A 114,631-nucleotide genomic window follows, 5' to 3' on the forward strand; every position below is an offset into this window, starting at 1 on the left:
GCCCGCCGCCGCTGCCCCGGCTCCGCGTCCGTCGCTGGCGCATCTGCCCGGCACGGTCCAGAAGGCCAGCCGCATCCGGCAGATCACCGCGACCAAGACCCGCGAATCGCTGCAGACCACCGCGCAGCTGACCCAGGTGCACGAGGTCGACATGACCAAGGTGGCCGCCCTGCGCAACCGCGCGAAGGCCGCCTTCAAGCAGCGCGAGGGCGTCAACATCACGTTCCTCCCGTTCTTCGCCAAGGCCGCCATCGAGGCCCTGGCGACGCACCCGAACGTGAACGCCTCGTACAACGAGGACACCAAGGAGATCACCTACCACTCGGTGGTCAACCTGGGCATCGCGGTCGACACCGATCAGGGTCTGCTCTCGCCGGTCATCCACAACGCCAACGACCTGTCGCTGGCCGGGCTGGCGCGCGCCATCGCCGATATCGCCAACCGGGCGCGCAACGGCGGGCTGAAGCCGGACGAGCTCTCGGGCGGCACCTTCACGGTGACGAACATCGGTTCGCAGGGCGCGCTGTTCGACACCCCGATCCTGGTTCCGCCGCAGGCGGCCATGCTCGGCACGGGTGCGATCGTCAAGCGCCCCATGGTGATCACCGACGACGGCAACGAGTACATCGGCATCCGCTCGATGGCCTACCTGCCGCTGACCTACGATCACCGCCTCATCGACGGCGCCGACGCGGGCCGCTTCCTGACCACCATCCGTCACCGGCTGGAGGAAGCGGCTTTCGAGGGCGACCTCGGCCTGTAGGCACTCGCACATGAAGGTCGTGGTCGCCGGGTCGTCCGGGCTGATCGGGACGGCGCTCGTCGCGGCACTGCGCCGCGACGGGCACGAAGTCACCCGTCTGGTGCGCCGTCCCGTGCACGCCCGGGACGAATTCACCTGGGACCCGGCCCGCGAGAACCTCGATCTGCGCGCACTGCACGGGGCCGACGCCGTCGTGAACCTGTGCGGTGCGTCGATCGGGCGCCGGCGCTGGAACGGCAGCTACAAGCAGGAGCTGCGGGACAGCCGGATCATCCCGACCGATGTGATCGCCTCCGCCGTCGCCGCCGCGGGCGTGCCGACGCTGGTGAACGCCAGCGGCGTGCACTACTACGGCGGCAGCGGCGGGGATCGCGTGGTCGACGAGAGTTCGCCCGCCGGAACGGGTTTCCTGGCGGGATTGTGCGTGGATTGGGAAGCCGCCACGCAACCGGCCGCCGACGCGGGGGTGCGCACGGTGCTGTTGCGCTCCGCGGTGGTGCTGTCACGGCACGGCGGCATGCTGGGGATGCTCTATCCCCTCTACTATCTCGGGCTCGGCGGGCGGCTCGGCAACGGGCGCCAGTACGTGCCGTGGATCTCCATCGATGACGAGGTCGGCGCAATCGTCTTCGCGCTCACCCGATCCGGGATTTCCGGGCCGGTCAATATGGTCGGGCCCGCGCCGGTCACCAATGCCGAATTCACGCGGGCGATCGGGCGGGCGCTGCATCGCCCCACGCCCCTGGCCGTGCCCGCGTTCGCGCTGAAGCTGGCGGTCGGGGAATTCGCGGACGAGGGAATCCTGCACGGCCCCAGGGCGATTCCGACGGTGCTCGAGGAAGCCGGGTATCAGTTCCAGCATCCGACCATCGGCGCGGCCCTCAATGCCACGGTCGGCAAGGATTGAACGCCACCGTCGGCAAGGATTAACGGGCGCGACACAGGTCACACCGGGTGCGCGGATAGCGTGGAACCCGTGACCAACCAATCGTCCGTTCCGGTTCGCGCCGAACTGCTGGTTCGCGACGCGCGGGTGAGCGATCTGCCGGAGATCCTGGCGATCCACAATCTCGCCATCGCCGAGACCACCGCCATCTGGGATATCGAGCCCGCCGATCTGAGCGAGCGCCAGGCCTGGTTCGACGCCCGCACCGCCGCCGGCTGCCCCATCCTGGTCGCCGAGATCGACGGCGCGGTCGCCGGATACGCCAGCTACGGGCAGTTCCGGCCGAAGGTGGGATACCGCTTCGCCGTGGAGAATTCGGTGTACGTGGCCGATCGGTTCCACCGCCGCGGGGTGGCCACCACGCTCATGCGGGAACTCATCGACCGGGCGCGACAAGGCGGCGTGCATACCATGATCGCCGCCATCGAATCGTCCAACACCACCTCCATCGCGCTGCACGAGAAGTTCGGCTTCGCCATCGTGGGGCAAATGCCGGAGGTCGGTTTCAAGTTCGATCGCTGGATGGATCTGACGCTCATGCAGATCGTCTTCCGCGATGGCGTAGCGTCGACGTCGTGAGCGAGAGCACTACCGCCGTTCCGAGCACATCGGCCACCACCTCGGCCCGTTTCGACAGCACTCCCCTGCTGGTGGAGGAACTGGGCCTGATCGACTACAACGACGCCTGGGACCGGCAGCGCGCCATCGCCGCCGAACGGGCGGAGGGCATCGGGCAGGATCGCCTGCTGCTGCTGGAGCATCCGTTCGTCTTCACCGCCGGGCGGCGGACCGAAGCGCAGGATCTGCCCATGGACGGCAGTCCGGTCGTCGAGGTCGATCGCGGTGGGAAGATCACCTGGCACGGACCGGGGCAATTGGTGGGTTATCCCATCGTCCGGCTGGCCGAACCCGTGGACGTCGTGAAATACGTTCGGCGGCTGGAAGAAGCGCTCATTCACGTGTGCGCGCAGCTGGGTCTGGAGACCGGGCGGGTGGACGGGCGCTCCGGCGTCTGGGTGGCCGCGAGCGAATTCCTGCCCGAGCGCAAGGTCGCCGCCATCGGCGTGCGCGTGCAGCGCGGGGTCGCCATGCACGGGGTCTCGCTGAACTGCAATTCCTCCCTCGATGGCTTCAATGCCATCGTGCCGTGCGGGATTCGCGATGCCGGGGTCACCACGCTGACCCGCGAACTGGGCCGCGACGTCACCGTCGACGAGGTGCGCCCGCTGCTGGCCGAAGCCATCACGAATGCCTTGAACGGCGACCTCCCCGTCACCGAGCACGTACTTCCGCGCACCGCCCCGGTCGCCGCACCGGTGCCCGCCAAGGCCGAATGATCACGAGCGTAGGGTGGACAAAGTGACCTCCGTCGATACCCCGGCATCGAACAATCCGTCCGCACCCAACGGCCGGAAACTGCTCCGCATCGAGGCTCGTAACGCCGAGACCCCGATCGAGCGCAAACCCAAGTGGATTCGCACCCGCGCCACCATGGGCCCCGAGTACACCGAACTCAAGGGCCTGGTGAAACGCGAAGGGCTGCACACGGTCTGCGAAGAAGCGGGCTGTCCCAATATCTTCGAATGCTGGGAAGACCGCGAGGCCACCTTCCTCATCGGCGGTGAACAGTGCACCCGCCGCTGCGACTTCTGCCAGATCGACACCGGCAAACCCGCCGCGCTCGATCGTGACGAGCCGCGCCGCGTGGCCGAGAGCGTGCAGGCCATGGGGCTGCGCTACTCCACCATCACCGGCGTCGCGCGCGACGATCTCGAGGACGGCGGCGCGTGGCTGTACGCGGAGACCGTGCGGGCCATCAAGCGGATCAATCCGCACACCGGCGTGGAACTGCTGATCCCCGACTTCAACGCGGTGCCCGAGCAGCTGGCCGAGGTGTTCGGGTCGCGGCCGGAGGTGCTGGCGCACAATCTCGAGACGGTGCCGCGGGTGTTCAAGCGCATCCGGCCGGCGTTCCGGTACGAGCGGTCCCTCGCGGTCATCACCGCGGCGCGCGAGGCCGGGCTGGTCACCAAGTCCAATCTGATTCTCGGCATGGGCGAGACCTTCGACGAGGTCACCCAGGCCATGCAGGATCTGCACGACGCGGGCTGCGACATCCTCACCATCACCCAGTACCTGCGGCCGTCGCCGCTGCATCACCCGGTCGATCGCTGGGTGAAGCCGGAGGAATTCGTCGAGCACTCCAAGGCCGCCGAGGAAATGGGCTTCGCCGGGGTGATGGCCGGGCCGCTGGTCCGCTCCTCCTACCGCGCGGGCCGGCTCTACGCGCAGGCCATGCGGCACCACGGGCGGGAGATCGCGCCGGAGATGGCGCACCTCGCCGATGAGGGCACCGCCTCGCAGGAGGCCACCAGCGTGCTCGCGCGCTACGGCTCCTGAAACGCTACGGCTCCTGAATATCGATATCGAATGCGGCCCGGACTTTCGAGTCCGGGCCGCATTCGTATTCCGGGACGCATCCGCTGGTGAGCGCGCGGCCGAAATGCCGGTAAACGCCAACTCGGCCGAATCGTGGACGTGATCGGGTGCGCGGTGGGAAGGTTGAGAGACCCGCAGAATCGACCCCGGAGCGAGCCAAATGGTCGAGCGAACAGCGACGTCGAGCGGCGTCAACGGCAGGGTAATCACGGCCGAGCGGCCGGATGACATACGCAATGTGGTGCTGGTCGGGCACAGCGGATCCGGCAAGACCACGCTGGTGGAGGCCCTCGCGGTCGCGACCGGGGTGGTGCCCCGGGCAGGGCGGGTGGAAGACGGGACCTCGGTCTCGGATTACGACGATATCGAGCAGCGACAACATCGGTCGGTGCAATTGTCGGTGGTGCCGATGGGGTGGGACGGCAGGAAGATCAACCTCCTCGACACTCCCGGATACGCGGATTTCGTCGGGGAACTCAGGGCCGGTCTGCGCGCAGCGGATGCGGCCCTTTTCGTGCTCTCGGCCGCCGCCGGCGTGGAGGGCGTGAGCGGGGCGACCCTGGCGTTGTGGGAAGAATGCGCGTATGTGGGCATGCCGCGGGCCATCGTGCTCACCCATTTGGATACCGCGCGCGCCGATTTCGAGGAGATGACCGAGACCTGCCGGGAGATCCTGGGCGGCGGGCGGTCGGAAAGCATACTGCCCCTGCATCTTCCGGTGTACGGGGCGAAAGGGGCCGACGGGCACCGGCCGGTGATCGGGCTGATCGACCTGCTCACCCAGCACGTCTACGACTACGCGACCGGGGAGCGGGTGGAGACGCCGGCCTCCGAGGAACAGCGGGAACAGCTGGAGGAGGCCAGGAATCGGCTCATCGAGGGGATCATCGCGGAAAGCGAGGACGAGACCCTCATGGAGCGGTACATCGGCGGCGAGGAGATCGACCTCGAGACGCTGGTGCCGGATCTGGAGAAGGCGGTGGCGCGCGGGAGTTTTCATCCGGTGCTGATCGCCGCGCCGCCGCCGGAAGGGGCGCGGCAGGGGCTGGGGACGGTGGAGATCCTGGATCTGATCACCGGCGGATTTCCCACGCCCGCAGAGCATCCGCTGTCGGCGACCGGGGCGGGCGGCAAGAGCGCGCCGCTGTGCTGCGATCCGAAAGCGCCCCTCGCAGCGGAAGTCATCCGGACCGCGTCGGATCCGTACGTGGGGCGATTGTCGCTGGTGCGCATGTTCTCCGGGACGTTGAACGCCGACGACACCGTGCACGTGTGCGGGCACGGGCCGGCCGAGACCGACAATCATGATTCCGACGAGCGCATCGGGGCGGTGTCGGCGCCGTTCGGGAAGCAGCAGCGGCCGCTGGGGCAGGCCATCGCCGGGGATATCGTGTGCGTCACCAAGCTCGCGCACGCCGAGACCGGGGATACGCTGTCCGCCAAGGACTCTCCGCTGTTGATCGAGCCCTGGTCGATGCCGGATCCGCTGCTGCCGGTGGCTATCAAGGCGCACAGCAAGGCCGATGAGGACAAGCTGTCGCAGGGGCTGTCGCGGTTGGTGGCCGAGGATCCGACGGTGCGGCTGGAGCAGAATCCCGACACCCATCAGCTGGTGCTGTGGTGCCTGGGCGAAGCGCACCGCGATGTGGCGCTGGAACGCCTGCGGAATCGGTTCGGGGTGCAGGTGGACGTGATCGAGCATCTGGTGGCGCTGCGTGAGACCTTCGCGACCGGGGCGACCGGGCGCGGGCGGCACGTCAAACAGTCCGGCGGGCACGGGCAGTACGCCATCTGCGAGATCGAGGTCGCTCCGCTGCCGGAAGGGTCCGGCATCGAATTCGTGGACAAGGTGGTGGGCGGAGTCGTTCCGCGCCAATTCATTCCGTCGGTGGAGAAGGGCGTGCGCGCCCAGGCCGCACGCGGCGTAGCCGCCGGATATCCGCTGGTGGACGTGCGCGTGACCCTCTTCGAAGGCAAGGCCCACTCGGTGGATTCCTCCGACGCCGCCTTCCAGATGGCCGGCGCCCTGGCCCTGCGCGAGGCCGCCACCGCCGCCCGTATCAGCCTGCTGGAACCCATTTCCGAAGTGCTGGTGGTGGTTTCCGACAGCTACGTGGGCCCCATCCTCGGCGACCTGTCCAGCCGCCGCGGCCGCGTCCTCGGCACCGAACCGGTCGGCTTGGGCCGCACCGCGATTCGCGCCGAGGTGCCCGAACTGGAACTGAGCCGCTACGCGGTGGACCTACGTTCCCTGGCGCACGGCGCGGCCAGTTTCACCCGCGCCTACGCCCGTCACGAAGCCATGCCGCCCCAGCTCGCGGACACTATCCAGGCCAAGAGCAAGGGCGGCGGCTGATCCGGCGTCTACTCGCAGGCGATGCCGTCGTTGTCGCGATCCAGACCGGCGCGATAGCCCGGCTCGCCCTTCAGGATCGGGGCCGCGCCCGCCGCACGCGCCTCCGCGCAGTTCTTGTAGTAGACGTCGGCGGAGGCGGTCTGCGCACCGGCGACCAGGGCGGTCACGGCGATGGCGGGCACGGCGAACAGGATCGCGAACTTCTTCACTATCGAACTCTCTCTTGGTGTTCCGAACTCAGCAGGCGTCGAGAACGCGGATCATGGCGTCCTTCTCCCCCTGCGTCACCCACAGGTTGTAGGCGGCTTTCACTTCTACCTGCTTGCTGACGTACGTGCAGCGAAACGACTTGTTGGACGGCAGCCACGAGGCGGCGTCGCTGTCGCTCTTCTGCTGATTGGCCGGGCCGTCCACGGCGAGCAGGTTTCTGGGGTCGTTGGCCAGATTGGTGCGCTCGCGAGCGGTGAGTTGTTGCGCGCCCTTCTGCCAGGCGTCGGACAGGGCGACCACGTGATCGATCTGGACGGCGGTGGAAGTGCCTTGGCCCCGGGTGAAGTCGATGACCTTGCCCGTATAGGGGTCGGCCAGTTCGCCGGTGAGCACCACGCAGTCGTGGGTGCCCGGCTTGAAGGTCACCGCGGTCAGATCGCGGGCCAGGATGTCGTTGCGGGTGTCGCAGCCGTTGTGGCCGCCCGCCACATCCACGTCATCGGTCCAGCTCTCACCGAATTCGCTGCGCGCGTAGCCGGTTTTGGGCGCACGGCCCTTCACCGTCAAGGATTCGACGGCCACGCGGGCATCCGCGATCGACAGCGTCGGACCGGACACTGCGCTGCCCTCGGTGGTGCGAGCGGCGGCGTCCGTGCACCCCGCCAGCGCGAAGGTGGTGAGGAGCGCCGCCAGGGCTAGTCGGGTAGAGCGTGCTGTTCTCTTGTTCCGTGCCGGCATTCTCGCGCAGCCCCTTCGTCAGGTCACGTAAGTGGTTCCAGAACAGCAGATTAGAGCGCGCTTGACCAAGCACGGCGGTGCCATGCCGGGGGCGATGGAGCTGCTCGCGCGTTGAAAAGCGGTCGGCGGCAAAGGGGTACGCCGACGACGGCGAGACCTGTGACTCCGGTCGCGGCGGGTGCTCGACAAGCCGGGTGCGCACGGGCGTGGATCCGGGCCGAGCGCGTGCCGGGATAACGGGGGCGGCGGGACAGCCGGATGAGAGGGGCGGGCGCGCCATGACCGAGCGGAGCGCCCGCCGGTTCCTATTCTTTCCAGGAGACCGAGTGGTCTGGCTCCAGGGCATCCCGGTGAGCGGGATCGGGAGGGGCCGGTGACCCGGACTACGCGAACCGGCCGGTCCAGTCGCGAACGCGCGGTACCCGGCCACTATTCTGGACGGCATGGCAGCAGGTAAGGGCGGGAACCCGTCGAAGGAAGCGAAGGCCGCGGCGAAGGCCCAGCGCAAGCAGGCGTCCAAGGAACGTCGCCAGCAGTTGTGGCAGGCGTTCCAGATGCAGCGCAAGGAAGACAAGGCGCTGCTGCCGTTGATGGCCGCCGCCCTCGTCGGCGTGACCGTGGTGTTCCTGGTGATCGGGTTCATTTTCGGATTGCAGTGGTTCCTGCTGCCGATCGGTCTGCTGCTGGGCGCACTGGCCGCGTTCATCATCTTCGGGCGCCGGGTGCAGAAGAACGTGTACGCCAAGGCCGAGGGCCAGGCGGGCGCGGCGGCCTGGGTGCTGGACAACCTGCAGGGCAAGTGGCGGGTGACGCCGGGTGTGGCGGCCACCACCCAGCTCGACGCGGTGCACCGGGTGATCGGCCTGCCGGGTGTGATCCTGGTGGCCGAGGGTTCGCCGTCCCGGGTGAAGTCGCTGCTGGCGCAGGAGAAGAAGAAGGTGTCGCGGCTGGTCGGCGATACCCCGATCTACGACATCGTGATCGGCAACGAGGGCGATCAGGTCGCGATCAAGGATCTGCAGCGGTACCTGACCAAGCTGCCGCGCAATATCGACGCCAAGCGGATGGATCTGATCGAGGGCCGGCTCTCGGCGCTCGCCACCCGCGGCGGTCCCGCGCTGCCGAAGGGCCCGCTGCCCGCCGGGGCGAAGATGCGCGGCGTACAGCGCAGCATGCGCCGCCGGTAAACCCGACGCTCGGGACTCTCGGGGGCTTCGCCCCCGAACCCCCCTGACATCGCGAGGCCCGCGTCCACTGGGACGCGGGCCTCGTGCTTTTCGCACAGCCCGCGCCCGACCCGCGCCGAAACCAGCGGCGCAAACCGGCCCGCACCCCATCCGGGTGCGGGCCGGTTTGCGTTGCAGCGACATTCGGGCAGGTCGGAGCGTATTTGGCTGGATGCCTGGAAAATTCGCGAAAAAAGTTCGGCGGAGTGGGAATGATCCGAGCGGGTCTAACCTTCTATATATCGATAGCCGGTTAGAGAGTCTGACCGGACGGACGATAGGACCGAGACCATGAGCGCCGTTCACCACCACACCGTGCAGATCCAGGGCCAGGATGTCTTCTACCGCGAGGCCGGTGATCCCGCTAAGCCGACGGTCGTACTGCTGCACGGGTTTCCGACCAGCTCGGCCATGTTCCGCAATCTCATCCCGGCGCTGGCCGCGGACTATCACGTGATCGCGCCCGACCACATCGGGTTCGGGCAGTCCGCCATGCCGCGGGTCGACGAATTCGACTACAGCTTCGAGAAACTCACCGAGATCACCCTCGAACTGCTCGACACCCTCGGGCTGGACAAGTTCGCGCTCTACATCCAGGACTACGGCGCGCCCATCGGCCTGCGCATCGCCTCACGCAATCCCGATCGCGTCACCGCGCTGATCACCCAGTCCGGCAATGCGTATCTCGAAGGCTTCACCCCGTTCTGGGAGGTGCTGTTCGCGCACGCCAACGATCGCGCCACCCATGAGCCCGAGGTGCGCAAGCTGCTCGAGCTCGACGCCACGAAATGGCAGTACACCCATGGCGTTCCGGCGGACCGCCTCGACCGGGTCAGCCCGGACACCTGGACCCTGGATCAGCACTACCTGGATCGGCCGGGCAACAAAGAGATCCAGTTGCAGCTGTTCGCCGACTACAAGCTCAACCTGGACGGCTACCCGGCGTTCCAGAAGTACTTCGCCGAGTACCGGGTGCCGACCCTGATCACCTGGGGCGAGCACGACGAGATCTTCGGGGCCGACGGCGCTCGCGCCTACCTGCGCGACCTGCCCGACGCGGAACTGCATCTGCTGAACGCGGGCCACTTCGCCCTGGAAACGCACGGCGACGAAATCGCCGCGCTCATCCTCGAATTCCTCGGCCGCAAGCTCGGCTGAGACCGGGAGGTTCTCCTACTCCGCGGCGGGCGGGAAGTGCAGGGAGAAGCCCGCGGCGAAGGTGACGCGCCTGCCGCCCGGGGTATCGGCGATCTGGATCAGCACCGCCGTGCAGTGGGCACAGCGCGCCACCACGCCCGGGCAGTTCGTGTAGACGAGCGCGCGGGCGACCGGTTCGACCAGGCCGCAGCCACCGCAGCGGCAGGCGAATCCGGTCGGGTCGGCGGCGAAGATCTCGGAAAGCATTCCGCCCAGGGCGTTTCCGTCGAGGTGTGCGCCCTCGGCGGCGTCCGACGCGTAGGTGTACGGGATCGGCATGGCGCTACTTTCCGGTCGGTCCGAAGCGTTCGGTTCTGATCAGGGCCGGATCGTGACCGGCGGAAACCAGTGCGTTCGCGGTGAATTCGACGAAGGGCGTCGGGCCGCAGACGTAGCAGGTGACATCCGGCGACGGGGGCAGGACATGCGCGGCGATCTCGTCGGCGCGCAGGCGAGCGGGTGTGCGCGGATCGCTCGCCGGCGCGGTGCGGGTGTAGGCGACGAATACGTCCACACCCGCATCGCGCCATTCCGCCAGTTCGTCGCGGTAGTAGAGCTCATCCGGGGTGCGCACCGAGTAGATGAGCCGGAACGGGTTGGTATCACCGGACTTCCGGCGGGCGCGCAGCATGGCCGCCAAGGGCACGATGCCGGAGCCGCCCGCGATCAGTACGGCCGCGCCGCCGGTCTCCGGGGTCCAGACGAACCAGCCGCCGACCGGGCCGCGCACCTCGATCTGCGCGCCGATGGGCAGGGCATCGACCAGATAACCGGAGACCTCGCCGTCGGCCACGCGCTGCACGGTCAATTCGATGCGATCGCCGTCGGCGGGTGCGGCCAGAGAGTAGCTGCGGGAGGCGCGATAGCCGTCCGGAGCGGTGAGGCGGACATCCAAGTGCTGGCCGGGCTTATGACCGGGCCAGCCGGGGACGCGCAGCACCAGGGTGCGCGCGGTGGGGGTCTCGAACCGGTCGGCGACCAGTTCGGCTGCCTGCCAGCGCATCAGTCGCCCTGGTAGCGCTGCTCGCGCCAGGGATCGCCGTAGCTGTGATAGCCCGCGGCCTCCCAGAATCCGGGCTCGTCGAAGTCCAGCAGGCGAATGCTCTTGACCCACTTGGCCGATTTCCAGAAGTACAGATGCGGCACCAGCAGCCGGGCCGGGCCGCCGTGCTCGGGCGTCAGGTCCTGGCCGCCGAAGGTGTGCACGATCCAGGCTTGGCCGTCGAGCAGATCCTCCAGCGGGAGGTTGGTGGTGTAACCGCCGTAACTGGAGACGAGCGCGTATTCGGCTTGGGTTTCGACGTTTTCGAACAGCTCGTCCAGGGAGACGCCCTGCCAGTCGGTGTCGAGCTTGGACCAGCGGGTCACACAGTGGATGTCCACGTGCGGGCGCGACTGCGGCAGCGACATGAGCTGCGGCCAGCTCCAGCTGTAGGAGCGACCGGTCTCGTTGGTGATGGTGAACTGCCAGCGATCGAGATCGACCTTGGGCGTCGGGCCCGCCGACAGCACCGGCCAATCGTCGACCAGGTACTGGCCGGGCGGCGTGCGATCACTGGTGGACCGGGGACGGCCTTGGAAACCGGGTGAGAAGGTACTCACGCGATCGCTCCTTCCGGACGGGCGGTGGCAGACCAGGAATCAGCGTACGCCGGACCACCCGGACGAAACGGACGATCAGCCGACGTGGCGGCCGAGGAATCCGACCACGTCGGGAGTGATAGTGCGCCAATACTCTTCGGTGTGACCGCCGGGCGTGACGCGGGCGATCTCCAGCGGAGCGGTGCTCATGAACTGGCGGCAGCCCTGGATGAACTTGTCGCCGTCGCCCACCCAGACGCCGGTCGGGGCCGGGCCCATCTTGTCGATATTGCGCAGCGGGTCCAGGCCGGCCCACTCGTCGGCGCTGGTGAAGGCATTGCGCTTGCTCATCTCCGGCCAGTTGGTGATCAGGCCGGGCGAGATGGCGGCGGTGGCATTGGTGGGGCGGCCGCGTTCGTGGCGGCGACGCGAATACAGCAGTGCGCCGAAGCCGCCCATGGAAACGCCGGTGCAGGCGAAGGGCTGACCGCCCGGGCCGCCGAGACCGCGCGCGGCCAGCCATTGCGGGGCCTCGTCGAGCAGCATGCCCATCGGGTCGTCGGATTGCCGTGGATGCCAATAGTTGTCGCCGCCGTCCACGGCGAGGAAGCCGAACGGGCGGACCAGGCGGGTCGCGACGCCCGCGGCGAGCACCTCGGCCAGGCCGCCGACCGCGGCATCGTGGGCATTGCCGTGCAGGCCGTGCAGCAGCAGCGACATGGGCAGGCCCTCGGTGGGAACGCCGGGCGGCAGGATGGTGACGATGTTCACCTCGCGCCCGCGCGCGGCCGAGTACACCCGCTCGGATCTGATCGCCGGATCGATGCCGAAGACGGCCTTCAGCTCACGGTGCACCTCGCCGGGCGCCGCGTTCACGCCCGCGCTCACCGTAGCTCCGGCGGCGGCCAACCCCAGTAGACCCGTGGTGGCGAACAGCGAGCGCCGGCTGAACTTCCGGTAGCCCTCTCCCATCGATCCTCCATCAGCACAACAACAGCAATCTGCCGCGAGCCCAGTTCAGGGCAGTTTCGCGACAGACGGCCGCCACCATACCGATCGAAAGCAACAAGCGGTGAACGTTCGGCTACATCTCGCCTCATACTTTCCCACTGTTACCGGCAGGAACATCCGAACGCCACGGTTTCGGATCAGATGGAACGAAATCGCGCTCGAATCAGCGGCTGTAGGTGAGGGCGGTGCCGGTGGCGCGATCGTGCATGCCGCGGCCGTCGCCGTCGGTGAACAGGGCGGGCACCACGAAGAGAATGATGAGCTGGCGCACCAGGGCGCGGATGAAACCGACGGGGGCGTCGGCATCCACGCGGGAGACGCGCAGGCGCAGGAAGTACTGACCCGGGGTGAAGCCGAAGAGGGTGACGGCGACGATGCCCAGCACGAACCAGACCAGCAGGGTCGGGGTGGAGAGCGCGCTCACCACGGCCTCGAAATTGGAGGGCGGGTTCTGGCCTGCCGGGATGTCCAGCTGCGCGATGCGCTCGGCCGGGTCGGGCCGGACGATGATGGCGGCCAAGCCCATCGAGATGAACCAGTCGGCCAGGAACGCCAGTATGCGCCGGGTCATGGGGGCCAGTGCGCCGACGCCGGACGGCGGCAGGCCGAGATCCTTGCCCTGATAGTCACCGGGTGTGCCGTCTCCGGATTCGGCGTTCGGTCCGGACAACCACGAGCCGGTGATGCGTGCCATGGGTTCCAGCTTAAGCGCCGCCGCCGGAGCGCTCGGACCGGCATTCCGTATATGTGTAGCAACGCTAGAGTTACCGGGTAACCGGGCAGCTGCCCGGTTCGTGAGGATTGTCACCACCGGTGGCCGACACACGGCAAGACCCCTATCTTTTCGGAGTCTTAGCGCTGTCGAGGCGCAGGTGGGTGGCAGGATGTCGGTGCTGGTCACGCATTGCTCGACGACTGCCGCGGCGGCTCCGCCAACCCGGGGGCACCGCCGAACCCCCGGCCAGCAGTACGTGTAACACTGGCGAAACACAGCCTTGATTGCAGGGAAACACCGCGTCCATACCGTCTGGTCGCAGTGAACCCATGCAGTCAACAGTGGCTGGGAACCGATCCGTAAGGAGTACTAAGTGGCGTTCAGCACGGCCGACGAGGTCATCAAGTACATCAAGGAGGAGGAGGTCGAATACGTCGACGTTCGGTTCACCGACCTCCCCGGTGTGCAGCAGCACTTCTCGATCCCGGCGAAGGCGTTCACCGCTGATCTCGCCGAAGAGGGCCTGGCGTTCGACGGTTCGTCCGTCCGCGGCTTCCAGTCGATCGACGAGTCGGACATGCTGCTGCTGCCCGACTTCAGCACCGCCCGGATCGACCCCTTCCGTGCCGCGAAGACCCTGAACCTGAACTTCTTCGTGCACGACCCGTTCACCCGCGAGGCGTACTCCCGCGACCCGCGCAACATCGCGCGCAAGGCCGAGGACTACCTGCGTTCCACCGGCATCGCCGACACCTGCTACTTCGGTGCCGAGGCCGAGTTCTACATCTTCGACTCGATCCGCTACGACTCGGCGATGAACGGTGCCTTCTACGAGATCGATTCGATCTCCGGCTCCTGGAACACCGGCGCGGAGTACAACGCGGACGGCACCCCGAACCGTGGCTACAAGGTTCGCAACAAGGGTGGCTACTTCCCCGTCGCCCCGTACGACCACTACGTCGACCTGCGCGACAAGATCTCGACCAACCTGCAGAACGCGGGCTTCGAGCTGGAGCGCGGCCACCACGAGGTCGGCACCGCCGGTCAGGCCGAGATCAACTACCGCTTCAACACCCTGCTGGGCGCCGCTGACGACCTGCAGCTGTTCAAGTACATCGTGAAGAACACCGCGTGGCAGGAGGGTAAGACCGTTACCTTCATGCCGAAGCCGCTGTTCGGCGACAACGGCTCGGGCATGCACGCCCACCAGTCGCTGTGGAAGGACGGCAAGCCGCTGTTCCACGACGAGGCCGGCTACGCGGGCCTGTCGGATCTGGCGCGTCACTACATCGGCGGCATCCTGCACCACGCCCCGTCGCTGCTGGCGTTCACCAACCCGACCGTGAACTCCTACCACCGTCTGGTGCCGGGCTACGAGGCCCCCATCAACCTGGTGTACTCGCAGCGCAACCGCTCGGCTGCCGTGCGTATCCCGGTGACCGGTTCCAACCCGAAGGCCAAGCGCATCGAGTTCCGCGCGCCGGACTCCTCGGGTAACCCGTACCTGGCCTTCGCCGCCATGCTGATGGCCGGCATCGACGGCATCAAGAAGAAGATCGAGCCGCTGGCTCCGGTCGACAAGGACCTCTACGAGCTGCCGCCCGAGGAGGCCAAGAACATCCCGCAGGCCCCCACCTCCCTCGCGTCGGTCATCGACCGCCTCGAGGAAGACCACGACTACCTCACCGAGGGTGGCGTGTTCACCGAGGACCTGATCGAGACCTGGATCGACATCAAGCGCACCCAGGAAATCGCCCCGGTCAACCTGCGCCCGCACCCCTACGAGTTCGAGCTGTACTTCGACGTCTAAATCGCCGAAGCGCCAAGCGTTCTCGTGAAGCCCCATCCGCCAATGGCGGGTGGGGCTTCGCCCTTTTCCCCGGGCTTCTCCCGGTCCGAAAAGCCCGTCCTTGCTATAGATTTGGCCGGTTGGAAACGCTTTGCTCAGAAGGGAAATCAATGACTCTGCGCCGATCGGTGGGCCGCGGTCTCGGTACGGCTGTGGTGGGAACGCTTCCCGCCTTGCTGGTTTCGGCTGTGGTCGGCGGTGGGATCGCGCACGCCGAGGCGAAGTTGCCCGGCGTCTGGTGCGGGCTGAAGGTCGGGGACGCGAAGGAGACGGTGCTGGCCGCCATGGGGGCGCCGAACGGGCACAAGGCCGATCCGTGGATCGCCGAGCTGGGTGACGCCGAACTGACCACCGCGGAATGGGACGAGGAGAACTCGATTTTCCTGGCCACGTTCGACAAGGGTGGGCGGGTTGTGAATCTGCAGGCGTACGACGGGGAGGTCGGGCCGAACGGGGCGACGAACATCGGTTGCCAGCCGTTCCGGTCGTAGAACTGACAGCACGCTTCGGGTGCGGCCTCATCTGCCGAGGGCAGGTGGGGCTGCGGTCTTTTCACGGGGAGCAGGGCATCCAAACGGGTGGGGGTGGCGCGGGCCAGTGGGGATCCCGGTGGGCGGGGTGGGGGTTTCGGTGAGTGGGCGGGGTGCCCGGTTGCGGCTCGGGGAGGCGTAAGCACCCCTAGCGTCGCGGCCGTGAGAATCAATTCCATTGTACGTATTAATGTTTCGCTGGTTTCTTTGGCGCTGGTCGCTGCCGGATTGTTCGGGGGTGGGGCGGTGGCGCAGGCCGAACCGGAGGCCGCGGTCGCGGGGGCGAGCGGTGGTCAGATCGTTTTGCAGGGGGCGGTGAATGTTCGCGATATGGGCGGGTTTCGGACCTACGACGGGGCTACCACCAAGTCGGGAAAGGTGATTCGGGCTGATGCGCTCGGAAAACTGACCGATGCGGATGTGGCGAAGCTCGGGACGTTGAAGATTCAGTCGGTGGTGGATTACCGGACCCAGGCCGAGATCGCGGGATTGGGCGCGGATCGGCTGCCGGCCGGAGTTCCGTTGGTGTCCAGGGCCATCGAGGACGGCGGGATGTTCGCCAAGATGTATCAGGCGATTCAGTCCAAGGATCCGGTAAAGCAGCAGGAACTGCTGGGGGACGGCAAAGCCGAGCAGATCATGGGCGATATGTACCGCAATTTCTTCACCGCGGACGCGATGGCGAAGTTCGGGCAGACGGTCAAGGATTTGGCCAATACCGGCACCGTGACGCTGTTCCATTGCACGGCCGGTAAGGACCGGACGGGGTGGACGGCGTATGTGGTGCTGCGGGCCGTCGGGGTGCCGGAATCGATTGCGCGCCAGGACTATCTGAAGTCGAACGAGTACCGGGCGGCGGCGGACGCGGCGCTGCGGGCGCAATTGAAGCAGGGCGGGATCATGCAGAATCCGGATCTGCTGATTCCGTTGCAGGAGGTGCGTGAGGCGTACCTGGATATCGCGGTGGACCAGGTGACGCAGAAGTACGGCGACTTCGGGAAGTTCCTGACCAACGGTCTCGGCCTGGACGGCGCGACCATCCTGAAGCTGCGGAAGAACTTGGTGAGCTGACCTCAGCCGCGGCGGACCATGGCGCCCAGGGCGCTCAGGTCGATATCGCTGGAGGGTTCCGACCAGCCGGTGGCGCGCAGTTCGTCCGGTGACCCGACGCCGAGCGCGTCGTGCAGGCCGATCGCCACCGAGCGAGCGAAATCCTGGAGCCCGCTCAGCGGTATCGGCCACAGCATGGTCTGCCGCCAGTTCTCGATTTCGCGTTGCAGGACCGGCGCGGACCAGCCCGAATCACGCAGCAGCTGGGCGGCGGATTCGGTAATCGGTTCGGCCAGATAGTAATTGCCGGTGAGTTCGGCGGAGAGCCGGATATCGAACTGCTGGAATTGTACGTAGCGATTTCCGGTGGCGGCGATGATCAGGGTGGCTCGGGAGGGCAGATGCGCCAAGCAGCGCGCCAACGCTTGCACGAAGGCGTCCCATTCGGTTGTCACTGGTTGCTCGCTTTGCCCCCGGGTGCCCATCGAGGCCGATCATACGCCGTCAAATCGTCTGGGTCACCGAAAGATTGAGGGAACTCGGACGGCTGCGAAAACATCCTGCCGACGACGAGAGCCGCGGCCGTGTCGACTGGTACGGCCGCGGCTCTCGAATGTTCGGCTACCGCCGGTGAATCGCGGCGGGACCGAGGATTCCGATCGGCGTATAGCCGGCCAGGCGTTCGGCCCGCTCCTGGGCCGTGAGCGTATGGCGAGCCAGGAATTTCCGGAATTGGCTTCGCGCACCGGCGAATACCGCACCGGACCGAGGATGCACAACCACCGCCATCGCGTTCAAACCGCACTCCTCGTTCGTGTTTTCATCGCCTCCGGTCGCCTATTCTTCCAACCGGATGCGCTGCGCTGGTTAACCTCTCGTGAATATCACCGCACGGACCAGCGCGGACGCAAGATTCCAGCGCCCGCATTTACGGTATTCCTCCGGTGACGGTTGCCACCCGGGCGACAAGATGAGAGACTTGGGAAGTATTCCTCTCATCCTGTCGGTGCTCGGCGCGCCGGCAGTTAGTGGTCAAAGGAGATCACCATGACCGCCGCCGTCGCACCGCACGAGCCCGCGGACCGGGGAACTCGGCCCGAACGCCGGCCCTTCCGCCCGGGTACGCGCATGTGGGAGGACACCGGGCTGATCACCTTCTCGCTCACCGCCGGGTCGGCGTTCCTGTTGCAGACCATGGAACCGAGCATCGCGGCCGTGGTGGACGAGCATTCGACCTTCCGCACCGATGCCCTGGGCCGCGCCGCGCGCAGCATCGCCTCGGTCATGATGTGGATCTACGGCGGCGACGAGGCGCTGGCCGAAGCCGATCGGCTGCGGAAGATGCATGCCACGCTCAACAGCACCGACGCCCACGGCGTGAAGCATCGGGCGCTGTCGTCCGGGCCGTGGGCGTGGGTGCTACACACCGCGATCTTCGCGTTCACCGAGGGCAACAAGTACTTCTCCAGTGATCCGCTCACCGAGGCGGAGAAGGAGTCGTATTACCAGGAAGTCGTGCAGCTGATGCGCAATTTCATGGTGGCGCCCAAAGAGATTCCGGCCAGTTACGCCGAATGGGTGCCGTGGTTCGAGGATCAGATCGAGAACCATCTGGTGCCCACGAATGTCGCCGACGACTACCTGAAGGTGATCCGGAACATCGCCCCGCCCAAGCAGGTTCCGCACGCGCTGCATCCGGTGTGGCGGGCGGCGACCATGCCGGTCGGGCGGTTGCAGTACTTCTTCACCGTCGGCACCACGCCGGAGGTGATCCGGCGCAAGCTGGATCTGGAATGGACCGCGAAGGACGAACGCACGCTGCGCGCCCTGGGCTGGATGATCGGCCGCACCGTGCCGATGCTGCCGGAGCGGGTGCGCTACTTCCCCATCGCGTACGAGGCGCGCAAGCTGGAGCGCGACCGCGCCCGGCTGCGCAAGATCATCAACCTGCGTCCGGTGTAGTCAGCGCAGTTCGCGAATATCGCACAGCAGCACCCGATCCTGCTGTGCGATGGCGACGGTGGCGCCGTCCGGGCTGAACGCGACGGGCGGCGACCACTTGCGGGTGTGCAACTGGCGGCGGGCGTCGATATCCCAGAGCCGCAGGTCCTTTCGCGTGGTGATGGCCAGCAGCGCGCCGTCCGCGCTGAACGCGACCGCCCGCACCCCGCTGCCGTCGGCGGGCAGCGGGAATTGCAGGGTTTCCCCGGCGCGCATATCCCGCACCAGCACCCGGTCGTGATTGGCGACCGCGAAGCGCGTGCCGTCCGGCGCGAAGTCGGCGGCCGCGAAACCCACCATGTCCATGGGCAATTCGACGAGCGCCCGGGCGGTGCGCTTGCGCAGCGCACTCCGGTGATCCCACAGGTACGCCCCGTACCGGGTGACGGCGAGCAGCGCGCTGCCGTCCGGCGCGAACCGCACCAGATCCGTGTCGGGCCGCGCCACCTGCCGCGGCACCCACAGCCGCTCCCCCGAGGCGGCGTACAACTCCAGCGCACCCGCGGTGCTCACCACCGCGAACACCTCCCCGTCCGGATCGGCCGCCACCGCGCGCACACTGCCGAACGCGATCTCCGGAAACGCCTGCCCGCGCCCGAGATTCCGCACCCCGGCCCCCTGCCGATCCGACACGATCAGCACCCCGCCGTCCGGCCCGAACTCCGGCCACGCGCGCCGGCTCCCCACCTCGAACGGCTCCCCCAGCGCCTCCCCGGTACCCGTATCCCACAGCCGCACAAGGCGATCCCAGCCGGTCGCGGCGAGCACGGTCGCATCCGGCGCGAACGCCAGCCCGCACACCGCGTTCGCCGGCCCGGGCAGCGCGTCCCCGATCGCCGCGCCGGTCCGCGCGTCCCAGATGCGCACGGCCCCGTCCTCCCCACCGGTCGCCACCCGAGCGCCGCTCGGGCTGAACGCGATCGCCCGCACCTTCCCCCAATGCCCGGCCAACTCCACCGCTGCGCGCCGCGCCCGCGTCCCGGCCCCACCCGAGGCCGGATTCGCCCCCGCCACGATTTCGGTGTCCGGTTCGTGCACCCGCACGACGGCTGGAAGCATCTCCGTGGGTCCGGTCGAGCCGAGCAGGTCGGCCGGATTCGCCACTGCCAGGTCGTCACCGGTGGACCCGTGTACCGAGGCGGCCGAGAAGACTCGGCCCTGTTGCGGCTCGCCAGCGGGGTCGGAGGGAGCTGCTGCGCCGGACGCCGCCGCGGCAGCCGTACCGAGCGCGGCCGCCGCCGCGGCGGCGAGGGCTCCGCAGCTGGGGTAGCGGTCGGCTGGATTCTTGGCGAGGGCGGTCGCGATCACCTCGTCCACCCCGGCGGGTAGGTCGGGGCGCCGGGTCGTCAGGAGTGGGGGCGGGGTGGTGAAGTGCGCGTGCATGAGGGCGTAGACGGTGGGGGCGGGAAACGGAATCTCCCCGGCGAGCAGGTGAAAGAGGGTGCAGCCGAGGGCATAGACATCGGCGCGCTGATCCACGGGCTTGCCGTCGATCTGTTCCGGGGGTGCGTAGGCGAGGGTGGCGCGGGTGGCTCCGGTGACGGTGACGGTGTCGTCGAAACCGCGGGCGATGCCGAAGTCGCCGATGTGCACGTGCAGGCCGCCGGGGCGGTCGGTGATCAGCAGGTTCGCGGGTTTGACGTCGCGGTGCAGGATGCCGTTGGCGTGCGCGTGGTCGAGTCCGGCCGCGGCCTGCCGGATGATTTCGAGCGCGCGCGGGACGGGAAGCGGGCCTTCCTCGAGTAGCCGGCCGGCGTCCGGGCCGTCGATGAAATCCATGGCGATCCACGGGTTCTCGCCCTCGGTGCCGCAGTCCTGGATGCCGACGATATTCGGATGCCGCAGCGCGGCGGTCAGCCTGGCTTCGCGTTCGAAGCGGGCGCGCGTCCTGGGATCGCTGCCCACATTGGCGGCCAGCACCTTCACCGCGACATCGACGCCCAGCCGCGGATGCCGCATCCGATACACCGCGCCCATGCCGCCGGAGCCCGCGTGCGCGATCACGGTGTAGCCGGCGAACAGCGATCCGGGCTCGAGCGCCACCGGTGTCCCCCGCCTCCCCGCCCCCACCGGCGGTATCCATCGAATCTCGTGAGCGGCAATGCTACCGCTCCCGCACGGCATCGGGCGGGAGCGGTGTCACGGTCACCGGGCGCGGCGGTCCCCCGGTTCATGGGGCTGGTGTGAGAACCGCTCACCGACCAAGGTCATGCTGTGCGTATGCGGATGGTGTTGTGGCGGGCGCTGGTCGGCCTGCTGCTGGTGGTGGGTGCGGTCGTGGTGCCGGCGGGCGGGGCGAAAGCCGAGGCGGGTTATCAGTGGAAGCAGGAGTACATCACCGCACCGGACGGGACGCGCCTGCACGCGGATGTGCTGCGCCCCAAGGGTCTCGCCGACGATCAGCGCACGCCGGTGATCATGACGGTCAGCCCGTACCGCGCGCACCTGGCGTACCTCACCGATCCGCGTGTGAAGGGCGGCCCGTCCACCGACAATCTGGAAGCCCAGACCTTCCTCGATGCCGGCTACACCTATGTGATCGTCGACCTGCGCGGCTTCGGCGGCTCCAACGGCTGCCCCGATTTCGGCGGCCCGGGCGAACGCTCGGATGTGAAGACCGCGGTGGAATGGGCGGCGGGCCAATCCTGGTCGACCGGCAAGGTCGGCCTGTTCGGGGTGTCGTACGAGGCCTGGACCGGGCTGATGGGCTTGACGGAGCAGCCGGCCGGGCTGGCCGCGGTGGGCGCGTTCGAACCGGTGGTGGACCCGTACTCCTACCTGTACATGCAGGGCGTGGCCTGGAAGTTCTCGGGCAAGCCGGTCACCGAGTCCGGGGTGCGGCCGGGTGATCTGGCGGGGCTCGAGCATCTGCTCATCGCGTCCACGCCCGCGCACTGGGAGGATTCGGCCGAATACCAGCTGAACGCCACCACCATCGATTCCGCCTGCTACGCACAGTATTTCGCGAACACCACCAATCACGACGGCGGCACCGAGTTCTGGCAGGACCGGGATCTGGTGCGCCGCCTGCGGGGCAATACCATCCCGTTGTTCCTGGGCCAGGGTTTCACCGACTACAACACCAAGGCCGATCGGGTCTTCCAGCTGTGGAACGGGCTCGGCCCCGGCGAGCATCACGCCTGGTTCGGGCAGTGGGGGCACCGCACCTGCCACGACAAATGCGGCGTCACCAATTTCGACGGCGAGCTGCTGGCCTTCTTCGACCGGCACGTGGCGGGCAAGAACGTGACCGTGCCGGGCCCGCGCATCACGGTCAGCCAGTCCGATGGCCGCTGGCGTTCGGAAACCCAATGGCCGCCCGCCGATTCGGCCATGGTGACCGCCGAGCTGCGCACCGGCGAGTACACCGACCGCGGCCTGTTCGCCGGCGCGGATCGCGAGCTGTGGTCGATCAGCCAGCCGCTGCCCACCGCGCAGCATCTGTCCGGCACGGCCACCGCCACCCTCACCCTGGACGGTTCGCCGCAGGCCACGGTCGCCGTCGAGGTGTCCGATATCGCGCCGGACGGCCGCTCCACGGTCATCACCCGCGGTATCGCCCCCGTCTCCGCGACCACCGAAATCCGTATGCTGGCGCAGGATTGGCCGATCGAGGCCGGGCATCGCATCGGCTTCCGCATCACCGACGTGATCGACGACGTCTGGTCGCATACGCCCACCTTCTCCAAGGTGACCGTCCGTGCTGCACAGGTCCGGTTGCCGCTGCTCACCGCGACCCGCACCCCGGACCTGCCGGGCGGCCCCACCGAGGGTGTCGGCAAGTGGCGCGCCGAGAAGTCGGCCACCCTGCCGCCGGATCTGCTGAACAATGCAAGGGTGACCGTCGACTTCCCGGCCCGGACCGGCTCCTGATGACCGCTACCACGCCCGCACCCCAGCTGGTGGACGATGCCACCGCCGAGCGGCTGGCCGCGGCCCTACGCTGCGTGACCATCTCCCGTGAGGATCCGGCCGAGACCGATACGGCCGAGTTCGACCGCTTCGTGGCGTTCCTGGAGCAGAGCTTCCCGCTCGTGCACGCCGAGCTCGAACTGGAGACCTTCGGGCACAGCCGGCTCTATCGCTGGCCGGGCAGTACCGCGCCGGAACGAGTGTCGGCGCTGCTGCTGGCGCATATGGACGTGGTCCCGGTGGACGATGTGAGCGGCTGGACGCATCCGCCGTTCGCGGGCGTGGTGGACGACGAATTCATCTGGGGCCGTGGCGCGATCGACGACAAGAGCCGGGTCGTCGCGATTCTCGAGGCGGTGGAGTCGGCGCTGCGCGACGGCGTGCGGCCCCGGGAGACCGTGTATCTGGCGTTCGGGCACGACGAGGAGGTGAACGGCGTCCGCGGCGCGCAGTCGATGGCGCGCAAGCTGCGGGAAGCCGGGATCCGGACCGGGCTGCTGCTCGACGAGGGCGGGGTGATCACCACCGGCGTCGCGGACGGCATCGACCAGCCGGTGGCCACCATCATGGTGGGCGAGAAGGGTTTCGCCACCGTCCGGCTCTCGGTCTCCGATCCGGGCGGGCATTCGTCCATGCCGGGTAAGCAGACGGCGGTCGGGCGGCTGGCGCGCGCGGTGGCGCGGGTGCAGGATCATCCGTTCCCGCTGCGGCTGACGCCGGTGACCGTCGACATGCTCACGCGGCTGCGCGGATTCATGTCCGAACCGCGCCGCACCCTGCTCGGCATGGCGCGGCTCGCGGGTCCGGCCGTGACGCGGATCCTGGCGGCCCGGCCGCAGACCGAGGCGCTGGTACGCACCACCACCGCGCCGACCGTCTTCCACGGCGGCGTGAAATCGAATGTGCTGCCGCAGCGGGCCGAGGCCTTCGTGAATTTCCGTATCCTCCCCGGCGATTCGGTGGCCGATGTGCTCGCGCACTGCCGCCGCATCATTCGCGACGATCAGGTGGCGTGCGAGCTCACCGGCATCACCTCCGAACCCTCGCCCGCGCCCGCCGCCGGCCCCGACTTCGATCTCATCGCCGAACTGGCCCGCGAAGTGGTGCCCGGCATCGCGGTCACGGTCGGGCTCGTACCCGGCGCCACCGACGCCCGCTACTACGACGATCTCGCCGAAACCCGCTGCAATTTCGCCCCGATCATCCTCACCGCCGCCGACCTGGACCGCATTCACGGCACCGACGAGCGCATCTCCCGGCTCAATTACGCCCGCCTCATCACCTTCAACCGCCGCCTTCTCGACCGGCTCGCCGCCGGCTGAAGGATGATGATGGTTGCGAAGGATTCCCACCGAGAGGAGCGATGATGACCCGGAACGAGACCGGCGAATTCCAGGGTGCGGGCGGCAAGATCTTCTGGCAGGGCTGGCTGCCGGACGGCGAACCGCGAGCGCTGGCGGTGATCGTGCACGGGTACGCGGAGCATTCGGGACGGTACGCGCATGTGGCGCAGCGGCTCACCGAGGCCGGGTTCGCGGTGTACGCCCTCGATCACACCGGGCACGGTAGGTCGGCGGGCGCGCGGGCGAATGTCGGATCGCTGGACGGCGCGGCCGACAATGTGACCACGCTGCTGAAGCTGGCGAGCGAGCGGCATCCGGGGCTGCCCAAGTTCGTGATCGGGCACAGCATGGGCGGGTTGACCAGCGCCTACCTGGCGACGCGCGGGCCGCTCGACATCGACGGCCTGGTGCTGTCCGGACCGGCCGTGGTGATCGACGCCGGCAATGCGGTGGAGCGCGCGGTGGCCCCGCTGCTGTCGCGGGTGCTGCCGAATCTCGGTGTGGTGAAACTGGATTCGAAGCTGGTCAGCCGTGACCCCGAGGTGGTGCGCGCCTACGACGAGGACCCGCTGGTGCATCACGGCGGCGTCCCGGCCCGGACCGCGGTCGAGATGCTGAAGGCGGGCGAGTTCGTCAAGACGCACCTGGACAAGCTGACGGTGCCGCTGCTGGTCCAGCACGGCAAAGCCGACGGGCTCGCCAATCCGGCGGGCGCGGACCTGTTCGAACAGGGGGCGGCGTCGCAGGACAAGACCGTCATCCGTTACGACGGGCTCTACCACGAGATCTACAACGAACCCGAGCAGGACAAGGTGCTCACCGATCTGGTGAATTGGCTGGAAGCGCACCTGCCCGCGTGAAACCGGCCGGGCCCGTCCTTCCTGGACGGGCCCGCTGTCATTTGTAGGTGCTCAGGCAGCTGGTCTCGCCGTCGAGCACGCCGGTCCGGAAGGCTTGCAGTCGAACGAATCCGCTGGCCACCACCTTGCCGTCGACATCCGCGGCGGCGATGCCGTCCGACAGCAGGCCGGAGACGGCTTCGTCGAGATCGTCGGCCGAGAGCTGCAAGGTGCTGCCCGGCTGGCTGAGCTTGGTGCTGAACGCCCCGGACAGGCAGGCGGTGCGCAGGCCTGCGGTATCGGCTCCGGTGAGGCCGAGCTTCCGATCCTGTTGCACGGCGAGCATGTAGCGGGATACGAAGACCACGAAGGCGTTGTAGTCACCGGCCACCATGGACGACAGCAGTTCGGTGTCGTCGTCCCCGCGGGCGCGTTTGGCCAGGGCGGTCACATCGGCGCCGATGGTGTTGGTCGCCGGGCAGTACGAGACCGGTTGCGTCGTAGTCACATTCGAGCACCTCTTGGTGACGCCGTTGTAGTCGAACCTGGGCGCGGACGTCACCGGGTAGTTGACGGCCAGGGCCTGCGCCACCTGCTCGAGCGAGCTGCGGTCCACGGTCAGCTGCGCGCCCTTCTCACCGAACCCGAAACTGGTCGGCAGGGTGCCGCGCCGCTGCTCCAATTCGGCGCGCGTCATGTTCTTGCACTTGGCGGCGCCGTCGGTGTACCCGATCTCGAAGGCGGTGACCCGCTCGAACCCGGTGCCGTGCTCGTTCTCCGAAGCGCCGGGCTCCTGATCCCGCACCGCCACGGCCGCGCCCAGCACGCCGTTGAGGCCATCGGTGGTGTTGATGGTGAAATGGCGGGAATTCCCTTCCGCCACATGGCGAATGAAGACCCCCGCGAAGCAGTCGGCCTGCTGTTCCTTCACCACGGTCGGCGTGAACAGGCCATTGAGCCGGGCCTGTTCCTGCACCGCGTGCCCGTACTCGTGGGCGAGGACGAACACGACCGACATATCGCCGAACTTCTTGCTCAGTTCCGGCAGCAGGACGCCGCGATCCCATCCGATGCTCTGGTCGAGCCCGCAGTACGCGGCATTGATTTCCTGGTAGGTGGATTCGCGGCAGAACTGGACGGACTGGCTGCGCCCGGCCCGGACATCCCAGGAGATGAACCGGCTCACCGGCGTGAACTTGCCCGGAAAGATCTTGGCGTACTCGGTGTTCCAGTACTCCTGCACATCCGCGATGGCATTGAGGGCGAGCCGGTCGACCGCGCCGCCGTCGCTGTTGTCCGCGGTGAGCGTGGCGTCCGGCACGCCCGAGCGCGGACCGCTGGGTCCGGTCGAGGATTCGGAACCGTTGAGCTCGAACGGATTTCCAGGATTTCCGGTCACCTGCTGGGAGCCGGACTCCGGTAGTAGATCACAGCCGGTGAGCGCCACCCCGAGCGTCAAAAGCACGACGGCACAACCCGCCCGCAGCCGCGACATCCGCATCTCGCCTCCCGAGTACCGCGACGGGACCCCTCCGATCCCGGGTACCCGGGACGGCGAGGCTCAGCTCCCGCGTCTTCGAGTATCCACCCTTTGATCGCTCAAAGTCGCAGTACCGCAACCACAGCGCGATGATCCGAGTCCGGGATGGTCAGCGATCGCACCTCGGTGGCGTGCCCGCCCGCCACCAGTACCTTGTCGATGCCGATGTGGGGGCCGCCGTACTCGCGTTCCGGCCAGGTCGGCAGCGCGCCCACGCCGACGAGTTCGCCGGCGTCGGCGTAGCGGCCGCGCAGGATGTCCCGGAAGGGCTTGTGGTCGTAGGTGGCATTGAAGTCGCCGCCGACGATGACCTGACCGGTCTGCTGGTCCAGGACTTCGCGGATGCGCGGCAGCTCCCGGCTCCAGGCGTCGAAGTCGAGATTCGGTGGCATGGGGTGGAATTGGAAGACCTGGACCGGGCCGCGGTCCGGGTGCAGCATGGTGGCCTGCACATTGCTCATCAGGAAGCCGTCCAGCTTGCGGCCGTCCTGGAGCGGGTAGCGGCTGAAGATGCCGCCGCCGGAACCGCCGCTCGCCGGGGCGGTGTAGGAATACGGGAGTTCGGTCTCGAGTCCGGCCGCGCGCAATCGCGCCAGCGCCTCGGGGGTGAGTTCCTCCAAGGTCAGCACCTCGATGCGGTTGTCCCGCACGGCTTTCACGACCGTGTCCACGTCGGCGTGACCGAACAGCAGATTCGATTGCATGACCGCCACGTCCACGCCGGGCGGGGCGCTGCCGTCGGGCCACAGCATGGGCAGCTGGGCCCACAGACCGGCCGCTACCGGCACCAGAGCGATTGCGGCGCTGCGCCATTGGCGGGCGAGGCCGAAGAGCACCAGCGCGATGACCGCGCCGACCATGAAGTACGACGCGAACGATGCGGCCAGCGCCAACAGCATCGTCGGCCACGTGAAGTAATGCAGCACCACCCCCGCGCTCCCCGCCGCGAAGGCGACCCACCCCAGCGCCGCCGTCGCGGTCCGCACTCGTCTTCGCCAAGGCGGAATCACCGAAATCCGTTCGGTCGGTTCCTCCGTGAACACCTGTCCTTGCACCGGCACCATGCCACCTCCCCTTCCGCGGCCACCCTACCGGAGCATCGAAAAGCCGCTGACCTGCGCGACCCGCCGGTAAATGGGCTGCATTCGGAGCGCCGTTCATGGCACAGTCGAAAGACGTGAGTGAATATCGCCGCCTGAACCAGGCAAATTGGGATCAGCGCGCGCCGCTGCACGCCGCCTCCGCCGACTACGCCATCGAGCATTTCCGGGACGACCCGTCCTTCCTCAGCGCCGTGGTGCGCTTCGATCTGCCGCTGCTCGGCGATATCCGCGGGCGGCGCGCGGTCCACCTGCAATGCCATATCGGCACCGATACCCTGTCGCTGGCGCGGCTCGGGGCGACGGTGACCGGGCTGGACTTCTCGCCCGCCTCCATCGCCGAGGCCCGGAAACTGGCCGAGGCCACCGGAACCGCCATCGAATTCGTGGAATCGGATGTGTACGAGGCGGTGAACGCGCTCGGCGCGAACGACTTCGATCTGGTCTACACCGGGGTCGGGGCGCTGTGCTGGCTGCCCGATATCCGGCGCTGGGCCGACACGGTGGCCGGACTGCTGCGACCCGGCGGACGGCTCTTCATCACCGAAGCGCACCCCGCGCTGTGGTCCATCGACGAAACCCGCCCGGAGGCGCTCGTCGTCGGCTTCCCCTACTTCGAAACCGCCGAACCCCTGGTCTGGGACGACGCCACCACCTACGTCGACACCGACGGCGTCCTGACCGCCACCACCACCCACGAATGGAACCACGGCCTCGGCGAGATCATCGGCGCCCTCCTGGCCGCCGACCTCGCCCTCACCGGCCTCGTCGAACACCGCAGCATCCCCTGGAACGCCCTGCCCAGCCACATGACCGAACACGACGGCCGCTGGCAACTCGCCGAACACCCCGAACGCCTGCCCCTGTCCTACACCCTGCAGGCCCGTAAACCGTTGTGAGAACCGCCGCCGTCCGCGGTCCGGGGCGCTGACGAATCACCAGCGGCTCGAGGGAACCGCGGGGCGATGGCCCGCGTCCGAGTCGATAGGTGCTCGAGCGAGGGAGGACTCCGATGGATGCGGAGCGGGCGGTGCAGGCGGCGCGGGACAGTCAGGGCGGGGCGGAGCGAGAACAGCTTCGGGTGTCGCACGGGTCGGTGGACGCGGATTATGTTCAGCGGCTGGAGCATTTCGAAGGGTGGTCGCACGAAGAGATCTATGCCGCTGTGCGGGAGATGAATCCGGGTGAGATGCATGCCGCCGCGGAAGCCTGGGTGAGTATCGGCAACAATCTCAGCGGCGCAGCGCCGCGGCTGCACATCCAGCTACAGAACATCCTCACCGACGGGTCGGCCGGTCATATCGCGGCTGCCGCCGATCGAGCCGCGCGCGAGTTCGTCCAGCAGATCCTCGATATCGCCGAGATCGCGCACAGCACCGGGCATCGCATGACCGCGGCTGCCTTCGGAGCCGAAGCGGTCCGCAGATCCGTTCCCCCGCCGCCCGGTACCGGTGCCTCCGACGCCGACCTCTCGGAAACCAGCACGACCTTCCTAGGTCTACTCCTCGGCACCACCGCCCCCGGCGACGCCCAACAGGCCGAGGCCTACCGTGAGGAGCAGTACCGGCTCGCTCTCGCGGCACTGGAAGCGAACTATGTTCCGATCTACCCACCAGCAGGCGCGGGCGTCCCCGCCTTCGCCGAGATCGAAATGCCCGCCGCTGGTACGGGTTCCGGTAACGCAGGAGCAGGATCCAGTACTCCGCCCGGAGTCTTCACAGGACCTGATGCAGTGGGCCACTCGGGAGTGGCGAGCGCACGCGAAGTCAGCGCGACTTCGTGCCGTACCCCACCCGAACCGAGCCGACCGTTCTCCGTATCCCCCGCGATCGGGGACCACGGCGACCCGACCGGGCCCGATGGTTCCACGAGTCCCGCTGCGTCAGGCCAGAATTCCGACCCGGGCACCGCGACCGCAAGCACCGGAGGCGGCAGCGGAGGCAGCTCCGGCGACATCTCTCCCGCTGCCGCAAGCACCGGCACTCCGAGCACACCCGGCGCCTCCTCACCCGGCTCGTACGGACTGCCCACCCCCTTCGACTCCCCGGGTTCCCGAACCAACCCATCGGCACCCATGGGCAATTCCGCGAATCCCTCCCGAACCTCCAGGGTTCCTGGAGCACCCGGTCTCAGCTACCCCGGCGCACCCACCGGAAAGCCCTCCGCCCCAAACCAACCCGCTGCCAGCGCCCGCACCCCATCCCCCGGAGCGGGCTATCTCCCCGGCATGTACGCCCCCGGCGCAGCCTCCGCCGCCAACGCCGAAGGCAGCCACCAGGCTCCGACCTGGCTGACCTGGCATCGCGACGAAGAACTCCTCGGCACCCCGCCTCCAGCCGTCCCCCCGGTCCTGGGATCCGAAATCCCCTCCGCCCGAACCGACCTCACCTCCGAGGAGCCGGAAACCCCATGAAATGGGAATTCACCCCCGACGAATTCATCCACCTCTGGCAAGAAACCGGCCAAGACCGCTATCCCCCACCCCTCCGCCTCCGCTCCTCCACCCGCTGGCGCGACGATCACGCCCGGCTCACCGCCACCCTGAACACCCGCTTCCCCACGGGCGCGGACCCGGATTTGACCGCCGCCCTTCGGGTTTCATCCAATCCCGACACCACCCTCACCCTCACCGGCATCCGCAACCACCCCCTCCGCACCTACGCCGCCCTCACCAACGGCGTAGCCGTCACCCTCGTCCAGCGTCCCTCCCCGCGCCCCGAAATCGGCGGCAACGTGATCATCGAAGCAGGCGCACCACCTCTGATCCCCTCCGTTTTCACCGCCGTCATGGGCGCGGCACAACCAGGCACCATCCAATCCGCCGTGACACCCGCACCCTCCACCGCGAAGCCCACGCACGTGACACCCGCGCGCCGGAGCATCACCGACACGAGAACCCCCGACCTGGCCCGCATCCTGCGCCTGGCCCACACCCGCCCCAGCGCCCGCGGCGACATAGCCGTCCACCGCAACCTCCGCACCGACCGCCCCGCTCCCCCGCGCTACCTGCACTGGTTCGACATCGCGAACGACGGCCGCTACACCGTCCACCACCGAGACGGCGACCTGCACATAGCCCCGTGCTCACCGGATACCTTGCGCCGGCACATCATTCAGCTACTCGGTGCCGACAGCTAGCGCTTTCAGCCGCCGAAGACCCGCTCCACCACCGTTTTCGCGCGGCGGGTGACGCGCATGTAGTGGTCGAGGAATTCGGAGCCGTCGTCGTTGGGCCAGCCGGCGACCTTGGCTACGGCGGACAGGAGGGTGCCGGGGCCGGGGAGTTGATCGGCGGGTTTGCCTCGGACCAGGACGAGGGCGTTGCGGGCTTTGGTGGCGGTCAGCCAGGCGTCGCGGAGCAGGGCGGCGTCTTCGGGGTCGATGAGGCCGGCGGTTTCGATGGCGGCAAGCGAGTCGAGGGTGGTGGTGTTGTGGAGGGTGGGGTGGGCGCCGGCGTGCTGGAGTTGCAGGAGCTGGACGGTCCATTCGATGTCGGCGAGGCCGCCGCGGCCGAGTTTGGTGTGGGTGGCCGGGTTGGCGCCGCGCGGGAGGCGTTCGGCGTCGACGCGGGCTTTGATGCGGCGGATTTCGCGGACGCCTTCGGGGGACATGCCGCCGGCGGGGTAGCGGATGGGGTCGACGGTGTGCAGGAAGCGGGTGCCCAGGTCGGGGTTGCCGGCTACGAAGCGGGCGCGCAGCAGGGCTTGGACTTCCCAGGACTGGGCCCACTGGGAGTAGTAGGCGGAGTAGGCGGCCAGGGTGCGGACCAGGGCGCCGTTGCGGCCTTCGGGACGCAGGCCCGCGTCGACTTGGAGCGGCGGGTCGGTGCTGGGGGCGCCGAGCAGGCGCTGGACCTGTTCGGCTACGCCGATGGCCCATTTCACGGCGACGGTCTCGTCCTCGCCGGGGCGCGGATCGCAGACGAACAGGACATCCGCGTCGGAGCCGTAGCCGAGTTCCATACCGCCCAGCCGGCCCATGCCGATCACGGCGAAATCGGCGGGAGCCGGTTTGCCGGATTCGACCTCGCCCGCGCGGATCACGGCTTGCAGGGCCGCTTCCAAGGTGGCGATCCAGACCGAGGACAGCGCTTCGCAGACCTGGGGGACGTCGAGCATGCCGAGCACATCGGCGGACGCGACGCGGGCCAGCTCGTGACGGCGCAGCGAACGGGCGGTGGCGACGGCGCGCTTGGGGTCGTCGTATCGGCCCGCACCGGAAAGGATTCCGCGTTTCACATCGCTGGGCTGGGTGGCCAGCAGCAACGGTCCGTCGGGACCGTCGGCGTACATGCGAATGGTCTCGGGCGCATTGATGAGCAGATCGGGCAGGTACGCCGACGAGCCCAGCACGATCATCAGGCGTTGCGCGATCGCGCCCTCGTCACGCAGTTCGCGCAGGAACCAGATCTCGTTGTCCAGCCCCTCGGAAACCCGCCGGTAAGCGAGCAGACCCGCATCGGGATTGGGTGTGTCGCCGAGCCATTCGAGCAGCGTCGGCAGCAGCAGCGCCTGAATGCGCCCCTTGCGCCCCACCTCGCCGGTGAGCGCCTTGAGATGCCCGAGCGCGTTCTCCGGCGCCGCGTAACCGAGCGCCGCCAGCTGCCGCACCGCGGCTTGCGGAGACAGCCGCAGCGCGTCCGCGTCCAGGCGCGCAATCGATTCCAGCAGCGGACGGTAGAAGAGCTTGGCGTGCAACCGCCGCACCCGCACCGCATTGCGCTTGATCTCGCTGGTCAGCACCCCCACCGCGTCCTGCCGCCCATCGGGCCGCATATGCGCCGCGCGCGCCAGCCAGCGCATGCCCTCTTCGTCCTCGGGCGCGGGCAACGTGTGGGTGCGCTTGAGTTTCTGCAGCTGCAAACGATGTTCGAGCAACCGCAGGAATTCGTAGGAGGCGGTCAGGTTGGCGGCATCGTCACGCCCGACATACCCGCCCGCCGCCAGCGCGGTCAGCGATTCCACCGTCCCCTGCACATGCAGCGACTCATCGGCCTTGCCGTGCACCAATTGCAGCAGCTGAACGGCGAATTCGACATCGCGCAGACTGCCGTGCCCGAGCTTCAGCTCACGCTCGCGCAGATCCGCCGGCACCAGGTCCTCGACCCGCCGCCGCATGGCCTGCACATCGGCCACGAAGTCGGGCCGCTCGGAGGCCGCCCACACCATCGGCATCAAGGCGTCGCGGTATTGCGCGCCGAGTTCGAGATCACCGGTGGCGGGCCGCATCTTGAGCAGCGCCTGGAACTCCCAGGTCCGCGCCCAGCGCTTGTAGTACGCGATATGCGATTCCAGGGTGCGCACCAGCGCCCCCGCCTTGCCCTCCGGCCGCAGCGCCGCGTCCACGTCGAAATACGCCGAACTGCCCACGCTCATCATCTCGGCGGCCAGCCGGGTGGCGGTGGTGTCGGCGGGTTCGGCGACGAAGATGACATCGACGTCGGACACGTAATTCAATTCCCGCGCACCGCATTTGCCCATGGCGATGACCGCCAGCCGCACCGGAACCGGCCGGTCGGCGCAGACCCGGGCCACCGCCACCGCCAGCGCCGCGGTCAGCGCCGCGTCGGCGAGATCGGTGAGATGCTGCCCCACCTGTTGGTACGGCAGTACCGGTTCGTTCTCAACGGTGGCCGCCAGATCGATGGCCGCCAGCAGCATGAGCTGATCGCGATACCGCTTGCGCAGCAACCCAACCGCTTCCGGCCCGGCGATCGCCGCGCGATACAGCATGGGCCCGGCGTTCGGCCCGGTCTCCGGCGTCGCCTGCACGGCATCGAGCAGCGCGGCGAGCACTTCCTTCCGCGAAGGCAGTTCCCGCTGGCGCAGCAGCTGCCAAGCACCCGGATCGGCCACGAGGTGATCGGCGAAGGCGCTGGAGGATCCGATGAGCGCCAGCAACCGCCCCCGGAACGCCACATCGGTGCGCAGGGCGGAATCGACCGCGGCCCAATCGCTTCCGAGCTTCTCCCGCAACCGGATGAGCGTCACCAGCGCCAGATCCGCATCGGGTGACCGCGACAGCGCCCACAGCAACGGCACGCTGTCCACGTTGTCCCACGCCAACTCTCGGAGCGAATCGGCCGCGGAAGGCTCTAATAGCCCGAGCCGCCCGACACCGGGAACCGCGGAACGAGTAGTCGGTGGCCGCACCATGCCATCAAATTACATGGCTCCCCCGCCTCTCCGCGTATCCGGCGCCGGGCCGAGAGCCGTACCCCCGTCCCATTCGCGTGCCGGCGGTCAGGTGCGTGGCAAGTCCTGGGCGTTCCCCAGGAGTTACCCGCAACTTACGAGATCAATCGTTACGCCGGCCGCAGGGCGGCCTTTACAGGCTCAGGTATTCCTTCAGCTCGTACGGCGTCACCTGGTTGCGGTAGCCCGCCCATTCGCGGCGCTTGTTGCGCAGGAAGAAGTCGAACACGTGCTCGCCCAGGGTCTCGGCGACCAGCTCGGACTTCTCCATGTTCTTCAGCGCCTCGTCCAGCGACGCGGGCAGCTCGCGGAAGCCCATGGCGCGGCGCTCGGCCGACGTCAGCGACCACACGTCGTCCTCGGCCTCCGGCGGCAGCGTGTAGCCCTTCTCGATACCGCGCAGACCGGCGGCCAGGATCACCGCGAACGCGAGGTACGGGTTGCAGGCCGAATCGGGGCTGCGGACCTCGACGCGGCGCGAGGACGACTTGTTCGGCGTGTACATCGGAACCCGCACCAGCGCGGAACGATTCGAGCGGCCCCACGAGGCGGCGGTCGGCGCTTCACCGCCGTGGATGAGCCGCTTGTAGGAGTTGACCCACTGGTTGGTGACGGCGCTGATCTCGTGCGCGTGCTCCAGGATGCCCGCGATGAACGCGCGCGCGGTGCCCGACAGGTTCAGCGGATCGTCCGGATCGGCGAAGGCGTTCTGCTCACCCTCGAACAGCGACATGTGGGTGTGCATGGCCGAACCGGGGTGATCGGCGAACGGCTTGGGCATGAAGCTGGCCCGCACGCCCTCGTCGATGGCCACTTCCTTGATCAGGTAGCGGAAGGTCATGACGTTGTCGGCCATGGACAGCGCGTCCGCGTAACGCAGATCGATCTCCTGCTGCCCGGGCGCGCCCTCGTGATGCGAGAACTCCACGGAGATGCCCATGGACTCCAGTGCGTCGATGGCGTGCCGGCGGAAGTTCGGCGCCTCGTCGTGCACGGCCTGATCGAAGAACCCGCCGTTGTCCACCGGAATCGGGTTGCCGGTGGCGTCCAGCCCGGCGCGGATCAGGAAGAACTCGATCTCCGGGTGCACGTAGCAGCTGAATCCGAGATCGGCCGCCTTGTTCAGCTGCCGCCGCAACACGTGCCGCGGATCCGCCCAGGACGGCGACCCGTCCGGCATGGCGATATCGCAGAACATGCGCGCGGAATGCTGATGCCCCTTGGAGGTGGACCACGGCAGCACCTGGAAGGTGGAGGGGTCCGGCTTGGCCACCATGTCCGCCTCGGACACCCGGGCAAACCCTTCGATGGCGGACCCGTCGAAGCCGATGCCCTCCTCGAAAGCCCCCTCGAGCTCGGCGGGAGCGATCGCCACCGACTTGAGATAGCCCAGTACATCGGTGAACCAGAGCCGCACGAAGCGAATGTCGCGCTCTTCGAGCGTGCGGAGGACGAATTCCTTCTGACGGTCCATGACCTGGACTGTAGGTGCGCGGAGTTAAATCCGTGTTACATGATTGGCGCGAACTTCAGCATGTAAGACCCGGACTGGGTTCTTTCAGGTCCACGAGGTAGGCGATCACCGGATCGTCGACGCACGCGACGCCCGACAACGACACCGTGTGTTGCGTGCCGCGATAGGTGATGAGCGATCCGCCCAGTTCCTTGGCCAGGTCCACGCCCGCCTGATACGGGGTGGCGGGGTCGTCGGTGGTGGAAATCACCACGGTCCTGGGCAGATCGTGAATCGAGAGGGCATGCGGGGTGGAGGTATTGGGCACGGGCCAGACCGCGCACACCTCGAGCGGCGCCGCGCCGGTGCCCTTGCCGTCGTCGAGGAACGGGGCGACGCGGCGGTATTCGGCGTCCTGGCGGGCGGCGACGGCGCGATCGGTGATCGCCGGGTCGTCGACGCAGCGGATGGCGTTGAAGGCGTCGGACTGGTTGTCGTAACTGCCGTCGGTGGCGCGCCCGTTGTAGTTGTCGGCCAGTTGCAGCAGGGTGTCGCCGCGGCCCTCGCGCAGTTCCTTCAGGCCCTGGGTGAGGCGGCCCCACATATTGTTCGAGTACAGCGTCTGTGTCACACCGGTTTTGGCGTCGAGATAGCTCAGGCCGCGCGGGTCCTTGGTCGGGACGATCTTGCCCCAGAGCGGATCCATCAGTTCGCGGTAGCGGGTGACCGATTGCGCCGGATCGGTGCCGAGCGGGCAATCGGCCTGTTTGGCGCAGTCGGCGGCGTAGGCCTCGAACACCTTCTGGAAGCTCGCGGCCTGCAGCACCGATTCCTGGACCGGATCCTGCTGCGGGTTCAGGGCGCCGTCGAGCACCAGGGCGCGCACGTTCTGCGGGAACTTCTCGGCATAGCTGTAGCCCAGGCGTGTGCCGTAGGAGTAGCCGACATAGCTGAGCTTGGGGTCACCGAGCGCGGCCCGGATGACATCCATGTCCTGCACCACTTCCGCGGTGCCGACGTGCGCGAGCAGATCCTTACCGCTGCGCTCGAGGCATTTGCTCGCGTAATCCTTGTTCTCGGCTTCCGAGGCGGCGATCCCGGCGGGCGAATTGTCCTCGGGCGCTTCGGCGCGCTCGGCGTCGTTCTCGGTGGCGGTCAGGCAGGTGATCGCGGGCAGCGAGGCGCCGATGCCGCGCGGATCGAAACCGATGCGGTCGAAGCGTTCCGCGAGCGCGGTGCCCTGGCCCTGTCCGACCATCGACAATCCGGACACCCCGGGCCCGCCCGGATTGAACAGCAGCGAACCGATCTTCTTACCGCTCGCCTTGACCCGGGAGAGGGCGATCTGCGCGGTGGCGCCGTCCGGATCGGCGTAGTCGATGGGAACCGTCACCCGGGTGCACTGCACGACCGGCGGCGCTTCACCGCCGGTGAACTCGTCGCAACTACCCCAGTCCAGCCGCTGGTCGTAGAACTTCTCCAGTCCCGCCGGAGCCGGTCCGGTCGGATTCCCGTCCACCACGGTCGAGCACGCGGCGGCCGCCATCGCCAGCACCGTCGCCAGCAGCGCGGCCCGGCCGGTTCGCATCAACGCCATGCACAGATGTTGGCATGTGAGGAATTGCATCCCCGAGCGGGGCGTCCGCGATGGCAGACTTAATCCGTCAGCAAAACCCGGGGACCCGATATGGGCCTCGAGGCCACGACGAAAGGGACGATGATGTCCGTATCCGATGCGGAAACCCCTGCTTACGGCGCTGCTCCCGCCGAGAAGAAGCCCAAGCGCAAGGTGCGCACGCACCATCTGCAGCAGATGAAGGCCGAAGGCGAGCGCTGGTCCATGCTCACCGCCTACGACTATTCGACCGCCCGACTGTTCGAAGAGGCCGGTATCCCGGTCCTGCTGGTCGGCGATTCCGCCGCCAATGTGGTGTACGGCTACGACACCACCGTCCCGATCACCGTCGACGAGCTCATTCCGCTGGTGCGCGGCGTGGTGCGCGGCGCCCCGCACGCCCTGGTGGTGGCGGATCTGCCGTTCGGCACCTACGAGTCCTCCCCCGAGCAGGCCCTGGCCACGGCCGTGCGGTTCATGAAGGAGGGCGGCGCGCACGCGGTCAAGCTGGAGGGCGGCGAGCGGGTGGCCGACACCATCGCCAAGCTGACCGCCGCCGGCATCCCGGTGATGGCGCACATCGGCTTCACCCCGCAGAGCGTGAACACCCTGGGCGGTTTCCGGGTGCAGGGCCGCGGCGACGGGGCCGAGCAGCTCATCGCCGATGCCATCGCGGTGCAGGAGGCCGGGGCCTTCTCGGTCGTGATGGAGATGGTGCCCGCCGAACTGGCCGGCCAGGTGACCCGCAAGCTGACCATTCCGACCATCGGCATCGGCGCCGGCGCGGATTGCGACGCGCAGGTGCTGGTCTGGCAGGACATGGCCGGGTACACCTCCGGCAAGACCGCCAAGTTCGTCAAGCGTTTCGCCGAGGTGGGCGCGCAATTGCGTTCCGCCGCCGCCGATTACGCGGACGAGGTGCGGCGCGGGACCTTCCCCGCCCAGGAGCACAGCTTCTGATCCGCCACACCTCTGACGAGAGTCGATAGCCGATGGCTATCGACTCTCTTTTTCTTGGCGGCCTTCACAGACCCCGGCCAGGTTTTGGTGGCAGACTCGAAGTCCAATGAGCCCGATCGACCAAAGGGATTACATGCACAGCCGTTGGATGAGCAGCCGCCGGACCCTGCGCGTGCCACTGCTGGCCGCCGCGGTGGCGGCCGTCGCGCTGACCGCCGCCTGCGGGGGGAACAACACCGGATCGTCACAGCCGCAGGGCTCTTCGACCACCGCGCCGGGCAGCAGCTCGGGCAAGCCGACCACCTCCGGCGGCGCGACCACGAGCAAGCCGAACGGCGGGCAGGTGACGGTGTCCGACGAGGCCGCCAAGAGCCTGTGCGATCTGCTGCGCCCGCAGCTCTCGGACTGGCGGGTGCAGGGCCCGACGCTGGGCAAGATCGCGCTCAACGCGACCGCGCACGAGTGGGCGCTGAAGAACGGCGGCATCAATATCCAGATGCTGGGCGACAAGGACGTGCTCGATCGCATCACCCAGGCCAACTGCTCGGACGTGCGCGATCAGGCGCTGTCGGCGCTGCAGATCCAGAGCCTGGCCCAGGGCGTGATCGGCTGATGCGAACCCTGTACCCGCCGATCGAACCTCATGAGCAGGGCGTGCTGGAGGTCGGGGACGGCCAGGGCATCTACTGGGAGGTCAGCGGTAATCCCGAGGGCAAGCCGGTGGTGTTCCTGCACGGTGGGCCGGGCGGCGGGACCGCGCCGTTCCACCGGCAGTTCTTCGATCCACAGGCGTACCGGATCGTGCTGTTCGATCAGCGCGGGTGCGGGAAGTCGGTGCCGCACATCGCCGACGGGGCGAGCCTAGAGACCAACACCACCTGGCATCTGGTGGCCGATATCGAAAGGCTGCGAAGGCATCTGGGCGTGGCGGCCTGGCAGGTGTTCGGCGGTTCCTGGGGTTCGACGCTGGCGCTGGCCTACGCGCAGACCCATCCGGAGCGGGTGACCGAACTGGTGCTGCGCGGGATTTTCCTGTTGCGGCGCAAGGAAATCGATTGGTACTACAATGGGGCCGCGGGGTTCGTGTACCCCGACGAGTGGGAGAAGTTCCTGGCGCCGGTGCCGGTGGCCGAACGCGGCGGCGACATGATCGAGATCTATCACCGGCTGCTGCACTCCCCCGATGCAAAACTCGCCACCGACGCGGCCGTCGCGTGGTCCACCTGGGAGGGCGCCACGAGTTCCCTCATGCCCCAACCGGATCGAGTCGCCGAAACCGCCGATCCGCGGTTCGCGCTGGCCTTCGCCACCATCGAGAACCACTACTTCCATAACTTCGGGTTCCTCGACGAGGGACAGCTGCTGCGCGATATCGACCGCATCGCACATATTCCCGGGGTCATCGTGCAGGGCCGCCACGACATGGTGTGCCCGGCCGTCAGCGCCTGGGATCTGCATCGGGCCTGGCCGAATTCGGAACTGCACCTGGTGCCCGATGCCGGTCACGCCGCCGCCGAACCAGGCATCACCCACCATCTGGTGGAAGCCACGGACAAGTACAGGAATTAGATGAGCACCACAGCCGGTCCCGCCCTGGTCGAAGCCCTCGCCTCCGACGTGGACCGGCTGTGTGAAGCCGAACCCGCTGTGCGCCAGGATCTTCCGGATTCGGTGCACAGCATGCGGGTCGCCACCCGGCGGCTGCGCAGCGTGCTCAAGTCCTACCGCCGGATCCTGCGGCGCAAGGCGGTCGGCGAGACCACCGACGAATTGCGCTGGCTGGCCGGGCTGCTCGGGGTGGCGCGCGATGCCGAGGTGCGGGCGGAACGGTTCGCGGCGCTGCTCGGCGAACAGGCCACCGCCTTCGACGGCGAGACCGTGCCGCTGGGCGAGAAGTCCACGCCCGAAAAGGATTTCGGCGCGGAACTGGTGGCGGCCGAGCGCCGGTTCTACGCCGGGGCACATCGCGCGGTGGTGGACGCCTTCGACAGCCGCCGTTACCACCTGATCACCGCACGACTGCACGCGCTCATCTCGGATCCGCCGCTGCGGACCGGTCATGCCGAGCAGCCCGCGGCGGACGTCTTCGCCGCGGTGCTGCGCTCGGACTTCCGGGACCTGCGGCGGCTGGTGCGCAACGAACCCGCGCCGGGCGCTCCGGACCGCATCGAGCATCTGCACGAGATCCGCAAGGCCGCAAAGCGTTTGCGTTATTCAGCGGAGGCCGCGGTGGCGGTGCTGGGCGATCCGGCCGCCCAACTGGCGCGCAACGCCAAGAAGCTACAGGGCGTGCTGGGCGATCATCGCGATGCCGTCGAAGCCCTGGAAACCCTGCGCACCCATGCCGCACACACCGACGAATCCGGTTTCCAGCGCATGTGCGATGCCGAGGAAGCCGCAGCGGCCAAAGCCCTGGAACAGTACCCGGCCGCCATCGAATTCCTCCGGCACCACCCGCTCACGGCCGCCTAGTTCAGATGCGCGCGTTCACCGTTCGGCGCCGACGTCACGTGCACCGCGGGCTCCTCCTTGTGCGCGGGCATGATCCGATCGATCCAGGCCAGCATGACCGCCGACACCACGAAGGTCAGATGGATGACGACGGGCCACAGGTAGCGGCCGCTGTGCCCGCCCGGATCGGCGTCCTGGGTGATGGCGATGAAGGACTTGAGCAGGTGGATCGAGGAGATGCCGACGATCGACATGGCCAGCTTCACCTTGATCACGTTCACGTTCACGTGCTCGAGCCATTCCGGCTGATCCGGATGCCCGTCGATGCGCAGCCGCGACACGAACGTCTCGTAGCCGCCCACGATCACCATGATCAGCAGGTTGGAGATCATGACCACGTCGATCAGGCCCAGCACCGCGAGCATGATGGTGGTCTCGGCATTGCCGTGCTCGAACAGCCCGGTCACCAGCACCCACAGCTCGCGCAGAAACTGCCAGACGTAAACCGCCTGCGCGACAATGAGTCCCAGGTACAGCGGCAGCTGCAGCCAGCGGCTCAGGAAGATGAAATAGCCGATGCCGCGCGGCTGCGCGGGTACGGCGCGGGAATGCGGAAATGCCATGGGCTCAATGAAGCACGGCGGAAATCACGCGGACATCAGCCGCGGATCACGGGCCGCCGCGCCAGGCCGTCACATATCCGGAAATGATGTCGTCCTGATCCGAAGCTGAGCGGGCCGCTGTTGAATTCGGCCCGTGCAACACGCAATGCAGAAGAAGCGCGGCGGGCCGTTCTGGACGGTCGCGCTCGTCTTGGTGACCATTGCCGGTCTGGTCGTGGCCCTGTCCACCTACTCCGTCGGCCGCTCCCGGTCCGAGACCGGCCATCTGTTCGGGAACACCGCGACCGAGGACCGGGTGGATCTGGGCATCTGGGTCGGCAAGATCGATCCGGCCACCCAGACCGCGACCGTCGAGGTGCTGGCGCAACCGCGCGGCGCGCTCGCCGACAAGTCCGGGTTCTTCACCAAGGACGCGCTCGTCTATACCTCGGCGCTCAAGGCCGATCCGATCAAAATCAAAGCGGGTGAGCCGATCTCGGCGGCCGAGGTGAAGGTGGTCGTCGAAGGCACCATCACCGACTACCCGTTCGATTCCTACCAGGCGCTGCTGGCCTTCGACGTGTACAGCGACGACCAGCGGCTCCCCGTCGCCGCCACCGTCACCAGCGGCGACACCCTGTTCGAGCTGGCGGAAAGCCCCCAGCCCGGCGTGGAGGCGGGCATCGACATCACCGTGCACGCCACCCGGTCGCTGCCCACGCTGGTGTTCGCGCTCTTCATCATGATGCTCATGCTGGGGCTGGCGCTGGCCGCCGCGACCGCCTGCTTCTATGTGCTGAAGGGCCGGCGCGGGCTGATGTTCCCGGCCTGCTCGATGATGGGCGCGCTGCTGTTCGCGCTGGTGCCGTTGCGCAATGCGGTGCCGGGGAGTCCGCCGATCGGTTCGGTCATCGACTTCGCGTCGTTCTTCCTGGCCGAGGGGATCATCTCGGCGGCGCTGGTGGGTTCGGTGGTGATCGGCTACCGGGTGGAGGTGGCCAAGGAGCGGGAGGAGGAACGCAAGAAGGCCCAGGCCGAGCTGGAGCGGCAGCAGGCGAGGCAGCATCAGCAGTACGGCGATCCGTACCGGATGCCGACGCACCGGTAGGGGCGCTAGGCGGATTCCGCGTCCGGATAGGCGAAGGTGACGGTGCGGGTCGCCGGGTCCGACACCGCCAGCACGACTTTCACGTGCTGACCTTCCGGCGGATTGCCGGTGCATTTGGCCAGTACCGGCGGATCGGCGATGAAGATCTCGGCCGGGCGGCTGCCATTGGCTTCGCGGACCACGATGGCGTCGAACCCGGTGTGCAGGCGCGGGGCGAGCACGGTCGCCTCGGTGAGGTCGATGCAGGCGCGTTCCACCTTGTTCGCGACGGCGTCGGCGCGCCGCATGGATTCGGTCACCGGGGCCAGGCCCTCGCGAACCCATTGCGGGACCGGGGCGTTCGCGCAGTGCGCCAGGCAGATCTCGGTGGCGTAGCGATCGGCCAGGCGGCGCAGCGGGGCGGTCACGTGCGCGTAGGGCGCGCCGATCCCGCTGTGCTGCACGGTGTCCGGCGCCTGACCGTTGAGGATGGTGTAGCTCGCGCCGCGCAGCAGGCCGGTGGCTTCGGACATGAGCACCAGTGCGGGCGGGGTATTGGGATCCAGGCCCGCCAGCATGCGCCCGGCGGAGACGTCGGCGGGCCAGGCCACGCCGACCGCGGCGGCCGTGCGGCGCATGGATTCGATGGCGGCGGCGGGCGGCGGCGGCATGGTGCGCAGCAGGCCGATATGCTCCTCGCCCTTGCCGTCGAGCATGATTCGCGCCGCGCACATGCCGGTGAGCAGCGACACCTGCTCGTTCCAGTCGTCGGCGGCGGTGCGCGGTTCCAGCACCAGCTGCCAGTGATCGACCCCGCCGGAACCGTTCTCGTCGCGGATCACGCTCTGCGAGGGCAGGCGCAGATTGATCGCCCCGCGCGCCAATCCGGATTCGATGCGCAGCCGCCCGAATTCGGGCAGGGCGGCAATGGAGGGATGCAGCCGCCCGGCCTCCGCGTCGGCCTGCACTCCCGCGTAATCGAGCCGCGCCCGGGAACGCACCAGGGCGCGCGTCACCGCATACGTTCGCGGTTCGGCCCGCTCATCCAATTCGATGGTCCACAATGCGGCCGGCCGATCCACTTCGGGCAGCAGGCTGGCGCGATCCTCGGACAGCACGTGCGGATGCAGCGGCACCGTACCGTCGGGAAAGTAGAAAGTCTGTCCGCGGACCAGGGATTCGCGCGCGAGTGCGCCATCGGTTCTCACGAAGGCGGCGACATCGGCGATCGCGTAATGCAACCGGAAGCCGTCGGGGGTTTTCTCCAGATGCAGCGCCTGGTCCAGATCCATGGCGCCGGGTGGATCGATGGTGACCAGCGGAATATCACGCCGATCGAGCCGAGTACCCGCGAACTCGTCCACCGCGTCGCGGGCCTCGGAGACCGCCCCGGAGGGATACTCCGGGGCGAGTCCGAATTCGGTTCGGACGGCGCCGAAATCGACCGGCGCCGAAACGATCCGCTGATGTAGTTCCACGAGTGGAAGCTACTCCTACTGCAGCGCCAGCATGGTGCCGTTCAACGTGTCGAACGGACCATAGACGGTGAAGACGACCCGGCCCTCGGGGTACTGCGACGACAACGCCGCCGCGGAATCCAGCGCCTGTCCGAACGAGGCGGCCGAGGCGTGCGGCAGACCCGCGATCGCCTGCCCGATGTGGGAATTCGCCACCCACTGGGTGTCCGCCGGGGTGAGATCGACCTGCACCCCACCCGGCAGCGGGGTCACCGAGAACGCCGAAGCGGAACCGGCACCCAGCACAACGGAAGCAGCAGCGGCGAGGAGCGCACCCGCTGCCAACTTGCGAGCAATTCGCATTTAGACGAGACCTGCTTTCCGACGATTGTTGAAGCCCTTCGCCCGTTGCCCGTGCGCAACGGAACTTTCCAACGCGCAACACTTTATGACGCCGATCACGTTCGGGGCTAGTTCCGAGTAGATCGCCAGCTCGACACGCCGTGCCGCGCCGATACACGCCAAGTGACGCGCCGCTATTGTCATCCAACCCGGCGGTCTGCGCACACCGGGACGCGAGCGGTGTCGGTCACGCCGCCCGGAATGGCGATAGCTGCTGGTACTTCGGTGATGCGCGACGGCTATCGATCGCGCAGGCCGCCCGGGAGCGCGGCGGACAGGAATTTGAGCAGATAGGCGATGGCGAAAAGCACCAGTACCGCCAGGGGCTGGATCAGCAGGGACATCGTCCCGTCCTCATCTTTCGTCGGACTGTTCTTCTTCGGGGGGCGCGGCGGCGGCGCCGGCGTCGCGCGGATGGTCCAGGAAACGCAGTAGTTCCACCGGGAACGGCAGCACCAGCGTCGAATTCTTTTCCGCCGCAACCTGGACCACGGTTTCCAGGAAGCGCAATTGCAGCGCGGCCGGCGCTTCGGCCATGCGCGCGCCCGCTTCGGCGAGCTTCTCCGAGGCCTGGAGTTCGCCTTCGGCGGAGATGACGCGGGCGCGGCGTTCGCGTTCGGCTTCGGCCTGGCGCGACATGGAGCGCTTCATCGAATCCGGCAGCGCCACATCCTTGATCTCCACCCGGTCGATGTGCACGCCCCAGCCGAGTGCGGGGCTGTCGATCATCAATTCCAGGCCCTTGTTGAGCTGTTCGCGATTGGAGAGCAGATCGTCGAGTTCGCTCTTGCCGATGACGGAGCGCAACGAGGTCTGCGCGACCTGACCGACGGCGAACAGATAGTTCTCCACCTCCACCACGGCGCGCACCGGATCGATCACCCGGAAATACACCACGGCGTCCACCCGGACGGTCACATTGTCGCGGGTGATGCCTTCCTGCGCGGGCACCGGCATGGTGACGACCTGCATGGAGACTTTCTCCATCCGGTCCACGCCGGGAATCAGCATGCGCAGTCCCGGATCGCGCACGGCGCGCACCCGGCCGAGCCGGAATACCAGTCCGCGTTCGTATTGGGCGACCACCCGAATCGAAGCCAATGTCACCACGGCGGCCGTGACGACGAGAACCGCCAGTACGGCGAGAAGGGCAAACAGAACGTCCATTGTTCGCTCCGCGAATATGCTGCGGTGCCACGGACATCCGTCCATGACCGATATCCATTCTGGCACCGCGGCACCCCCCGTGGACAGGGGGCGGACGAGTCGGTCTGTAAGCCGGATCCTGTCCCCGGCCTTCCGGCCGGGTGACGGTCATCCATCTGGACACACCGTTGCCGGGTGCCTCGAGCAGTCCACCCGCAGGCTCGGGCGAGCAGCCCTCGAACGCCTGCGCAGCCGCACTCTCGCGAGTGCGGCCTTCGACCTTGCTCCGGGCGGGGTTTACCTAGCCGCGCCGGTCACCCGGCGCGCTGGTGCGCTCTTACCGCACCGTTTCACCCTTACCCACACATGGCGTGTGGGCGGTTTGTTTTCTGTGGCACTGTCCCGCGGGTCGCCCCGGGTTGCCGTTAGCAACCGCCCTGCTCTACGGAGTCCGGACTTTCCTCGGCGACGGGCAGCGGCACAGCCGTACCCGTTCCCATCGCCGCGACCGCCCGACCGACTCGTCCGCGGCCACCAAGGTACCGTAATGGGCCATGGAGCGTGTCGAGGTGGGGTTCTCTTCGGGTGGCGAGCAGTGCGCGGGCTGGCTGTATCTCCCGGATGGACCGGCTCGCCCGCGGCCGTTGGTGGTCATGGGGCACGGGCTGGGGGCGGACCGGGAAATGGGGTTGGATCGCTATGCGCGGCGCTTCGCGGCGGCGGGCATGGCGGCGCTGGTCTTCGACTACCGGCATTTCGGGGCCAGTACGGGTGAACCCCGGCAGTTGATCCATATCGGGCGGCAGCGCGAGGACTGGCATGCCGCGATCGCGTACGCGCGCACCGTGCGGGGCATCGACGCCACTCGAATCGCACTGTGGGGCAGTTCGTTCGGCGGCGGGCACGTGCTGTCGGTGGCGCCGGACGATCACTACATCGCCGCGGTGGTGGCGCAGTGCCCGTTCACCAGCGGGTGGTCCTCGGCCATGGCGAAGGGGCCGATCAGCCTCACCAAGACCGGGGCTATCGCCTTGACCGACAAGGTGTTCGGGTCGCTGTTCGGGCGGCCGATCCAGGCGCGGCTGGCGGGTAAGAAGCACTCCGCCGCGTTGATGAGCGCCGCCGACGTGCCCGACGGATTCGGCCGTCTCGCAGAGGAATCCAGCCAGTATCGGCCGAAAGTGCCTGCCCGCATCGGGTTGTCGGCGCTGTTCGACTCCCCCGCCCGCCGCGTCAAGGACATCAAAGCGCCGGTGTTCTACGCCGTCTGCGATCAGGACTCGGTCGCGCCCGCCGGCCCCACACTGAAGGCCGCCGAGCGCACCAAGCACGCGACGGTGCGCCGCTACCCGATCGGGCATTTCGACATCTACTTCGACGACTGGTTCGAGAAAGCCGTCTACGACCAGATCGAGTTCCTCACCGCAACTCTGCGGCCCTGAGGATCACAGGTACGAGGTGTCGTTGACCAAGCGCACCGAAGATCCGCCGTCCGGATAGAACTCGGCGATGGACAGCGACGCCAGATCCAGGTGCAGGCGGTACAGCAGCGACGGGCCGACACCCAGGGCGAGCTGCAGCAGCGTCTTGATCGGCGTCACATGGCTCACCACAAGCACATTCGCGCCGGGGTACAGCGCCACCAGATCGCGCCGTACGCCTTCGATCCGCTCCCGCACCTGATCGAAGCTCTCCCCACCCGGCGCGGGCAGCGACGGATCGCCCAGCCATCGCGAATGCAGCTCCGGATCCCGCTGCTGCGCCTCGGCGAACGTAAGCCCTTCCCACGCACCGAAATCCGTCTCGATCAGCCCGTCGAGCACCCGCACCGGCACTCCCAGCGCCCGCCCGGCCGCCTCCGCCGTCTCCCGCGCCCGCCCCAGCGGCGAGCACACGATCGCCGCGATATCCCCCTTGGCCGCAAGGTTTTCCGCCGCCCGCGCCGCCTGCTGCCGCCCGAGCTCGGTCAACGGCGGATTCCCGCGCCCCGAATACCGCCGCTGCACCGACAGTTCCGTCTGCCCGTGGCGGAGCAGCAGCAGTCGCGTCGGCCGCCCGATCGCCCCGGTCCAGCCGGGCGCGGCAGTGGCGGACACGGCCGCACCCCGGCCTTCGGTGGCAACGGGATTCGAGGTGGCCGCGCCGACCACCGGATCCTCGCTCGGCAGTGATGACGCCGACGCACCCGCCGCGCCGGCCGACTGCCCATACAGACTGTCATCCCGCGACATCGCACCGGCCGAGGTGGTCTCGGCGCGGACGGCGTCGTCCCGCGTCGTCGTACCGGCCGGGGCGGGCGACTCCGCGCGCAGGGCGTCGCGGACCTCCCCGACCACTCCGGCATCGTCCATCGCTTCGTTGGCCAGCTTGTCGGCGTGCGAATTCTGTTTGCGCGGAATCCATTCGAAGGTGACGCGGTCGAAGCCGGCGACCAGCTGCCGGGCGCGTTCGGCCAGCGGGATCATGGCCGGGTGTTTGACCTGCCAGCGGCCGGACATCTGCTCGACGACCAGTTTGGAGTCCATGCGGGCCGCGACTTCGCGGGCGCCGAGTTCGGCGGCGGCTTCCAAACCCGCGATCAGGCCGCGGTATTCGGCGACATTGTTGGTGGCGACGCCGAGGAATTCCTTGCGTTCGGCCAGCACCGCGAGCCGTCCGGCATCCCACACCACCGCGCCGTACCCGGCGGGCCCCGGATTGCCGCGCGATCCGCCGTCGGCTTCGACGATCACCTTGTCCACCGCAGTTACCCTCCAGACATGGAAAACGGCCCGCGGTCGCGGGCCGTCGATTTCCGGCAATGCCCGCTCAGCGCGCGGGCGGCACTCAGAGCCCCGACTGCTTGGTGCGCACCAGGATCGCGCTGCATTCGGGGCAGCGCACCACCACGTCGGGCGCGGTCTGGGTGATGCGGGAGATCTCCCCGCGATCGAGTTCGATACGGCAGGCGCCGCAGCGGCGCGCCTGCAACAGCGCCGCGCCCACACCGTAATTGGTGCGCTGCTTGTCGTAGGTGGCGAGCAGGTCGGCCGGGAACAGGCGGGTCAGCGCCTCCCGGTCCGAGACGCAACGCTGCTGTGCCACATCGAGATCGGCGACCGCGGCGTCGCGACGCCGCTCGGCATCCACCAGATCGGTTTCCGCGCGGTCGAGGTTCGCGCCCGCGTGATCGTGGTCGGCGGCCGCGGCCTCGCGCCGCTCCATCACCTCGATCAGATCGTCTTCCAGCACCTTGCGGCGGCGCTCCAGGCTGGCCAGTTCGTGCTGCAGCTCCGAGAGCTGCTTGGCGTTGACCGTGCCGGCGGTGAGCAGGCCGCGGTCGCGCTCCTCGCGCTTGCGCACCGCGTCGATCTCGCCTTCCAGCTTGCGGATATCGCGATCCAGATCGTCGATCAGGATCTCGACCTTGACCGCGGCGTCCTTGCGCGTGGTCCGCTCCGCCTCCAGGTCCGTCACCTGCTGCTGCTCCGGCAGCACCTTCCGGCGATGCTCGATCCGCGTCAACTCGGCGTCGACAGCGGCGAGGTCGAGCAGCTTGGCCTGGATCGATGGTTCGGCATTCAACGCGGAAGGTCTCCTGGACGCTATGGACGGTTCAAGACTCCCACCGTACCCGCCTCCGCGCCCCCGATTACCCAACCCCGGCACAACCAGCGGTTTTACTCACAATCCCGCCCCCGGCCGCCGAATTTCCCGGGCTTTCCCCCGCCGCCGTATGGGATGGTCGGACCATGGCTGAACATGTCTACGAGATCTCGGTCACCTGGTCCGGCGCGACCACCGGCTATCGCGACTACTCCCGCAACCACCTGCTGCTGACCGCGGGCCCACCCCCCATCGAAGCCAGCGCCGACCCGGTGGTCGGCCGCGGCGACGGCACCCGCTGGAACCCCGAACAGCTCCTGGTCGCCTCCCTCGCCGACTGCCACATGCTCTGGTACCTGCACCTGTGCGTCGACGCGGGCGTAGTGGTCACCGACTACCGCGACGACGCGGTGGGCGTCATGGACAACATCCGCTTCCAGCACGTCACCCTCCGCCCACGAGTGACGGTCACCGAGCCGAGCATGGTCGCCCCCGCCGAGCAACTGCACGCCGAAGCACACAAGAAGTGCTTCATCGCCAACTCCGTCAACTTCCCGGTCGGTCACGAGCCGGTGATCGTGGTCGGCTAGGGGTGGTGGCCTTTTGCTCCACTTTCCTGCGAATTCGTCGGTTTTCTGCCGAATCCTGCCGATAGTGGAGCAAAAAGCTCATCAACAGTCCGCGGCGCCGATCGTCCACGGGTCGGTACGCAGCGCGGACACGCGCGTGTCGATGCCGGGGAGGGCGGCGCGTACCACCCCTTCCGCCTGTGCGCACCAAGGGAATTCGGTGGCCCAGTGGGCGGCGTCGATCAAGGCGGGGCCGCCGGCGCGGAGGTGTTCGTCGGCGGGGTGATGGCGCAGGTCGGAGGTGACATAGGCGTCGACGCCCAGGCGGGCGACCTTGCCGAGGTAGGAGTCGCCGGCGCCGCCGCAGACCGCGACGGTTTGGATGATGCGGTCGGGGTCGCCTGCCGCGCGGACGCCCCAGGTGGTGGTGGGGAGGCCCTTGCGGACTCGGGCGGTGAACTCGCGCAAGGTTTCCGGGGCGGGGAGTTCGCCGACGCGGCCGATGCCGAGGGTGGAGGGCAGTGGGGCGGGTTCGGTGACGTGGTAGGCGGGGACCTCGTAGGGGTGGGAGTCGCGCAGGGCGGTCAGGACCGCGGCGCGGCGGGACGGCGGGGCGACCAGTTCGATGCGGTCTTCGTCGAGTTGCCGCAGTTCGCCGACGGTGCCGAGGGCCGGGTTCGAGCCGTCCAGGGGGCGGTATTGCCCGGTGCCGGATACCTGCCACGAGCTGTCGGAGTAATTGGCGGCCGATCCGGCGCCGGCGGCGAACAGCGCGGTCAGCACGGTCTCGGTGTGGGTGCGTGGCACCAGCACCACCCAATTGTCCAGCGCGGCCAGGGGTTTGGGGTCCAGGGGGCCGGTGACCGTCAGGCCGATGGCGTGCGCGAGCGCGTCGGAGACGCCGGGGTCGGCGGAGTCGGCATTGGTGTGTGCGGTGAACAGCGCGCACCCGGACCGGATCAGCTTGTGCAGCAGCGCACCCTTGGGCGTGGACGCCGCCACGGTATCGACCCCGCGCAGCAGCAGCGGATGATGCACCACCAATGCCTGTGCGCCCCAAGCGATCGCCTCGTCCACCACGGCGGGCGTGGCATCGACCGCGAACAGCACCTTCGACACCGCGTCACCCGGATCGCCGGCCACCAGGCCGACCGAATCCCACGACTCGGCCAGCCGCGGCGGATACGCCGCATCCAGCGCCGAGATCAGTTCCGCCAACCGCACCGTCACCGAGCCTCCTCCACACCGTGTCGACGGCACCGCTCCCGATGCCCTGCCAACCCCGCCCCGCTGCCGCCGGACGAGCTCGGGTCCCGCTTCCGGAACCCCGTTCGCACCTATCCCGATGCCCTGCCGTAATCGTCGCCGTCCCACTGCCGCCGGACGAGCTCGGGTCCCGCATGCGGAACCTCGTTCACACCTATCGCGATGCCCTGTCGTAATCGTCGCAGTCCCGTTCCTGGTGGACGGTCTCAGGTTCCGCTGCCGGAACCCGTGCGCACCTTCTCATAATCCGACTTCCCGGATCGCGGCGACGAGCAGGTCCACCCGGGCGGGTTCCCGTACCGCCAGCCGCAGGTGACCCGGGTCCGCGCCGGGGAAGGTGTCCCCGCGCCGTACCGCGATCCCTTTGTCCGCGAGTCGCTTCCGCAGCAGTTCGGCATCGGGAACCCGGATCCACAGGTACGGTCCCGCCGCCGGTTCGTGCACCTCGATACCGAGTTCCCGCAGCCGTGGAATCATCGCATCCCGGTGCGCGGCAATGACTTCCGCCTTGCGCTGCGCCTCGGCCACCGCCCGCGGCTCGGCCGTGGCCGCGATCGCCTCCAATTGCAGCGTGCTCAAAGGCCAGTGCGGCCGCCCGTGATTCAACCGCGCCAGCACCTCCGGCGCGCCCAGCGCATACCCGCACCGCAGCCCGGCCAGCGCCCAGGTCTTGGTGAGGCTCCGGAACACCAGCAGATCCTCGAAGTCCTTGCCGGCCAACGTCTCCGGCTCCCCCACCACGGCATCGGTGAACGCCTCGTCCACCACCACCAGCCGCCCCGGCCGCCGCAAAGCCAGCAGCGACTCCGCCGGATGCAGCACCGACGTCGGATTGGTCGGATTCCCCACCACCACCAGGTCCGCATCCTCCGGCACCAGCCCGGCATCCAGCAGATACGGCGGCTCCAGCACCACCCGCGCCACCGGCACCCCGCCCTCCCGCAAGGCCAGCTCCGGTTCGGTGAACGACGGATGGATCACCGCCGCCAGCTTCGCCCCCAGCCTTGGCAACATGGCGAACCCTTCGGCCACCCCCGCCAGCAACAGCACTTCCTCGGCCCGCCGCCCGTGCCGCGCAGCCACCAGCTCGCGAACCGCCAGTTCCTCCCCCGCATCCGGGTACCGCCCCAAATCCCCCAGCCGCCGTGCGAGCCGCTCCCGCAACCACTCCGGCGGCGCATCCCCCTGCACGTTCACCGCGAAATCGACCATCCCGGGCCGCGCCTCCGCGTCCCCGTGATGCCGCAACCGCTCCCGGTCGACGACCGAACTCACACCCTCGATCTCACTATCGCCCGCACTAGATACGGCGGCGGCCTCGTCGTCCATGCCGGACCAATGACGATCGTTCGCGGCGGCGACGGACCGGAGGCCGGGATCCCCCGTCACTCCGGCAGTCCGGGCCGCCGGCGTCCCGTTGTGGCCGGGCATCTCGGCTCGGGCGAGTCCGTCGTCCGCCAGGTCGCCGGTGACCTCGCCCCGGCCCGCGGCCTCGGGAGACCTGCCGTCGAAGGCGACCGCGGCGACCCCCGATTGCGGGCGGACGCCCGCAACGCCGACACGGTCGGTCGGCATACCGAGGCCGCTGTCCGCTGCGGGCACGGGTGCACCGGCGGCGGGTTCGGGGTGGTGGGCGGTGTCCTGCGGCACAGCAGAACACCCTACGTGGCCGGGTTCGGGGGGCACCGGACAGAATGGCTGTCGTGGGCGAGCTGCATGTGACATTCATCTGCACGGGCAATATCTGTCGATCCCCGATGGCCGAGAAGATCTTCGCGGCGGAGCTGGAGCGCGCGGGGCTGGCGGATCGGGTGCGGGTGAGCAGTGCCGGGACCGGTGGCTGGCATGTCGGTGACGAGGCCGATCCGCGCACGACGCGGGAATTGCGGGAGCACGGGTATCCGATCGGGCATACCGCGGCGGTGGTCGGGGACGATCATTTGAGCGCGGATCTGCTGGTCGCCTTGGACGCGGGGCATGAGCGCGAGCTGGCCGAACTGGGGGTGCCTTCGGAGCGGCGGATGCTGCTGCGGGATTTCGATCCGCACGCGGACAGCATCAGCGTGCCGGACCCGTACTACGGGGATCAGTCGGATTTCGTGCTGGTGCGGGAGCAGATCGAGGCGGCGGTGCCGGGGCTGCTGAATTGGGTGCGGGAGCAGCTCGGCGAACCGGCCGAGGGCGATCGGGCATGACCGGCGCGAAATCGTCGCTGCCGCGCCGCCTGACCTTCCTGCTGCGGCCGAGCTGGATCATTCTGGCGGTCATCGTGGCCGGGTTCGCGTACCTGTGTTTCTCGGTGCTCGCGCCGTGGCAGCTCAACAAGAACACCAGCACCTCCGAACGCAATCAGCGCATCTCGGATTCGGTCGATGCCGCCCCCGTCGACGTCACCAGCATGTTCGGCCAGTCCGGCAAGGACACCGAATGGCGGCGGGTGACGGCGAACGGTGCGTATCTGCCCGATTCGACGGTGCTGGTCCGGCTGCGTCATCTGGATTCCGCGCCCGCCTACACCGTGCTCGCGGCCTTCCGGCTCGACGACGGGCGCACCGTGCTGGTGGATCGCGGTCAGATCGCCGCGGTGAACGGCACTCGCCCGCCGGTCATTCCCGCACCGCCGACCGGACCGCAGCACCTGGAAGCCCGGGTGCGCGCCTCGGAGGGCATCGTCGAATCCAAGCCGCCGGTGACCGAAGACGGCTACCGCCAGGTCTATTCGATCGACACCGTCCAGGAATCCACGGTCCTGGACGTCCCGCTCACGCCGATTCCCACGAATGCGCGCGGCGGTTATCTCCAGCTCGCCGAGCAGCAGCCCGGCGTCTTCACCCCCGACCCTCTGCCTCAGCTCGACGCCGGTCCTTACCTGTCCTACGGCCTGCAATGGCTGGCCTTCGGCATCATGGCTCCGCTCGGTCTCGGCTACTTCGTGTACGCCGAGATCCGGGCCCGCCGCCGGGAACGCGCCGAAACCGCACCCGCCGAACCGAATCCGCCGGTGACCGAATCCCGGGCAACGGAATCCACCACCGAGCCCGCAACCACCGAGCACACCGACGATTCCCCGGCGACCGAACAACCGCCCGCCGAACCGCAGCCTCCGCAACCCAAGCCGGTCTCCAACGAGGCCCGCCTCGCCGACCGCTACGGCGGCACCCGCCGCTGAGCACCGGGTGCCGGGCGGCCCGGGCTCGGTGGCTAACCTCGCGAGGTGGGTAAGAAGACTGCTGCCGCCGCCGGGGTGCTGCTCGGATTCGCGATGGACCGGGTACTCGGCGATCCGCGCCGCGGGCATCCGGTGGCCGGGTTCGGTTCGGCGGCAATGGCGGTCGAGCAGGTCACCTATCGGGACGCCCGGACCGCCGGCATCGTGCACGAGGTGGTGCTGGTCGGAGCGATCGCCGGGCTGGGAGCCGGGCTCGCGGGCAGTGTGGGCGCGACCGGATCGAGCGGGACGCGAAGTGGGTTCGCACGCTGGGCGGCCGAAGCGGGGCTGACCGCGCTGGCCACCTGGACGGTGCTGGGCGGTACCACCCTCGCCGAAACCGGGCGCGCCATGGCGGATCGCCTCGAGTCCGGCGATATCGACGGCGCGCGAGAGTTGCTGCCGTCCCTGTGCGGTCGCGACCCCGCGGTCCTGGATGCCGACGGACTGGCCCGCGCCGCCCTGGAATCGATCGCCGAGAACACCTCGGATGCGACTGTGGCCCCGCTGTTCTGGGGCGCGGTCGCCGGTGTCCCCGGCCTGCTGGGCTATCGCGCGGTCAACACTCTCGACGCCATGGTCGGCTACCGCAACGAGCGCTACGAGAATTTCGGCTGGGCCGCCGCCCGCACCGACGACGTGGCCAATCTGGCTCCGGCTCGCATCGCGGGCACGTTCACGACCCTGCTCGCTCCACTGGTCGGCGGCCGTCCCGCTGCGGCCTGGCGCGCGTGGCGACGCGACGCCGGGAAGCATCCCAGCCCGAATGCCGGTGTGGCGGAAGCCTCCATGGCCGGAGCGCTCGGCGTCACCCTCGGCGGTCGCACGCAATACCGCCACGGCACGGAACTCCGGCCCACCCTCGGCGACGGCCCTGCGCCGAAGGTGCCGGATCTGCGCCGCGCCGTACGTCTCTCCGAAGCGGTCCAACTGGCCTCAGCGCTGACCGCCGCGCTGGCCTTGGCGCTGCGCTCCTGATCCGAGCCCGGGTTCGCAACCACCCGCAACTGATCTTGAAACCATCCCTCCTGTCACCCCTGACCAGCCGAATGTCACAGTTGTCCGAACGGTTTCGTCGTTTCGGTGACCAGCCGGAATGGGCGAGTGGGAACGAACTGTGAGGCGAGAATGAGCGACGAACGGCATGGCGTGCCTGATCAGGCCGAGTTGGCGCGGCAGTTCGAGGAGCACCGCGTATACCTGCGGCGGGTCGCGTACAGCACGCTCGGCAGCCTCAGCGATGCCGACGACGTGGTGCAGGAAGCCTGGCTGCGCCTGCAGCGGTATTACGAGACCAGTCCGGAGGGCGCGGGCATCGAGAACCTGCGCGCCTGGCTGACCACGGTCACCGGCCGGCTGGCCCTCGATCATCTGGGCTCGGCGCGAGCGCGGCGCGAACAGTACGTGGGCGAATGGCTCCCCGAACCCGAAATCACCAATTGGGACGATCCGGCCGACCGCGTCACCCAGGACGAGCGCGTCACCACCGCCCTGCTGGTGGTGCTGGAATCCCTGTCCCCCGCCGAGCGCACCGCCTTCGTGCTCCAGGACGTGTTCGGCATGACCGGCCCCGAGGTCGCCGAGGTGGTGGGGCGCACCCCGGCCGCGGTGCGGCAGTTGGCTTCCCGCGCCCGCAAGCACGTCGAGCAGGGCACCCCGCGCTTCCCGGCCAGCCCGGACGAGCACGAGAAGGTGGTGTCGGCGTTCGCGCTGGCCTGGCGTTCCGGCGATCTGAGCGCGCTGCTCGGCGTGCTCGACGCCGAGGTCACCTTCACCGCCGACGGCGGCGGCAAGGTCAATGCCTTCCGCATCCCGCTGCACGGCGCGGACACGGTGGCGGCCACACTGCTCGGTTTCCTGCGGCACGCCGCGGAGATCGGCGGGGCCTGGGGCCGTTCGGTCATGGTCAACGGCCGCCCCGGCCTGGTGGTGTTCGACGGTCAGCACACGGGCGTGTTCTCGTTCACCATCGACGAGGGCCGGATCACCAATATCGATGTGGTGCGCAACCCCGACAAGCTGCGCAATCTGCCGACCGACGGCGGGCCGGACTGGGCGCTGGGCGAATCGGAGAACTGAACGGAAGAAAAGGGCCCGCAATCGGATTCCGATTGCGGGCCCTTTCCGCAACCGAACCTCAGGACGCGGTGCCGTGCAGCATGCGCAGACCGTGCGCGGCCGCGACCTCCGGCGAGTACAGCTCCCCCGCATCCGCGGTAAGTCCTTGCGCCAGGCCGTGATCCGCGTCGCAGGCGGCCCGCCAGCCCAGATCGGCGATGGCCCGCACATACGGCAGCGTGGCATTGGTGAGCGCGACGGTCGAGGTGTGCGGCACCGCGCCCGGCATGTTCGCCACGCAATAGAACACCGAATCCGCCACCCGGAAGGTGGGTTTCGCGTGCGTGGTGGGATGCGAACTCTCGAAGCACCCGCCCTGATCGATGGCGATGTCCACCAGCACCGATCCCGGCCGCATCCCCGCGACCAGGCTGTCGGGCACCAGTTTCGGCGCCCGCGCCCCGGGCACCAGCACCGACCCGATCACCAGATCCGCTGCCAGCACCGATTTCTCGACCTCGTGCGCATTGGACCCGACGGTGTCCACGCGCCCGCCGAACCGGGCGTCGAGCTCCCGCAGCCGCGCGAGATTGGTGTCCAGCACGGTGACCCGCGCCCCCATCCCGAGCGCCACGGTGGCCGCACTGCTGCCCGCCACCCCGCCGCCGAGCACCACCACATCGGCGGGCCGCACCCCGGGCACCCCGCCCAGCAGCACGCCTTCCCCGCCCTGCGGCGACATCAGGTGATAGGCCCCCACCTGAGACCCGAGCTTCCCCGCCACTTCACTCATCGGCGCGAGCAATGGCAAGGACCCGTCCCGCCCCCGCACCGTCTCGTACGCGATGGCCGTGATCCCCGACCGCAGCACCGCCTCGGTGCACTCCCGCGACGCCGCCAGATGCAGGAACGTGAACAGCGTCTGCCCGGCCCGCATGCGCGGATATTCCACGGCGACAGGTTCTTTCACCTTCAATACCAGTTCCGCCGCCGCCCACACCTCGTCGGCGCTCCCCATCGGCCGCGCCCCGGCGGCCAGGTACTCCTGATCCCCGAACCCGGACCCGGCCCCCGCCCCGGCTTCGATCAGCACCTCGTGACCGTGCCGCACCAGCTCCCCGGCTCCCGCCGGCGTCAGCGCGACCCGAAACTCCTGCTCCTTGACCTCCCGTGGCACCCCAATTCTCATACCCGCCATAGTCACCCACCCCGCCCCGCGCGGCCGCCATCGCCACACCCCTCGAACGGCCGGAAACCGGTGGAGATATCGCCCGGGTGGGCGTCTCCACCGGTTTCCGGTGCGCTCGGAGCCGGGCTCAGGAAGCCGCCAGCACCAGGGCTTCGCCCGGGGTCGGGATGCGGAGTACGGCTGCGCGACCGGCGTATTCGAAATTGCGGGTCAGGTAGTCGAGGTTCTCGGAGAAGTGCGCCCAGCCCTCGGCGTGCACGGGGACGATGAGCGCGTCGCCCAGGGCCTGCGAGGCCTTGACCGCGGTGCGGCCGTTCAGGGTCACGTCGGTGTCGCCGTAGCGGCCCGGGTTCGCCGCGCCGACATTCAGGATGGCGATATCGATGCGGCCGATGCGCTCGGCGATCTGCTCGACCAGTTCGACCGAGGCGTTGTCGCCGGAGACGTAGACGGTGGGCAGGCCGTCGGCGGTGAGCACGAACCCGGTGACCACGCCGGACACCGCTTCCGCGCCTTCCGGCCCGTGCAGGGCGGGCACGCCGGTGACGGTGACGTCGCCGATCACCACCGATTCCCAGTTCCGCAGTCCGGTAACGCCTTCCACGCGGGCGGCGGCGTCGGGGGTGGACAGCACCGTGTCCACACCGGTCAGGAACGCCCGCCCGGAGGTATCCAGATTGTCGGGGTGCTGATCGTGCGACAGCAGCACCACGTCCACCGCGCCGATCCGGTCCGCGGGCACGGCGGGCCCGGTCAGCTTGTGCAGGGTGAGCACACCCAGGTCGTAATCGCCCGGCTCGTCGAACGTGGGATCGGTCAGCCAGGTCAGGTTGCCGTATTCGAAGCGCACCGTGGGTCCGCCGATGTGCAGGAGCTCGATGGTGGCGGGGGCTGTGGTCTCGATCGTGTTCGTCATGAGAGGAAGCTTGCCCCCGCAAGATCATCGGCAACAGTGGCCCGAAGGCCGGGCTTCGATAAAATCGGGCCATGCATGAAGTGGCGGTGCTGGCGTTCGATCGGATCAGCCCATTCCACCTGTCGGTGCCGACCCTGGTGTTCGGGCGGATCGGCGCGGGGGCGGGCGACCGCACGCCGTATCGCGTGCGCGTCTGCGCCGAACAGCCCGGAATCCTATCCACCCCAGCCGGTTTCGACATCGTCGTGCAGCACGGGCTGGAGGCGGTGGAGAACGCCGAGACGGTGGTCGTGCCCAGCTGGGAGCGGCACCGGCCGCTCCCCGACCCGGTCCGCGACGCGCTGCGGGTCGCGCACGAACGCGGCGCGCGCATCGTCGGCCTGTGCCTGGGCGCGTGGGCGATCGCCGCCAGCGGCCTGGCCGACGGGCGCGAGATCACCACGCACTGGTCGGCCGCACCGGAATTGGCCCGCGCCTTCCCCGATGTCATGGTCCGCGCCGACTCGCTGTGGACCGACCACGGCGATCTCATCACCTCCGCGGGCGTGGCCGCCGCCCTGGACTGCTGCCTGCATCTGATCCGCACCGACCACGGCAGCCGCACCGCCACCGAGCTGGCCCGCGATCTGGTGCTGGCCCCGCACCGCAGCGGCTCGCAAGCCCAGTACATCCCGGTCGCGGTCCCGGAGGCCCTGGACGACGACCCCATCGAGCACGCGATGGTCTGGGCGCGAACCCATCTCGACACCTCCGTCGATCTCGACACCTGGGCCCGCACCGCGCTCATGTCCCGCCGCACCTTCACCCGCCGCTTCCGCGAACGCACCGGTTCCAGTCCGCAGCAGTGGCTGCTGCACCAGCGCGTGGACCGCGCCCGCCTGCTGCTGGAATCCACCGACGACACCATGGAACGCGTCGCCTCGGAAGCCGGCCTGGGCACCGCCGTGAACTTGCGCCACCACTTCCACCGCCTGCTCGGCACCACCCCCGCCGCCCATCGCGCCCTCTTCCGCAGGGCCGCCTAGGCGGCCGTCACCCCGCCCACTAGGTTCTCGATCATGAGGATTCAGCTGGGCGAGCACGCGCCGCAGATCGACGAGAGCGCGTGGATCGCGCCGAACGCCACCATCATCGGCCGGGTGCGCCTGGAAGCCGAAGTGAGCATTTGGTATTCGGCGGTGCTGCGCGGCGATATCGAGGACATCAGCGTCGGCGCGCGCTCCAATATCCAGGACGGCTGCGTGCTGCACGCCGATCCGGGCTTCCCGCTCACCGTCGGCTCCGGAGTCTCGGTGGGCCACAATGCGATCCTGCACGGCTGCACCGTCGGCGACGATGTGCTGGTCGGCATGGGCGCCACCGTGCTCAACGGCGCGGTGATCGGCGCGGGCAGCCTGATCGCCGCCAATGCCCTGATTCCCGAAGGCGCGCAGATCCCGCCCGGTTCGCTGGTGGCGGGCGTCCCCGGCAAGGTGCGGCGCGAACTGAGCGAGGCCGAATTGGACCGCATCAAGCTGAATGCCGCGGTGTACCTGCACAACACGAGCCTGCACCGCCAGGGTCAAGAGGCGTGACTGACGGGGGTGCGTGAGATATCCCACACTGAACAAGCGACCATATAAGGCACTGCTAACATCGCCAGCAGCGTTCCCGGCGGCCCGGGCATTGCCGCCGCCGCCGCGGTGCGCGCACGGGGCTAGCAGGAGGTTTATCCGGTGTCGTACGAGCTCGACGGTATGCACCGACGGCGGATCAGCGTGGCCGATATCGCGGCCCAGCCGGGGGGCATCGAGGCGCTGCAACGCCGGGTCCACGAACTGCGTTCCAATGGAATCGATTTCGCGGCCAATGCCATCGAACGCGAGATGGCCGCACTCGATGTCCACTGACCACACCCGATGTCCAATGACTGGACAGTAGCTTCGCGCCGGGCCCGCGCCGGTAGCAAACTCGATGCGATAATGCGGCTTCATCACCGCAATGTCGCGGGTTGCCAACCGATCCGACTGGAGACTCGATGCCCTCGGTGCCCACCATCCTGCAGCGCATTCTGGAGAAGCCGCGGGCCGAAGGCGAACAGCTCCTGGAGAGCGCGCTGTCGGCCTTCCTCGACTTCGGGATCAAGCGGACCAGTATGGGGGAGATCGCCCGGCGCGCGGGCATCAGCCCGGCCACGCTCTACCGCCGTTTCGAATCCAAGAACGAACTCGTGGAGGCGGTCGGCGTGCGCGAGGCGCAGCTGTTCGTCGCCGAGATCGATCAGCGGGTGACGCTCGCGGCCGGCGACGGGATGTCGCGGGACGAGCAACTGGTGGAGATCTTCGTCGCCTTCATCACGCTGCTGGCCAATAATCAACTGCTGCAGCGCCTGCTGCGCACCGAGCCCGAGACGGTGCTGCCCCGGCTCACCACCGAGGCCGGGCCGGTGATCGCGGTGGGCCGCACCTATCTGGCCGAGAAGCTACGCGCGGTGCAGGCCGCCGGCGACGGCCGGGATTTCGACGCCGATCTGGTGGCGGAAGTGCTGGCCCGGCTGGGGCATTCACTCGCGCTCACCCCGGAGGGGTTGATTCCCTTGGTGGACGAACAGGCCGCGCGCGAATTCGCCCGCCGCACGGTGCTTCCTATGATCGGGATCCAGCCGGTCTAGTTCCGCGCCCGGCGCAGCGTTTCATGATCGGCGCGTCGACCAGGTGGTAGATGAGCGCGGCCGCGGCGACCGAGGCGAGCAGGCTCAGGGCGGCGAAGCCCGCCCAGCCCGCGAAGCCGAAGCGCTTGCCGCCGATCAGGGTTCGGGTGATGATCACCATCACCGGGTACTGGATCAGGTAGAAGGCGTAGGAGATATTGCCCAGCCAGACCATGCGCGGATGGGCGTTCAAGCCCCGGATGCCGCGCAGATCCCGCACCGCGAGCGTGGCCACCACCGCGGTCATGGGCGCGACCAGCAGCGCCGACATCTTGTAGTTCACCGGCACCACGAAGGTCGCGGCGTAGGCCAGGCCGAGGGCCAGCAGCGGCGGCGCGAGACGCGTACTGCGCCAGCGCTCTTCGAGCACCATGCGCGCGGCCAGCACGCCGAGCAGGAACTCCGGCAGGCGCGAGGCCGGGAAGGTGTAGCTCAGCCAATACGACGGGGATACCGGGATATTCGGCTGCGCGAACCAGGCCGGGGAGGCGTGCGCCTCGTAGTACGGCGAGGTGTCGCCCGGGAACAGCCGGGGCGCGAAGGCGTTCGCGATGCCCTTGGGTCCGGGCGCCCACAGGTAGTAGGCGGTGTGCAGGGCGAGGATGGCGAGCACCAGCAGGCCGACGGCTAGCAGCAGGCGCCGCGCGGGGATGCGCCGCAGCAGCGGTAGCAGCAATGGGAAGCTCAGGTAGAACAGCATTTCCGAGGCCAGCGACCAGGACGGGACGTTCAGGCCGCCGACGGTCGTCCAGTTCGGCACCCAGGTGTGGACCAGCAGCAGGTTCGGGACCCAGACGACGGCCCGGGACAGCGGCACGCTCGCGGCGAGAATGAACACGGCCGCCGCGACCAGATGCGTCGGATAGATCTTGAGCACCCGCCGCCGGTAGAACCGCCGCGTCGTCATCCCCGGTTTGAACGACCAGTAGATGATGAAGCCCGACAGCACGAAGAAGAACGTCACCCCGGCCGCGCCGAACTGCATGGGCAGCACCTGGTGAATGTGCCGGAACAGCTCCGACTTCTGGAACGGATACACCGGCAGGAACACCAGGGCGTGCAGGACGAACACCACGAACGCCGCCCACCAGCGCGCGCCGGTCAGCGAGGGCAGCGGGGGCCGGTCTCGCGCGGCGCCGCCGGTCGCCGGACCGGAGTTGGGTTGCTCCGGTTCGGGTTCGCCGCCGGCGGACCGCGCGAGATCGGTGGCGGTCATCGCTGATATCGGGCGTGCAGCGCGTTCGCGACCACGGCGTCACCCACCGTGGAGGGATGGAACGGCAGGCCGTCCAGATCGGTGCGGTAGTCCAGGACGCCGTTCAGCCACGGTTGCGCCGAACACAATCCGTGCCCGGTGGTCAGAGCCCGGACATCCAGGAATTCGATGCCCAGGGTTTGCGCGGCTTCCCGTTGCGCGGTGTCGAGGCGGTCCAGGAACTCGGTCAGGGCCGCGCCGCGCGCCTGGATATACGGGGCGACGCCGAGGATGTTCAGGCAGATCGAGGTCTGCCCGGGCGGGAAGAATTCCGGATAGCCGACCAGGACCACGCGGGCGTTCGGCGCGTAGTACTTGATGTAGGTGACGGCATTGCTGACCCGGCTGGCGTACAGCGATCCGGTGACGGCGTTGTAGTCCGGGATCCGGCCTTGTTCCACCGCATCGGTATCGCAGCCCTGGACCAGGTTGAACACGCACTGCTGCAGGGCGAACAGCAGCGGCAGCTCGTTCACGCCCCAGCGGTCGTTGAGGCCGAATTGCAGTGCCACCAAACGGGTTTGCGGGCCGAAGGCGCCCTGCTGATCGGCGATCTGGGCTTGTTTGCCGAGGGTGTAGCCGGGCGGGGTGTCGATGGAGGCGCCCGGGCAGGACACGTCCAGGGTGTCCGCGGGCTGCGCCAGGGTGTGCAGCTGCGCGGGCCAGGAGGTGGCCTTGTGGATGCAGCTCTGTTCCCGGCCGAACCAGTCCCAGGCATTGGCGGTGAACGAATCACCCAGGACGACAATGTTTTTGCCGGTCGCGGCGTCACCGGCGGCGGTGCCGGTCAGGCTGACGGCGGCGACGGCGGTGGCGAGTGCGCACAGCCAGCGGACAGCGGTCCGCTTCCAGGGGAGCGTCATGTGCTGTCCTCAGTATCCGGGGCGCGGATCGAACGAGGGCACGTCCAGGGTGGGCGGCGCCTGCGTCTGCGGGGCGACCGTCTGCTGGGGTGCGACCGTCTGTTGTTGTTGCGGCGCAGGAGCATTCGTGACCGGCGGGGCGGCCGGTTCGGTGTATTGCGGTTCCGGCGCGGGCGGTTCGGTGACGGCGGGCGGCGGCGGTTCCACGGTGGTCGTGGTGGGCGGCGGCGTGGTGGCGGGCGTGGTGGTGGTCGAACTCACCGCCGACGTGGTGGTTGGTGTTCCCCCCGATCCCTTGTCGCTTCCGCAGGCGGTGAGGGCGCCCGCGAGAAATAGCGGGCAGATCACCGATACCAGGAGGCGCTGGGCGAAAACTGTTGCGGCACGAGACTTCATCGGACCCTCGAATCAGAACTGCGGTGTTCGCCGACCCAAACGAATTTTACAAACGCAGCCCTGGGGTTCATTGTAATTTCACCCGAATCGGCCCGCACCCGACTTTGCCGCACCGCAAAACAATTCGGACGGTTTGTTCTCTTCGGGCACACTGTCGGCATGCAGATCCGCTCCGCCGCCCGCGCCGTCCGGACCCGGGCCGCCGCCTGGTTTCCGCCGCGCCGCGTCGCGAAGCTCCTGGGCGTGACCGCCCTGACCGGTCTCGTCGTACTGCTCGGCTGTGACCTGTGGATCCGTTCCAGCACCTCCGACCGGCAGTTCAGCGTCGAATCCGCGCCCAGCTCCGACGTGGCCATCGTGCTGGGCGCCGAGGTCTACGCCTCCGGCGAGCCCTCCCCCTACCTGGCCGCCCGCCTCGACCTGGGCCGCCGCCTGCTGGCCGCCGGGAAGGTCAAAGCCATTCTGGTGACCGGCGACAACGGCCGCCACAGCTACGACGAACCGACCAGCATGCGCGACTACCTGATCCGCCGCGGCGTCCCCGCCGAGAAGATCGCCCTCGACTACGCGGGTTTCAGCACCTACGAATCCTGCGCCCGTGCCCACGACATCTTCGGCGTCCGCTCCGCCACCGTCCTCACCCAGGACTTCAGCCTCCCCCGCACCATCGCCCTGTGCCGGGCGGTGGGCATCGACACCGTCGGCGTCGGCGACGACACCCAGCCCCACGAGGGCGTCTACCGCAAGATCTGGCTCCGCGACCAACTCGCCTGCACCAAGGCGGTATACGCCATCGTGTTCAAACCCGCGCCCACCTTCCTGGGCCGTCAGGAAACGACGGTCCGCGACGCCATGGCCGCGGCCCCGCACTGAGCGATCAGCTCGCCGTCCCGAACAGTTCCGCGCCGCGGCCCGCGTCCCCGGACAATTCGTCCAGCGCGGCGGTGATGCGGCGCTCCTCCCATTGGAAGTGGGATTCGAGAATCGCCGACAGCCCGGCGATCTCGCCGCGCACGGCGGCGAGATTGTCCGCCGTCACGTCGGCCAGCAATCCGGTCATGCGCGTCAGGATGTCGGCGACCAGCCGGTGATCGGCGCTCAATTCGGCGAGTACCGGGGCCAGTTCCGGAAAGCGCTGGGCGAGCAGCGGAAACGCCGTCTCGTCCTCCTTGGTGTGATGGGCGGTCAAGGCGCGGCAGAAGGCCAGGCAGTGGCCGCGCACCTCGCGCACCGGCCGCACATGACCGAGCCGATGCTCGTCGAGTTCGCGGGCGACCCGCTTCAATTCGCCACGCAGCCAATTGTGGACGTCGATCAGTTCGCGCCCGAGAGCCTGGGCGCGGTTGTTCGCAACAGACATGAATGATCTCGATTCGGAGGAAGGTGTGGTCCGTTCCGGCGGGCACGGCCGTGCTCTCGACCGGAGACGGTGTGGAAAGTCGAATACGCACCACGACGGGTGCGCGACTCACATCAGCAGGGCGGGCGAAGTGGACCCATAGCTGCCTCCTCGATTCGTTGCCTCCATGCGTACGCCGTCCACCCGGCGCCGGCACGCGACACGAGCCGATCTTAACCCCGGGGCTCGGCGGCGAGGCTCTCGCGGCGGAAGGTGTCGGGGGTGGTGCCGGTCCAGCGGTGGAAGGCGCGGCGCAGGGCCCGGGGGTCGGTGTAGCCGAGGCGGGCGGAGATGGAGCGGATCGGGAGGGTGGTGTCGCGGAGGAGGTCGCGGGCGTATTGTTCGCGGGCCGTTTCGACTTCGGCGCGCCAGCTGGTGCCGGATTCCTGCAGGCGGCGTTGCAGGGTGCGGGAGCTGATGGCGAGGCGGCGGGCCACGCGGTCGAGATCGAGTTCGTTGCGGGCGAGGGCGGCGGTGGTGGCGGCGCGGAACTTGTCCAGCCAGCCCAGTTCGGGGCGGGCGGAGGCGAGGGAGAGCTCGGCGTAGTGGCGGAGCATGCGGGCCAGGTGGGGGTCGGCGCCGGTGGGCTGGGCGCCGATGTCCAGGAAGGTGATCTCGGAGGCCGGGGCGCCGAAATCCATGCGGGCGGTGCCGAATTCGTCGATCAGGTAGGGGCGGCGTTCGGCGGCGTGATGGGTGAAGGCGACGCGGACGGGGACGACGTGGCGGCGGGCCACGGTGCGGACGCGGCGCAGCATCATGGAGAGGACGAACTCCTCGATCGGGGGCAGGATCAATTCGGGTTCGATGGTGCCGGCGTCGCGGATGGACAGCAGGCCGCCGTCCTCGACCACCGTCCAGCCGACCGCCGGATCGGTGACCACGGCGCGCAGTTCCATAGCGGTGCGGATGCCGGCGGCGACGGTTTCGCCACTGGTGAACAGATAGTCCCAAAGGTGCAGGCCGCCATTGCGTTCGGCTTGATCGGTGGCGAGCAGACCGGAGCCGGGGCCGGCGACGGCGTCGATCAGTTCCCACATGCGCCACGCCGATTCGGTGGGCACCCGCAGCAGTTCGTCGCCCAGGTCGGCGGTGTCCAGGCCGGATGCGAGGGTGAGTTGCGCGGGTGTGATGCCGACGTGCAAGGCGGTCGTCCGGATCACCGCGGCGGTCCGGGCCGGAAGGGTGCCTTCGATCACCGCCGGAGCCTAACCCGCCGAAAATGCTTCCGAATGGTCGAATTGGCGCGTTCTGTCCCCTCAACGGCGTCCGACGTCCCCGGGTCGGCGTCGCCCGCGGCCATAGATTCAGGAGCGCGAGCGAACCGGCAGCGATCACGGACGGAAATCGGCCCGGCCGGGAATGAATTCGCTCACCCTAACCGTTGTCAGTCATTACAACGGTTATATGCTCGCATCCACACCCCGATCGACAGAGACAGGCAGTCATGACCAGCCACAAGATCCTCGCCATCTCCGGCAGCCTCCGCGCCGCCTCGCACAACACCGCCCTGCTGCGCGCCGCCCAGAAGCACAATGCCGGGCTGGACATCGAGATCTACGACAACCTGCGCGAGATCCCGCCCTACGACCTGGATCTCGACAATCCGGCCGATCGCCCGGCCGCCGTCACCGACCTGCGCGAGCGCATCGCCGCCGCCGACGGCCTGCTCATCGCCACCCCGGAGTTCAACTACTCCATCCCGGGCGTGCTGAAGAACGCCATCGACTGGGTCTCCACCGACTGGACCAAGACCGAGGGCCTGCCGCTGCACCGCAAGCCGATCGCCATCGCGGGCGCGGCCCCGACCCAGTTCGGTTCCGTGCGTGCGCAACTCGCCCTGCGCCAGGTGTTCGTGTGGACCGAGAGCGATGTGGTGATCAAGCCCGAGGTGATCGCGTTCCGTTCGCACGAGCGCTTCGACGAGGACGGCAATCTCGTCGACGACACCACCATCGAGTTGCTCACCGGCCTGCTCACCGCGCTGAAAGCCAAGATCGACGCCCGCTAGCCGGGAAACACCCACTCCCCGAGAGGAATTCACCATGACCGAGAACCGCCCGCCGCTGCCGCCGTTCACCGCCGAAACCGCCGCCGCCAAGGTACTGGCCGCCGAGAACGCCTGGAACACCCGCGATCCGCAGCGCGTCGCCCTGGCCTACACGCCGGATTCCTGGTGGCGCAATCGCGACCAGTTCCTGGTCGGGCGCGAGGCCATCGTCGAATTCCTCACCGCCAAATGGGCGAAGGAGCAGGAGTACGCGCTGCGCAAGAACCTGTGGTCCTTCACCGACAACCGGATCGCGGTGCGCTTCACCTACGAATGGCACGACGCCGACGGCCAGTGGTGGCGCAGTCACGGCAACGAACTGTGGGAGTTCGACGAGCACGGGCTGATGGCCCGGCGCGAGGCGAGCATCAACGATCTGCAGATCGACGCCGAGCAGCGCACCATCTTCGGACCGCGCGAAAGCCGTTGAGGTGACCGGGCATTACGCGCAGATCGCGTTCACCGACGCGGTCCGCGCGCACCAGGCGGCGCACGGCAGCCTGTGCGGCTACGAGCGGATGGCGGCGGTTCCGGCCGTCGCCGACCGGCTCGGCCAGCAGGAGGCGTGGTTCATCGAGGAGCGGGACAGTTTCTACCTGTCCACGGTGAGCGAGACCGGGTGGCCCTACATCCAGCATCGGGGCGGGCCGCGCGGGTTCCTGAACGTGATCGATTCCAGCACCGTGGGTTTCGCCGACTTCCGGGGCAACAAGCAGTACATCAGCCGGGGCAATCTCGATCATGACGATCGGGTCGCGCTGTTCCTGATGGATTATGCGAGCAAGACCCGGTTGAAGATCTTCGGCCGGGCCCGCGCGGTGGAGGCCGACGCGGATCCGGAACTGGTCGCGTCGCTGACGGTTCCGGGGTATTCGGGGAAGCCCGAACGCGCGGTGCTGATCACCGTCGAGGCCTTCGACTGGAACTGCAGCCAGCACATCCCCGAGCTGTATCCGCGCGAGGAAGTCCTCGAGGCCGTGCAATCCCTGCGCGACCGCATTGCCGAACTCGAACGACAGAATGCCGAACTACGCGAACTCCGCTCCGGCAGTTGATATCCCGCGCCCTCGCGGCGCAGCACAAGTTGGGAGCTGATGACGATGCGACCCGAACGTATCGCCTGGGCGGGGCTCGCGGCCATGACCGTGTCCTTCGGCCTGAACTTCACCATGGGCGTGTTCTTCGCCCCCACCGCCGCCGCGTACGGGGTGAGCGCGACGGCGCTGGCGGTGGCCGCCGCGCTCGGCACCACCGTCACCGGCATCGCCCAATATCCGATCGGCCGGCTGCTCGACAGCATCGGCGCGAAGAACGTGCTGGTGGGCGGGCTCACGCTGATTTCCGCCAGCTATCTGGTGCTCTCGATCGTCACCGAGACCTGGGAGTTCGTCGCCGCCTACATGCTGCTCGGCGGCCTGGGTTTCGCGGCGTCCTCCACACTCACCGTGACCACGCTGGTCAGCCGGGTGCGCGGGACGAACGCGGGCCCGGATCTGGCGCGCGCCGCGCTGGGCATCAATGTCGGTCAGCTCATCACCCCGTGGGCGGCGACCGCGCTGTTCGATCCGATCGGCGTGCGCGGCGCGTTCGCCCTGCTGGGCGCGCTCGGCCTGGCGGTCACCGCCTACCTGTGGCTGCGGCTGCCCACCTGCCCCGGCACCGGGCGGCCGGCGGGCGGCGCGGAATCGCTGCGCGGGCGCGGAAAGATCTTGACCGCCTTCGGATTACACGCCGCCACCCTCTACGTGGTGATTCTCATGCTGCCCAAGCACGCGACCGAGATCGGCTGGAATGTCACGAACGCCGGCCGGCTGGTGGCCCTGGCCGCCCTGTCCGCGGGTCTCACCTCGGCGGCGATGGTCCGGCTGCTGCGCACCTATTCCGCCGAAAACCTGTTGCGCACACTGTTCGTGGTGCGGATCGCCGCGCTGGTCCTGGCGGTCTTCGTGCCCGGCCCCGGCGTGCTCATCGCGGTCGCTATTCTGTTCGGCGCGGCATCGTTCCCCATCGTGCCGCTCACCATGGCCGTCATGTCCCGCGGCCTCGACCCGGCGCGGATGGGCCGCACCCTGGCGCCCGCCTGGATCGTGCATCAGCTGTCGGCCGCCGCCGGTCTGGCCGTCGCGAGCCTGATCCATCTGCTGACCGACAGCTACCGTGGCTATTTCGCGCTCGGCCTGCTGTTCAGCGTGGCGTGCGTGGCGCTCATGACCCCGGCGCGCGCACCGCGCCCGGTATTGGCCGCCGCGAATTGACGGGTTCCCGGGCCGGGCGCGGCTGTGATCAGTCGCGCCCGGCCCGGACGATGTGCGAAGTCGCCAGTTTCCGGGCCGCTTCCCCGCCCCCGCCGGTATAGCGCGTGATCAGCTCGGGGGCGCTCAGATCCTCGATATCGGTGAACCCGAACCGCCCCAGCAGTTCCGCCATGTCTCCGGGACTCAGCGCGGTCAGCCAGGGCTCCCCCACCGCCGCGATCCGCGCGGCCCGTGCGTCCAATGCCCGCTGCTCTTCCGCACTACCGGCCGGGCACAGATAGTCGATGACCACCTGCACCGTCGCCCCCTGTCCGGCAAGGTAACCGAACGTGCCGTCCAGCGCCTCCCGGGTCAGATACATGACGACGCCCAGCCACACGAACACCACCGGCTCCGACCGCACGAACCCCACCTCGGCCAAACCATCGGCGAGCGTGCGGGTTTCGAAGTCGACCGGTACGAAAGTCACCGTATCGGGCACCTCGATCCCCGTCTCGGCCAGCCGCTCCCGCTTCCACCCTTGGGTATCGGGATGGTCGACCTCGAAAACCCGAAGCCCCGCATGCGGATTCCGGTAGGCGAAGGTATCCAGCCCGGCTCCGAGAATCACCACCTGGCGGGTCCCCGCCGCATATGCCGACGCCACCGTCTCTTCGGCGAATCGCGACCGCGCCGCCAGGAACCAGCGCCGCCGCCGCTGGAACTCCCCGTCATCGACGGTTTCGAGGGTGGCCGTGTCCCGGTCCGCCGATTCCGTCACATTCAGCCCGAGTATGCGCGGCGCCAGCGGGTCGGTGAATATCCTGGGCTCGTCGGGGGCGATCTGGTGGTAGGCGCGGGCATGGGCAGTGGCCAGTGCGGTGCGGCTGGGCTCTCCGGTGCGCATACCAGCGAACGTAACACCGCACACAGGGGGATCGACCATGGGTTTCGCCACACCGGCACGGCGGCGAGCGCTAGTCTTGTCGCACGATATTTTCGCCGGGGTTCAACGCCGAATCCGGTTGCCCGACACCCGATGTCGGCAACCCATGCTCGATGTCCGCACCGCACCTGGAGAATTCATGCGCACTCGGAAAATCATCGCGGCTCTGAGCGCCATCGCGGCCACCTTGACCGGGGCGGTGCTCGCCGGGAGCGGGCCCGCCGCGGCCGAAACCGGTTGCCCGGGGCTGTATGTCGTCGCCATTCCGGGGACCTGGGAGAACAATGGGTCGACGGTGGGGCCCAGCATGCTGTCGTATGTGACCGATGGTCTGCCGGGAACCGTGCGGACCGATTACGTGTCCTATCCGGCGACCGTTTTCCCCTGGGAGGGACAGGTTTACGGGCGCTCGAAGTCGGTGGCCATCAATTCGGCGCGCGGGATGATCGCCAGTATGGCGGTGCGGTGCGCGGGGACCCGGGTGGCGTTGCTGGGGTACAGCCAAGGGGCCGACGCGGCGGGTGATCTGGCGGCCGAGCTGGGGACCGGTGCGGGCGTGATCGCGCCGAATCGGGTTGCGGCCGTGGGGCTGATCTCGGATCCGCGGCGGGCGCCCACCGATATCCTGGTCGGCCCGGCGGTCGCGGGGGCCGGTGCGGGCGGCGGCCGGCCGGGCGGGTTCGGGTTCATCTCCGACCGGGTGCGGACCATCTGCGCCATCGGGGATCTCTACTGTTCCACGGTGCCCGAGGATTTCGTGACGCGGTTCGCGGGGCTGATGGCGCAGGTGTCGGAGGCTTCGATCACCGACGTCACGCTGTATCAGCAGCAGGCCGACGCCATCATGAAGGATCTGATGGCCGGCGGCGGGATCTCGGTGCTGCAGCAGCAGTTCAGTCCCGAGGCGAACGCGCACCGGCAGGCGACCTTCGAGCAGTTCTACAACTCGCAGGTGCACACCGCGTACGCCGGTTACGACGTGGGCGGGGCGTCGGCGACCGCCTGGCTGCACGACTGGCTCGCCGGCCTGGCATGAGAAAGCGGGTGCTCCGGAATCCGGAACACCCGCTCCGCCGAGCTCTTACGCCTGCACTTCGCTGCGGTCACCGCTCCACAGCGTGTGGTACTTGCCCTCGGCGTCGATGCGCTCGTAGGTGTGCGCGCCGAAGAAGTCGCGCTGACCCTGGGTGAGCGCCGCCGGCAGCCGCTCCGCGCGCAGCGCGTCGTAGTACGACAGCGAGGAGGCGAAGGCGGGCACCGGGATGCCGAGCAGGGTCGCGGTGGCGACCACGCGCCGCCAGGAATCGATCGCGGTCTCGATGGCCTCGCGGAAGTACGGGGCCAGGATCAGCGACGGCAGCTGCGGGTTCTGCTCGTACGCCTCCTTGATCCGGTTCAGGAACCGGGCGCGGATGATGCAGCCGCCACGCCAGATGGTCGCCATGTCACCGGGATTCAGATCCCAGTCGTACTCCACCGAACCGGCCGCGATCTGATCGAAACCCTGCGCGTACGCCACGATCTTGGACGCGTACAGCGCCTGCCGGATGTCCTCGGTGAATTGCGTGACGTCCGTGGGCTTTTCGGCCAGCTGACCGGAAGCCAGGCCGACGGCCGCCTTGCGCTGGGCGCGCGAACCGGACAGGGCGCGCGCGAACACGGCCTCGGCGATGCCCGTCACCGGGATGCCGAGATCGAGGGCGGACTTGACCGTCCAGCGGCCGGTGCCCTTCTGCTCGGCGGCATCGACGATGACATCGACCAGGGGCTTGCCGGTCTTGGCATCGACCTGGTTGAGCACCTCGGCGGTGATCTCCACCAGGTAGGACTCCAGATCGCCGGAGTTCCAGTCGGTGAACACGTCCGCGATCTGCTTGGCGTCGAAGCCCAGCGCGTCGCGGAACAGGTGGTAGGCCTCGCCGATGAGCTGCATATCGGCGTACTCGATGCCGTTGTGCACCATCTTCACGAAGTGGCCGGAACCGTCGGGTCCGATGTGGGTGCAGCAGGGGGTGCCGTCGACCTGCGCCGCAATGCTTTCCAGCAGCGGGCCCAGCGACTCGTAGGACTCCTTCGGACCGCCCGGCATGATGGCCGGACCGTTGAGCGCGCCCTCCTCGCCACCGGAGATGCCCGCGCCCACGAAGTTCAGGCCGCGCTCGGCCATCGCCTTCTCGCGGCGGATGGTGTCGGTGTAGAGCGCGTTGCCGCCGTCGATGATGATGTCGCCGGGCTCCATCGCGTCGGCGAGTTCCTCGATCACCGCGTCGGTGGCGTCACCCGCCTTCACCATGATCAGCACCCGGCGCGGCTTCTCCAGCGCGGCGACGAATTCCTCGATGGTCTCGGTCCGCACGAAATCGCCGTCGCCGCCGTGCTCGGCCAGCAGCGCGTCGGTCTTGCCGACACTGCGATTGTGCAGGGCCACGGTGTACCCGTGCCGGGCGAAGTTCCGGGCGATATTGGAACCCATGACCGCCAGGCCGGTAACGCCGATCTGGGCGCGCGCTTCAGAGGTCGCCATGAAACAGCCTCACTCCGTTCGAAGGTGTAGTTGCGTAGCCGCTCGTGACGGCAGCATCCCGGATTCCCTCCACGACGCCTGCACCTTTTCTACCCGGTCACCCGGCACCCCCGAATACCGTCCCGGGGTATCCGCCCCGCCCGCTTACTCCGCGAGCAGCATCCCGAACGCCCCGGACCGGACGAGTTCGACCACCGCCGCGATATCGGGAGCCAGGTGCCGGTCCGGGCCGGGACCGGCCACCCGGGAGCGCACCAGGTCACGGGCGGCCGCGGTGACGGCGGCCGGTTCCAGCGGGGCGCGCAGATCCAGGGCGCGGGCGGCGGTGAGCAGTTCGATGGCCAGCACGGTGGTGAGGCCGTCGACCGCGCGGCGCAGCTTGCGGGCGGCGGACCAGCCCATCGAGACGTGGTCTTCCTGCATGGCGCTGGAGGGGATGGAGTCCACGGAGGCCGGGACGGCGAGGCGCTTGAGCTCCGACACCGTGCCCGCCTGGGTGTACTGGGCGATCATGTAGCCCGAGTCCACGCCCGGGTCGTCGGCCAGGAACGGCGGAAGACCGTGCGAGCGATGCACATCCAGCATGCGGTCGGTGCGGCGTTCGGCGATGCTCGCCACGTCGGCCACCGCGATCGCGAGGAAGTCCAGCACGTAACCCACGGGTGCGCCGTGGAAATTGCCGTTCGATTCCACCCGGCCGTCATCCAGGACCACCGGATTGTCGATGGCGGAAGCCAATTCGCGTTCGGCGACCAGCTCGGCGTGCGCGAGGGTGTCCCGCGCCGCGCCGTGCACCTGCGGGGCGCAGCGCAGCGAGTACGCGTCCTGCACGCGCGGGCAGTCGTCCCCGCGGTGGCTGGCCATGATCTCCGAACCCGCGAGCGCCGTGCGCATGTGCGAGGCGGAGCGGGCCTGGCCCGGATGCGGGCGCAGCGCTTGCAGATCCGCGGCGAACACCCGGTCCGTGCCGAGCAGCGCCTCCACGCTCATGGCCGCGGTGAGGTCGGCGACGTCGAGGAGCGTGTGCAGATCGTCGATGGCCAGTAGCAGCATGGCCAGCATGCCGTCGGTGCCGTTCGTCAGCGCGAGGCCCTCCTTCTCCGCGAGCACCAGTGGCTCCAGGCCCGCGGCGGCGAGCGCCTCGGCGGCCGGGCGGGTGTAGGCGGGTTGCCAGCCGATCGCCTCCGGAATCGGCGGTATCTCGGCGAGCGGGCGGGCGGCGGCATCGGTACGCGGCCGGCCGGAGTCGTCGGGGCGCGGGTCGCGGAGATCCGGGTCCGTGAACAGCCGCGCCGCGGTCGGCAGCAGTTGGCCGGGAGCGTCGTCCGAATACGCGGCGGCACTGTCGGTCAGCACCTCGCCCTCACCCATCAATGCCAGCGCGACGGCCGCCAACGGAGCGAGATCGCCTGAGCAGCCGAGGGATCCGTACTCGTGCACCACCGGCACGATGCCGTTGTCGAGCAGCCCGGCGAGGGCCTGGGCGGTTTCCACGCGGACGCCGGTGTGGCCGCTCATGAGGGTGCGCAGGCGCAGGAGCATCATGGCGCGGACGACTTCGGGTTCCACGGGAGTACCGGCTCCGGCGGCGTGCGACCGAATCAGCGAGCGCTGCAGGTCGATTCGTCGATCGGCGGGAATGTGCCGCAGCGCCAGGGCCCCGAACCCGGTCGACACCCCGTACACCGGCTTCGGGCTTTCGGCGAGTTCGTCGATGCGGCCGCGGACCTCGCGCAGGCGATCCAGGGCGGCCTCCTCGAGCGTCACCCCCGCACCGCCCCGCGCGACGGCGACCACCTGATCCCGCCGCAGGGGTGTCGCACCGACCAGCAACCGCTCTTGCCCGATTCGCGTCATCCAGCCATTCCAGCCGGTCCGGCGCGGAAGATCGAGCAGGCGCGAGGAATTCGTCCCACTTATTTCGGCCGCCGGCAGAGCGCGCCCGGCGCGAGCTCTATCGGGTGGCTGCGATCTCGGCGCAGAAGTGCAGGCGGGCAGCTTCGCGAGTGGCGTAGCCGGTAGCGGCGAGGCTCGGGAGTTGCTCGATCACGCATTCCTTCTCGGTGATCCGATTGCTCGCGTCGACCGCCAGAGCGCGTTCCGACACTTCGATCACCGGCACGAGCTCGTTGTTCTCGTAGACCAGGAAGGTGTAGTTCCACTGCGTGGGCGGATTCCGCTTCGCCACCAGGGTGTAGCCGTCGGCGGTGGGGTTGAAGCCGTCGCCGGTGATCGCGCCCGCGCGGAGGAAGTCCTGTCCGTCACCGGCGGAGCGGTACACCGCGTTGCGGGTCCAGTACGCACCGAATTCCACCGGCACGATCAGCTCGTCGCGGCCGTCACCGTCGGTGTCCTTCAAGGCCGGCTTGGTCTGGCGCAGTTCGGCATCCGGTTCGGTGATGGTCTGCACTCGGCGGCCGTTCGCCGCGAACACGTCGATGGTGATCGTCCCGGTCCGGCCGGATCCGCTCTCGCGCCATTCGAAGGTCAGGCCCGAGGCGTCGTCCGGCTTCAGCCGCACCGGCCCGGCCGGCGCCGAACTCGTTGCCGCCGTGGGAGATCCGGCGGGCGGCGCGGCGGCAACCGGCGTCGTGGTGGTGGTGACCGCCGCCGAGGTCCCGGCTTCGTGGCGGGCACCGGCATCCTCCACTCCGACGGCGCTGTCACACCCCGCGACCAGGACGGCGGTGGCGGCGAACAGCGAGCTGAGTGCGGATTTCCTCCCCATGCCGGAGATCATAACGACCGCCCGAAAATCCCTGGCCGACCGGCCTCGACCGGCACTACAGTCGCCGCCATGACACGTTTGAATCAGATTGTCGCCGTAGAGAAAGGGATCAAGTCCCGTACCTTCTCCGAACTCACCGAGGCCCATCACCGGCTGGCCAAAAACCCGCTGCTGAGCGGCATTTCGCGCACCTATCGCCCCAAGGACGAAGAGGGCGAGCAGCTTCCGCCGGAATCGACGCGCGTGCAGGTGAAGTCCGAGGAGGTGCTGAAGACCACGGCGGACATTCTGACCAAACTCTTCGATGTGGTGGCGACCAAGGATTGGGCCAACACCACCGCCAAGGCCGACGTGGTGGTCGACGGCCGCACCTTGATCGCCGGCGCCCCGGTCACCTACCTGCTGTTCCTGGAGAAGCAGCTGGTGGATCTGCACACCTTCGTGCGCAAGCTGCCGGTGCTCGATGCCGCCGAGCATTGGGAGTACGACGCCTCGGCCGACTGCTACGCCACCGAACCCGTGCAGACGGTGCGCACCAAGAAGATTCCGCGCAATCACGTGAAAGCCGAAGCGACGGAGAAGCATCCGGCGCAGGTGGAGGTGTATCACGAGGACGTGGTGGTGGGTTACTGGCGCACCATCAAGTTCTCCGGCGCGCTGCCGGCCAAGCGTGTGAACGAATTGACCGAGCGCGTCGAAAAGCTCCAGCAGGCAGTGAAGTTCGCGCGTGAGGAGGCGAACAACGCCGAGATCGAGCAGCGCAAGTTCGGCGAGCAGGTCTTCGGATATTTGTTTGGCTGACCGGCCGGCACCGGCTAGTGTCGGTGTCGCGCCAGGAGCGCAAGCTGAATCAGAAGTTCAATGTGACAGGCACAACGGTCCAGTGGAGGTTCGAGTCCTCCTCCCGCCACCACCCGGCGGGATAGCCCAACGGTAGAGGCGCCACCGCCTTCAAACTCACGTTATCGCTCCAGTTTCAGCATTCGCCGCCGAACGCCGAATCGAGAGAACCGACTTTTCAACCGGAGGTTGCGGGTTCAACTCCCGCCGGCCCAGCCACTCATTGGGCCGTAGCTTCAAACGTAGAGCGCCGGTCAACTTCACACTGAGTCCGTTCTTAAACGTGTCGGCGTGCCGCAATTGGGCGGCCACCGAAGCCCCGGGGCAGGCTAGTCCCCGGGGTTTCCCCAATCTCTCCCCACAGCGGAAGTTTGTCCGGTAAGCGAACTTTGCGTTACCGACCGCAGCCACGCGGCGTTTTCCTGCCAGCAAACGATCAGACCATTCTGTTTCTTTGGTATCTTCGCTGGGACGCGCAACCGATCGTTCAGAAACAAGGGGTGTGGACCTTGTCCTTTCGAACAACGCGATCCTTCAAAACCGCCTGCGGCGCGGTCACCGCGGTCCTGGCGACCGCCGCCGGCATCCTCTCGGCAACCGGAGCGCCACCCGCGGCCGCGGCGCCCGCCGATTGCCCCGGACTCAATGTCATAGCCGTGCCGGGCACCTGGGAAACCTCCCGGGACGATCCCGGCCAGGGCATGCTCGCCCAGGTCACCCGCGGCCTGCCCGCCGGCAAGGTCCGCACCGACTACGTCAGCTACGCGGCCACCGCCCTGCCCTGGGAGGGCGAGGTGTACGGGCGCTCCAAGCGCGAGGCCGTCAACAATGCCCGCGCCATGATCGCGGGCATGGCATCGCGCTGCGCCGCCACGCGTTTCGCGATCATCGGCTACAGCCAGGGCGCGGACGCGGCCGGTGATCTGGCCGCCGAGATCGGCACCGGGCTCGGCGTGGTCAACCCGGATCGGGTGGCCGCCGTCGGCCTGGTCTCCGATCCCCGCCGCTCCCCCACCGACGCCCTGGTCGGCCCGGCCGTCCCCGGCGCGGGCGCGGGCGGCGCGCGGGTCGGCGGCTTCGGCTGGCTGAGCCCGAAGGTCCGCACCTTCTGCGCGGAGGGCGACCTTTACTGCTCGGTCCCGAACGACGATCTGGCCGGGCGCTTCGCCGGTTTCGCCACCCAGCTCTCGGCCCCGGATCCGTTGCAGATCCCCAATTACGCCTTCACCCTGCAATCGATCCTGGCCGAGGCGCTCATCCCCGGCAGCAATGCCATCCTGTCCGCCCCGGCCGAGAATCCGGCGGGCGAGCAGTGGGTCAAACAGGTGCAGGATTTCCTCAAATCCGGCATCCATCAGTCCTACCCGCGCTACATCGTCGATCCGAACGGCGCCACCGCCACCGGCTGGCTGCACAACTGGCTGGCCGACGCCGCGAACGAAGCGCCCTGACCCGCAGGGCGATTCAGCCGAGGACCGGCAGCGTCCGTTCCTCGGCCAGTTCGGAGAGATGACACTGCATACGACCGGTGACGAGCTCGTAGGCCGCGTCGAGATCATCGGGTTCGTGCCCGGCGGCCTCGAGCTCATCCGGCAGATCGATGGGATCGCGGAACTCCACCACCACCTTCGCCGGTAGCGGGATGTGCCCGAACGCGTCCCCGAGATTGAGGCCCCACGGCAGCGCCAGCGAAATCGGGAACACCTTCACCCGCGCCAGCCGATCCAGGCGCAGGGCCCGCGCTATCCGGTCGCCGCGCGTGAGGATGAACAGCGTCTCCTGCCCGCCGATGGTCACCACCGGCACGATCGGCACCCCTTCCTCCAATGCCAAGCGCAGGAACCCCTTCCGGCCCGCGAAGTCGATGCGGTCGGATTCGCTGGTCGGCCGCATCACCTCCCAGTCCCCGCCCGGATACACCAGCACCGCCGCCCCCATCCGCAGGGCGGCCCGGGCGTTCTCCGGCGCGGCGGCGAGGGTCCCGTACTTGCGCGCGAGCGTCCCCACCCCCGGCGCGGACACCACCAGATCGTGCGCGAGCTGATAGAACGCCCGCTCGGGCCCGAACTGCCGGAAGAAGGCCAGCGCCGTGATCGGCACCTCCGGCGCGGTGATCCCGCCGGAATGGTTGCCCACCAGCAATACCGGCCCCGCCGCCGGCACCTTCTCGATTCCCCTGACCTCCGCCCGGAAGTACACCCGCACCAGCCGCCAGCCGAGATCGACCGTGCGCGCGATGAATTCCGGATCCCGCGCCGCCAGATCCCCCCGCGGCACCAGCCCCCGCATCCACCCCGCCACCGCATCCACCGGCGAAGCCCCCTGCCACGGTGTTCGCATTCGACCGACCTCACTTCCTGCCCGCATGCCGCTGGTTCCTGCACCATCGAGCACCTACCCGCCCTGCGCCGCGGCAAACGGCTTGCGGCCGCGAGTCAGGAGCCGGTGAGCTCCGACCGGGCAGCCTGCTCGCGCCCGGTCGACAGCAGCAGCAGAGCCGAGATCGGGCCGGTGATCACGGCGGGGCCGTCGCCGCCCGACCATTCGATATCGGTGGCCACCAGCCGTTTTCCGGCAAAATGCCGACGGACGTGGAAGGGCGCGCCCATCGTCCAGATGCGCTCGATGGCGGATCGGGCGGCGGGGAGCGGCATTTCGCGGGGGATGCCGAGCGGAATCGCGATGTCCTGGCCGTGCACCAGCAGGTCCATCAGACGGTCGGCGGGGGTGGTGCCGATGACGGTGACCTGTGCGCCGATGCCGTCGCGGAGTTCGGCGAGCAGTTCGCGGGCGGGGGTGCGGGCGGCCAGGCGGATGGCGGTGTCGCGGATGGTGCGGTCCAGATTGCCCCGCGCGCGAATGAGATTGAACAGGATGGCGCCGAAGCTCGGGTTGGTGGACAGCACGATGTGCGCGACCACCTCGCGCACCCGCCAGCCCTCGCACAGCGACGGATGGTCCCATTGCGCTTCCGACAGCGACTCCAGCAGTTCGACCAAGCCGGCGCGTTCGGCCGCGACCGCCTGCCAGGTCTGTTCGATGCTGAGTGCGGCGTTCTCGGTCATGCGTAGCTCCTTGTCCCGGTGGGTGTTCCAGTAGGCTAAAAACTCCACCCAGGTGGAGGTTCCAGAGATTGTGACCGAGAACACACTTCGCGCGGCTCGCGTGAGCATCGGCGAACTGTCGCAGCTGACCGGCGTCCCGGTCCGCACGCTCCGCTTCTATTGCGACAACGGCATTCTGGAAGCGCGGCGCAGCGGCGGCGGCCATCGCATGTTCGACGCGGCCGTAGCCGTCGACCAGGTACTGCTGATCCGCCGCCTGCGCGCCCTCGGCCTGAGCCTGCCCGCCATCGTCGAAATCCTCGCGGGCACACTGACCATCGACGAGGCCGTCACCGCCGAGCGCACCGCCCTCGACACCGAACTCGGCAGGCTCGCCTGGCGGCGGGCCTCGCTCCGCGCCGTCGAGGACGCCCCGCCCGCCGATCGTCCCGCCCGCGTGGAATTGCTCGCCGCCGTGCAGGATCGCCACCGCGCCTACGTCGATCTGATCCGGAGCTGGAAGGCGCTGCTGCATCCGCTCCCACCGGCTCTGTTCGACGGCTTCGTCACCATGAACATCCCCCGCCCGCCCGACGCCCCGACGCCCCGGCAGGTGGTGGCCTACGCCGAACTGACCCGCAGCGCCGACCCCACCTGGACCACCGCCACCGCCCGCCAGCTCTGGCGCACCGAGCGCGCCGCCATCCCCGACAAACTCACCCTCGTCACCGGCGTGGCCGCCGCCTGCGAATCCGTCGACGCCCTGTGTGCCGCGGGCGCGCAACCGATTCCGGGCCCCGAACTCGACGGCTTCGTCGCGGCCCATGCCGCCGCCCGCCGCACCCGCGACACCCCCGACCTGCGTCGCGAACTCCTCGCCGGTCCCGCCGCCGACCACCCGGCCATCCACCGCTACTGGCGGCTCACCACCGAAATCACCGGGACCACCACGACCGGGGCCGCCCTGCACTGGCTGCTCCAGGCACTCGAGCGCTGGAGCACCGAGCAGGCCGGCCGGTGAACCGGCGAATCAACGGGCGGGCGTGGCGGATTCGCCGTCTCAGCGCTTGACCACCTGGGTGCCGCCCGCGAAATTGTCGTGCCAGCCCTGCTTGGTGGAGCTCGCGCTCACCGTCACCCCGATGGCGATGGCGGCGAAGAACCACAGCATGCCGCCGAACCAGGGAATCAGGTTGAGCAGCATGTACGCATTGCGCTTGGCCGATTCGGCGAGGCTGGGTTTGGCCGCGCCGCCCGCGCCGTGCACGTGCAGGCCGAGCAGTTTCTTGCCCGGGGTGGCGCCGCTGCTCACCTCGAAGAACACGAAGTACAGGAAGCCGAATCCGGCGCCCGGCAGCACCGAGATCCAGCGCGGCGCATCGGCCACGACGTCCAGCAGCCAGAACAGGATCCCGCCGACGACGAGGGCGATGATCCAATCGATGAACCTGGCGGCAGCGCGACTGCCGATCCCGGCCGGGGTCGCCCCGGCCGTCTGCCCGAAGTAGGGCTGGTAACCACCGGCGGTCATCGTTCCTCCCAATGCGGAATCTTGCGGTCTTCGACCGGCTTTCATTCCATTCTGTGCTGGTCACGGGGTCGCCAGCATCCGGGAACACCCCCACTCCGACCCTGAATCCGCGGCCGCGCACCGGCTCGCGCCGGCGGATCGTGGAATCCTCGAAGGCGGGGGTTCGTCCGATGCCTCCGACAGGCTCCGGCGGAGGGTGAACGGTGCGGGATCTGGTGGCCGGCGGCGTGCTGGCATTGCCCGGCGGCGTGCTCACCCTGCGGGTGCCGGGGCCGTTCGATCTGTCGGTGGTGATCACCGGCGCGACCGGAAAGGTGTCGGGCGACGCGGATTTCGTGTTCTACAACCAGCCGGCCGCGCCCGGTGTGCGACTGTCCGGCAATTCCGTCACCCTGGATCGGTCGCGGCTGCGCCCCGGAGCCGCCCGCCTCACCCTGGTCGCCAGCCCCGAGACCGCACACGCTCCATTGGCCCGGCCGACGCTGACCATCACCGGCAACGACCTGGACCTGCGTTTCACCACCCCGGTCCCGGTCCGGGAACGCGCGATGCTGCTGGCCGAGGTCTACCGACGCGATGCCGAATGGCGGATACGCGCGCTCGGCCAAGGGTACGACGACGGATTGGCCGGTGTGGCACGCGATTTCGGCGTCGTGGTCACCGACCCGGGTGACTCCGGCCCCGGGACCCCCGCTCAACGCATGCCTGGTCAAGGCACACCCACTCAACGCATGCCTGGCCATGGCACGCCCGCTCGACACGCACCCGGTCATGGCACGCCTGCCCGACACACGTCGGTTCAGCGCATATCCGGTCAGGGCACGCCCGCCCCGCCCCCGTCCGGCCGGGGCGGCCCCGATCATGTTGCGCCAGAACGAGATATCGCCGACGTCATCGCGCTGACCAATGCCGCGCGCGCCGCCGCCGGACTGCCGCCGCTCACCCACGACCCCCGGCTGAGCGAGGTGGCGCGGGCGCACAGCGCCGACATGATCAGGCGCGGGTATTTCGCGCACACCTCCCCCGAGGGCGCGCAGCCGTGGGACCGAACCGCGGCCGCGCACATCGACTTTCGCGGCATCGCCGAGAACATCGCGTGGGGGCAGCGCAGTGCGCGGGAGGTGGTGGACGGCTGGATGAACAGCCCCGGCCATCGCGCCAATATTCTGCTGCCCGATTTCACCCATATAGGGGTAGGCCGCGCCGGCGAGCATTGGACTCAGCTCTTCGGCGCGGCCTGGTGAGACCTCAGCGCGCTCAGGCCAGCGCGGGCACCTCGGCGACCGCGCCCAGCTGCGGGTAGGTCGGGTACTCGATGCCCGAGATGTACTGCACGGTCCGCACCACCTGGCAGGAGTAGCCGAATTCGTTGTCGTACCAGAGGTAGAGGATCGCGGTGTCGCCGTCGATGATGGCGGCGTTCGCATCCACGATGGACGCCGCACGCGAGCCGATGAAGTCGCTCGACACCACATCGGTGGCCGCGGTGTAGTCCAGATTGCGGCTCAGCGGACCCGACAGCGACACCTGACGCAGGTACTCCAGCACCTCGGTCCGGGTGGTCTCCCGCTTGAGCTGCAGGTTCAGGATCGCCACCGAAACATCCGGCGTGGGAACGCGAATCGAGCTGCCGGTGATCTTGGCCTGGAAGTCCGGCATGGCCTTCTTCACCGCGGACTGCGCGCCGGTCTCGGTGAGCACCAGGTTGAACGGCGCGGACCGGCCACGGCGATCGGCCTTGTGGAAGTTGTCCAGGAGGTTCTGGTCGTTGGTGAACGAGTGCACCGTCTCGACGTGCCCGCGCACGATGCCGAACTCGTCGTCCATCGCCTTCAGCGGCGGCACGATCGCATTGGTGGTGCAGGACGCGCACGACACGATCTGCTCGGTCTGATCCAGACCCAGGTGGTTGACGCCGTGCACGATATTCGGCACGTCGCCCTTGCCGGGCGCGGTCAGCAGCACCTTGGCGACGCCCGGACGCAGGTGCTGAGCCAGGCCCTCGCGGTCACGCCACTTACCGGTGTTGTCGATCAGGATCGCATTGTCGATCCCGTACTCGGTGTAGTCGATGGCGGCGGGGTCGTTGCTGTAGATGAACTTGATGACATTGCCGTTGGCGATGATGGCGCTGTTCTCGGCATCGACCTTGATGGTGCCGTTGAACTGCCCGTGCACCGAGTCCCGGCGCAGCAGCGACGCGCGCTTGACCAGGTCGCCCTCGCCGCCCTTGCGCACCACCACGGCGCGCAGGTTCAAGCCGTTGCCGGAACCGGTCTTCTCGATCAGCAGGCGCGCCACCAGGCGGCCGATGCGGCCGAAGCCGTACAGCACCACATCGCGGGGACCCTGCGGCTCGGCCTTGTTGCCGCCGGTGATGCCGGCCAGCACGTCCGCGGTGAACTCGGGGATGGACAGCCCGCGCTCGTCAGCGCGGTAGGCCATCACCAGGCGGCCGAGGTCGATCTTGGACGAGCCGAGGTCCAGCGTGCTGAGCACCTCGAGGAAGGGCAGCGTCTCGTCGATCGACAGCTCTTCGCCCTCGATCTGGCGCGCGAACCGGTGCGTGCGCAGAATGCTGATCACCGACTTGTTCACCAGCGACCGGCTGTGCAGCAGGATCGTCACCCCCTTCTCGCGGTACAGCCGCCCGATGATCGGAATCATCGCCTCCGCGGCAGCCTCGTGAGCGTTCCAGCGGTCAAGATGGTCGTTAGTCAACACAAGTCCTCGGGGTTCCCTTGATCTCTACCGTGATCGATGCTAGTCAGCCCCGCATTTTCACATCCGCCCGGTTCCCCCTTGTGAGCTGGAGCGCGACCCAGGTCACACCGTCAGACCGCGGCGGATCAACAGCGGTTCGATGCGCGGCGGGCGGCCGCGGAAGGCCTCGAACGCGGCGAGCGGATCGACCGATCCACCGCGAGAAAGCAATTCGCGCCGGAACGCGTCGCCCTTCTCGCGCAGCGTCGCGTCGCCCTCGTCGAACCAGCGCACGGTGTCGGCGTCGAGCACCTCGCTCCAGATGTAGGAGTAGTAACCGGCCGCGTAGCCGCCCGCGAAAATATGCGAGAAGTAGGCGGTGCGATAACGGGGCGGGATGGCGGCGAGCGCGACGCCGGCCCGGCGCAGCGCTTCGGCTTCGAACTCGGCGGCATCGAGTCCGGCCGCCGCGCCGGCGGGCAGGCGATGCCAGGCCCAGTCCAGCAGGGCGGCGGCGAGGTATTCGACGGTGCGGAAGCCTTCGCCGAACCGGCCGGCGGCCAGCATGCGCTCGGCCAAGGCGGCGGGCATGGGCGCACCGGTCTCGACGTGCCTGGCGTAGTTGGCCAGGATTTCGGGGCGGGCCATCCACATCTCGTTGACCTGCGACGGGAATTCCACGAAATCGCGCGGCACCGCGGTGCCGGAGAAGAACGGGTACCGGACCCGCGAGAACAGGCAGTGCAGGGCGTGCCCGAACTCGTGGAACAGGGTGCGGACGTTCTCCCAGGTCAGCAGTGCCGGTTCAGCTTTCGGCGGTTTCACGATATTGAGATTGTTGACCACCACCGGCTTGGTTCCGAGCAGTTCCGACTGGGTGACCAGCGAGCGGTTCCAGGCGCCGCCGCGTTTGGACGGCCGGGCGAAAAAGTCGCCGAGGAACAGGCCCAGACCGGAACCATCGCGGTCGAAGACCTCGAACACCCGCACTTCGGGGTGATAGCCGGTCAGGTCCGGGCGCTCTTCGAAGGTGATGCCGTAAACCTCTCCGGCCGCGAAGAATACGCCGTCGCGCAGGACGCGTTCGAGTTCGAAGTAGGGGCGCAGTTCCTCGGCGTCGACCGAGAACTGTTCCGCGCGTACCTTTTCCGACCAGAACTGCCAATCCCAGGAGCGCAGTTCGGCATCCGGATCGCCGGTGGCGGCGCGCAGGACCGCGGTGAGCTCGGCGGCCTCGCGTTCGGCATTGGCGACGGCGGGCGGAACCAGTTGCGCCAGCATCTCTTCCACCGCCGTGACGGTTCGGGCGGTCTGATCCTCGACGGTGTACGCCGCGTGGTCCGGGTAGCCGAGCAGGGCGGCGCGTTCGGCGCGCAGTTCCGCCATCCGGACGGCCAGCCGGGCATTGCCGCCCGCCGCGTCGAAACCGCGCTCCAGCGAGGCGGTCATCATGCGCTCGCGGACCGATCGGTCGGCAAGCTGCGCCAGCACCGGCTGATTCGACACGTTCTGCAGACTCAGCGCCCACGCGCCCTCGTGCCCGAGCGTGCGGGCGTTCTCCGCCGCGGCCGTGACCGCCCCGCTCGCCAGCCCGGCCACCTCGGCTTCGCTATCCAAGATCAAGGTCGCGGCATTGGTATCGGCCAGATTGTTCTGCTTGAACTCCGTTGCCGCCACGGCGAGTTCGGCATTGAGCTCCCGCAACCGCGCCTGCTCCCCCGCGTCCAGCCGCGCCCCCGCCCGCACGAACTGCAACCGGTACTGCTCGACCAACCGCACCTGCTCGGCATCGAGCCCGAGCTCCCCGCGCCGCTCGTACAACGCTTCGACCCGCTCGAACAGCGCGCCGTCGAGGTTGATGGCGTCCTCGTGCGCCGCCCATCGCGGCGAGATCTCCGCCTCGATCTCCCGGATCCGCGCACTCGAATCCGAGGAGGCCACATTGAAGAACGCCCGCGCCACCCGCCGCAGCACCGCTCCCGAACGCTCCAGCGCCTCAACCGTATTCGTGAACGAAGGCGCTTCCGCCGCCCCGGTGATCGCCGCGATCTCCGCCAGCTGCTCGGCCATCCCCCGCTCGAACGCGGGCAGATAATGCTCGTCCTCGATCTCCGCGAACGGCGGAAGCTCATACGGCAGCGCGCTGCGCTCGAAGAAGGGGTTGCTCGCCATAGCGCAACCCTACGGCTGGAAGCGGTCCGGGCGGTTCCGGCCGCGGGATTCCGCGTCCGCTCTCCGGAAAACCCCGCGGTGCGCGAGGTTCCGGAGAGCGGATCAGCACATCAGCGCGCGACGATGGTCGCCGAGCCGTGGCCGAACAGGCCCTGGTTCACGGCGATGCCGGCGCGGGCGTTCTCGACCTGGCGGCCGTCGGCCTGACCGCGCAGCTGCCAGGTGAGTTCGCAGATCTGGGCGATGGCCTGGGCGGGAATGGCTTCGCCGAAGCAGGCCAGGCCGCCGCTGGGATTGACCGGGATGCGGCCGCCCAATGTGGTTGCGCCACTGCGCAACAGCTCTTCGGCGCGACCCTCCTCGCACAGGCCGATGTCCTCGTACCAGTCCAGTTCCAGCGCGGTGGACAGGTCGTAGACCTCGGCGAGGGACAGTTCCTCGGGGCCGAGCCCGGCTTCCTCGTAGGCGGCGTGCGCGATGGCGGAACGGAAAGTGCGCGAGGGGGGTTCGACCGCGACGGCCGAATCGGTCGCGAAGTCCGGGAGGTCCAGGACGGTCTTCGGGAAGGTCGGGGTGACCGTCGACAGCGCCTTGATGCGCACCGGGTCGGCGATGCCGTGCTTGCGGGCGTAGTCCATGGAGGTCAGCACGAGCGCCGCGCCGCCGTCGCTGGTCGCGCAGATGTCCAGCAGCCGTAGGGGATCCGAGACGATGGCCGAGGCCGCGATCTCCTCCGCCGTCACTTCCTTGCGGTAGCGGGCGTACGGGTTGTTCAGGCCGTGGCGGGCGTTCTTCACCTTGACGGCCGCGAAATCGTCGAGGGTGGCGCCGTGCAGAGCCATCCGGCGGCGGGCGTAGAGCGCGAAGTAGATGGGGTTGGTCGCGCCGAGCAGGTGGAAGCGCAGCCAGTCCGGATCGTCGCGGCGCTCGCCGCCGACCGGCTGGAAGAACCCCTTGGGCGTGGTGTCCGCGCCGACCACCAGGGCCACATCGGTGAGCCCGGCCAGAATCTGCGCCCGCGCACTCGCGATGGCCTGCGCGCCGGACGCGCACGCGGCATAGCTGCTGGAGATGCGCGCGCCGGACCAGCCCAGCGCCTGCGCGAACGTCGCGCCCGCCACGAACCCGGGGTAGCCGTTGCGAATGGTGTCCGCGCCGGCGATGTACCCGACCTCGCGATGGTCCACCCCGGCGTCCGCCAGCGCGGCCCGGGCGGCGACCAGGCCGTATTCGACGAAGTTGCGTCCCCACTTGCCCCACGGGTGCATGCCCGCGCCGAGGACGGCGATATCGCGATTCGTGTCAGTCATTGACCGGCCTCCACATCCACACCGTGTGCTCCGCTTCGTCGTCCTCGTAGAGCGTGCCGAGCGTCAGCTCCACCGGCATGCCGACCGCCAGGTCATCGACGGTGAACTCGCGCACCACCTGCCCGAGGATCACCATCTTCTCGACCTCGAGCTCCACGGCCGCGACGACATACGGCTCGAACGGATCCCCGGACACGTACGGGGCGGGCGGCTTGTACCGCGCGTCCGCGTACGACCAGATCCGGCCACGCGTGGAAAACAGGTATTCGACCAGTTCGGAGCCGTCCTTGGACCCGTCGCACTGCGGGTTGCGACAGGCGAGGGTGTTGCGCGGGAAGTACGGCGTACCGCAGTTCTCGCATCGGCTCCCCTTGAGCCGCACCACTCCGTCGTCCGCAGTGAACCAGTCGGCCACGGCGGGGCGTTGTTCTTTCTGCACCACCCGACCGTATAGGAACACGTTCTATTTTGGGGGTGGAATCCCGTCCACCGGTGCCCGGCGCGGAGGTACGGTGAATACCGATCGAGGATGTGCCGACACCCTCGTCTCGATCTGGAGTAGCACCACGCGATGGGCATCGAAGCCATTGACCCGCAGTCGATCCGCAATGTCACGCTCGCCGGCGACCCGGCCGGGATCGCCCCGCTGGCGCACCGGCTGCGCGGGCGCGCCGACCGGACCGGTGCCATCCGCCACACCACGGACCGGATCGAGCACACCATCCGCATCGCCGAACTGCCCGGCCAGCTCCCGGCCGCCGCACTGGAACGCGCCGTCCGGGTGGCCGAAGGACTGATCATGGTGGTGGACGCCGCCGGTCCCGGCAGCGCGCGCCTGGAAACCCTGCTGCACGTCGCCGACGACCATCAGGTGGCGCGGCTGTGCCTGGTCACCGGACTCGACCGGCCCACAGCCGATTTCGACCGCTGCGTGGCCACCGTCGCCGCCGCCCGCGGCGCGACCGCCCTGCCGCTGCACTCCCCGATCGATCCCGGGCCCGCCTTCGACGGCGTCATCGACCTGATCCCGCTGGGCACCCTGGCCGCACCGGCCGCCGAATTCTACGGTCCGCATTGGCATCTCGCGCAGCGCCGGTACCGCGACCTGGTCGGCGCCGTACTGGATCAGCGCACCGCCGCCGGTCCGCCGGAACTCGAGCCCGAACGCCTGCGGCAGCGCATCCGCCGGCTCACCCGCATCGGCGATATCGTGCCCATCCTGTGCGCTCCGGCACCCGGCGCCGATCTCGGCCCGCTGCTCGACGCCATCGTCCGGTACCTGCCCTCGCCGCTGGACGTCTGCCAACCCGAACACGCGCTCGACTATTGATAACATCGGGTCGGTCGTCACGGTCCAGCAACCGGCCGGGCGGCCTTTGTGTTGCGCTTCGCGCAATGTAGCGAGGAGAGCCCGAGCGTTGACGCGCAACGACAATCGTGGTGCCCGTGCCGCCTGAATCCCGAAATCCGGCGCACAGCCAGCTGTTTCCGGCCGCGGCGATACCCGCCGACGTGCTGCTGATCGAAGACGACGCCGCCGACGCGCTGCTCGTCGAGGCCCTGGTCGAGGACGGTCCGGCGGGCATCCGCCTGCGCTGGGTGTCCTCACTGGAGGAAGCCGCCCACCGGCTGCGCGAGCGCCGGCCGGACTGCGTCCTGCTGGACCTGAACCTGCCCGACGCGCACGGCATGCAGGCGCTGGCCCGGGTCCGCGCCGCCACCGACGCGGCGATCGTGGTGCTCACCGGCCTGGACGAAACCCTGGCCGGAGCGGACGCCATGGCCGCGGGCGCACAGGACTACCTGGTCAAAGGCCAGGTCACCCCGGACCTGCTGGGCCGCGCGGTGCGCTACGCCATCCAGCGCAAACAAGCCGAACGCACCAGCGCCGCGCTGCAGGCCAGTCAATTGCGGGCCGCGGAGAACGCGCGCCTGGAACGCGGCCTGCTGCCGACGCCCCTGCTGCGGCCGGACAGTCCGGTCGAGGCGGTCCCCCGCTATCTGCCCGGGCGCGCCCACGCCCTGCTCGGCGGCGATTTCTACGATGTGGTGGAGGTCGCGGACGGGCTGGTGCACGCCGTGGTCGGCGATGTCTCGGGGCACGGACCGGAGGCCGCGGCCATCGGCGTGGCGCTGCGATTGGCCTGGCGCACACTGGTTCTCGGCGGCATCACCGGTGCGCGGCAGCTGCGGATCATGGAGGAGGTGCTGCTCGCGGAGCGCTCCGATCGCAGCACCTTCGCCACCGCGACCATGCTCACCCTCGCGCCGGGCGAGCGCAGCGCCCGGATGTGGCGGGCCGGGCACCCCGGTGTCCTGCTGCGCCGTGGCGCCGAATGGGATTGGGCCGAGGTCGCGGGCGGGCCCGCCCTGGGTTTCCGGCCGGGCCGCGCGCACTGGCCCGACACCACCCTCGCCCTGCCCGGCGACGCCGCGCTGGCGGTGTTCACCGACGGGCTGTTCGAGGGCCGGGCCGGCGCGGACGGCGATCGGCTCGGCGAGGACGGCCTGCTGGCGCTGGCGCGCACCCTCGGCGCCGACCACCCGCATCGCTTCCTCGACCGGCTCATCACCCGGGTCGAGGAACTGGCCGCCGCCGCGGGCGGGCTGGACGACGACCTGGCCATTCTGTACCTGCACTGGAAGGCGGAATCGTGAGCGCGGCAACGCGAACGGCATCGCACCCGCTCAGCGGGCTGACCACGCGCGCCTGGTTCCGGGTGATCCTGGGCTCGGTCTCACTGCTGATGGTCGTCGGCGCGTTCGTCGGCGCGCGGGTCATCGCCACCACCGCCGCCGCGACCGACCGGCTGATCGGGCAATCACTCCCGGCGCAGCGGGCGGCGCTGGAACTCCAGACCGCCCTGCGCGATCAGGAGACCGGTATCCGCGGCTTCGCCCTCACCGGCGACCGGCAGTTCCTGCAGCCCTACGAGTCCGGCCTGACCGCCGAGCAGCAGTCGCTGGACCGGCTCCGAAAAGTGCTGGGAGACGGCAACACCCGGTCCTCCGGCGATGCCGACGCGATCGAACGGGCCGCCGCGCAATGGCGCGCCGCCGCCGCCGAACCGCTGCTCGCCGTCCCGAATCCCACCCGGGCCCAGGGTGATTCGGTCACCGACGCCGGTAAGCTGCGCTTCGACGAGCTGCGCGCGCTGTTCACCACCCAGAACGAGCATCTGACCGACGCGGTCCGATCCGACACCGACCATCTCCATCACGCCCGCAAGGTCCGCGACAGCGTGCTGATCGGCTTCCTGCTCGCGTTCCTGGCCACGGCGGCCGTGCTCATGGTCGTGGTGCGCCGGCTCGTCGACCGGCCGCTGCGCGACCTCACCGACTCCTCGCGGCGGGTGGCCGCGGGCGATTTCGGCCATCCCATCCAGGTGCGCGGCCCGGCCGACGTCCGGGCGGTCGCGGCGGCGGTGGAGGACATGCGCCGCCATATCGTCGCCGAACTGGACGCCTCGCGCGAGCAGGGGACGCTGCTGCACGAGCAGAAGCTGATCCTCGACGCCCAGACCGTCGAATTGCGGCGCTCCAACGCCGAACTCGAACAGTTCGCCTATGTGGCCTCGCACGATCTGCAGGAGCCGCTGCGCAAGATCGCCTCGTTCTGCCAGCTGCTGGAGAAGCGCTATTCCGGGCAATTGGACGATCGGGCCACCCAGTACATCGCCTACGCGGTGGACGGCGCCAAACGCATGCAGGTGCTGATCAACGATCTGCTCACCTTCTCGCGGGTGGGCCGCATGGGGGACGGCAGCGAGCCGGTGGAGCTCGGGCAGACGCTGGATCGGGCGCTGGCCAATCTGTCCGGCGCGATCGAGGACAGCGGGGCCGTCGTCACCCGGCCGCCCGAGCTGCCGCGGCTGGTCGGGCAGCCGGTGCTGCTGACCATGGTGTGGCAGAACCTGATCGGCAATGCCGTCAAATTCCGCGCGCCCGGCCGCACCCCGGAAATCGTGATCGAATGCGAGCCCGCCGCGAACGGCTGGCGATTCTCGGTGCGTGACAATGGAATCGGCATCGAACCCGAATTCGCCGAGAAAGTGTTCGTCATCTTCCAGCGCCTGCACAATCGCACCGAATACGACGGCACCGGAATCGGTTTGGCCCTGACGAAGAAGATCGTCGAACAGCACGGCGGGGAAATCCGGATCGACACCGAATTCAGCGGTGGCACCCGGGTCGAATTCACCCTGATCGGCATACCCACGACCGACCATGCGGCCGCCGGCCGCGACGACGAAGGAGTTCAGCCATGACGGTATCGGGCCGGCCGGTCGACATCCTGCTGATCGAGGACGATCCGGCGGACGAATTGATGACCCGGGAAGCGTTCGAGGACAACAAGATAGGCAATACCCTGCACGTCTGCCACGACGGCCAGGAAGCGCTGGACTTCCTGTACCGGCAGGGCGTCTACGCCGACGCCTGCCGGCCCGATCTCATCCTGCTGGACCTGAACCTGCCCAAATACGACGGGCGCGAGGTGCTGGCCCGGATCAAGGCCGATCCGGACCTGGCGGCGATCCCGGTGGTGGTGCTCACCACGTCCGCCGCCGAGGAGGACATTCTGCGCAGCTACCAGCTGCACGCCAACGCCTACGTCACCAAACCCGTCGAACTGGATCAGTTCGTGCAGGCCATCAAGCAGATCGACGAGTTCTTCGTGCAGATCGTGCGGCTGCCCTCGAATCCCTGAGGCTCACGCCGGTTCCGCGGCCAGCGCCGCGTCGGTGGAATCGAACAGATCCAGCGCCTGGTCCAGGCCGGTCACCTCGATCGGCCGGCGCGCCTGCCGCGAAGCCACCACGCGCAACCGCCGCGGCTCGGCCTGCTCCACCGCGGCCAGCAGCATGCTCAGGCCCACCGAGCCCATGAAGTGCACCCCGGACAGGTCGACGACCGTCTCCGCCTGCTCCGCCGCCGCCGCGTCGAGCGCGGTCCGCAGCAGGTCCGCGGAATTGATATCGATCTCACCCACCGCGGTCACCACCACCGCATCGCCGATCCGGCCCTGCGAAACGGTCAGTAGACGCGAGCTCTCGCTGTCGGTCACGCTCACTCCCTCCACGAAGTCACCGCGAAACGGTACCGAACGCGCCCGCGCACCGTGCGCGGACGCGACAGCCGGGCGGCCGGCCCGGCGCTCACCGGCGACCACCGCGACGCCCGCACCGGCTGAATCGGACCGTCAACGGATATCCGTCGGATCCGGCGTCGTAGCCCGCGTGGTCGATCTCGATCGCGTCGGTGAGGCTGCTCAGCAGATGCCTGCCGAAGTCGTTGAGCTCGAAGGCATCCCGCAATGTCACCACCGACATCGTGACATCCGCACGGTCCGGGCCGTAGCCGAATTCACAGTCGATGCGCCGGTCCGGCGTAGTCGACAGGATCATGGCGGTGATCACCTCGTCCAGCGCGACCCGCACATCGGTCACCACGTCGATACCGAAATCGGCGGTCAGCAGCACGGTTTCGGCGATGGACCGCAACAACGGCAACTGCCGGACGTCCGCGGGGATCCAGACCCCGACCCGATCGGCATCGCGCCGCGGCGCCGCCCCGCTGCCGGTCATCTCCCGCTCCCTCGCCCGCAGCGGCCGCACGCCCGGCGTCCGGCCGTCGGCGACCACGGTATCGTCGCGCGTTCCGCGCATCCTGCCACCTCGCTTCCCACCCCGGTAAATGATCGTCACGCCGCGTACACCCGCTCGTCCTCCAGCGCTCGCTCGCGGATATCGGCCAGCAGCCGGGCGAGCAGCCGGGACACGTGCATCTGGGAGACGCCGAGCGCCCGGGCGATCTCGGACTGGGTCTTGTTCTCCCCGTACCGCATCACCAGCAGGCTGCGTTCGCGTTCGCTCAGCGACGCCAGCAGCGGACCGGCGGTGACGCTGTCCTCGATCAGCGCGTAACCCGGATCCTCGGCGGCGATGCGATCCAGCGGCGAGAGGGTGCCCTCGCCCTCCCCGCCCGAAGTCGCGGGCGCGTCGATGGAGTCGGTGGTGTAGCAGTTCCCGGCGATGATCGCCTGGGTGACCTCGAACAGATCGACCTCCAGATGCGCGGCCAGTTCACGCGCGGTCGGCTGGTGTCCGAGCCGCTGGGCCAGCTCCGGAATCACCGAGGTCAGCCGCTGCTGGATCTCCTTGATGCGCCGCGGCACCCGCACCGCCCAGGTGCTGTCCCGGAAGTACCGCTTGACCTCGCCCGTGATCGTCGGGATCGCGTAGGACAGGAAGCTGGCGCCATTGTCCGGGTCGAAGCGGTCGACGGACAGCACCACGCCGACCGCCGCGATCTGCGCCAGATCATCGACCTCGACGCCGCGGCCGGCATAGCGGCGCGCGATGTGCTCGCCGAGCGGCAGGCAGCGGCGGATGATCTCCTCCCGCAGCCGGGCGTGCTCCTCACCCTCGCGTGGCAGGGCGGCCAGCTGCCGCAGCCACGGTTCGATGTTGTCGTACGAGTCACCGGCGCCCTCGCCGTCGACCGTTCGTCCCGACCGATCCGCGTGTTCACCTGACATTGCGCTACCTCACTGTGGTTCCGGGGGTTCCGTTGCCGTAATGGCCTCGTACCCGCACCGGCACGTCCGAAACACGTTCGCCGCGATCGGTTTCGATCTTCGATGCCGGGGCATTGCCGGACCGATGTCAGGAGGAGGTCGGAAGCGATGAACACATGCGATGTCTCGACGTGGGGGAGACCGCAGGTCATGATCGATTGATGGCCGTCCCCCCGTCTGCGCCCGAGGTGCCTCGCCCATGACCGCTGCGACCGCTCCTTTCCGGCATCCCGCGCTGTTCTATCGCGATGCGGACGAGTACCTGGCGGGCACCGTGGAGTTCATCAGGACGGGCCTGCGCCGGGGCGAACCGGTGGCCGTGGCCGTGCCGACCTGGAACCTGGAACTGCTGCGCGATGCGCTGGGGACCCAGGCCGGCGCGGTGCGCTTGCTGGACATGACCGTCGAGGGCCGCAATCCCGGCCGGATCATTCCCGGGGTGCTGCGCGCCTTCGCCGACCGGCATCGCACGCGGCGGGTTCGCATCATCGGCGAGCCCATCTGGGCGGGCCGGTCGGCACTGGAGTATCCGGCGTGCGCGCAGCACGAGGCGCTGATCAACGCGGCCTTCGCCGGGCGCGAGGCGACGATCCTGTGCCCGTACGACCTCACCCATCTGCCCCCGCACATGATCGCGGACGCGTATGCGACCCATCCGGTGCTCATCGACCGCGGTGCCGAGACCCGCAGCGCCGCCTACGATCCCGAACACGTCGTCGCCGCCTACAACCGGCCGCTGCCCGAACCGCCCGCCGGGGCGCTGTGCCTGGAATTCGATGCGGCCGACCTGGCCCGGGTCCGGCACGCCGCGGTCGATTTCGCCGGGCGCAGCGGCATGGGCGAGCCCCACGTGGACGATCTGGAACTGATCGTCGGCGAAGCCACCGCCAATTCGGTGGTGCACGGGGGCGGCGGCAGCGGGACGCTGGCGTTGTGGACCGAGGACGACCGGCTGTGCTGCCGGATCAGCGACGGCGGGCACATCACCGATCCGCTCGCGGGCCGGGTGCCCGCGCCCGCCCGCACCGCCGGCGGCCGCGGACTGCTGCTGATCAACCAGCTCGCCGATCTGGTGCGGATACACACCGGGCCGGGCGGCACCACGCTGCTGGTGCAGCTGGCCCTCGATTGATTCCGCGCGGCGCCGGCGGCTTTTCCAAGTGCGCCTTTACGAATTCTCTACGGGTTCATGGCGATAACCTGTGACAGACGGTACATAAGGAAACCGGAAATCACAGTCGAAGTTTCCCGAATTGTGTTCTACGTTCGGGTTCTGCACCGAGTTCAATGTCGATCGGTCGCATTCATGCCAACAATTCCGAATGCTCCGGAGGACTCGGTATGTCCAGCAATTCGAATTCGGTTACCACCGTGGCTGTTTCACCACGGCTCGGCGTCGGCGCGCTGCGCGGCCTGCCGCGCGAGGTCACCCGGCCCCCGTTCACCCCCGGCATTCTGGAGACCGGCATCGTGCACCTGGGCTGCGGGGCCTTCCACCGCGCCCATCAGGCGCTGATCACCCAGCACGCCATGACCGCCACCGGCGACCGGCGGTGGGGCATCGCCTCGGTCGCCATGTCCCGGCCCGATGTGGTCGGGGCCCTGCGCGCGCAGGAGAACCTGTACACCACCGTGCTGCGCGATGAGGGCGCAGTGCGGGCGGAAGTGGTGGGCGCGATCACCGCGGCGGTGCACGCGCCCTCGGATCGGATCGGCGTGGTGCGCCGGGTCGCCGATCCGCGGGTGCGCATCGTCACGCTGACCGTCACCACCGGCGGGTATTGCCTCGCGCCCGCCACCGGGCGGCTGGATTCGGGCAGCGATCCGGTGCGGCACGATCTGCGCTGCGCGGCCAAGCCGTGCACGGCGATCGGCATGCTGGTGGGCGGGCTGGCGGCGGTGCGCCGGCGCGGCGGGCGGCCGCCGGTGGTGATCAGCTGCGACAACCTGACCGCCAACGGGCGTCAATTGCGCAGTGCGGTCCTGGATTTCGCCGCGCTGCGGGATGATCGGCTGGCGGACTGGATCGGGCGCAATGTGCAATTCCCGTGCAGTGTGGTCGATCGGATCGTGGCCTCGGGCGCGGACGCGACCGCCGGCGCCCGGCTCGGCGTGGACGACCGGGCGCAGGTCTCCGCCGAACCGTTCATGACCTGGACCATCGAGAACTTCGACGGCGAACGCCCGCGCTGGGACTTGGCCGGGGCGGAATACGTCACCGACGTCACCGCCCACGAACTGGCGAAACTGCGCCTGCTCAACGGAACCCACATGCTGCTGGCCTACCTGGGCGCGCTCGCCGGCCACCCCACCATCGCCGAAGCGGCCGCCGATCCCGCCCTGAGCGCCCTCGCCCGCCAATTCATGCTCCACGAACAAGGCCCCACCCTCGCCCTCCCCGAACTCCAATTGCACCGCACCGTAACCGATCTGCTGCGCCGCTTCCGCAATCCCGCCATCCGCCACGAAATGACCCGGGTCGGCCGCAACGGCTCGGACAAGATGCACCCCCGCGTCACCGCCGCCATGCGCGAGAACCTTGCGAAGGGCCGCCCCACCCCCGCCGCCGCACTCCTGATCGCGGCCTGGATCCGCTGGTTCGACCTGCACGGAACCCCCGGCGGCGCAATCGAGCTCATCGATTCCCGGGCCGCCGAACTGGCCCCGCTGGCCGCCATCCCCGACCCGCACCGCCGCGCCCGCGCCTTCCTCGCCCGCACCGACATCTTCGGAACCCTGCCGCACCTCAACCGCGCCCAGCGCGAAGTAGGCGACGCCCTGGCCGAACTCATCCACGACGATATCGCCGCCGTGATCGCCAGACGCCTACGACCCGACCTCGGGAAGGTAGCGTGAGCCCGGCCATGAGCACCGAATCCCCCTTCGAAAAGCCCATCCGCGCAGTCGTTTTCGACATGGACGGCCTACTCCTCGACTCCGAGCGCCTGGCCGTCGAATCCCTGACACTGTCCGGCGCCCACCTCGGCTACCAACTCTCCGAACGTTTCTGCCACAGCCTCATCGGCATGCCCGCCGACACCTGCCGAGCCCTCACCACCACCGCCTTCGGCCCCGACTTCCCCCTCGACGACTTCTTCCACACCCACGAAACCACCATCACCCGCCTGGTCGACGAAGGCCGGCTCACCACCAAACCCGGCGTCCCCGAACTCCTGGACGAACTCGACCGCCGCGCCATCCCCCGCGCCATCGCCACCTCCTCCGCCCGCCCCCGCACCCACCACCACCTCCACGCCACCGGCCTCGCCCACCGCTTCGACGCCATCATCACCCGCCAAGACGTGCTCCACGGCAAACCCCACCCCGAGCCCTACCTGACCGCCACCGCAGCCCTCGCCACCACCCCGGAACACACACTGGCCTGCGAGGATTCACCCAACGGCCTACGCGCCGCCCACGCCGCAGGCCTGCGCTGCCTGCTCATCCCCGACCTGATCCCCGCCAACGCCGAGACCACCGGCCTCGCCCACCGCGTCTATCCCGACCTGCTGCACGCCATCGACTACCTGGCCGAGGTCAACGACGGTGTGCGTCACCCACCTGTGCTGTGGTGAGTCATCGCCGGCCCGGGTGACCGGGCGACCACCACGGCGTCACCGCCCCGCTGTTTCGCCCGGTACATCGCATCGTCTGCGACGCAGATGATTTCGCGCAGCGGACACCGCTCGCCGCCCGTCTCCGCCGCCGTCAGCCCTTCCGCGACCGCGAGCCCGATGCTCGCCGTCACCGTGACCGCACCGATCGGCTCGGCGATCGCGCGGCGCAGCCGCTGCGCGGTGTCGAAGGCCGCCTCGACCGGCGTCCGGACCACCAGCGCGAATTCCTCACCGCCGAAACGGGACACCACGCTCCCGGCCGGCGCACCCGCACGCAGCCGATCGGCCGTCCGCATCAATACCTCGTCACCGAACGAATGCCCGTACGTGTCATTGACGGCCTTGAACCGATCGAGATCCACCATCAACACACAGACCGGTACGGGCGTGGCCCGCGCGAACACCTCCGCCGCGTAATAGTCGAGCCCCCGGCGACTCAGCAGGTTCGTCAACGGATCCGACAGCATCGCCCCACGCAGCGCGCCGTACCCGAAATGCAAACCCGGCGGCACCACCACCGCCGCGCCCATCCCCAAAATCATGATCACCGCCGACCGCACGTCCCCACCCCCGAACAGCGGCACCGCCAGCGCCACCGCCGACCCGAGCGCCCACAATGTATGCACCGCAAGCACTTTCGGCGTATGAAACGCACTGACATAAACCCCCACCACCAACAGCAGCATCATCCCCACCGACCGCACCGCATACCCCGGGCTCAGTACGCAAACCGCCGTAATGCACACATCCGCAACCCCCGCCAGCACCAACGACTCCCGCTCCCCCGGCCACGGCAGCACCCACCACCGCACCGCCCAAACCACCCCCACCACCACCAGCCCCCACAACGCGATCCGCCCACCCACCCCATGCGGCAATTCCGGCGAAAACACCGTCAACACCGCGATAACCGGCGCCACGAGCCCACACAACCCGATCGCGTTCTTCACCACCCCCAACGCCGACCGCGCCGCGATCGCACCCACCACCCACCGATAGTCCACATCCTCGAACCACCAGTCCCGCAGCATCCGCAGATCAACCCGCATGCACCACCCCTGGGCACCGAAGGAACCTACCTACCGCCTGACCACGCCGTTCACCCCGCCCGGCGCGCTAACGAAGTCTATTCCGGCCGCAATACCCTCCCCACCTGATATGTGCGACACATCACATATTCGGGGCTCCGGGACCCACTGGAATCCGGAAACGCCGGGCATTCGCGGCATTCCACACCCCACCCGCTGGGACAGAAGTGGAGTAGTGCGCTACGCACGACTCCCGGCCGATCCAGGCGCACCGTGACGAGATAGTCAACTCTCCGGAAGGATCGGCCATGACCGAACACACCGCCCGCATCGTGGTGAAGCTGCGTGCGGACGCCCCGCCACCCTCGCGGGGCTCACGCCTCAACGACCTGCGGCTCGAGAAATACTTCGATCCGCGCGTGCTGGCGCCGCTCCCGCCCGGGCACGGTGGTCCCGAGCGTCCACTGGATCGCTACCGCCGCATCGACGTGCGCGACCGCGACACCGCCTTGGCATTGGCCGAGGAGCTCGCCGCCGACCCGGCCGTCGAGACCGCCTATGTCGAGGGCGGCCCGACACCGCCGCCCGTGCATCCCGCCGACGATCCGCGCAATGCCGCACAGCATTACCTCGATGCCGCACCGGTCGGCATCGACGCGCGTTGGGCATGGCAGCAATCCATCACCGGTGCGGGCGTGGCCTGTGTCGATTTGGAACAGGGGTGGACGCTGAACCATGAGGATCTCGCGGCCGCGAACATTTCCCTGCTGTCCGGAGTCAACACCGCCTACCACGGGCACGGAACGGCGGTGCTGGGCGAGCTCGGCGCGGTGGACAACACCATCGGCGGCGTCGGAATCGCGCCGCATGCAACGTTTTCGGTGGTTTCGCAGTATCGAGCCGGGGGTGCCTACAGCACCGCCGAGGCCATTGTGAGCGTCTCCAATGTGCTGGCGGCCGGCAGCGTACTGCTCCTGGAAGCCCAGACCGTCTACTCCACCAGTGGCAGCAGTTACGTCCCGGTCGAGGTGGAAGAGGCTGTGTTCGACGCGATTCGGGCCGCTTGCGACAAGGGCCTGGTGGTCGTGGAGGCGGCCGGTAACGGCTCCTACGATCTGGACACATTCACCGACACCAAGGGCAAGACCGTATTGAAGCGCGGCAGCGCCGACTTCAAGGATTCCGGCGCGATCATGGTCGGCGCCGCGAGTTCCGCTGTACCGCACCGGCGTCTGGGGTTCTCCAACTTCGGCAGCCGCGTGGACTGCTTCGGCTGGGGTGAAAACATCGATACCACGGGCGACGGCTGGATGAGCCGCCGCACCGACGACTACACCACCGACTTCGGCGGCACCTCGGGCGCGTCACCGATCGTGGCGGGCGCGGCCGTACTCATCCAGTCCTCGACCAATATTCGAGCCGACTCCGAATACATGCGCACCCTCCTGACCAGCTGGGGCACCGCCAGCGCCGACCCCACGACAGACCGCATCGGAGTAATGCCCGACGTACGCCGCACCATCCAGGGCCTGCACAACCACCTGCTCCGCCCCGAAATCCATGCGGCCCTGGAGTTCATCCTCTTCGGCATCATCAACGACGCCCCCGGCGTAGTCCTCGGCCCCGACGGCCCCCGCCCGGTAGACCCCGGCTGGGGCGCCCGATGGATCACCGTGAACACCCACCTCCGCAGGCAGCTCCTCACCGACCTCACACAGCAATTGGAGGCCTTGCCGCAACTGCACAGGTAGATGGCCAATCCACTGGCCGAAACATGCTCCGGTCGAATAGATTTCGTATCCATAGACCACACAACCAAGGGCGGTTGGACAACGGATGTCGATCTCGGCGCGCCAACTTCACGCAATAGTGCAGAGCCTCCCTGCGCGACAGCCGATCACCGATGCCTTCGAACAGAATCGGGCCCCATCGAGATGGCCGAGTCAACGCGACCATCTCTTGGGATGGCTAGCCGAGTACAACGGCCCCGGCTACTACGGCCGTAAGACCCCCGGTCGGGATGCCCGTTTCTTCTACAACCACTTCAAGTGCGCACCCGGGTTACTGTGGCTGGCGGAAGCACTGGGCGAAGAACCGGTTCGCCTGCGGGAAGCCGTAGCCCGTGTCGAAGCAGCCGGAGGAAATCTCGCCAGCCAATGCGGCGCGCTCCGCACCGCCATACCTTGGGCACGAATCGAGGAGCTACTAGCCGCACAACCGATCGGTGCCCGTCGGGGTCTACTCAACCGGACCACCCAGGCGTTGGCTCGTCATAGGCCAGGGCGCCTTCGACGAACAATTTAGCTACCGCCGCTGCCCGAGTTCTGCCCCACGAATCGGCCCGTGGGGCAAAGAAAACCGGCAGGCACCTGTCGGTACCTGCCGGTTGAAGGGTGGGCGCAGAGGGGATCGAACCCCCGACCGCTGGTGTGTAAAACCAGTGCTCTACCGCTGAGCTATACGCCCGGATAGTCCCGGGTGGACCCGGGGCCGGTGTTGCGGGCCGGCCGAAACCGGGGCAACGGGTTATGAATCTAGTGTGGCGAGGGCTTTTTCCCAAGCTGCCTGGTCACGGGGCTCGCCAGGGCCGTTCATTTCGGCGAAGCGGATGATTCCGTCCTTGTCGATGACGAAGGTGCCGCGGTTGGGGTAGCCGGATTTTTCGTTGAAGACGCCGTATTGCTGGGCTACTGCGCCGTGGGGCCAGAAGTCGGAGAGGAGGGGGAAGGTGTAGCCCTGTTCGGCTGCCCAGATCTTGTGGGTGGGCGGGGGGCCTACGGAGATGGCGAGGATTTCGGCGTTGTCGTTCTGGAACTTGGGGAGTTCGTCGCGGACCTTGCAGAGTTCGCCTTGGCAGATGCCGGTGAAGGCCAGGGGGTAGAAGACCAGGAGGACGTTCTTCTTGTCACGGAAGGACGAGAGGGTTACTTCCTGGTTGTTCTGGTCCTTCAGCGTGAAGTCCGGGGCGGGCGTGCCGACCTCGAGTGGCATGCGGTGAACCTCCATCCTGTGCGGGCGAGCCGGTACACACCGGGACGCCGAGCGAGGCGACTCGCTCGGCGGGGTGCGTCGGCTAGAACCTTAGTTAAGGGAAGGGTCAGCGCTGCTTCGAGGGCGTCTTGGGTTGCACCAGGCGGCTGCCGGACCAATCGCCGAGCGAGATCGACGAGGTTTGGGTCAGGCCGGCCGGGGAAGCCGATTCGGCGATTTCAGCAGGATCCACGTGGCCGGAATGGCCGGTTTTCGGGGTCAGGACCCAGACGATGCCGTCATCGGCCAAGGGGGTGATGACGTTGAGGAGCTCGTCGACCAAGTCGCCGTCACCATCCCGCCACCAGAGAAGTACCACGTCGACGACCTCATCGGTGTCCTCGTCGAGCAGCTCGGAGCCGATGGCTTCCTCGATCGCTGCCCGCAGGTCGTCGTCGGTATCCTCGTCCCAGCCCAGTTCCTGAACCACCAACCCGTGTGAGATCCCGAGCTTCTGAGCGTAGTTCTGCGCGTCCGCCGCGGCGACCACGGTGGTGTCCTCCTCAACTCCCGACAGTAGGTACTCGCAAGCGAACATGGTAAACGGCCGTAGCGCAAGCCGATCGGCCGAATTCGCGGTGGAAATGTCGTAACGGTGTCGGGCGGCGCAGCCGGGAAAACTCGATTCGAGGCCCGTGACCTGCACGGAAAACCCGGACAAGTCGGGCGCGAGAGAAACCGCGAGCGGAACTCTCGAGAACACGCCGGTGACGACCGGGTGAAGCGGAACTAGGCCGGACAGGCGCTGCGGGCCGCGTTCAGCGCATCGTTCACCTTGCGGCTGGCGTCGTTGAGCGGACCCACCAGCGAGGTGGCGGTGGTCTTGCGCACCTCGGCCGCCAGCGCCCGCGCCGCCGTCACATAGTCGGTCAGCTTCTGCGAGATGTCCGCCGGCAGATCCGAACCCGAGGCGTTCACCCCGGTCTCCACCGTGCGCGCGGCGTCCTCGAGCGCATTGGCGGCGGTATCGCGTTTGGTGGATTGGTCGGCCGCGTTCGCGTCGTGCGCGTCCACGAAGTCGTTGTAGCGATCTACAGCCGTGCCCGTCGTCTTGCGGAACGGCGTGCAATTGTCCGAAATCGCCTTGGCCTTCGCGGCCGCCGCCTTCGACGAGGTAGCGGCCGCCGAGGACGAGGCGGCCTCGGCTTTGTACGAGGTGGCCTGCACCTGGTTCGGGGTGGCGGTACCCTCGACCGTGTTGGCGCAACCGGCTAGAACGAGGCCGAATCCGACCGCCGCAGCCGCACACGCCAACCCGAACTTTCGCGGGTTCAGCTTCATCGTCCTCCCCGTTCCGCCACTGGCCGGTTCCCTGGAGAACCGTATCGGATTCCGAGCTGACATGATGACCTGGGACGCACTCTCGACAAGGATGTGAGATGCGCCCCAGAACCAATCGTTACGGGCAGGTGCCCACCACAGTGCCTGCCCGGGGTTTGACGCCATCAGATGTCCCACCCCTGTGTACGAGGAGCAAATGTCTTGACCGACCTGATGCACCCTGTTTCTTCGTCGAGTCCGAACAATGGACCGGCTGGCAAGCGCCCGGCTGGGGGCCGGGTTCGAGTGATTCGCGAGGGGGTGGCGTCATACCTTCCGGACATCGATCCGGAGGAAACCAGCGAATGGCTGGATTCGTTCGACGAGATGCTCGAACGCGAAGGCCCGGGCCGCGCCCGCTACTTGATGCTGCGTATGCTCGAGCGCGCCGGTGAACGCCGTGTCGCCATTCCGGCCCTCACCTCCACCGACTACGTCAACACCATCCCCACCGAGAACGAGCCCTGGTTCCCCGGCGACGAAGAGGTCGAACGGCGCTTCCGGGCCTACATCCGCTGGAATGCCGCGGTCATGGTGCACCGCGCGCAGCGGCCGGGAGTCGGTGTCGGCGGCCATATTTCGACCTACGCGTCCTCGTCGGCGCTCTACGAGGTCGGCTTCAACCACTTCTTCCGCGGCAAGGATCATCCCGGCGGCGGCGACCAGGTCTACATCCAGGGCCACGCCTCCCCCGGCATCTACGCCCGCGCCTTCCTGGAAGGGCGCTTGACGGAAGACCAGATGGACGGCTTCCGCCAGGAGTACTCGCACGGCGGCCCCGGCCACGGCCTGTCCTCCTACCCGCACCCGCGGCTGATGCCGGACTTCTGGGAATTTCCCACGGTCTCCATGGGTCTGGGCCCGATGAACGCCATCTACCAGGCCCGGTTCAACCACTACCTGCACGATCGCGGCATCAAGGACACCTCCGATCAGCACGTGTGGGCGTTCCTGGGCGACGGCGAGATGGACGAGCCGGAATCGCGCGGCCTGATCCAGGTCGCCGCCAACGAGGGCCTGGACAACCTGACCTTCGTCATCAATGCCAACCTGCAGCGCCTGGACGGCCCGGTACGCGGCAACGGCAAGATCATTCAGGAGCTGGAGTCGTTCTTCCGCGGCGCCGGCTGGAATGTCATCAAGGTGGTCTGGGGCCGCGAGTGGGATTCGCTGCTGCAGGCCGACCGCGACGGCGCCCTGGTGAACCTGATGAACACCACGCCCGACGGCGACTACCAGACCTACAAGGCCAATGACGGCGCGTATGTGCGCGAGCACTTCTTCGGTCGCGATCCGCGCACCAAGGAACTGGTCAAGGGCCTGTCCGACGGCGATATCTGGAACCTCAAGCGCGGCGGCCACGACTACCGCAAGATCTACGCGGCGTACGCGGCGGCCATGGCGCACAAGGGCCAGCCGACGGTCATCATCGCCAAGACCATCAAGGGCTACGGCCTGGGCAAGCACTTCGAGGCCCGCAATGCCACGCACCAGATGAAGAAGATGACCCTCGATGATCTGAAGGCGTTCCGCGACGTGCAGCGCATTCCGATCACCGACGCGGAGCTGGAGAAGAACCCCTACCTGCCGCCGTACTACCACCCCGGCATGGATGCGCCGGAGATCCAGTACATGATGGGCCGGCGTCAGCAGCTGGGCGGTTTCCTGCCCGAGAGGCGCACGGCGGCAAAGCCTCTGCAACTCCCCGGCGATGAGGCCTACCGCTCCATCCGCAAGGGCTCGGGCAAGCAGTCCGTCGCCACCACGATGGCCTTCGTGCGGCTGATGAAGGAACTGTTGCGCGACAAGGAGATCGGCAAGCGCATCGTGCCGATCATTCCCGACGAGGCCCGTACCTTCGGTATGGACTCGTGGTTCCCGTCGTTGAAGATCTACAACCGCAACGGCCAGTTGTACACATCGGTCGACGCCGAGTTGATGCTTGCCTACAAAGAGTCGCCGGTCGGCCAGATTCTGCACGAGGGCATCAACGAGGCTGGTTCGACGGCCAGCTTCACCGCGGTGGGCACGTCCTACGCCACCCACGGCGAGCCGATGATCCCGCTCTACATCTTCTACTCGATGTTCGGCTTCCAGCGCACCGGCGATGGAATCTGGGCCGCGGCGGATCAGATGGCGCGCGGTTTCGTGCTCGGAGCAACCGCCGGGCGAACCACGCTGACCGGTGAGGGCCTGCAGCACAACGACGGTCACTCGCTGCTGCTGGCGTCCACCAACCCGGCCTGCGTCCCCTACGATCCGGCGTTCGCGTTCGAGATCGCCCACATCGTGCGGGACGGTATGCGCCGGATGTACGGCGGCGGCGTCGGCATCACCGGTTACCAGGAGGCCCTGCCGGGCACCGATCCCGAGGCGCATTCGGTGCACCACGATTTCGGCGGCGAGGACATCTTCTACTACATCACCCTGTACAACGAGCCGCAGCAGCAGCCGGCCGAGCCGGAGAACCTCGATGTCGAGGGCCTGCTCAAGGGCATCTACCGGTACAAGCCGGGCGGTGCGGGCGACCTGCGCGCCAATATCCTGGTCGCAGGCGTCACCATGCCCGACGGTCTGCGCGCGCAGCAGATGCTGGCCGAGGACTGGGGCGTGCAGGCCGATGTGTGGTCGGTGACCTCGTGGGGCGAGCTCCGCAAGGACGCGCTCGCCAAGGAGATCGCGAAACTGCGCCACCCGGACCAGGATCCGGGCGAGCCGTACGTGACCCAGGCGCTGTCGATCGCGAAGGGTCAGACCTTCGTGGCCGCCTCCGACTGGATGCGCGCGGTGCCGGATCAGATCCGCCAGTGGGTGCCGGGCGAGTACGTCACGCTCGGCACGGACGGTTTCGGTTTCTCCGACACCCGCCCGGCCGCGCGCCGCGTGTTCAATGTGGACGCCGCCTCGATCGTGGTCGGCGCGCTGCAGGGACTCGCAGCTCAAGGGAAGATCGCCCCGTCGACGGTCGCCGAAGCGGCGGCCAAGTACCGCATCGACGATGTGAACGCCGCGCCGACGGCGGCACCGGGTTCCGAGGGCGGCGACGCATAACGGACCATTAATACTGTGGAACGCAAACCGCCGAGGCCGCGCCGGATAAACGAAGAAGGCACCTCCTCCTCACACGAGGTCTACCTCCCCACCGGCGCCCTCTCCCCGAATCGGCAGACGCGCGATCCGCTTCCGGACACCCTCCTGAAGCGGGTCAAGCAGTTCTCCGGTCGCCTGTCGACCGAGGCTGTGTCGTCCATGCAGGATCGGTTGCCGTTCTTCGCCAATCTGGACGCCGCCCAGCGCGCCGGCGTCCAGATGCTGGTGCAGACGGCGGTGGTCAACTTCCTGGAATGGTTGCAGGACCCGGAGAGCGATATCAGGTTCAGCCTGGACGCTTTCCAGGTCATCCCCGACGATCTGGCGCGGCGGCTCACGCTGCGCCAGACCGTCGACATGGTCCGCGTGGCCATGGAGTTCTTCGAACAGTGGCTGCCCGCGCTGGCGCGCAACGACCGGCAGCTGGTGGCGCTGACCGAGGCGGTGCTGCGATACGGGCGTGAGCTCGGTTTCGCGGCCGCCTCGGTGTACGCCAGCGCCGCCGAATCCCGCGGCGCGTGGGACACCCGGCTGGAAGCCCTGGTCGTGGACGCCGTGGTACGCGGCGACACCGGACCCGAAATGCTTTCCCGCGCAGCGACTCTCAATTGGGATGCCACCGCTCCCGCCACGGTCCTGGTCGGCACCCCACCCAAAGATCAGGTCGCCGTGGGCAGTTCGGTGCACAGCGTGGCGGCGCGGCACGGCCGCAATGCCCTCGCCGTGGTCCAGGGCTCGCGCCTGGTGATGGTGGTCAGCGGCCATCTGGGCGATCCCTTATATCCCTCCCCCTTTCTCGCCGATCTGCTCGCCGAGGTCTTCTCCGATGGCCCCGTGGTAATAGGCCCGACCATGCGCACCCTCTCGGCCGCGCACGTCAGCTCGGTGGAGGCCATGGCCGGCATGGAGGCGGTGGTCGGCTGGCGCGGCGCGCCACGCCCGGTGCACGCCACCGAACTGCTGCCCGAGCGGGCGCTGCTGGGTGACCGTGCCGCGGTGGACGCCCTCAACGAACATCTCGTGCTACCGTTGGCCGCCGCCAGCGCGGACCTCTCGGACACCCTCGATGCCTATCTGGACTGTGGCGGAGCTGTCGAGACCTGCGCCCGCCTGCTGTACGTTCATCCAAATACCGTCCGCTATCGGCTGAAGAAAATCGCCGACATCACGGGGCGGGATCCGATGAATCCGCGCGATGCCTACGTGTTACGTATCGCTGCCACAGTAGGTCGCCTGACTCGAACTCGTAACGAATCACCCTCACCAGCCACAGATGTGACTCCCGTCACAGATCCCGTGGATGGTGTGTAACGCGAATAGCGAATCGGGCGATCGGGACGACCCACTAGGTCTTTTGTGGACTCCTCACAAAACTGCCAACGAAGCTTCATTCGCGCCGACATCTTCGGAGAGCCACCTCACAGTGTTTTCTTAAGGCGTGATCGCATTGCTCGCCCCTGGACAGGGCTCCCAGACACCCGGCATGCTCACCCCTTGGCTGGAACTTCCCGGTGCGGTCGACCGCATCGAGCTGTGGTCGAAGGCCTCGGGGTTGGACCTGCTGCGGCTGGGCACGACTGCGACCGCTGAAGAGATCGTCGATACCGCGGTCACTCAGCCGCTCGTCGTCGCTGCCGCTTTGCTCGCCTTCGCGGAAATCCCGCAGGATTCGGTTCCCGCGGATACCATCGTCGCCGGACACTCGGTCGGCGAATTCGCCGCCGCTGCCGTCGCCGGAGTCCTCTCCGCCGATGACGCGGTGGCACTGGCCGCCATCCGCGGTGCGGAGATGGCCAAGGCTTGCGCACTCGAGCCCACCGGTATGTCCGCGGTGCTCGGCGGTGAGGAAGCCGTCGTGCTCGCCCGGCTCGAGGAACTCGGCCTGATCCCGGCCAACCGCAACGCGGTGGGCCAGATCGTGGCGGCGGGTAAGCTCGAGGCGCTCGAAGCCCTCGCGGCCAACCCGCCGGAAAAGGCGCGCGTGCGCGCCCTGCCGGTCGCCGGCGCCTTCCACACCGCGTTCATGGCCCCGGCCCAGGACGCCGTGGCGGAAGCCATTTCCAAGATCGCGCCCAGTGCGCCGGTGCGGACCCTGCTGTCGAACTTCGACGGCCGGCCGGTCAGCTCCGCGCAGGATGCGATCGATAAGCTCGCGGCTCAGGTCACCCGCCCCGTGCGTTGGGACCTGTGCACCGAAACCGTCCGTGCGGCAGGGGTTTCCGCGGTGGCAGAGCTGCCGCCGGCCGGAACCCTGGTCGGCATCGCCAAGCGGGAGCTCAAGGGCACCCCGAACCTGGCGCTGAAGACCCCCGCGGACCTCCCCGCGTTCGCCGATCTCGTTTCGGCGGGCTAGCTTGGCTCGCGGTCCTGCTTTCCTCAACGGCGTGGAAGCGTCCCGGACCGCAACTGCAATACAAAACAATCCGACCCACTACAGCTAGAAGGGAGCCACTCAAGTGGCCGCTTTGACCCAGGAACAGATCGTCGAAGAGCTTGGCAAGATCATCGAAGAGGTGACCGGTATCGAGCCCTCCGAGGTCACCATCGAGAAGTCCTTCGTCGACGACCTGGACATCGATTCGCTGTCGATGGTCGAGATCGCCGTTCAGACCGAGGACAAGTACGGCGTCAAGATCCCGGACGAGGATCTGGCCAGCCTGAAGACCGTCGGTGACGCCGTCTCCTACATCCAGAAGCTCGAGGCCGAGAACTCCGACGCGGCCGCCGAGCTGAAGAGCAAGTTCGGCGCGGGCGAGTAGGACTCACCGTGACCACTCCTTCCACTTTGAACGGGAACTTCCCCAACGTCGTCGTAACCAGCCTTGCGGCGACCACGTCGATCGCGGGTGACGTCGATGCGACGTGGAAGGGCCTCCTCAACGGTGAGAGCGGCATCGATACCCTCGAGGACGACTTCGTCGCCGAGTACGACCTTCCGGTCCGCATCGGCGGGCACCTGAAGGTCCGCCCCGACACGCTGCTGAGCCGGGTCGAGGCCCGTCGCATGGCGTACGTCGAACAGCTGGCCATGGTGCTCGGCCGCGAAGTGTGGAAGAACGCCGGTACCCCCGAGGTCGACCCGCTGCGGCTGGGTGTGGCGATCGGTACCGGGCTCGGTGGCGGCGACGCCCTCATCGATTCGGTCGACAAGCTGAAGAACGGCGGCTACCGCAAGATCTCGCCGCTGGCCGTTCAGATGGTCATGCCGAACGGTCCTTCCGCTGTCGTCGGCCTCGAACTGCAGGCGCGCGCCGGCGTCATCACTCCCGTGTCGGCGTGCTCGTCGGGTTCGGAGGCCATCGCCAACGCGTGGCGCATGATCGCCATGGGTGACGCGGACATCATGGTCACCGGCGGCGTCGAAGGTTTCATCGATGCGGTGCCGATCGCGGCGTTCTCCATGATGCGCGCCATGTCGACCCGCAACGACAACCCGAAGGGCGCTTCGCGTCCGTTCGACAAGGACCGCGACGGCTTCGTCTTCGGCGAAGCGGGCGCGCTCATGGTCATCGAGACCGAGGAGCACGCCAAGGCTCGTGGCGCCACCATCCACGCTCGTCTGATGGGCGCGGGTATCACCTCCGACGGCTTCCACCTGGTGGCGCCGGATCCGGAGGGCACGGGCGCCGGTCGTGCCATGTCCCGCGCGATGCAGACCGCCGGTCTGACCGCCAAGGACATCACGCACGTCAACGCCCACGCGACCGCCACCCCGATCGGTGACGTCGCGGAGAAGAACGCGATTCACAAGGCCGGCGTCGGCCACGCCTCTGTGTACGCGCCCAAGTCCGCCCTGGGCCACTCGATCGGCGCCGTCGGCGCGCTCGAGTCGGTGCTCACGGTCCTCAGCATCCGGGACGGCATCGTCCCCCCGACGCTGAACCTCGAGAACCAGGATCCGGAGATCGACCTGGATGTCGTGCACGGCGAGGCTCGCCGCCAGGACATCGAGTACGCGATCAACAACTCCTTCGGTTTCGGTGGGCACAATGTCGCGCTCGCCTTCGGCCGGTACTGACGCGCATCTCTAGAAAACCGCGCAGTTCTAGAACCGGTCAGTAAGACAAGTGGTCCCGGCGGGGATCTGGATGGTGATCCCGCACCAGTCCCCCGCCGGGACTTCGACATTTCGCAGCCGCTCTCAGCGACCGCACTTCCCTTTTTCTGAGGAGAGTTCGCGATGACCATAATGGCTCCCGCTCACGCTGACACCACCACCGATCCCCGTGACCCGATGGGTCGTCTGCAGCGTTTCTTCGACCCCGGCACCCTGCTGCCGCTGCACCCGCGCGACAAGTCCGGCGTGCTCGCCGCGATCGGCGAGGTCGATGGTGTCCGCACCGTGGCCTACTGCTCCGATGCCACCGTCATGGGCGGCGCCATGGGCGTCGAGGGTTGCAAGCACATCGTCGATGCGATCGATACCGCCATCGACTCCAAGATTCCCGTTGTCGGCCTCTGGCATTCGGGCGGCGCCCGGCTCGCCGAGGGCGTCGAGGCCCTGCACGCCGTCGGACTGGTCTTCGAGGCCATGGTCCGCGCGTCCGGCCAGGTGCCGCAGATCTCCGTGGTGCTCGGCTTCGCCGCCGGTGGCGCCGCCTACGGTCCCGCGCTGACCGATATCGTGATCATGGCTCCCGAGGGGCGCGTCTTCGTGACCGGCCCGGACATCGTCAAGACGGTGACCGGCGAGAGCGTGGACATGGCGACCCTGGGCGGTCCGATCACGCACGGCAAGAAGTCCGGCGTCTGCCATATCGTCGCCGATGACGAGTCCGATGCCATGCACCGCGCCCGCCGCCTGGTCTCGATGTTCGCCGAACAGGGCGAATTCGATCTGGCCGCCGCCGAGCACGGCGATGTCGACCTCAAGGCCATGATGCCCGAGTCGGCCAAGCGCGCCTACGACGTCAAGCCGATCATCAACGAATTGCTCGACAATGTCGACGGCGAAAGCTCTTTCGAGGAACTGCAGGGCGGGTACGCGCGCTCCATGGTGGTGGGTCTGGGCCGGCTCGGCGGGCGCACCGTCGGCGTGCTGGCCAACAACCCGATCCGCCTGGGCGGCTGCCTGAACTCCGAAAGCGCCGAGAAGGCTTCGCGTTTCGTGCGGCTGTGCAACGCGTTCGGCATTCCGCTGATCGTGGTCACCGACGTCCCGGGTTACCTGCCCGGCGTCTCGCAGGAATTCGAGGGCGTGGTGCGCCGCGGCGCGAAGCTGTTGCACGCCTTCGCCGAAGCCCGGGTTCCGCGCGTCACCCTGGTGACCCGCAAGATCTACGGCGGCGCCTACATCGCCATGAATGCGCGCTCGCTCGGCGCCACCGCGGTCTACGCGTGGCCCGGGTCCGAGGTCGCGGTCATGGGCGCCAAGGCCGCGGTCGGCATTCTGCACAAGAAGGCCCTGGCCGCGGCGCCGGAATCCGAGCGCGAGGCCATGCTGGAGCGGCTGACCGCCGAGCACGAGGCGATCGCCGGTGGCGTGCAGCGCGCCATGGACATCGGGGTGGTGGACGCGGTCATCGACCCGGCCAAGACCCGGTCCACGATCGCCGCCGCACTGGCCGCGGCGCCGTCGCGGGCGCAGCACAACAAGAACATTCCGCTGTAAGCGATTGCAGGACAACGTAAACGGGCCGCCTCGGACGAGGCGGCCCGTTTGCTTTCGCGCCCACTCCCCCGTCATTCCGGCATGACACGCACGGCGAGCGCCGGAGGATGTTCCGGCGCGGTCGGTATGGTCGGGTGAGTGCGTACCCCCCTCAGGATTCTCACCTTGTTCGCGGTACCCGTACTGGCGGTGGCCGGTTGCTCGTCGGGGCCGGAGCAGCCGAAATCGGTGGCCGAGCGATTCGCGGACGCATTGACCGCAGACGATGTCTCGGCCGCAGCGGCGCTCACCGATGATCCGAAGGCGGCGGCCGATGCGCTCGGGCCGCTGTACGACGGGCTGGGCAAGCAGGTGAAGTTCGAGGTGCGCGAATCCAAGAAGGACGGCGGAGACGGGACTTTCACCCTGGCCGCCACCTGGAAGCTGGGGCAGGACGGGAAGAACGAGTGGAGTTACACCACGTCGGGGACCGCCAAGGATGCCGACGGGTGGAAGGTGCACTGGAATCCGGCGACGGTCGCGCCGGGGCTGGATCAGGGGCCGCTGAGCTACGGGGCGGCGTACGCGAAACCGGCGCGGATTCTCGATTCCGGTGGCGGGGAATTGATGACGCAGCAGGTCGTGACGCTGGTGAATCTGGCTCCGGGCGCCGATACCGGGGCGGCCGCCGCGCTGCTGGGCCCGGTGTCGCCGGGCATCACGGCCGAATCGCTGGCCGCGGATCTGGCTGGGGCGCAGGGCAAGACGGTCACCGCGATCACGCTCCGCGAGGGCGATATCGCGCCGATCGAACAGCAGCTGGCGGCGGTGCCGGGCGTCACGCTGGTGAAGCAGACCCGCCTGCTCACCACTGACCGGGCGCTGGCCTCGCCGACCCTGTCGGGCCTGGCCGATCTCTGGCAGCAGCAGGCCGATGCCGCGACCGGCTGGGCGGTGCGGGCCACCACCGCCGACGGCAGCACGGTGCGCGTCGCGGGACAGGACGCGAAGCCGACCGAGGATATTCGCAGCACCCTCGATATCGGCTGGCAGCGCGCGGCGGAAGCCGCCCTCGCGCCGATCGGCCAGGCGGCGGCGATCGTCGCCCTGCAGCCCTCGACCGGCAATGTGCTTGCCATGGCCCAGAATTCGGCCGCCGACGCGCAGGGACCGATCGCGCTGACCGGCCTCTATCCGCCCGGTTCCACCTTCAAGACGGTCACGGTGTCGGCCGCGCTGCAGGCCGGCCTGGTCACCCCCGACACTGTGGTGGCCTGCCCGGGCAGCGCGAACATCGAAGGCCGCGTCATCCCGAACGACAACAACTTCGACCTCGGAAACGTCCCCCTGCACACCGCCTTCGCCAAATCCTGCAACACCACCATGGGCAAGCTCGCCGTCCAGCTGCCCGCCGACGGCCTCACCAACGCCGGCCTGCAACTGGGCCTCGGAATCGACTACGTGACACCGGGACTGACCACGGTCACCGGCAAGGTCCCGGCCGCCGACACCCCCGCCGCCCGCGTCGAAGCCGGCATCGGCCAGGGCACCGTGGTGGCGACCCCGTTCGGCATGGCCCTGGTAGCGGCCTCTATCGCCCGCGGTTCGGTCCCGGCCCCCACCGTGGTGACCGGCCAACCCGGCAAACCGGACCGTACTCCCCCGGCGCTGCCCGCCGACATCCCCGCCCAGATCAAACCCATGATGCGCGAGACCGTCACCGCCGGCACCGCCACCGCCCTCAACGACATCCCCGACCTGATGGGCAAGACCGGCACCGCCGAATACATCGACGACAAACACGCCCACGGCTGGTTCGTCGGCATCTCCGGCGACCTGGCCTTCGCCGTCTTCATCTACGACGCGGGCAGTTCCGGCCCGGCGGTCGAAGCGGCGGGCCGGATGCTGCGCGCACCGCGCTGAGGTTCGAACCCCTCGTTCCGGCGTACTCGCAGCCACTTTGGGGGCCGGTTTCGGCCCAATTCCCCCGTCATTCCGGCACGCATCTGGCCGGAATCTCACTCGCTGCTGGTTACCTCGCATCGCCATCGCACTCGCTGCTGGTGAGATTCCGACTGAGACGCCGGGATGACCGTGGGGACGCGCACCAGAGTCACGGCGGTTCGGGGCATGGACGAGGCCTGCCCGCGGCCGCGCTGCTACGACCCGCTCGGGCGGATATTGGCGTTGTGGTGGAAGACGTTGTGGGGGTCCCACAATGCTTTGAGGTCGGCGAGACGTGAGTTTTTGTCGCCGTAGGTGTCCCGGACGCGTTGCTGGTCGTCGTCGGCGAGGAAATTGATGTAGCCGGCGCCTGACCGGGCGTGGGGGCGGAGGGCGTCCCAGCAGTCGCGGACCCATTGGCGTTCGGCGGCGTATTGGGACGGATCGACGCACAGGGCGCTGATATTGATGCCCCAGCAGGGGCGGCGGGAGCCGCCGAAGGCGGTGGCGGCGTCGGGGGTTTCGGAGTATCTGCCGCGCATCGGGAAGATCGGCATGATCGAGAGCGGGGAGCCGCTGTGCTGGAACTGCTCGATCATGGTGGCGATCACTTCGGTGCTGAGATCGTCGACGTAGAGCGCCTTTTCGTAGGCGGGCAGGCCGCGTGGCGCGCCCTCGTCGAACATCTGTTGGAGCGCCGTGTAGGGCATGGGCGTGACGAGTTCCCAGGCGGGGGCGGGGGTCGCGGCGCGCAGCGGTTGTACGACCGCGGCGAGTTCCCCGGGGGTGCCGAAGCCGACGATCGCCACCACGAATCCCGGTGTGAAGTGGTATTTCTCGGGGACGAAGGGGGCGGGCGGCGCGTGCACCGCCATGATCGCGGCGCAGTAGCCGGGCGGCAGGGCTTCGACCAGGTCCCGGCCCGCGGCGAAGCCGGCGGCGCCGTCCTCGGGTGTCCAGCACAGCAGGGTCGCCTGCGCCAGCGGCGGGAGATCGTGCAGGGCGAAGGTGAATTCGGTGACGATGCCGAAGTTGCCGCCGCCACCGCGCAGCGCCCAGAGCAGGTCCGGGTTCTCGTCCGCCGAGGCCGTGACGATGCGGCCGTCGGCGGTGACGACCTCGGCGGAAATCACACTGTCGCAGGACAATCCGTTCCGCAGGGTGAGCCAGCCCATGCCGCCGCCCAGGGTCAGGCCGCCGACGCCGGTGGTGCTGATGAAACCGCCGGTGACGGCCAAGGCGTGAGCCGTGGTCGCGCCGTCGACCTGCGCCCAGGTCGCGCCGCCACCAACGCGGGCGAGTTTCGCGGCCGGATCCACCGTGACGGCGTCGAGCCCGCCCAGGTCGATCAGCATGGCGTCGTCGGCGACCGCGTGCCCGGCATAGTTGTGCCCGCCGCCGCGCACGGTCAGGTCCATGCCGTACTGGCGCGCCTGCCGCACCGCCTCCGCTACCCCGGCCGCGCTGCCCGGGCGGACGACGAGCGCCGGCCGGCGATCGATGCCGCCGTTCCAGACCTGGCGCGCCTGGTCGTACTCCGCATCGCCCGGGCTGATCACCGGCCCGCCGATGGCCGCCCGCAGTTTCTCGATATCCACGCCGACAGTGGTCATGGGTCCAGCTCCTTCGATCCGGCGATGTCGGTGTCACTTTCCCGCTACGGCCATACGGAGCCGGCGGGCCGGGAGTTCAACCAGTTCATCGCATGGATCGGCGGCCCGTACCGCGTGGCGGGTCCGATGGGAGCGTCGCGGGCGCTACCCCAGCAACCGGACGTCGGCCACGAAATCGACGATCCGGCCGTCCTCGACCAGATACGCGCCCGGGGTGAGGGCGGCATTGCCGTAGGACTCGTCTTCGTAAATGAGCCCGACCAGATGCTGGAAGACCATGGTCTGTTCGGCGTCCAGTTCGTACGGCACCGCGAGCAGGCAGGTCCGGCGCGGCACGGCGATCCAGAGCCGATTGCGCTCCAGCGCGTCGTGGGCGTGCCGGAGAGCTTGGGCGTCGAGGATCTTCTCGGCCGAGAAGTCGTAACCGGAACAGTTCGCGACCGGCAGTCCGTAGTGGTCGCTCAATTCCCAATCGTATTGGAGCAGTGCCAGACTCGCGACGGCCGACGGGTAGAGCATGGGGTTCTCCAGGGCCTCGGGCGTGAGGTCGGCCATGGCGTAACCGTCGCCGGTGTCGGTGGCGAGCACGGTGATGGGAGCGGTGGGCGCATTCGCGGTGTGCCAGTACGGGATT

Annotated in this window: 108 protein-coding genes, 1 tRNA gene and 1 other RNA gene (1 of these 110 cut by a window edge); 59 read left to right on the forward strand and 51 right to left on the reverse strand. The window is 68.5% G+C overall.

Features of this window, described 5'->3' with window-relative positions; translation table 11 throughout:
- The 6 genes from sucB to NY1_RS26800 all read left to right on the forward strand — a co-directional run.
- On the forward strand, positions 1-763 hold a 763-nt coding region (gene sucB / locus NY1_RS26775; protein WP_067719107.1), incomplete at its 5' end, for a 2-oxoglutarate dehydrogenase, E2 component, dihydrolipoamide succinyltransferase.
- A gap of 10 nt (positions 764-773) precedes the next feature.
- Positions 774-1,670: a TIGR01777 family oxidoreductase gene (locus NY1_RS26780; protein ID WP_067719109.1), complete on the forward strand. Its 897-nt coding sequence runs from the start codon at positions 774-776 to the stop codon at positions 1,668-1,670.
- A 105-nt stretch (positions 1,671-1,775) separates the two neighbouring features.
- On the forward strand, positions 1,776-2,288 hold the full coding sequence (locus NY1_RS26785; RefSeq protein ID WP_067719558.1) for a GNAT family N-acetyltransferase: 513 nt from the start codon (positions 1,776-1,778) through the stop codon (positions 2,286-2,288).
- Positions 2,285-3,046 (forward strand): lipoyl(octanoyl) transferase LipB, encoded by a 762-nt coding sequence (gene lipB / locus NY1_RS26790; protein ID WP_067719113.1) that lies wholly within the window; start codon positions 2,285-2,287, stop codon positions 3,044-3,046. The genes NY1_RS26785 and lipB overlap by 4 nt, the downstream gene beginning before the upstream one ends.
- Positions 3,047-3,068: 22 nt before the next feature.
- Positions 3,069-4,109 carry a lipoyl synthase gene (lipA, locus tag NY1_RS26795; RefSeq protein WP_067719561.1) on the forward strand — a complete coding sequence of 347 codons (1,041 nt, stop codon included), beginning with the start codon at positions 3,069-3,071 and terminating at the stop codon, positions 4,107-4,109.
- Between the two features lie 199 nt (positions 4,110-4,308).
- Complete coding sequence (locus NY1_RS26800) at positions 4,309-6,504, forward strand: elongation factor G-like protein EF-G2 (RefSeq protein ID WP_067719115.1); 2,196 nt, start codon at positions 4,309-4,311, stop codon at positions 6,502-6,504.
- Positions 6,505-6,512: 8 nt separating this feature from the next.
- On the opposite strand, the gene NY1_RS26805 is transcribed toward NY1_RS26800, so the two are convergent.
- Together NY1_RS26805 and NY1_RS26810 are read right to left on the reverse strand one after the other, a co-directional pair.
- Positions 6,513-6,713 (reverse strand): excalibur calcium-binding domain-containing protein, encoded by a 201-nt coding sequence (locus NY1_RS26805; protein WP_233434498.1) that lies wholly within the window; start codon positions 6,711-6,713, stop codon positions 6,513-6,515.
- Between the two features lie 28 nt (positions 6,714-6,741).
- Complete coding sequence (locus tag NY1_RS26810) at positions 6,742-7,452, reverse strand: HNH endonuclease family protein (RefSeq protein ID WP_067719117.1); 711 nt, start codon at positions 7,450-7,452, stop codon at positions 6,742-6,744.
- A gap of 443 nt (positions 7,453-7,895) precedes the next feature.
- Here NY1_RS26810 and NY1_RS26815 point away from each other — a divergent pair, with 443 nt between their 5' ends.
- Positions 7,896-8,639: a DUF4191 domain-containing protein gene (locus tag NY1_RS26815; RefSeq protein WP_174567224.1), complete on the forward strand. Its 744-nt coding sequence runs from the start codon at positions 7,896-7,898 to the stop codon at positions 8,637-8,639.
- Between the two features lie 330 nt (positions 8,640-8,969).
- The gene (locus tag NY1_RS26820) at positions 8,970-9,836 is read left to right on the forward strand and encodes an alpha/beta fold hydrolase (RefSeq protein ID WP_067719123.1); all 867 of its coding nucleotides are present in this window, start codon (positions 8,970-8,972) and stop codon (positions 9,834-9,836) included.
- Between the two features lie 15 nt (positions 9,837-9,851).
- Here the strand turns inward: NY1_RS26820 and NY1_RS26825 are convergent, their stop codons facing one another.
- The 5 genes from NY1_RS26825 to NY1_RS26845 form a co-directional block, all read right to left on the reverse strand.
- Entirely contained in the window at positions 9,852-10,154 is a 303-nt protein-coding gene (locus tag NY1_RS26825) for a DUF6510 family protein (protein ID WP_067719125.1), read from the reverse strand.
- A gap of 4 nt (positions 10,155-10,158) precedes the next feature.
- Positions 10,159-10,878 (reverse strand): ferredoxin reductase, encoded by a 720-nt coding sequence (locus tag NY1_RS26830; protein WP_067719128.1) that lies wholly within the window; start codon positions 10,876-10,878, stop codon positions 10,159-10,161.
- On the reverse strand, positions 10,878-11,477 hold the full coding sequence (locus NY1_RS26835; RefSeq protein WP_067719131.1) for a sulfite oxidase-like oxidoreductase: 600 nt from the start codon (positions 11,475-11,477) through the stop codon (positions 10,878-10,880). Before NY1_RS26835 ends, NY1_RS26830 begins: the two co-directional genes overlap by 1 nt.
- A 75-nt stretch (positions 11,478-11,552) precedes the next feature.
- Positions 11,553-12,428 carry an alpha/beta hydrolase gene (locus NY1_RS26840; RefSeq protein ID WP_067719135.1) on the reverse strand — a complete coding sequence of 292 codons (876 nt, stop codon included), beginning with the start codon at positions 12,426-12,428 and terminating at the stop codon, positions 11,553-11,555.
- 202 nt (positions 12,429-12,630) lie between these two features.
- Positions 12,631-13,161 carry an RDD family protein gene (locus NY1_RS26845; RefSeq protein WP_067719137.1) on the reverse strand — a complete coding sequence of 177 codons (531 nt, stop codon included), beginning with the start codon at positions 13,159-13,161 and terminating at the stop codon, positions 12,631-12,633.
- A 394-nt stretch (positions 13,162-13,555) separates the two neighbouring features.
- Here NY1_RS26845 and glnA point away from each other — a divergent pair, with 394 nt between their 5' ends.
- The 3 genes from glnA (at position 13,556) to NY1_RS26860 (ending at position 16,632) form a co-directional block, all read left to right on the forward strand.
- A complete protein-coding gene (gene glnA, locus NY1_RS26850) occupies positions 13,556-14,992 on the forward strand; it encodes a type I glutamate--ammonia ligase (protein WP_067719140.1) in 1,437 nt (478 codons plus the stop codon).
- A gap of 149 nt (positions 14,993-15,141) precedes the next feature.
- Positions 15,142-15,522: a hypothetical protein gene (locus tag NY1_RS26855; RefSeq protein WP_157762494.1), complete on the forward strand. Its 381-nt coding sequence runs from the start codon at positions 15,142-15,144 to the stop codon at positions 15,520-15,522.
- Between the two features lie 246 nt (positions 15,523-15,768).
- On the forward strand, positions 15,769-16,632 hold the full coding sequence (locus NY1_RS26860; protein WP_233434499.1) for a tyrosine-protein phosphatase: 864 nt from the start codon (positions 15,769-15,771) through the stop codon (positions 16,630-16,632).
- Positions 16,633-16,634: 2 nt separating this feature from the next.
- On the opposite strand, the gene NY1_RS26865 is transcribed toward NY1_RS26860, so the two are convergent.
- The gene (locus tag NY1_RS26865) at positions 16,635-17,066 is read right to left on the reverse strand and encodes a TY-Chap domain-containing protein (protein WP_067719145.1); all 432 of its coding nucleotides are present in this window, start codon (positions 17,064-17,066) and stop codon (positions 16,635-16,637) included.
- Positions 17,067-17,241: 175 nt separating this feature from the next.
- Here NY1_RS26865 and NY1_RS43165 point away from each other — a divergent pair, with 175 nt between their 5' ends.
- On the forward strand, positions 17,242-17,559 hold the full coding sequence (locus NY1_RS43165; protein ID WP_157762495.1) for a hypothetical protein: 318 nt from the start codon (positions 17,242-17,244) through the stop codon (positions 17,557-17,559).
- Positions 17,560-17,658: 99 nt separating this feature from the next.
- The gene (locus NY1_RS26870) at positions 17,659-18,573 is read left to right on the forward strand and encodes an oxygenase MpaB family protein (protein ID WP_067719148.1); all 915 of its coding nucleotides are present in this window, start codon (positions 17,659-17,661) and stop codon (positions 18,571-18,573) included.
- On the opposite strand, the gene NY1_RS26875 is transcribed toward NY1_RS26870, so the two are convergent.
- Entirely contained in the window at positions 18,574-20,655 is a 2,082-nt protein-coding gene (locus NY1_RS26875) for a WD40 repeat domain-containing serine/threonine protein kinase (RefSeq protein WP_067719151.1), read from the reverse strand.
- A gap of 177 nt (positions 20,656-20,832) precedes the next feature.
- Between NY1_RS26875 and NY1_RS26880 the strand changes: the two genes are divergently transcribed.
- From NY1_RS26880 to NY1_RS26890, 3 genes are read left to right on the forward strand one after another with little or no spacing between them, the layout of a single operon-like run.
- Positions 20,833-22,485, forward strand: a complete 1,653-nt coding sequence (locus NY1_RS26880) for a CocE/NonD family hydrolase (protein WP_067719153.1) — start codon at positions 20,833-20,835, stop codon at positions 22,483-22,485.
- Positions 22,485-23,846 (forward strand): M20/M25/M40 family metallo-hydrolase, encoded by a 1,362-nt coding sequence (locus tag NY1_RS26885; protein ID WP_067719156.1) that lies wholly within the window; start codon positions 22,485-22,487, stop codon positions 23,844-23,846. The genes NY1_RS26880 and NY1_RS26885 overlap by 1 nt, the downstream gene beginning before the upstream one ends.
- A 44-nt stretch (positions 23,847-23,890) precedes the next feature.
- Positions 23,891-24,727, forward strand: a complete 837-nt coding sequence (locus NY1_RS26890) for an alpha/beta hydrolase (protein WP_067719568.1) — start codon at positions 23,891-23,893, stop codon at positions 24,725-24,727.
- A gap of 37 nt (positions 24,728-24,764) precedes the next feature.
- On the opposite strand, the gene NY1_RS26895 is transcribed toward NY1_RS26890, so the two are convergent.
- Both NY1_RS26895 and NY1_RS26900 read right to left on the reverse strand, forming a co-directional pair.
- Positions 24,765-26,207, reverse strand: a complete 1,443-nt coding sequence (locus tag NY1_RS26895; protein ID WP_157762496.1) for a neutral zinc metallopeptidase — start codon at positions 26,205-26,207, stop codon at positions 24,765-24,767.
- Between the two features lie 98 nt (positions 26,208-26,305).
- Complete coding sequence (locus NY1_RS26900) at positions 26,306-27,310, reverse strand: endonuclease/exonuclease/phosphatase family protein (protein ID WP_233434500.1); 1,005 nt, start codon at positions 27,308-27,310, stop codon at positions 26,306-26,308.
- A gap of 95 nt (positions 27,311-27,405) precedes the next feature.
- Here NY1_RS26900 and NY1_RS26905 point away from each other — a divergent pair, with 95 nt between their 5' ends.
- The 3 genes from NY1_RS26905 (at position 27,406) to NY1_RS26915 (ending at position 30,484) form a co-directional block, all read left to right on the forward strand.
- On the forward strand, positions 27,406-28,245 hold the full coding sequence (locus NY1_RS26905) for a class I SAM-dependent methyltransferase (protein WP_218028428.1): 840 nt from the start codon (positions 27,406-27,408) through the stop codon (positions 28,243-28,245).
- A gap of 113 nt (positions 28,246-28,358) precedes the next feature.
- Positions 28,359-29,759: a hypothetical protein gene (locus NY1_RS43170; RefSeq protein ID WP_157762497.1), complete on the forward strand. Its 1,401-nt coding sequence runs from the start codon at positions 28,359-28,361 to the stop codon at positions 29,757-29,759.
- Positions 29,756-30,484, forward strand: a complete 729-nt coding sequence (locus NY1_RS26915) for an ESX secretion-associated protein EspG (RefSeq protein WP_067719163.1) — start codon at positions 29,756-29,758, stop codon at positions 30,482-30,484. Before NY1_RS43170 ends, NY1_RS26915 begins: the two co-directional genes overlap by 4 nt.
- Positions 30,485-30,489: 5 nt before the next feature.
- On the opposite strand, the gene NY1_RS26920 is transcribed toward NY1_RS26915, so the two are convergent.
- From NY1_RS26920 to NY1_RS26930, 3 genes are all read right to left on the reverse strand, one after another.
- Complete coding sequence (locus tag NY1_RS26920) at positions 30,490-33,501, reverse strand: bifunctional [glutamine synthetase] adenylyltransferase/[glutamine synthetase]-adenylyl-L-tyrosine phosphorylase (protein ID WP_067719166.1); 3,012 nt, start codon at positions 33,499-33,501, stop codon at positions 30,490-30,492.
- A gap of 172 nt (positions 33,502-33,673) precedes the next feature.
- Positions 33,674-35,014, reverse strand: coding sequence for a glutamine synthetase family protein (locus NY1_RS26925; RefSeq protein WP_067719168.1), 1,341 nt, complete (start codon positions 35,012-35,014; stop codon positions 33,674-33,676).
- Between the two features lie 55 nt (positions 35,015-35,069).
- Positions 35,070-36,590, reverse strand: a complete 1,521-nt coding sequence (locus NY1_RS26930; protein WP_084535400.1) for an alpha/beta hydrolase — start codon at positions 36,588-36,590, stop codon at positions 35,070-35,072.
- A gap of 123 nt (positions 36,591-36,713) precedes the next feature.
- Here NY1_RS26930 and panB point away from each other — a divergent pair, with 123 nt between their 5' ends.
- The 4 genes from panB (at position 36,714) to NY1_RS26950 (ending at position 40,040) form a co-directional block, all read left to right on the forward strand.
- Positions 36,714-37,568: a 3-methyl-2-oxobutanoate hydroxymethyltransferase gene (gene panB, locus NY1_RS26935; protein ID WP_067719578.1), complete on the forward strand. Its 855-nt coding sequence runs from the start codon at positions 36,714-36,716 to the stop codon at positions 37,566-37,568.
- Positions 37,569-37,716: 148 nt separating this feature from the next.
- Positions 37,717-38,181, forward strand: coding sequence for a hypothetical protein (locus tag NY1_RS43800; protein WP_233434501.1), 465 nt, complete (start codon positions 37,717-37,719; stop codon positions 38,179-38,181).
- Positions 38,181-39,137 (forward strand): prolyl aminopeptidase, encoded by a 957-nt coding sequence (gene pip, locus NY1_RS26945; protein ID WP_067719175.1) that lies wholly within the window; start codon positions 38,181-38,183, stop codon positions 39,135-39,137. The genes NY1_RS43800 and pip overlap by 1 nt, the downstream gene beginning before the upstream one ends.
- Complete coding sequence (locus NY1_RS26950) at positions 39,138-40,040, forward strand: CHAD domain-containing protein (RefSeq protein WP_067719178.1); 903 nt, start codon at positions 39,138-39,140, stop codon at positions 40,038-40,040.
- Here NY1_RS26950 and NY1_RS26955 read toward each other — a convergent pair.
- Positions 40,037-40,642, reverse strand: a complete 606-nt coding sequence (locus NY1_RS26955) for a TIGR00645 family protein (protein WP_067719181.1) — start codon at positions 40,640-40,642, stop codon at positions 40,037-40,039. The two genes, NY1_RS26950 and NY1_RS26955, sit on opposite strands and share 4 nt — an antisense overlap.
- A 133-nt stretch (positions 40,643-40,775) precedes the next feature.
- Here NY1_RS26955 and NY1_RS26960 point away from each other — a divergent pair, with 133 nt between their 5' ends.
- The gene (locus tag NY1_RS26960; RefSeq protein ID WP_267888449.1) at positions 40,776-41,729 is read left to right on the forward strand and encodes a DUF4436 family protein; all 954 of its coding nucleotides are present in this window, start codon (positions 40,776-40,778) and stop codon (positions 41,727-41,729) included.
- 5 nt (positions 41,730-41,734) lie between these two features.
- Here the strand turns inward: NY1_RS26960 and NY1_RS26965 are convergent, their stop codons facing one another.
- The 4 genes from NY1_RS26965 to rnpB all read right to left on the reverse strand — a co-directional run bounded on the left by NY1_RS26965 (position 41,735) and on the right by rnpB (position 45,237).
- Complete coding sequence (locus NY1_RS26965) at positions 41,735-43,186, reverse strand: RNB domain-containing ribonuclease (RefSeq protein WP_067719187.1); 1,452 nt, start codon at positions 43,184-43,186, stop codon at positions 41,735-41,737.
- Between the two features lie 15 nt (positions 43,187-43,201).
- On the reverse strand, positions 43,202-43,528 hold the full coding sequence (locus tag NY1_RS26970) for a hypothetical protein (RefSeq protein WP_067719190.1): 327 nt from the start codon (positions 43,526-43,528) through the stop codon (positions 43,202-43,204).
- 393 nt (positions 43,529-43,921) lie between these two features.
- Positions 43,922-44,734 (reverse strand): slipin family protein, encoded by an 813-nt coding sequence (locus NY1_RS26975; RefSeq protein WP_067719192.1) that lies wholly within the window; start codon positions 44,732-44,734, stop codon positions 43,922-43,924.
- A 91-nt stretch (positions 44,735-44,825) separates the two neighbouring features.
- Positions 44,826-45,237, reverse strand: an RNA gene (gene rnpB / locus NY1_RS26980) — RNase P RNA component class A.
- Positions 45,238-45,267: 30 nt separating this feature from the next.
- Here rnpB and NY1_RS26985 point away from each other — a divergent pair.
- The gene (locus tag NY1_RS26985; RefSeq protein ID WP_067719195.1) at positions 45,268-46,155 is read left to right on the forward strand and encodes an alpha/beta hydrolase; all 888 of its coding nucleotides are present in this window, start codon (positions 45,268-45,270) and stop codon (positions 46,153-46,155) included.
- A gap of 3 nt (positions 46,156-46,158) precedes the next feature.
- Here NY1_RS26985 and NY1_RS26990 read toward each other — a convergent pair whose 3' ends face one another.
- Positions 46,159-47,454, reverse strand: a complete 1,296-nt coding sequence (locus tag NY1_RS26990; protein ID WP_067719198.1) for a bifunctional RNase H/acid phosphatase — start codon at positions 47,452-47,454, stop codon at positions 46,159-46,161.
- 85 nt (positions 47,455-47,539) lie between these two features.
- The gene (locus tag NY1_RS26995; protein WP_067719201.1) at positions 47,540-48,277 is read right to left on the reverse strand and encodes a zinc ribbon domain-containing protein; all 738 of its coding nucleotides are present in this window, start codon (positions 48,275-48,277) and stop codon (positions 47,540-47,542) included.
- Positions 48,278-48,444: 167 nt separating this feature from the next.
- Here NY1_RS26995 and NY1_RS27000 point away from each other — a divergent pair, with 167 nt between their 5' ends.
- Entirely contained in the window at positions 48,445-48,888 is a 444-nt protein-coding gene (locus tag NY1_RS27000; RefSeq protein ID WP_067719204.1) for an OsmC family protein, read from the forward strand.
- Between the two features lie 81 nt (positions 48,889-48,969).
- Here NY1_RS27000 and NY1_RS27005 read toward each other — a convergent pair whose 3' ends face one another.
- Positions 48,970-50,097: a Nif3-like dinuclear metal center hexameric protein gene (locus tag NY1_RS27005; RefSeq protein WP_067719206.1), complete on the reverse strand. Its 1,128-nt coding sequence runs from the start codon at positions 50,095-50,097 to the stop codon at positions 48,970-48,972.
- Between the two features lie 276 nt (positions 50,098-50,373).
- Positions 50,374-51,462 (reverse strand): Rv2231c family histidinol phosphate aminotransferase CobC, encoded by a 1,089-nt coding sequence (cobC, locus tag NY1_RS27010; RefSeq protein WP_084535404.1) that lies wholly within the window; start codon positions 51,460-51,462, stop codon positions 50,374-50,376.
- 365 nt (positions 51,463-51,827) lie between these two features.
- On the opposite strand from cobC, the gene NY1_RS27015 reads away from it, so the two are divergent.
- The 4 genes from NY1_RS27015 (at position 51,828) to sigJ (ending at position 55,420) form a co-directional block, all read left to right on the forward strand.
- Positions 51,828-52,328, forward strand: a complete 501-nt coding sequence (locus NY1_RS27015) for a low molecular weight protein-tyrosine-phosphatase (RefSeq protein ID WP_067719209.1) — start codon at positions 51,828-51,830, stop codon at positions 52,326-52,328.
- Positions 52,325-53,302, forward strand: a complete 978-nt coding sequence (locus NY1_RS27020) for an SURF1 family cytochrome oxidase biogenesis protein (RefSeq protein ID WP_067719212.1) — start codon at positions 52,325-52,327, stop codon at positions 53,300-53,302. Before NY1_RS27015 ends, NY1_RS27020 begins: the two co-directional genes overlap by 4 nt.
- 93 nt (positions 53,303-53,395) lie before the next feature.
- Positions 53,396-54,319, forward strand: coding sequence for a cobalamin biosynthesis protein (locus NY1_RS27025; protein ID WP_067719583.1), 924 nt, complete (start codon positions 53,396-53,398; stop codon positions 54,317-54,319).
- Positions 54,320-54,469: 150 nt separating this feature from the next.
- Positions 54,470-55,420, forward strand: coding sequence for an RNA polymerase sigma factor SigJ (sigJ, locus tag NY1_RS27030; protein ID WP_067719215.1), 951 nt, complete (start codon positions 54,470-54,472; stop codon positions 55,418-55,420).
- A 58-nt stretch (positions 55,421-55,478) separates the two neighbouring features.
- Here the strand turns inward: sigJ and ald are convergent, their stop codons facing one another.
- Both ald and NY1_RS27040 read right to left on the reverse strand, forming a co-directional pair.
- Positions 55,479-56,588, reverse strand: a complete 1,110-nt coding sequence (gene ald / locus NY1_RS27035) for an alanine dehydrogenase (RefSeq protein WP_067719585.1) — start codon at positions 56,586-56,588, stop codon at positions 55,479-55,481.
- 127 nt (positions 56,589-56,715) lie between these two features.
- Entirely contained in the window at positions 56,716-57,504 is a 789-nt protein-coding gene (locus NY1_RS27040) for an MBL fold metallo-hydrolase (protein ID WP_067719218.1), read from the reverse strand.
- Between the two features lie 71 nt (positions 57,505-57,575).
- Between NY1_RS27040 and NY1_RS27045 the strand changes: the two genes are divergently transcribed.
- The 4 genes from NY1_RS27045 to NY1_RS27055 all read left to right on the forward strand — a co-directional run bounded on the left by NY1_RS27045 (position 57,576) and on the right by NY1_RS27055 (position 60,154).
- Positions 57,576-58,529 (forward strand): GlxA family transcriptional regulator, encoded by a 954-nt coding sequence (locus tag NY1_RS27045; protein ID WP_067719220.1) that lies wholly within the window; start codon positions 57,576-57,578, stop codon positions 58,527-58,529.
- A gap of 33 nt (positions 58,530-58,562) precedes the next feature.
- A complete protein-coding gene (locus NY1_RS27050; protein ID WP_067719223.1) occupies positions 58,563-59,078 on the forward strand; it encodes a gamma carbonic anhydrase family protein in 516 nt (171 codons plus the stop codon).
- A 141-nt stretch (positions 59,079-59,219) separates the two neighbouring features.
- Entirely contained in the window at positions 59,220-59,393 is a 174-nt protein-coding gene (locus tag NY1_RS43805) for a hypothetical protein (RefSeq protein WP_169815399.1), read from the forward strand.
- A 128-nt stretch (positions 59,394-59,521) separates the two neighbouring features.
- Positions 59,522-60,154 (forward strand): TetR/AcrR family transcriptional regulator, encoded by a 633-nt coding sequence (locus NY1_RS27055; protein ID WP_067719226.1) that lies wholly within the window; start codon positions 59,522-59,524, stop codon positions 60,152-60,154.
- On the opposite strand, the gene NY1_RS27060 is transcribed toward NY1_RS27055, so the two are convergent.
- Genes NY1_RS27060 through NY1_RS27070 form a run of 3 tightly spaced genes read right to left on the reverse strand, consistent with a single transcriptional unit; the run spans position 60,129 to position 62,572 of the window.
- Positions 60,129-61,409: an acyltransferase family protein gene (locus NY1_RS27060; RefSeq protein ID WP_084535374.1), complete on the reverse strand. Its 1,281-nt coding sequence runs from the start codon at positions 61,407-61,409 to the stop codon at positions 60,129-60,131. The two genes, NY1_RS27055 and NY1_RS27060, sit on opposite strands and share 26 nt — an antisense overlap.
- Positions 61,406-62,311 carry an SGNH/GDSL hydrolase family protein gene (locus tag NY1_RS27065; RefSeq protein ID WP_067719229.1) on the reverse strand — a complete coding sequence of 302 codons (906 nt, stop codon included), beginning with the start codon at positions 62,309-62,311 and terminating at the stop codon, positions 61,406-61,408. Before NY1_RS27065 ends, NY1_RS27060 begins: the two co-directional genes overlap by 4 nt.
- A gap of 9 nt (positions 62,312-62,320) precedes the next feature.
- Positions 62,321-62,572, reverse strand: a complete 252-nt coding sequence (locus tag NY1_RS27070) for a hypothetical protein (RefSeq protein WP_067719232.1) — start codon at positions 62,570-62,572, stop codon at positions 62,321-62,323.
- 294 nt (positions 62,573-62,866) lie between these two features.
- On the opposite strand from NY1_RS27070, the gene NY1_RS27075 reads away from it, so the two are divergent.
- Positions 62,867-63,580 carry a SanA/YdcF family protein gene (locus tag NY1_RS27075; RefSeq protein ID WP_067719235.1) on the forward strand — a complete coding sequence of 238 codons (714 nt, stop codon included), beginning with the start codon at positions 62,867-62,869 and terminating at the stop codon, positions 63,578-63,580.
- A 4-nt stretch (positions 63,581-63,584) separates the two neighbouring features.
- On the opposite strand, the gene NY1_RS27080 is transcribed toward NY1_RS27075, so the two are convergent.
- Entirely contained in the window at positions 63,585-64,067 is a 483-nt protein-coding gene (locus NY1_RS27080) for a hemerythrin domain-containing protein (RefSeq protein ID WP_067719237.1), read from the reverse strand.
- 212 nt (positions 64,068-64,279) lie between these two features.
- Positions 64,280-65,305 (reverse strand): AraC family transcriptional regulator, encoded by a 1,026-nt coding sequence (locus tag NY1_RS27085; protein WP_067719240.1) that lies wholly within the window; start codon positions 65,303-65,305, stop codon positions 64,280-64,282.
- A gap of 248 nt (positions 65,306-65,553) precedes the next feature.
- Here NY1_RS27085 and NY1_RS27090 point away from each other — a divergent pair, with 248 nt between their 5' ends.
- From NY1_RS27090 to NY1_RS27105, 4 genes are read left to right on the forward strand one after another with little or no spacing between them, the layout of a single operon-like run.
- Entirely contained in the window at positions 65,554-66,117 is a 564-nt protein-coding gene (locus tag NY1_RS27090) for an NADPH-dependent FMN reductase (protein ID WP_067719243.1), read from the forward strand.
- Between the two features lie 34 nt (positions 66,118-66,151).
- The gene (locus NY1_RS27095; RefSeq protein WP_067719245.1) at positions 66,152-66,586 is read left to right on the forward strand and encodes a nuclear transport factor 2 family protein; all 435 of its coding nucleotides are present in this window, start codon (positions 66,152-66,154) and stop codon (positions 66,584-66,586) included.
- A gap of 1 nt (position 66,587) precedes the next feature.
- Positions 66,588-67,211: a pyridoxamine 5'-phosphate oxidase family protein gene (locus tag NY1_RS27100; RefSeq protein ID WP_067719248.1), complete on the forward strand. Its 624-nt coding sequence runs from the start codon at positions 66,588-66,590 to the stop codon at positions 67,209-67,211.
- Between the two features lie 39 nt (positions 67,212-67,250).
- The gene (locus NY1_RS27105; protein WP_084535375.1) at positions 67,251-68,411 is read left to right on the forward strand and encodes an MFS transporter; all 1,161 of its coding nucleotides are present in this window, start codon (positions 67,251-67,253) and stop codon (positions 68,409-68,411) included.
- 28 nt (positions 68,412-68,439) lie between these two features.
- Here the strand turns inward: NY1_RS27105 and NY1_RS27110 are convergent, their stop codons facing one another.
- Positions 68,440-69,297, reverse strand: a complete 858-nt coding sequence (locus NY1_RS27110; RefSeq protein WP_067719254.1) for a class I SAM-dependent methyltransferase — start codon at positions 69,295-69,297, stop codon at positions 68,440-68,442.
- Positions 69,298-69,475: 178 nt separating this feature from the next.
- Here NY1_RS27110 and NY1_RS27115 point away from each other — a divergent pair, with 178 nt between their 5' ends.
- Positions 69,476-70,372: a cutinase family protein gene (locus tag NY1_RS27115; protein ID WP_174567225.1), complete on the forward strand. Its 897-nt coding sequence runs from the start codon at positions 69,476-69,478 to the stop codon at positions 70,370-70,372.
- A gap of 45 nt (positions 70,373-70,417) precedes the next feature.
- On the opposite strand, the gene gnd is transcribed toward NY1_RS27115, so the two are convergent.
- The 3 genes from gnd to NY1_RS27130 all read right to left on the reverse strand — a co-directional run bounded on the left by gnd (position 70,418) and on the right by NY1_RS27130 (position 74,588).
- Positions 70,418-71,860 (reverse strand): NADP-dependent phosphogluconate dehydrogenase, encoded by a 1,443-nt coding sequence (gene gnd, locus NY1_RS27120; protein WP_067719260.1) that lies wholly within the window; start codon positions 71,858-71,860, stop codon positions 70,418-70,420.
- 144 nt (positions 71,861-72,004) lie between these two features.
- The gene (gene hutH / locus NY1_RS42185) at positions 72,005-73,717 is read right to left on the reverse strand and encodes a histidine ammonia-lyase (protein ID WP_084535376.1); all 1,713 of its coding nucleotides are present in this window, start codon (positions 73,715-73,717) and stop codon (positions 72,005-72,007) included.
- A gap of 97 nt (positions 73,718-73,814) precedes the next feature.
- Positions 73,815-74,588, reverse strand: a complete 774-nt coding sequence (locus NY1_RS27130) for a hypothetical protein (protein ID WP_157762498.1) — start codon at positions 74,586-74,588, stop codon at positions 73,815-73,817.
- A gap of 69 nt (positions 74,589-74,657) precedes the next feature.
- On the opposite strand from NY1_RS27130, the gene NY1_RS27135 reads away from it, so the two are divergent.
- Together NY1_RS27135 and NY1_RS27140 are read left to right on the forward strand one after the other, a co-directional pair.
- Positions 74,658-75,389: a DUF7873 family protein gene (locus NY1_RS27135; RefSeq protein ID WP_067719265.1), complete on the forward strand. Its 732-nt coding sequence runs from the start codon at positions 74,658-74,660 to the stop codon at positions 75,387-75,389.
- Between the two features lie 548 nt (positions 75,390-75,937).
- Positions 75,938-76,879, forward strand: coding sequence for a cutinase family protein (locus tag NY1_RS27140; RefSeq protein WP_067719590.1), 942 nt, complete (start codon positions 75,938-75,940; stop codon positions 76,877-76,879).
- Positions 76,880-76,892: 13 nt separating this feature from the next.
- On the opposite strand, the gene NY1_RS27145 is transcribed toward NY1_RS27140, so the two are convergent.
- Together NY1_RS27145 and NY1_RS27150 are read right to left on the reverse strand one after the other, a co-directional pair.
- The gene (locus NY1_RS27145) at positions 76,893-77,768 is read right to left on the reverse strand and encodes a 1-acyl-sn-glycerol-3-phosphate acyltransferase (RefSeq protein ID WP_084535377.1); all 876 of its coding nucleotides are present in this window, start codon (positions 77,766-77,768) and stop codon (positions 76,893-76,895) included.
- 95 nt (positions 77,769-77,863) lie between these two features.
- Entirely contained in the window at positions 77,864-78,493 is a 630-nt protein-coding gene (locus NY1_RS27150) for a maleylpyruvate isomerase family mycothiol-dependent enzyme (protein WP_067719268.1), read from the reverse strand.
- 100 nt (positions 78,494-78,593) lie between these two features.
- Between NY1_RS27150 and NY1_RS27155 the strand changes: the two genes are divergently transcribed.
- Positions 78,594-79,493 (forward strand): MerR family transcriptional regulator, encoded by a 900-nt coding sequence (locus NY1_RS27155; RefSeq protein ID WP_218028429.1) that lies wholly within the window; start codon positions 78,594-78,596, stop codon positions 79,491-79,493.
- A 39-nt stretch (positions 79,494-79,532) separates the two neighbouring features.
- On the opposite strand, the gene NY1_RS27160 is transcribed toward NY1_RS27155, so the two are convergent.
- Positions 79,533-80,003: an RDD family protein gene (locus tag NY1_RS27160; RefSeq protein ID WP_067719270.1), complete on the reverse strand. Its 471-nt coding sequence runs from the start codon at positions 80,001-80,003 to the stop codon at positions 79,533-79,535.
- A gap of 203 nt (positions 80,004-80,206) precedes the next feature.
- On the opposite strand from NY1_RS27160, the gene NY1_RS45315 reads away from it, so the two are divergent.
- Positions 80,207-81,247, forward strand: coding sequence for a CAP domain-containing protein (locus tag NY1_RS45315; RefSeq protein WP_067719273.1), 1,041 nt, complete (start codon positions 80,207-80,209; stop codon positions 81,245-81,247).
- Positions 81,248-81,260: 13 nt separating this feature from the next.
- Here the strand turns inward: NY1_RS45315 and NY1_RS27170 are convergent, their stop codons facing one another.
- From NY1_RS27170 to NY1_RS27185, 4 genes are all read right to left on the reverse strand, one after another.
- Positions 81,261-82,724 carry a glyceraldehyde-3-phosphate dehydrogenase gene (locus tag NY1_RS27170; protein WP_067719598.1) on the reverse strand — a complete coding sequence of 488 codons (1,464 nt, stop codon included), beginning with the start codon at positions 82,722-82,724 and terminating at the stop codon, positions 81,261-81,263.
- 105 nt (positions 82,725-82,829) lie between these two features.
- The gene (locus tag NY1_RS27175; RefSeq protein ID WP_067719276.1) at positions 82,830-84,878 is read right to left on the reverse strand and encodes a M3 family metallopeptidase; all 2,049 of its coding nucleotides are present in this window, start codon (positions 84,876-84,878) and stop codon (positions 82,830-82,832) included.
- A 110-nt stretch (positions 84,879-84,988) separates the two neighbouring features.
- Positions 84,989-86,188 carry a lipid-transfer protein gene (locus tag NY1_RS27180; protein WP_067719279.1) on the reverse strand — a complete coding sequence of 400 codons (1,200 nt, stop codon included), beginning with the start codon at positions 86,186-86,188 and terminating at the stop codon, positions 84,989-84,991.
- Positions 86,181-86,627 (reverse strand): Zn-ribbon domain-containing OB-fold protein, encoded by a 447-nt coding sequence (locus tag NY1_RS27185; protein WP_233434502.1) that lies wholly within the window; start codon positions 86,625-86,627, stop codon positions 86,181-86,183. The genes NY1_RS27180 and NY1_RS27185 overlap by 8 nt, the downstream gene beginning before the upstream one ends.
- 132 nt (positions 86,628-86,759) lie before the next feature.
- On the opposite strand from NY1_RS27185, the gene NY1_RS27190 reads away from it, so the two are divergent.
- The 4 genes from NY1_RS27190 (at position 86,760) to NY1_RS27205 (ending at position 90,896) form a co-directional block, all read left to right on the forward strand.
- A complete protein-coding gene (locus NY1_RS27190) occupies positions 86,760-87,518 on the forward strand; it encodes a GTP-binding protein (protein WP_067719281.1) in 759 nt (252 codons plus the stop codon).
- A 110-nt stretch (positions 87,519-87,628) separates the two neighbouring features.
- Positions 87,629-88,846, forward strand: a complete 1,218-nt coding sequence (locus tag NY1_RS27195; protein ID WP_084535408.1) for a PP2C family protein-serine/threonine phosphatase — start codon at positions 87,629-87,631, stop codon at positions 88,844-88,846.
- Complete coding sequence (locus NY1_RS27200; protein WP_369690452.1) at positions 88,843-90,456, forward strand: sensor histidine kinase; 1,614 nt, start codon at positions 88,843-88,845, stop codon at positions 90,454-90,456. Before NY1_RS27195 ends, NY1_RS27200 begins: the two co-directional genes overlap by 4 nt.
- The gene (locus tag NY1_RS27205; protein WP_067719284.1) at positions 90,453-90,896 is read left to right on the forward strand and encodes a response regulator; all 444 of its coding nucleotides are present in this window, start codon (positions 90,453-90,455) and stop codon (positions 90,894-90,896) included. Before NY1_RS27200 ends, NY1_RS27205 begins: the two co-directional genes overlap by 4 nt.
- A gap of 3 nt (positions 90,897-90,899) precedes the next feature.
- On the opposite strand, the gene NY1_RS27210 is transcribed toward NY1_RS27205, so the two are convergent.
- From NY1_RS27210 to NY1_RS27220, 3 genes are all read right to left on the reverse strand, one after another.
- Positions 90,900-91,253 (reverse strand): STAS domain-containing protein, encoded by a 354-nt coding sequence (locus NY1_RS27210; RefSeq protein ID WP_233434504.1) that lies wholly within the window; start codon positions 91,251-91,253, stop codon positions 90,900-90,902.
- A gap of 91 nt (positions 91,254-91,344) precedes the next feature.
- Complete coding sequence (locus NY1_RS27215; RefSeq protein WP_084535379.1) at positions 91,345-91,854, reverse strand: ATP-binding protein; 510 nt, start codon at positions 91,852-91,854, stop codon at positions 91,345-91,347.
- Between the two features lie 35 nt (positions 91,855-91,889).
- Positions 91,890-92,726 carry a SigB/SigF/SigG family RNA polymerase sigma factor gene (locus tag NY1_RS27220; protein WP_067719287.1) on the reverse strand — a complete coding sequence of 279 codons (837 nt, stop codon included), beginning with the start codon at positions 92,724-92,726 and terminating at the stop codon, positions 91,890-91,892.
- A gap of 238 nt (positions 92,727-92,964) precedes the next feature.
- Between NY1_RS27220 and NY1_RS27225 the strand changes: the two genes are divergently transcribed.
- From NY1_RS27225 to NY1_RS27235, 3 genes are all read left to right on the forward strand, one after another.
- Entirely contained in the window at positions 92,965-93,897 is a 933-nt protein-coding gene (locus tag NY1_RS27225) for a sensor histidine kinase (RefSeq protein WP_067719290.1), read from the forward strand.
- A gap of 209 nt (positions 93,898-94,106) precedes the next feature.
- Positions 94,107-95,621 (forward strand): mannitol dehydrogenase family protein, encoded by a 1,515-nt coding sequence (locus NY1_RS27230; RefSeq protein ID WP_169815400.1) that lies wholly within the window; start codon positions 94,107-94,109, stop codon positions 95,619-95,621.
- Between the two features lie 8 nt (positions 95,622-95,629).
- Complete coding sequence (locus NY1_RS27235; protein ID WP_067719293.1) at positions 95,630-96,340, forward strand: HAD family hydrolase; 711 nt, start codon at positions 95,630-95,632, stop codon at positions 96,338-96,340.
- Here the strand turns inward: NY1_RS27235 and NY1_RS45175 are convergent.
- The gene (locus tag NY1_RS45175; RefSeq protein ID WP_067719296.1) at positions 96,319-97,431 is read right to left on the reverse strand and encodes a GGDEF domain-containing protein; all 1,113 of its coding nucleotides are present in this window, start codon (positions 97,429-97,431) and stop codon (positions 96,319-96,321) included. The genes NY1_RS27235 and NY1_RS45175 overlap by 22 nt on opposite strands.
- Positions 97,432-97,718: 287 nt before the next feature.
- Between NY1_RS45175 and NY1_RS27245 the strand changes: the two genes are divergently transcribed.
- Positions 97,719-99,161 carry a S8 family peptidase gene (locus NY1_RS27245; RefSeq protein ID WP_067719299.1) on the forward strand — a complete coding sequence of 481 codons (1,443 nt, stop codon included), beginning with the start codon at positions 97,719-97,721 and terminating at the stop codon, positions 99,159-99,161.
- A 643-nt stretch (positions 99,162-99,804) separates the two neighbouring features.
- Here NY1_RS27245 and NY1_RS27250 read toward each other — a convergent pair.
- From NY1_RS27250 to NY1_RS27265, 4 genes are all read right to left on the reverse strand, one after another.
- Positions 99,805-99,876, reverse strand: a tRNA-Val gene (locus tag NY1_RS27250).
- A 60-nt stretch (positions 99,877-99,936) separates the two neighbouring features.
- On the reverse strand, positions 99,937-100,401 hold the full coding sequence (locus NY1_RS27255) for a peroxiredoxin (protein WP_067719301.1): 465 nt from the start codon (positions 100,399-100,401) through the stop codon (positions 99,937-99,939).
- Positions 100,402-100,507: 106 nt separating this feature from the next.
- A complete protein-coding gene (locus NY1_RS27260; RefSeq protein ID WP_067719616.1) occupies positions 100,508-100,930 on the reverse strand; it encodes a DUF3052 domain-containing protein in 423 nt (140 codons plus the stop codon).
- A 239-nt stretch (positions 100,931-101,169) separates the two neighbouring features.
- Complete coding sequence (locus NY1_RS27265; protein ID WP_067719304.1) at positions 101,170-101,721, reverse strand: Rv2240c family protein; 552 nt, start codon at positions 101,719-101,721, stop codon at positions 101,170-101,172.
- Positions 101,722-101,889: 168 nt separating this feature from the next.
- On the opposite strand from NY1_RS27265, the gene aceE reads away from it, so the two are divergent.
- From aceE to NY1_RS27300, 7 genes are all read left to right on the forward strand, one after another.
- Positions 101,890-104,811, forward strand: coding sequence for a pyruvate dehydrogenase (acetyl-transferring), homodimeric type (gene aceE / locus NY1_RS27270; protein ID WP_439956043.1), 2,922 nt, complete (start codon positions 101,890-101,892; stop codon positions 104,809-104,811).
- Between the two features lie 45 nt (positions 104,812-104,856).
- Entirely contained in the window at positions 104,857-106,161 is a 1,305-nt protein-coding gene (locus tag NY1_RS27275) for a PucR family transcriptional regulator (RefSeq protein ID WP_439956044.1), read from the forward strand.
- Positions 106,162-106,288: 127 nt separating this feature from the next.
- A complete protein-coding gene (locus NY1_RS27280) occupies positions 106,289-107,203 on the forward strand; it encodes an ACP S-malonyltransferase (RefSeq protein ID WP_067719312.1) in 915 nt (304 codons plus the stop codon).
- 103 nt (positions 107,204-107,306) lie between these two features.
- Positions 107,307-107,609 carry a meromycolate extension acyl carrier protein AcpM gene (gene acpM / locus NY1_RS27285; protein WP_067719315.1) on the forward strand — a complete coding sequence of 101 codons (303 nt, stop codon included), beginning with the start codon at positions 107,307-107,309 and terminating at the stop codon, positions 107,607-107,609.
- 8 nt (positions 107,610-107,617) lie between these two features.
- Positions 107,618-108,868 carry a KasA/KasB family beta-ketoacyl-ACP synthase gene (locus tag NY1_RS27290; protein ID WP_067719318.1) on the forward strand — a complete coding sequence of 417 codons (1,251 nt, stop codon included), beginning with the start codon at positions 107,618-107,620 and terminating at the stop codon, positions 108,866-108,868.
- Positions 108,869-109,030: 162 nt separating this feature from the next.
- Positions 109,031-110,461, forward strand: a complete 1,431-nt coding sequence (locus NY1_RS27295; RefSeq protein WP_067719320.1) for an acyl-CoA carboxylase subunit beta — start codon at positions 109,031-109,033, stop codon at positions 110,459-110,461.
- A gap of 138 nt (positions 110,462-110,599) precedes the next feature.
- A complete protein-coding gene (locus tag NY1_RS27300) occupies positions 110,600-112,363 on the forward strand; it encodes a penicillin-binding transpeptidase domain-containing protein (protein ID WP_067719322.1) in 1,764 nt (587 codons plus the stop codon).
- A 236-nt stretch (positions 112,364-112,599) separates the two neighbouring features.
- On the opposite strand, the gene NY1_RS27305 is transcribed toward NY1_RS27300, so the two are convergent.
- Both NY1_RS27305 and NY1_RS27310 read right to left on the reverse strand, forming a co-directional pair.
- A complete protein-coding gene (locus tag NY1_RS27305; protein ID WP_067719325.1) occupies positions 112,600-113,997 on the reverse strand; it encodes an FAD-binding oxidoreductase in 1,398 nt (465 codons plus the stop codon).
- Positions 113,998-114,141: 144 nt separating this feature from the next.
- Positions 114,142-114,631: the 3' portion of a TY-Chap domain-containing protein gene (locus tag NY1_RS27310; protein WP_157762499.1), read on the reverse strand. 1,058 nt of this gene lie beyond the right edge of the window; 490 of the gene's 1,548 nt are visible here — the last part of the coding sequence; the start codon falls outside the window, past its right edge; it ends in the stop codon at positions 114,142-114,144.

Origin of the sequence: Nocardia yamanashiensis NBRC 100130 (genome assembly GCF_001613325.1) — a bacterium.
In the GTDB taxonomy this organism is placed as follows: Bacteria; Actinomycetota; Actinomycetes; order Mycobacteriales; family Mycobacteriaceae; genus Nocardia; species Nocardia yamanashiensis.

Coding starts and splice junctions, on each gene's coding strand:
- NY1_RS27020 (WP_067719212.1), top strand. CDS start 52,325: ATGACCGGCGCGAAATCGTCGCTGCCGCGCCGCCTGACCTTCCTGCTG.
- NY1_RS26780 (WP_067719109.1), top strand. CDS start 774: ATGAAGGTCGTGGTCGCCGGGTCGTCCGGGCTGATCGGGACGGCGCTC.
- NY1_RS27230 (WP_169815400.1), top strand. CDS start 94,107: ATGTCCAGCAATTCGAATTCGGTTACCACCGTGGCTGTTTCACCACGG.
- NY1_RS26845 (WP_067719137.1), bottom strand. CDS start 13,161: ATGGCACGCATCACCGGCTCGTGGTTGTCCGGACCGAACGCCGAATCC.
- NY1_RS43800 (WP_233434501.1), top strand. CDS start 37,717: ATGAGCAGCCGCCGGACCCTGCGCGTGCCACTGCTGGCCGCCGCGGTG.
- NY1_RS26830 (WP_067719128.1), bottom strand. CDS start 10,878: ATGCGCTGGCAGGCAGCCGAACTGGTCGCCGACCGGTTCGAGACCCCC.
- NY1_RS27055 (WP_067719226.1), top strand. CDS start 59,522: ATGCCCTCGGTGCCCACCATCCTGCAGCGCATTCTGGAGAAGCCGCGG.
- NY1_RS27110 (WP_067719254.1), bottom strand. CDS start 69,297: ATGCGCACCGGAGAGCCCAGCCGCACCGCACTGGCCACTGCCCATGCC.
- NY1_RS26920 (WP_067719166.1), bottom strand. CDS start 33,501: ATGGTGCGGCCACCGACTACTCGTTCCGCGGTTCCCGGTGTCGGGCGG.
- NY1_RS27145 (WP_084535377.1), bottom strand. CDS start 77,768: ATGCGAACACCGTGGCAGGGGGCTTCGCCGGTGGATGCGGTGGCGGGG.
- NY1_RS27150 (WP_067719268.1), bottom strand. CDS start 78,493: ATGACCGAGAACGCCGCACTCAGCATCGAACAGACCTGGCAGGCGGTC.
- NY1_RS27135 (WP_067719265.1), top strand. CDS start 74,658: ATGACACGTTTGAATCAGATTGTCGCCGTAGAGAAAGGGATCAAGTCC.
- pip (WP_067719175.1), top strand. CDS start 38,181: ATGCGAACCCTGTACCCGCCGATCGAACCTCATGAGCAGGGCGTGCTG.
- NY1_RS27130 (WP_157762498.1), bottom strand. CDS start 74,588: ATGGGGAGGAAATCCGCACTCAGCTCGCTGTTCGCCGCCACCGCCGTC.
- NY1_RS26810 (WP_067719117.1), bottom strand. CDS start 7,452: ATGCCGGCACGGAACAAGAGAACAGCACGCTCTACCCGACTAGCCCTG.
- NY1_RS27095 (WP_067719245.1), top strand. CDS start 66,152: ATGACCGAGAACCGCCCGCCGCTGCCGCCGTTCACCGCCGAAACCGCC.
- NY1_RS43170 (WP_157762497.1), top strand. CDS start 28,359: ATGGATGCGGAGCGGGCGGTGCAGGCGGCGCGGGACAGTCAGGGCGGG.
- NY1_RS27025 (WP_067719583.1), top strand. CDS start 53,396: ATGGACCGGGTACTCGGCGATCCGCGCCGCGGGCATCCGGTGGCCGGG.
- NY1_RS27080 (WP_067719237.1), bottom strand. CDS start 64,067: ATGTCTGTTGCGAACAACCGCGCCCAGGCTCTCGGGCGCGAACTGATC.
- NY1_RS27220 (WP_067719287.1), bottom strand. CDS start 92,726: ATGTCAGGTGAACACGCGGATCGGTCGGGACGAACGGTCGACGGCGAG.
- NY1_RS27075 (WP_067719235.1), top strand. CDS start 62,867: ATGCAGATCCGCTCCGCCGCCCGCGCCGTCCGGACCCGGGCCGCCGCC.
- NY1_RS27295 (WP_067719320.1), top strand. CDS start 109,031: ATGACCATAATGGCTCCCGCTCACGCTGACACCACCACCGATCCCCGT.
- NY1_RS26820 (WP_067719123.1), top strand. CDS start 8,970: ATGAGCGCCGTTCACCACCACACCGTGCAGATCCAGGGCCAGGATGTC.
- NY1_RS26880 (WP_067719153.1), top strand. CDS start 20,833: ATGCGGATGGTGTTGTGGCGGGCGCTGGTCGGCCTGCTGCTGGTGGTG.
- NY1_RS26885 (WP_067719156.1), top strand. CDS start 22,485: ATGACCGCTACCACGCCCGCACCCCAGCTGGTGGACGATGCCACCGCC.
- NY1_RS27235 (WP_067719293.1), top strand. CDS start 95,630: ATGAGCACCGAATCCCCCTTCGAAAAGCCCATCCGCGCAGTCGTTTTC.
- NY1_RS26870 (WP_067719148.1), top strand. CDS start 17,659: ATGACCGCCGCCGTCGCACCGCACGAGCCCGCGGACCGGGGAACTCGG.
- NY1_RS26930 (WP_084535400.1), bottom strand. CDS start 36,590: ATGGCGTTGATGCGAACCGGCCGGGCCGCGCTGCTGGCGACGGTGCTG.
- NY1_RS26970 (WP_067719190.1), bottom strand. CDS start 43,528: ATGCGAATTGCTCGCAAGTTGGCAGCGGGTGCGCTCCTCGCCGCTGCT.
- NY1_RS27015 (WP_067719209.1), top strand. CDS start 51,828: ATGGCTGTCGTGGGCGAGCTGCATGTGACATTCATCTGCACGGGCAAT.
- NY1_RS27060 (WP_084535374.1), bottom strand. CDS start 61,409: ATGACCGCCACCGATCTCGCGCGGTCCGCCGGCGGCGAACCCGAACCG.
- panB (WP_067719578.1), top strand. CDS start 36,714: ATGTCCGTATCCGATGCGGAAACCCCTGCTTACGGCGCTGCTCCCGCC.
- NY1_RS27045 (WP_067719220.1), top strand. CDS start 57,576: ATGCATGAAGTGGCGGTGCTGGCGTTCGATCGGATCAGCCCATTCCAC.
- NY1_RS26900 (WP_233434500.1), bottom strand. CDS start 27,310: ATGGTGCCGGTGCAAGGACAGGTGTTCACGGAGGAACCGACCGAACGG.
- NY1_RS27160 (WP_067719270.1), bottom strand. CDS start 80,003: ATGACCGCCGGTGGTTACCAGCCCTACTTCGGGCAGACGGCCGGGGCG.
- NY1_RS26985 (WP_067719195.1), top strand. CDS start 45,268: ATGGAGCGTGTCGAGGTGGGGTTCTCTTCGGGTGGCGAGCAGTGCGCG.
- NY1_RS26825 (WP_067719125.1), bottom strand. CDS start 10,154: ATGCCGATCCCGTACACCTACGCGTCGGACGCCGCCGAGGGCGCACAC.
- NY1_RS26815 (WP_174567224.1), top strand. CDS start 7,896: ATGGCAGCAGGTAAGGGCGGGAACCCGTCGAAGGAAGCGAAGGCCGCG.
- NY1_RS26895 (WP_157762496.1), bottom strand. CDS start 26,207: ATGCGGATGTCGCGGCTGCGGGCGGGTTGTGCCGTCGTGCTTTTGACG.
- NY1_RS27040 (WP_067719218.1), bottom strand. CDS start 57,504: ATGACGAACACGATCGAGACCACAGCCCCCGCCACCATCGAGCTCCTG.
- NY1_RS27180 (WP_067719279.1), bottom strand. CDS start 86,188: ATGACTGACACGAATCGCGATATCGCCGTCCTCGGCGCGGGCATGCAC.
- NY1_RS27190 (WP_067719281.1), top strand. CDS start 86,760: ATGGGCATCGAAGCCATTGACCCGCAGTCGATCCGCAATGTCACGCTC.
- NY1_RS26915 (WP_067719163.1), top strand. CDS start 29,756: ATGAAATGGGAATTCACCCCCGACGAATTCATCCACCTCTGGCAAGAA.
- NY1_RS27245 (WP_067719299.1), top strand. CDS start 97,719: ATGACCGAACACACCGCCCGCATCGTGGTGAAGCTGCGTGCGGACGCC.
- NY1_RS27065 (WP_067719229.1), bottom strand. CDS start 62,311: ATGACGCTCCCCTGGAAGCGGACCGCTGTCCGCTGGCTGTGCGCACTC.
- NY1_RS26975 (WP_067719192.1), bottom strand. CDS start 44,734: ATGGACGTTCTGTTTGCCCTTCTCGCCGTACTGGCGGTTCTCGTCGTC.
- NY1_RS26800 (WP_067719115.1), top strand. CDS start 4,309: ATGGTCGAGCGAACAGCGACGTCGAGCGGCGTCAACGGCAGGGTAATC.
- NY1_RS27000 (WP_067719204.1), top strand. CDS start 48,445: ATGGCTGAACATGTCTACGAGATCTCGGTCACCTGGTCCGGCGCGACC.
- NY1_RS26840 (WP_067719135.1), bottom strand. CDS start 12,428: ATGGGAGAGGGCTACCGGAAGTTCAGCCGGCGCTCGCTGTTCGCCACC.
- sigJ (WP_067719215.1), top strand. CDS start 54,470: ATGAGCGACGAACGGCATGGCGTGCCTGATCAGGCCGAGTTGGCGCGG.
- NY1_RS27050 (WP_067719223.1), top strand. CDS start 58,563: ATGAGGATTCAGCTGGGCGAGCACGCGCCGCAGATCGACGAGAGCGCG.
- NY1_RS26955 (WP_067719181.1), bottom strand. CDS start 40,642: ATGGCATTTCCGCATTCCCGCGCCGTACCCGCGCAGCCGCGCGGCATC.
- NY1_RS27105 (WP_084535375.1), top strand. CDS start 67,251: ATGACGATGCGACCCGAACGTATCGCCTGGGCGGGGCTCGCGGCCATG.
- NY1_RS45175 (WP_067719296.1), bottom strand. CDS start 97,431: ATGCGGGTTGATCTGCGGATGCTGCGGGACTGGTGGTTCGAGGATGTG.
- hutH (WP_084535376.1), bottom strand. CDS start 73,717: ATGACGCGAATCGGGCAAGAGCGGTTGCTGGTCGGTGCGACACCCCTG.
- NY1_RS27115 (WP_174567225.1), top strand. CDS start 69,476: ATGCGCACTCGGAAAATCATCGCGGCTCTGAGCGCCATCGCGGCCACC.
- NY1_RS27215 (WP_084535379.1), bottom strand. CDS start 91,854: ATGCGCGGAACGCGCGACGATACCGTGGTCGCCGACGGCCGGACGCCG.
- NY1_RS27255 (WP_067719301.1), bottom strand. CDS start 100,401: ATGCCACTCGAGGTCGGCACGCCCGCCCCGGACTTCACGCTGAAGGAC.
- NY1_RS26890 (WP_067719568.1), top strand. CDS start 23,891: ATGACCCGGAACGAGACCGGCGAATTCCAGGGTGCGGGCGGCAAGATC.
- NY1_RS27205 (WP_067719284.1), top strand. CDS start 90,453: ATGACGGTATCGGGCCGGCCGGTCGACATCCTGCTGATCGAGGACGAT.
- gnd (WP_067719260.1), bottom strand. CDS start 71,860: ATGGCGACCTCTGAAGCGCGCGCCCAGATCGGCGTTACCGGCCTGGCG.
- NY1_RS26855 (WP_157762494.1), top strand. CDS start 15,142: ATGACTCTGCGCCGATCGGTGGGCCGCGGTCTCGGTACGGCTGTGGTG.
- NY1_RS26925 (WP_067719168.1), bottom strand. CDS start 35,014: ATGGACCGTCAGAAGGAATTCGTCCTCCGCACGCTCGAAGAGCGCGAC.
- NY1_RS27305 (WP_067719325.1), bottom strand. CDS start 113,997: ATGACCACTGTCGGCGTGGATATCGAGAAACTGCGGGCGGCCATCGGC.
- NY1_RS26950 (WP_067719178.1), top strand. CDS start 39,138: ATGAGCACCACAGCCGGTCCCGCCCTGGTCGAAGCCCTCGCCTCCGAC.
- NY1_RS26905 (WP_218028428.1), top strand. CDS start 27,406: ATGGCACAGTCGAAAGACGTGAGTGAATATCGCCGCCTGAACCAGGCA.
- NY1_RS27090 (WP_067719243.1), top strand. CDS start 65,554: ATGACCAGCCACAAGATCCTCGCCATCTCCGGCAGCCTCCGCGCCGCC.
- NY1_RS27265 (WP_067719304.1), bottom strand. CDS start 101,721: ATGAAGCTGAACCCGCGAAAGTTCGGGTTGGCGTGTGCGGCTGCGGCG.
- ald (WP_067719585.1), bottom strand. CDS start 56,588: ATGAGAATTGGGGTGCCACGGGAGGTCAAGGAGCAGGAGTTTCGGGTC.
- cobC (WP_084535404.1), bottom strand. CDS start 51,462: ATGGACGACGAGGCCGCCGCCGTATCTAGTGCGGGCGATAGTGAGATC.
- aceE (WP_439956043.1), top strand. CDS start 101,890: ATGTCCCACCCCTGTGTACGAGGAGCAAATGTCTTGACCGACCTGATG.
- NY1_RS27175 (WP_067719276.1), bottom strand. CDS start 84,878: ATGGCGAGCAACCCCTTCTTCGAGCGCAGCGCGCTGCCGTATGAGCTT.
- NY1_RS27225 (WP_067719290.1), top strand. CDS start 92,965: ATGACCGCTGCGACCGCTCCTTTCCGGCATCCCGCGCTGTTCTATCGC.